We start from the raw sequence: 113,608 nt of genomic DNA on the forward strand, positions 1-113,608 counted from the left end.
TTACATTACTTGCGCGCAGAGGCGCTGATGGGCGAGGAACCTGAGTTCGGTACAGCCAGCGACTGGACTCCCCAAACGATCCAGGAACTGCAGAACAGGATGAAAGACCGCGAATCGCTGCGCCAGTTTGAAAGGCAGTTTGTACTGAAGCCTGATGACTGGCCGCGAGGTTCGACATCCCGGCCCTGTCTGGCAGTGCTTGGTGTAAAGGGATTTCGCACGCCCATCAACCAGACCTTGCTGGACACTTATGCCCGTATCCGTGAGCGCCTGTTTAATCTGCGACATAACCTGACTATCGATGGCAGACCGATCAATCTGCCGCTTTACAGGGCAGCGGCCGATCCCAAGCAACTATTGTTGGCTCAGGCGGCGGGGACTGCCGGGCTGGTGCGACGCGTGGGAAGTGAACTAGTGGTTCCTCCGTATCGCTTCAACGTCATGCTCGACCTGGCCTTGAGTGCACTGGAAACTCACTCCCGTTTTAGTGAAATGCTGCGTCAGCATCTGGATCAACGCGATAGTGGGCGGCAGCAAGAGTTGCAGCATCTGCAAATAAACGAATTAGGCACCTTTGCCATAACGATGCAGAAGGAAACCATCAGCCAGTTGCGCGAGGCCAAGGCTGCCTTGGTGAAAAGCAAGGAAATGGCGCAGGCGCGGGCCGAACATTTCGAGCAGTTGTCCAAAGAGTATGTCTCGCCTGGCGAGTATCGGGTGTTGGATCAGATCCAGCTGGCAAAGACTGTGTCTGCCGGATCGAGTGGGCTAATGGCTGTCGCTGCGGCAATAAGGCTTATTCCCACCATTGGTGGTGCGGCATTCGGGGGGGCAGACCCCAGCGCAATCCCGCAATCATTAGGGATGGCGGTCCAGATCATGGCCGACGGAATGTTGTCGGATGCTGAGCGCCAGTCAAAATCCGAAGATTTCCGTCGTCGCGCGCAGGACTGGAACCTCAGCAGCAAACAGGGCCGCCTGGAAGTGGATGCCTATGACCAACAACTGATAGCCCAGGATCATGCTATCAACGCAGCAGAGGCGAGCTTGCGACACACTGAAACCGCCAACGCCCACACGCTAGCGATGTATACGTTCTTGAAGCAGGAGCGTGACATCACTGTGGACTTCAGTAGCTGGATCGTCGGTCAAATGAAGAACATGTATTTCCGGGCCCACGATGCTGTGGTCTCACTCTGTCAGACAGCTGAAACCTGCATGCGCTTCCAGACCGGCGACTACGAAAGTGAGCCGTTCATTCGCCCCAACATCTGGCAAGAGAAATACCATGGATTTACGGCTTGCGAATCCTTGAAGCTGGATCTGCTGCTCATGTTGACCGAGTACCATAAACGCCATGAGCGCCGGCTGGAACTGGTCAAAACGATCTCCCTTAAGAACCTGTTCGACAACCAGCACCTGTACGGCATGCAGAGTCATGCCAATTGGGACACGGCATTGTCGGCTCTACGTGATGACACCAACGGAGGGACTCTGACGTTCGAGTTCACGCAAAGGCTGTTTGATGACGACTACCCAGGGCACTTTTGCCGACAGATCATTGCCGTCAACGTAACGATACCCGCGGTAGTCGGTCCTTTTCAGAATGTACAGGCAATCCTGTTGCAGACCGGCAGCCATACGCTGACCCAATCAAGCGAAGCATCATTGAGATCCATGTATGGCGAGGGCGCCGCCGGTCCGGACATCAAGGTCAATGTGCGCCCCAGTCAGCAGATTGGTGTATCCACCGCTCTTAATGACACAGGCATGGTCGACATATCGTTCAACTCCGATCGCTACTTTCCGTTTGAAGGGACAGGGGGGGTATCGACATGGCAAATGCATTTTCCTCGACATACAAAGCCGTCGCAGAAGGCGCTGCTGGCCTGCATGACCGACGTCATTGTAACGCTCAGCTACATGGCCAAGGACGGCGGGAGTAGTTATACCGCCTTGGCAAAGCAGCTGGTCGAGAAACCTGTCATTGCTGATCAACCTTAAGCGCTCCAGGACAACCTTGTGAGGGCAATGTGGCGCTCTTCCAGTGAACATAAGGATCAAATCATGCGTGAGCAAGATGAAAGAAAGGGTGCCGACCTGATCAAAGCTGGGTCATTCGATGAATCACTTGGCATTTCCTGGAAAAAAGGGGCGCCGCCTCATGAAAAAGCGGCGATTGGAAGACCTTCATATAACGGGAGGGAAATCAGAACCGGGAGAATGCAGAACGATGCATGGCTTGAGCAGTTTTTTGTACTGCCGGCGCCCCGAGGCGCGGAGGCCAAGTATCTGCTGACATTCGACTACCAGACCACAAAACGGAACAGCTGGTATCAGATAGCGCGCGATGGTATCTGGGGAGATGAAAAGGAACTGATGTGGGATGGCAGCCTTGAGGAACCGAACCCCTTGGACTTCGTACCCACTCCGGGGAATCAGCAACTCAAGCCAGAAGAAGCTGATGTGCAATTGGGCATACGTTTCGGTTACCCGCCTACCACAGACACTGATGCAGGTTCGCTGGATGTCACGAATGTCAGCGTGCGGCTTTATCTGGAGGAGTTGGTGCTTCGTGGCCTCCAGATCGATCAACAGGAGTTTTCTGGCACTTCTTTGTACCTGTGCAAAGGTGCCGTAGGGGATGAGGCTCATCGATTGAAGCTGTTGGTTGCCGAGGGGAATGTGTGGACTGGAACCGAAGTCTCCCTACAGAAAGAAGTGACCGCCCCACCGCCGCAGGATTTGAGAGTCACCCCCGGGTTGGGTGAGCTGCAGATGATTGAGAAAGAGTGGTTGCTGAACGTTTCTGAATATCTGCCAAACGACGACTTCAAGTTGCTGATTGAAAGCAAATGGGATGCAGAACCCCATGAGGTATTTTTTTCAATCGGTGATCACCGGGTCAAGATTGTCGACGTATTTGCTCCTGCGTTCGACCCGGTCGTGAATGAGCAAACCGTTGAGATTGGAGTCAAGGTCGCCTCTTACTACACCGATAAATTTCTTGATGAACGTGAAGTCACGTTCGATGGCAAGCAAACCCGCTCAGATGTCGAGGGTGAGGCTTTCCATCAATACTCACCGATAACCGCCGGCTCTCATCAGATCGAAGTGCTGATCGACAGCCCCTACTTTGAAGAGGGCGAGTATCGTCATTTAATTGATGTCAAAGTACTGAGCAGCAATCCCTGGAGTGACGCGAAAATTTCTCTTGGAGGGAATGGTGAGTTTCCCTTGGGCGAGAAAAAAGGCTATCCGCATCGTGGAGAGCATGAATACAAAATTCGGGTAACGGCACCCGAGAACAGCGAGTTGCTCGATTATCCGGTGAGGCTGCTATGGGAGGGAATGTCCGCCGAGGACCTCAAGGTCATCGTAGACCCACCGCTGACAGACTATGTGCCTTGGGTTGACGGCAAAGTGGAGTGGACCGTCAACTGCGTAGACGCGCAGGAAGGAGAGTGTCGGATCGGGCTGCAAGCGGAGCGTCTTCGGGATCCCTCTGAGCAAAATATGCTGTCGTTGGGCTTCAACAAGTTTGAAGTGGGCGATCGTCGGGAGGCAAACAGGTCACCGGTGTTTGATGAGAGGGAAAGTGTGCGTGTAATGCTGCAGATATTGGCAGCTGGTTCAACTGACGGTGCGAGGGGAGTCGAGGTTGTCTGGGAGACCCCGTCAGGCGATGTGATCACCTCTACGGGCAAGGACGGCTGGGCCGAATTGACATATAAACCCGAAAAGGATGGTGCCGGAGAACTGGTAGCGCGGGTCAAGAATCGGGATGATAACGACGAGGCGCGGATCGAAGAGTCGTTCAACTTCACAGCGATCGCGAGTAATTTCTGGAAACAGCATGTCGAGTTAGTGCTGGGCCCGGATAACCGGCTATCCCCTGAAGGGCCTCTGGATTTTTACTGTCTGCGTGGGAACACTTTGACGCTGCAGCTTAAGCCAATACCGGGAAGTCAAATGCTGGGCAAATCGGTGGGGTTGCGTTGGCGTGGGGAAGATCCTGGGTTAGGGATGTCGTTTTCTCCTCCGCTTGGTCAGACTTTTGAATGGACCGACGAAGGATTGGTATGGACTCTGATCGCAGGTCGTGACGGCAGTGGTTGGCTGGAACTGGATTTCTTCACCGATTTCCAGCCCTTATCGCAGGCATGGGAGCTTTCTGGTCGATTGATCTCTGATTCCATTCTGGATGAGGGCATTGTTGAATTCGACTCAAGCGTATTGTCGCCCGACATGTCCTATCCGAGCATTGGTGCGGTACACGCGTTTCGGTTCATGCCTAATCCAATGTCAGCATTGTCCGGCTTGCACCTACAAATGCTCCACCCCTCCCAATCGGAAGATCCTCGCAGACTCGGCATTGAGTTTCAGCCAGATTTGTACAAAGACGTCTTAATCGAATTGCAGGGTATTGAATGGTCAATAGATTGCATCGAGTGTGAACTGGCAGCCGGATTTGAATTGGGTCTGAGCATTAGAGCGGGAAATGAGCGTCTGCGCATCGTCGGTTTATCCATGTCACTAGGGCACAACCGCCTTGAGTTCAGCGAAACCCGTGAACCCACGATTCACCCTGTCATTGAGGAGCAGGAGGCCGCTTATGTTTCGTACCGTGTGTGCTCGTTCTACACCAAGGAGCCCGTTGAAGATGTTTTGGTAACCTTTCAATACCAAGGGAGCGAGGTCGTAGTGTCCAGTGGAGCAGACGGTTGGGCAACCTATGCGTGTCAACCGAAAACCCTCGAAGACAATGTGGTCACAGCCCGCGTGTTCAATCTATATGACGGCGAACCCGTGATCGCCGAAAAAACCTTGACTCTTTTGCTATCTGCGCCTTGGAAGGATGTGGTCATCAAGTCGATGGATGATTTTTACCAGTGGCGACTTGGGGAGGTATCCCTTTTCCCTCGTCGTGATTCGCACATCGAGTATCTGATAGCGCCGGCGACCATAATGCATCCGATAATTGAACAAAGTGTTCGGTTAGGGTGGACAGGAACACCTGCACTGGAGCTGGAGTCGACCCCTGAAGGCCCATTGGGCGCCCCTAGGATAATGCAGCGAGGGGGACTGCAATATGCCTTTTCGTTCGGTAATAAAAAGGATGGGAGCTTTGGTTTTATTGTCTCGGCCAAAAATTTGCTCAAATTGTCACCGGTGAACTCGATGTCATTGGGCGATTACGTCAATGAAGAGGTGGGCGAGCGCTAAAGTACTCCCGCCTTCTTCCACCCCAAATACCGCGTCACCAACTCGGCCCCCAACTCCTGGGGCCGAGCATCCACCACCAGCACTCCATGAGCCTTCAACCGCTCATGGAGCTGCGCCCGGTCATTCAAATAATCCACCGTCCCGCAATAGGTTAGCGCCTCCGGCAAAGTCTGCACTGGCGCGTGCCGTAGATTGTCGAGCAGGTCTTCACGCAGGCTCGCCACCAACACCCGATGCAGTTTGCTCAGGCGTTTGACGGCGGTCAGCAGTTCTTCGTCGTCTTCATCCCGCAGGTTGGTGACCAGTACCACCAGCGCCCGGCGTTTTTGTCGGGCCAGTAGCTGTGTGGCGGCAGCCTGATAGTCGGCGGGGCGTTGTGTGCTGTCTAGATCGTAGACGGTGTTGAGCAACACGTTGAGCTGGCCCGTGCCCTTGACCGGGGCGAGGTAGTGCGGTCGGTCGCTGGCGAAGGTGCTCAGGCCGACTGCATCGCCCTGGCGCAGGGCGATGTAGCTGAGTAACAGGCAGGCGTTGAGTGCGTGATCGAAATGCGCGAGTTCGCCATCCTGGCTGCGCATGCGCCGGCCGCAATCGAGCATGAAGATGATTTGCTGGTCGCGCTCGTCCTGGTACTCGCGGGCGATTGGGGTGCGTTGGCGGGCGGTGGCTTTCCAGTCGATCTGGCGCAGGCTGTCGCCTTCGCGGAATTCGCGCAGTTGATGGAATTCCAGACCGAGGCCGCGACGTTGTCGTTGGCGCACGCCGAGTTGGCTGAGCCAGTTGTCCACCGCCAGCAGTTCGCCGCCGTAGAGGCGGGCGAAGTCGGGGTAGACGCGGGTGTGGTCGAGCAGGTTCAGCAGGCGTTTGTCGGACCATAGGCCCATGGGGCTCGGCAGGTTGATTTCGCAGTGTTCGAAGCTGAAGTGGCCGCGCTTGAGCGGACGCAGGCGATAGCCGATCTGGCTCTGTTGACCGGGTTGCAATTCAGCCGACAGGGGAAGGTGTTCGAAGCTCAGGCCGTCAGGGACGTGGTCGAAAATCTGAATGTTCAGTGAGTAAGCAAAGTCATGCTCGACTTCCAGGCGCACTTCGCTCCATCGACCCAGTGCGAGGCTGCCGGGCATTTGTCGCTGGATGCGCGGTGACGGCAGGCGCTTGAGGCGAACGGCGTCGAGAACGGCCAGTGCCAGCAACGCCAGGAGCAGTCCCCAGTTGATCGACAGCAGGGTGGAGGGCACGTCGAATTCCAGCGCCCGCAAGGTGCCAAGCACGATGCCGATGCCCAGCAGGATCGCGAGCCAGATCAACAGCAGGCGTGACGGTTTCACAAACGCGGCGCCGACACTTGGTCGAGCAGTTGCTTGAGCACCTGATCGACGTCCAGCCCTTCGATGTCCAGCTCAGGGGCAATCCGCACCCGGTGGCGCAGCACCGCGAGGGCGCAGCCTTTGATGTCATCGGGAATCACGAAATCGCCACCGCGCAGCAGCGCACGGGCGCGAGCGCAACGCACCAGGGCGATGGATGCTCGTGGCCCGGCGCCGAGGATCAAGCCCGGCCAGGTTCGGGTGGTGCGCGCCAGGCGCACGGCGTAATCGAGCACCTGATCGTCCAGCGGCAGATCGCTGGCGATGCGCTGCAAGGCCAGCACGTCCTTGGCTTGCAATACGGTGCGCAACGGTTGCACGTCGAGCATGTCGGCGCGGGTCGAGCGGCTGACCTGGCGAACCATGTCCAGCTCTTGCTCGGTGTCGGGGTAATCCATGCGGACCTTGAGCATGAAGCGGTCGAGCTCGGCTTCCGGTAACGGGTAAGTGCCTTCCTGCTCGATGGGGTTCTGCGTGGCCAGGACCATGAACGGTTGCGCGATCGGCAGGGCGCGGCCTTCGAGGGTGACTTGGCGTTCCTGCATGGCTTCGAGCAGCGCGGCCTGGGTTTTCGCCGGGGCGCGGTTGATTTCGTCGGCCAGCAGCAGGTTGGTGAACAGCGGGCCTTTGCGCAGCTTGAACTGCTCGGTGTTCAGGTCGTAGACCGCATGCCCGGTGACGTCGCTGGGCATCAGGTCCGGGGTGAACTGGATGCGCGCAAACTCGCCACCGAAGCAACGGGCCAGCGCCCGCACCAACAATGTCTTGCCCAGCCCCGGCACGCCTTCGAGCAGCACATGGCCGCCGGCGATCAGTGCGGTGAGGACGTCATCGATCACGGTATTCTGGCCAATCACCGCTTTGCGCAATTCAGTTCTGACCGCCTGGGCCAACTGACTGGCGCGCTGGCGTTGCTGGGCGGCGTGGGTCTCGCTGCCAGGCTCGATCTGTTGACTCATAGCGTGTTCCTCAAGGTTTGCAGGTGGGCGACCTGACGGCTGAACTCAGCGCTGGACAGCCGCTGCTTCGGTCGCGGGCTCATGGCCTGGCTGATGGCGCGTGTGGGTTGGCCGGTCAGGCGCGCGAGCACCAGCCATTGTTCGGTGACGCCGAGTTGTTCATAACCGGGGTGACGGTGACGGACCCGGCGCAGGATGTCTTGTTGCAAGGCTTGCAACAGGGTGTGCTGACCGCTGCGGCGCAGGATGAAATCGGCGCTGGCGCGAAGGTGCTCCTGAAGCTGTCGGCGGGCTTTGGGCGCCGGTTCCAGCAGCGGGCCATGACGGACCCCGACGCGCCAGATCCCAAGACCGATCAGGGCAATGAGCGCCACCAGCGCCTGGGGGAAGTTGCGCAACAGCAAGGTCGGCAAGCTGTCGTGATCGGTATTGAACAGCAATGTCACGCTCGTGTCGGCGGTCAGGTACCAGAGCAGCCAGGCGTTGTCGTACTGTCCGATGGCCGGGTTTTTCCACAGTTCGGCGTCGGTCACCACGGTGATCGAGCCGAGGCCGTGGTTCAGCTGCATCATGTGCGTGGCCTTGGCACTGTTGGCCCAGGCTTGCGCGAGGTTTTTCGGGTCTTCGAGATGGAACGCGGTGTCGAAGCTGGCGTAGGCCGGTGCTGTTTCATCTTCCAGATACAGCTTGGTCAGTTTCGGGTAGGTGTCGTCGAGGATGTCCGGCGGCGGCGCCTTGAGGTCTTTACTCAGCAACTGGTGCAACTGCACGCGATCAAGCAGCAGGTCGTTGCTCTGGCCAGTCTTTTCATCCCACACGGATTGGGCCACAAACAAAAGACGTCCGCCGGCCCGGGTCCAGTTCAACACCTGATCGATCTGGCGCGGTGACATGTTCGCGCGATCACCGAGCAACAACAGGCTGTGTTGACGTGGATCGAGGATCGGCAAGATGTCGAGGCTATTGGCGTGGCTGACGCTCAAGCCCTGTTTGCGCAGGAAATACTCGGCAGCCAGATACGGATTTGCCTGGGCTTCGGGGGATGGACCGTGATCGATTTCTACCTGATAGGGCGTTGCCTTGAAATACAGATAGAGGCTGAGCGCGCCAAGCAGCAGGACGATGAGCGCGCCGCCACCGAACCACAAACGCCGGTTCACCGGGCGGCTCCCGGGCCGAACAATGCGCGCCAGCCATCACACAGTTCCTGCTGCAAATGCGCGGGTGGCAGTCGATGCCCATAGGCCATGTTTTGCCAGTGCAAGGTCAGGGTTTTGCTGAAAGCGAGCAAGGCCGGTTGATGCAGTTGCGCGACACGCTGCAGCACTTCGCCTTCGGTGTCGGCCGCTTTTAGCGCCATGTTGTGCTCATGCAACAGGTGGCTGAGCAGGGCGCGATACAGCAACCCGAGGGCGGCGCGCGGGTTGTCTGGCCACAGACTTTCGGCGCTGGCTGCAATGTCGGCGGGCAAGGTTTCGCGATTCAACTCCAGGCCGAAAGCGCGTTGCGGCACGGCACGCGCAACCCGGCGGTTTATCCGTGGTCGACGGCTGACGAACGCCTGCAACCAGTCGCGGTAACGCCAGATCAGCAAGCCGATGGCCCCGATCACGGCGCCCCACAACAGCACTTCGATCAAGTTGGCGAGGAAACCGAAACGCTGGCTGTCGAACAGGCTGACCAGCGCTTTCAGCCAGTCAGGTGTCTTGCCGTCGTTCTGGTTTTGGCGGGCAGGTTCGTCTTCGCCAAATCGATAGCGGGTGACCGTTTCCTTATTCTTGAAGGGGGGCTGGGCGAGGAGGGTTTTGATGCTGTCTTTGGAGGCCTGGCTGGTCAGCGGTTGATCCAGCAGACGCGGGCTGTCCGGTGTAATGGCCGGCTCGTCGGCCCAGACATTCTGTGCCGTCGGCACCAGCAGCATGGCGGCCAGCAGCAATGTGACCGCCGTACTCATGAGGCGTTGGCGCAGTCGGCGGAACACCAGTTCGATGTCCCAGGCTTCCAGCACCGTGCGTCGATTCAGGTAAAGGCTGAAACCGCAGGCCACATAGATCGGCTCCCAGACAATCAGCACCAGCACGTAAAAGGCATTGGTCAGGTGCTCCAGCCATCGCCATTCCTGCACAGCGGCGGTAATCAGGGTTTGCCATCCCCAGTCCAGTTCGACCTGTTGCGGCAGGAACATGTAGAACAGCACCAGCAAACCAATCCACAGCGCACTTTCCAGATGCACGCCGATAATCGTCAACCATTGCGCGGCGCCAGCGTTGCGCTGCAGCAGCACGGTTAATCGTTGTTGGCGTGCTTCGCCCCCAAGGCCTTCAAGTTGTACCACCGGCATCAGGAAACTGCGGCTCAGGCTCAGCCGTCGCCAGGTCAGGCTTGCAAGCAATTGTGGCTTGAGCAGGCGCGGCCACTGGCGCAGCGCCTGTTTCAAGGTCGGCGTTTCACCAAACATGGCGCTCGACAGAATGTACAGCGGCAGCCGTTCGAAGGCCGGTTTAAGCCACCAGAAGATAAACAGCGCGAGTGACGGTGAATCCCACAGAAACAAGGTGAGCAGGGCGAAGACCGGCAAGGTGACGATGGCCCAGCTGGTCATCAGCAAGCGTCGATGGCGCTGGCTCAGCAGGACGCCCAGGTCCATGGCTTCCCATGTCGAGCGGGGGCGGATCACGACCGTGGCGTCACTCAGGCGCATGGCGAGTCCGTCCGGCAAACAGCAGATAAGTCGCCATCAACACCCATAGCGCCGCGCCGACCAGGTATTTGGTCATGGGGGCCGGCGCGGTCATTGATGACCAGTACGCTTCGATAAACGCGGCAATCAGTAGAAACAACATGACGCCACAGATCAGCAACACGCTTTTGCGCGCCGCCAGTCGCAATGCTTCGGCGCGGGGCAGGCGTCCCGGTGCGATCAAGGCCCAGCCCAGTTGCAGGCCGGCGGCACCGGCCAGGGCAATGGCGCTCAGTTCGAAGGCACCGTGCCCGATGACAAAGGACCAGAAGGTTTGCCCGTAGCCGATGTGCGTCAAGTGCCCGGCCACGGCCCCGATCATCAGCCCATTGAAGAACAGGAAAAACACGCTGCCCAGGCCAAAGAGTATTCCGCTGGCGAAGGTCTGAAAGGCGATGCCGATGTTGTGCATGATGTAGTAACCGAACATCACCCAGTCTTCACTGGCCGCACGCTGCGCCGAACGGCCCAGATGGCCGGCGACGGGGTCGTACATGCTTTGCATCTCACTGATCTGCTCGGCCGGGATCAGGTTGTAGACGAGGTCCGGGAACAGATACACCAGCAGCGCAAAGCCGATCAGGCTGCCGAAAAACATCAGGCCGGCGGCGAGTACAAAGCGCCATTGCTCGCGTACCAGTCGCGGAAAATCGGCCAGGATGAAGCCCAGGACGTTGGCGCCCAGCCGGCTGCGATGCCGATACAGTTGCTGATGCCCACGCAGCGCCTGTTGCTGCAACGAGTCGATCAGGAAACTGCTGTAGCCGCGTTCCTGAGCCAGCGCCAACTGGTGACAAAGGCGTCGATAGTCCTTGGGGAAACTGGCGATTCGGGTGGATTCCTTGTCCCGCTCCAATTGCTCGAGCATCAGCGAAAACTGCGCCCATTCGGCCTTGTGACGATTTTCGAAAAGACTTTGCTTCATGCCGGACCCAACAAACCACGTGCAATGCCATTGAGTTCGGCCACTGCCCGTGGCTCGGGCACCTGCAACGGCTGGGCGAGGATGGACGCCAGTTCATTGACCCGCGCCCCCGAGAGTTCGCCCTGGCGTTCGGCGAAGCCGAGGATGGCGCGCTGTTCGGTCAGTGCCAGAGCAAAAGCCGGGCGCTGGGGAGGCGCATCGGGCAGGTGCGGACGGGCAAGCGGTTGCTCGCGATAAATCACCAGCGTGCCGGCGGCCAGGTCTCCGAGTCGTTTGAAGGTGGGGTGTTGCAGGCAGCAGATGGCACCGAGGAAATATCCGAAGGGCAACAGGTCGACGAATCGCAACAGGTTGCGCAGCAGCGAAGCGGACCAGCCGACCGGCGTGCCGTCGTCGTGCACCACGCGCAATCCCATCCATTGTTTGCCCGGTGAGCGTCCCTGGTTGAGCACCTCGAACAGCACCATGTACCACCAGCTCACCGCGAACAACAGAATCGAGCCAAGCCCTGCGCCGAGTTTTCCCAGAAACGCCAATACGACAAACAGGACGCCGAGGATCAGTCCGCGCAGCCCCAGGTCGATGGCGAAGGCCAGCGCACGGACCATCAACCCGGCCGGGCGCAGTGGCAAATCGATGCCTTCGGGCGTCTCGATTTGATACCGCGTGTCCAGTGGCGGGGACAGCGTCGCTTTCCTTGGCAGTGCTGTGGTCTCGAGCATGGGCAACCTTGATGTGGCCTGTTCGGGATTCGATGTTCGTCCGATGCTAGCAGCCTCTCGGGGGGAAACGACATAACTATGTATTGCACGGTGAGTAGGCCGAGGTGATTGAATGACAAGATTACTGGCCGGGGCGGGATGTGAACGCCTAGACTTTGCCGATCTTCAGTTCAGGAACAGCCCGTGACCTCGATCTTCTGGTACGACTACGAAACCACTGGCATCAATCCGCGATGCGACCGCCCGCTGCAGGTGGCGGGGATTCGCACCGACTTCGATCTCAATGAAATAGACGAACCGGTCAACCTCTTTTGCCAGCCCAGTGAAGACATCCTGCCGCATCCTGCCGCCTGCGCGATCACCGGCATTACCCCAGGCCAGTTGGCCGAACAGGGTTTGCGCGAAGCCGACTTCATGACCCGGGTGCACGCCCAGCTCGCTGCGCCGGGGACGTGCGGGGCGGGGTACAACACGCTGCGCTTCGACGACGAGATGACACGTTACAGCCTGTATCGTAATTTTTTCGACCCGTATGCCCGTGAGTGGCAGGGCGGTAACAGTCGCTGGGACCTGATCGACGTGGTGCGGGCGGCGTATGCCCTGCGCCCCGACGGCATCGTCTGGCCAACCGATGAGGAAGGGCGGGTCACGCTCAAGCTCGAACGGCTGACCGCCGCCAATGGCATTGACCACGGCAGTGCCCACGAGGCGTTATCGGACGTTCGCGCCACCATCGCGCTGGCGCGCCTGATTCGTGAAAAGCAGCCGAAGTTGTATGACTGGCTGTTTCAGCTGCGCGGCAAACAAAAGGTCATGGACCAGATTCGCCTGTTGCAGCCGATGGTGCATATCTCCGGGCGTTTCTCGGCCGCACGAAGTTACGTCGGTGTGGTGCTGCCGCTGGCTTGGCATCCGCGCAACAAAAACGCTTTGATTGTCTGTGACCTGCACCTCGATCCCCAGGGGTTGCTCGATCTGGATGCCGACGCCTTGCGCCAGCGGCTGTATACCCGTCGCGATGACTTGGCGGAAGGTGAACTGCCGGTGCCGCTCAAGCTCATCCATATCAACAAGTGCCCGGTGGTGGCGCCGTTGTCGGTGCTGCGTCCAGACGATCAACAGCGTCTGGGGCTGGACATGGCGCTTTATCAGGAGCGCGTGCTGCGGCTAAGTGACGCACAACAGGTTTGGCGGGATAAGGTACTGGCGATTTATGCCGGTGAAGACTTCACTCAGAGCCAGGACCCCGAACAACAGTTATACGATGGTTTTATCGGTGATCGGGATCGACGGCTATGCGAGCAAGTCCGAGCGGCCGACCCTGTCCAATTATCACAAGAACAATGGCCTTTCGATGACGAACGTTTGCCTGAATTGTTGTTTCGTTATCGCGCACGTAACTTCCCTGATACGTTGAGTTTCGAGGAGCAAGAGCGCTGGCGAATATTCTGTCAGCAACGTTTGTCAGATCCTGAGTGGGGGGCGCCAAATACGCTGCAAACTTTCATGGAGGCTGCTGCCCAACTGGCAATTACCGCTACATCGTTTCAGCGGGAGGTGCTCAATGAATGGCAGAATTATGTCCAGGAATTACGCAAACGTTTAAATCTTTGAAAACGAAAATACCGCAGCCTGAATTGCAGACATAAAAAAACGCCAGCATCTGCTGGCGTTATTTTTTGTCGCGGATAAGTCTTTGACAAACTCTGTGGCTTAGCCCAGCAGAGTAGCCCAACCTTCTACCACGTCACCGCCCCACTTGGCTTTCCACTCTTTCAGAGTCTTGTGGTTGCCACCTTTGGTTTCGATGACTTCGCCGTTGTGCGGGTTTTTGTATTGCTTAACTTTACGGGCACGTTTGGTGCCAGTAGTTTTTACTGCGCCACCGCGTGGAGCCTTGGTTTTGGATTCTGGATCCAGCAGCGCGATGATGTCACGCAGGGACTTGGAGTATTCGCCCATCAGGGTGCGCAGTTTGCCTTCGAATTCCAGCTCGGTTTGCAGTTTGTCGTCTTGGGACAGGTTCTTCAAACGGGCTTGCAGCTCTTTGATAGCTTCTTCGGTGGCGCGGTATTCGTTGATCAAGGACATGGGGACTACCTTATGTTTAGCGCTGGATGGCAGGTGACAGTGCCGCAATAATAGTCAGGGTGTTTCATCAAGTAAACATTTAACCGGTGTTTTACTTAAATTAGTTGCGAGGGATTAGGGCGCGAATTTCAGGTGCAGTTAAAAGTGTGATGCGCTCATCACAGATATTCACAATTGTGCTCTTGAAGAGTGCCTGCAAGAACACCATCGCGCGGGCAGGCGAAGGGCTGATTGAACCTGTTCCACTGACCTGCGTGCGCGACCGTGTCATCAATACTGCAGTTTTGCTGCGCAATCGCTAGAATGGCCGCCTTTGCGAAGTTCTGGAGTTTTACCCTCATGCGCACTTTTCGGCTGGTGATTGCTTGCCCGGACCGCGTCGGTATCGTTGCTAAAGTCAGTAACTTTCTGGCGTCACATAACGGCTGGATCACGGAAGCGAGCCATCACTCTGACAATCAGAACGGCTGGTTCTTCATGCGTCACGAGATCCGTGCCGATTCGTTGCCTTTCGGTATCGAAGCCTTTCGCGAAGCGTTTGCGCCGATTGCCCAAGAGTTCTCGATGAACTGGCGCATCACCGATACTGCGCAGAAGAAGCGCGTGGTGTTGATGGCCAGCCGTGAGTCCCACTGCCTGGCCGACTTGCTGCACCGCTGGCACAGTGATGAACTGGACTGCGAAATCTCTTGCGTCATTTCCAACCATGACGACTTGCGTAGCATGGTCGAGTGGCACGGCATTCCTTATTACCACGTACCGGTCAATCCGCAGGACAAAGAACCGGCCTTCGCCGAAGTCTCGCGCCTGGTCAAACAGCATGATGCTGAAGTGGTGGTACTTGCCCGTTACATGCAAATCCTGCCACCTGAGTTGTGCCGTGAATATGCGCACAAAGTCATCAATATTCACCACAGCTTCCTGCCGTCGTTCGTTGGGGCCAAGCCGTATCACCAGGCTTCCATGCGTGGCGTGAAGTTGATCGGCGCGACCTGCCACTACGTGACCGAAGAGCTGGACGCCGGTCCGATCATCGAGCAGGACGTGGTACGTGTCAGCCACAGTGACAGCATCGAAGACATGGTGCGTTTCGGCCGTGACGTCGAGAAAATGGTACTGGCGCGCGGTCTGCGTTATCACCTGGAAGATCGGGTTCTGGTACACGGCAACAAAACCGTGGTTTTCTGACCGCTGCACAATACGGTTGAAATTCGAAGGGCCTGGGCGTTCAATCGCTTCAGGCCCTTCGCCGTTTCTGCACTGAGGACATGACCATGGCCGATCCATTCGACAAAGCCACTTCCAAGGCCCCGGCCATAGTGGGGGAGGGGTGTTTGAGTCGCTACGACCCGGATGACATGAGCCCCGAAGACGGCACGGAGTTTCCCGGTGCCGCCGAGTTGTGGGAGCAACTGCAGCAAAAAACCGAGGACACGCCTAAGCCTGCTTGAACCTCATCAACTTCTTCAGCAGCGGTCGGCCCAACATCAGCAAAAACACCGGGCCACCCACCACCAGGTAGAAGTAATAGGTCACCGCGCGCCAGATCAGAATGGCTGCCGCCGCAGTCGACTTGCCCACCATCGGCGCCAACAGCGCCGCCGACGTTAATTCCGCCGCACCGGCACCGCCCGGCAGCAGGCTGAATTGCCCGGCACTCAGCGACAGCATCTGGATCAGAAAGCACCAGGCCCACTGCAAATCCGCGCCGAGCCCGCGCAACGCCAGATACAACACGCTGTAACGCAGGAGCCAATGCACGCAGGTCAGGGCAAAGACCTTAATCAGCGTCTGCCATGGCAACTTCAATGTGTCAGTGAACGCCGCCAGGAAGTGCAGGAGTTTTCGTGCCCAGCGCAGGCGCGTGGTGCCTTTGACATTCAGGCGGACGAGCAACCGTCCGCTCAGGCGAATCAGTCGTCGATGGTAGCGGGCGACCAGCAGGCAACTGAACAGTCCGCCGAACATCGAGATGGCGCTGACGGTCAGCAGCCACTCCAGGCGTTCGCTGAGGTGCTGGAACAGCGCATAAATCAGAATCGCGCTCAATGCACAGAGGAAAAACAGCAGGTCGCTCAGTTGGTCCATGGCGAACACGGCGCTGCCCCTTGCTGGCCGCACGCCGTTACGCGCCAGTAGCGCCATGATGGTCAGCGGTCCGCCGCTGCCGCCGGGGGTGGCGCAGTAGGCAAACTCGGCTGCCATGACCACGCCCAGGCTTTTGACCCGCCCGACCTTGGCGCGTTGATCGCCCAGCAACAGGCGCAAGCGCAGGGTGTTGACCCCCCAGCACAGAAAGATCATGCCGAACATGATCAGCAATTGATTCAACGGAAAGCTTTGCAGGCGTGACCACGTCTGATTGCCGCCGAGCAGCAATGGAATCAGCACTGCGGCAAGCAGGGCGAGAAACAGCAGAATCCCGCGACTCATGCGACGCGACCGATACGGTCACTTTGCAACGAGAGCCATTGGGCTTTAGTCATTGGCACGCGCCCCTCATCCAGCAGGCGCTTGAGGGTCTGTAGCCAATAATTGCGTGAAAACCCGTGGCGCATGTCCACCGGATGCACGCCGAGTCGAATCACTGGCGCGTGCCGCCAGTGCTGCTCGCGCTGGTCGCTGAGGACTTTTGACAAGCCCCGACGCCAGGCGCTACGCGCACTCCAGACCAGCCCTGGGGCGTCGATGGCAGTGAAATCCGGCAGGCGATAGAGGTGCTGTGAATCGCTGGTGTATTTGAGCGGTAACTGGCGCAGTGCCAGACGGGTGCCGTCGCTCATCAGCCAGGCCGGCGCGACGAAGCCTTGCAGTGGCCACCGATAGCGATGGAATACTTCCATTCCCGCACGCAGACGGGAGAGGGCGGCGGCTTGCGACAAGTTGTAAAACTCGCCTTCGTGGGTGTAGATCCTGCGCATGAACCAGTCTCTGGGGTTGCCGGGGGATGGGCCTTCATCGCAATGAAAGTAGCCGTGCAACGCCAGCTCGTCACCTCGGGCGACTCGGTGTGTGAGCAGGCGCCTGAAGCCTGGATGGGCGTCGAGATCGTTATGCCTGTGAAAGTCGGGCACCACAAGCCAGGTCATCGGCACCTCGCCCAAGGCATCGACGGCTTCGACAAAAGGTTGGTAGTCAGCCCAGGTTTGCGGCGCAACGTCGTGCAGCACGAGTAACAGGCTGGGCGGATTCATGGGTTCAACCATTGGCGGTCAGCGGCCATTGGCTGCCGAGAACCGCGTGGTAGTGGCCCAACAGACTGTTGACCACAGTGTCCCAGGCGTAATGCTGTTCGACATGACTGCGAGCGCGTTTGCCCAAAGCGGCGCTGCCCTGGCTGAACAGTTCGCGCACAGCGTTGGCCATCGCCAAGGGACTGTTAGGTGTGCACAGCACGCCACAAGCGTCGGTAACGACTTCCCGAAAGGCTCCGGCGGCGACCGCCACGACTGGAATGCCACTGGCCATGGCTTCGAGAATCACCAGGCCGAAGGTTTCCTGATCACCGGCATGCAGCAGCGCATCAGCGCTGGCCATCAAACGCGCGACTTGCGTGGCCGGGCAGAACTCGTCGACGACGGTCACGTTGTCCGGCACCACGGCGGGCATCGAGGAACCGACCAGGAGCAGGTGATATCGAGGCCCCAGGCGCTTCATGCAAGCCAGCAGGACCGGCAGGTTTTTTTCCTTGGAGCCACGGCCGGCGAAGATCAGCAGATGGGTGTTTTCGTCGATGCCCAATTCGGCGCGCAGACCGGGGTCCCTGGCGTCGGGATTGAAGGTCTGAAGGTCGACCCCCAAGGGCTGTACGAACACATTCTTCACGCCCAGGCCGATCAACTTGTCGGCCATGACCTGGCTCGGTGCCAGGACCCGATCAAAGTTACCGTACAGCTTGCTGACATAGGCTTCGACATTGGGGGTCACCCAATTGCCCATTCGATTGCTGACCAGCAACGGCAAGTCTGAGTGGTAGAAACCGATCACCGGCACGTCCAGTTGCCTACGGGCATCCAGAGCGGCCCACGCCGTGAGGTATGGATCGCCGACTTCGATCAGATCAGGCTGCAAAACTTGCAGGACATTTCGCCATGGGGCCAGACGTAGAGGGAAGCGATAACCCCTGCCAAAGGGCAGGGCCGGAGCCGGAACTTTGTAAACGCCATCCTGTTCACTCAAATGAGCGCCCGGGATCAGCAGGCTGTGGCGAATGCCTGGCTTGATGCTCAGGCGCCGGTGCTTGGCATCCAGATACGTGCGCACGCCACCGCTGGCCGGGGCGTAGAACATGGTTATGTCCGCGATATGCACAATGAGCATCCCTCCGGTCCGTTGTTCTCCCTTGGTTGACCTTTATGAAGGATAGATGTTCGTTTGGGGTTTTGTAGCGTGGGCGTCAGCGAGGTTTTTGCGGTGTATTACAGACCTCATCGCGGGCAAGCCTGCGATGAGGTCAGTGAGAGCGCCTTAAATTCGGAAACTACCCACCAACTGCTTAAGACGCGCCGCCTGCTGCTCCAGGTCCGAACATGCCCGCAACGTCGCCTGCAGGTTTTCCACGCCTTCCTGGTTCAGCGTGTTGATCTCGGTGATGTCGACGTTGATCGACTCCACGACAGCCGTCTGTTCTTCAGTTGCAGTGGCCACCGACTGGTTCATCCCGTCGATCTCGCCGATGCGCTGAGTCACGCTGTTCAAGCGCTCGCCGGCCAGGTTGGCGATTTCCACGCTGTCCTGGCTGTGGCGCTGGCTGTCGCTCATGGTGCTGACCGATTCCCGGGCGCCGACTTGCAGCTCCTCGATCATGGTTTGCACCTGCTGGGCCGATTCCTGCGTGCGGTGGGCAAGGTTGCGCACTTCATCCGCCACCACCGCAAAACCGCGTCCTGCCTCGCCGGCACGGGCCGCTTCGATGGCGGCGTTGAGCGCGAGCAGGTTGGTTTGCTGGGAGATGCTGGTGATCACTTCGAGAATCTGCCCGATGTTCACGGTCTTGCTGTTCAGCGATTCGATGTTGGTGCTCGAAGCGCTGAGCATGCTCGACAGCTGATTCATCGCTTTGATGCTGCGATCCACCACTTGCTGGCCGTCTTCGGCCAGGCTGCGGGCATCGCTGGCCTGGCTGGAAGCCTGGGCGGCGTTGCGGGCGATTTCCTGAGCCGCGGCGCCCAACTCGTTGATGGCGGCGGCCACGCTGCTGGTGCGCGAAGCTTGCTGGTCGGAGTTGAACATCGACGAGTTCGAAGCAGCTACCACGCGCAACGCGACTTCGTTGACCTGGCCGGTGGCCGAGGACACTTCGCGGATCGAGCCGTGAATACGCTCCACAAAACGGTTGAACGCGGTGCCGAGGACGCCGAATTCGTCGTTGTTCTGGATGGTCAGGCGCTTGGTCAAGTCGCCTTCACCGTCGGCGATGTCTTCCATGGCTCGGGTCATGACGTGCAATGGCTGAATCAGGAAGCGGATCAGCATGCCGAGCAAGGCGATGATAATGGCCACGGCAATGACGGTCGCGATTATGGCGGAGGTGCGGAACCCGCTGAGCGTGGAGAATGCTTTGCCCTTGTCCACGGAAAGGCCGATGTACCAGTTGACCGAGGACAATCCCTTGATCGGGGTAAAGGTCACGATACGGGTTTTGCCGTCGACCTCGATTTCGCTCGGTTGACTGCCGATTGTCGGGGTGTCTTGCGGGTAGACATCCTTCAGGGTCTTCATCACCAGCGCTTTGTCTGGATGGACCAGGATCTTGCCGTCGGCGCTGACGAGGAAGGCATAGCCCATGCCATTGAAGTCCAGGGCGTTGAGGCTGTCAGCGATTACTTGCAGGCTCAGGTCGCCACCGACCACACCAATGTTCTGGCCGTCCTTGAGGACGCTGTTAACAATGGAAATCACCAACTGGCCGGACGCCAGATCGATGTACGGTTCGGTCAGGGCAGAACCGCTGGCACTCTGGGCACTCTTGTACCAAGGGCGGGCGCGCGGGTCATAGCCGTCGGGCATCTTGCTGTCCGGCCGGATGATGAACGAACCATCCTTGTTACCCAGGTAGGCGCCCATGAAGGTCGACGTCACAGCCTTTTGTTCAAGCAGCTTGGAGACGTTGCCCGTATCGGGGTTCAGTGCAACGGTTTGCGCCAGGTTTTCGATCAACAGGCTGCGACCGGCCAGCCAGGTTTGAATGTTGTTGGCGGTGACTCTGCCCATCTCTTGCAGATAGTTGTCCAGATCCCTGCGGATCGCATTGCGCTGTAAATAGTCGTTGTACAGGGTGAACGAGGCAAAAGCGGCAATAACGATTAGGGCGGCGGCAAGCAAAATTTTGTGACTGAAGCGCAGGTTTTTGTTCATGGCTTGGGGTTCCGCTAAGGTCTTAATGTCCTGAGCGTGCTTTTATAAAGGCACGCAAACTGGGCAATGTTGAAAAAGCTGATATTTCCGTCCTCTCCTTAGGGAATTACCGACGCTTGTTTCGCATTGGTCTCACAACTGTTTGTATCGGCCATGCAGGACCAAAGATTAACCATGGGTGACAAAATGCCTGACTCATCGCAACTCGTTATCGGAGCCGACCTTGCCGGCCAGCCTGTCGCTCAGGCCATGCGCCTGACCAATCGTCACGGTCTGATCGCGGGTGCGACCGGGACCGGTAAAACCGTCACGTTGCAACGCTTGGCCGAAGCCTTCAGCGATGCAGGCGTGGCGGTGTTTGCGGCAGACATCAAGGGCGACCTGTGTGGCCTGGGGGCTGCCGGCAACCCGCAAGGCAAAATCGCCGAGCGGATCGCCGGGATGCCGTGGCTGAACCATAAGCCGGCGGCCTATCCGATCACCCTGTGGGACATTCACGGTCAGTCCGGTCATCCATTGCGCACGACCTTGAGCGAAATGGGCCCGCTGCTGATCGGCAGTCTGCTGGAACTGACCGACAGCCAGCAGTCGGCGTTGTACGCGGCTTTCAAGGTCGCGGACCGCGAAGGGCTGTTGCTGCTGGACCTCAAGGATTTGAAGGCGCTGCTCAATCACCTGCGTGACCATCCCGAAATGCTCGGGGACGATGCGGCGTTGATGACCACCGGTTCCAGCCAGGCATTGCTTCGGCGCCTGGCGACGCTGGAACAACAGGGTGCCGAAGCGCTGTTCGGCGAGCCGGCACTGCAACTGGAAGACATTCTGCAGCCGACGGTCGACGGGCGAGGGCGCATTCATCTGCTGGATGCCAGTCGTCTGGTTCACGAGGCGCCGAAGGTGTATGCGACGTTCCTGCTGTGGTTGCTGGCTGAACTGTTCGAGCAACTGCCCGAGCGCGGCGATGCGGATAAACCGCTGCTGGCACTGTTTTTCGACGAAGCCCATTTATTGTTCGCGGGCACGCCCAAGGCGTTGCAGGATCGCCTGGAGCAAGTGGTGCGGCTGATTCGTTCAAAAGGGGTGGGCGTGTATTTCGTCACCCAATCGCCGGGCGACTTGCCGGACGACGTGCTGGCCCAACTCGGCCTGCGTATCCAGCATGGTCTGCGCGCCTTCACGGCCAAAGAACAGAAATCCTTGCGGGCGGTGGCCGATGGGTTTCGACCGAATCCGGCGTTTGACGCCTTGTCGGTGCTCACTGAGCTGGGAATCGGCGAGGCGCTGGTCGGCACGTTACAGGACAAGGGCACGCCGGAGATGGTCCAGCGTGTATTGGTTGCTCCACCGCAATCGCGGATCGGGCCGTTGACGGAAACCGAGCGCACGATGCTGATCGCCGGGTCGCCGTTCAAGGGGCGGTATGACAAGCCGATTGATCGGGAGTCGGCGTATGAAATATTGATGGGCCGCAAAGGACTGGCGCCGGAGCCCGAGGCCGTGCCGGGCAAACCTGCGCCAGAGGAACCGAGTTTTACCGATAAGGCCGGAGAATTCCTCGGGACGGCGGCAGGGCAGGCGCTTAAATCGGCGATGCGTCAGGCGGCCAATCAATTGGGCCGACAACTGGTACGCGGTTTGATGGGGTCATTGCTCGGAGGCAGCAAACGCCGCTAGCCAGTGGGCACGGTCCAAATGTGGGAGCGGGCTTGCTCGCGAAGACGGTGTGTCAGTCGAAATCATTGTTAAATGACACACCGCTTTCGCGAGCAAGCCCGCTCCCACAGGGGTTCGATGTCAGTCTTTAGGTTTTGCGTGCGCCGCCAGTCGTTCCAGTGCTGCCCGCAGATTCGGATCGCTGATCCCGTCGGCGGTCGCTTGAATGGTCGCGCCGGCATCGATCGACAAACTGATGGTATGGCCTGCCGCGCCTTGCTGAACGGTCGGCGGCTGTACCTTGAACAGAATTCGCGTCAGGCTGGCGAACTCATCAAACATCTGTAGCTGTCGTTGCAGGCGCTTTTGCTGGTAGCGCAGACGGGTCGCCCAATGGCCGTCGGTGACGATCAGCAACAAACTGCCTTCGCGCCATGACGCCACATGGCAGTGCTCGCGGGCGGCAGGCTGCAATTGGCTTTCGAGCAGACGTTGTAAATGACCCAGGCGTTGAGCGTGGCCGAAGATGGCTTTCAGCGGTTTGGCTTCGCGAAGCAGAACGGCGGGTGCTCTGGCCGTAAGAGGGCGAAATGCCATGATCAGACACCTGAAGTAACAGAGCTGCCATGGTAGCAGAAAGCGCTCCCTGCACCCGACCCATTGCTTTGCGCGCGCTTTACCCATTAAATCAACAAGTAACTTCTGCCGTGAATGACTTGAAGTTGCGCAAAAAGCCCTTATTTTAAGTGAGCCCCGTCATAGCGCAGTGCATGCATCGTGGAACAACGCCACTTTCCTCACCATCGTTTCCGGGTAGAATGCTCGTTCGCATGCGGCCATGAGGGCTGCACGGGCGACTCACGGGGCCGCCCTCCATCCCTTTAGTGTGGAAGATCCTGCCGATATGTTTGCGCCTTTGTTAAAGAAACTTTTTGGAAGCAAGAACGAGCGTGAAGTCAAACGCATGCTCAAGACGGTGCAACTCGTCAATGCCTTCGAAGAGCAAATGGTGGCCCTTTCGGACGATCAATTGCGTGCCAAGACAGATGAGTTCAAGGCCCGCATCGCCAAAGGGGAAACCCTCGACAAGCTGCTGCCAGAAGCCTTCGCGGTCGCCCGCGAAGCCGGTAAGCGCGTCATGGGTATGCGTCACTTCGATGTCCAGCTGATCGGCGGCATGACCTTGCATGAAGGCATGATCGCGGAAATGCGTACCGGTGAAGGCAAGACCCTGGTGGCAACACTGGGTGTTTACCTCAACGCGCTGTCCGGCAAGGGCGTGCACGTTGTGACGGTGAACGACTACCTGGCCCGACGCGACGCCAACTGGATGCGCCCGCTCTACGAATTCCTCGGCATGACGGTCGGCGTGGTTACGCCATTCCAGCCGCCGGAAGAGAAACGCCTGGCTTACGCCGCCGATATCACCTACGGCACCAACAACGAATTCGGGTTTGACTACCTGCGCGACAACATGGCGTTCAGCATGGAAGAAAAATTCCAGCGCGAACTCAATTTTGCCGTGATCGACGAAGTCGACTCCATCCTCATCGACGAAGCCCGTACCCCGCTGATCATTTCCGGTCAGGCCGAGGACAGCTCCAAGCTGTACATCGAGATCAACAAACTGATCCCGCAGCTGGAATTGCATGTCGAAGAAGTAGAAGGCGTCGTCACCAAGGCCGGCCATTACACCGTCGACGAGAAGACCCGTCAGGTCGAACTCAACGAAGCCGGTCACCAGTTCATCGAAGAAATGCTCACCCGTGTCGGTCTGCTGGCCGAAGGCGAGAGCCTGTATTCTGCGCATAACCTGGGCCTGCTGACCCACGTTTATGCCGGTCTGCGTGCGCACAAGCTGTTCCATCGCAACATCGAATACATCGTGCAGGACGGTCAGGTTGTCCTGGTCGACGAGCACACCGGTCGTACCATGCCGGGTCGCCGTCTGTCCGAAGGCCTGCACCAGGCGATCGAAGCGAAGGAAAACCTGAACATTCAGGCCGAAAGCCAGACCCTGGCGTCGACCACGTTCCAGAACTACTTCCGTCTGTACAACAAGCTGTCCGGCATGACCGGTACCGCCGACACCGAAGCGTTCGAATTCCACCAGATCTACGGTCTGTCGGTGATGGTTATCCCGCCGAACAAGCCGCTGGCGCGTAAAGACTACAACGACCTGGTGTTCCTGACCGCCGAAGAGAAATACGCGGCGATCATCAACGACATCAAGGAATGCATGACCCTGGGCCGTCCGGTGCTGGTGGGTACTGCAACCATCGAAACGTCCGAGCACATGTCTGCGCTGCTGCAGAAAGAAGGCATCGAACACAAGGTCCTGAACGCCAAGTTCCATGAAAAAGAAGCCGAGATCATTGCCCAGGCTGGTCGTCCGGGCGCATTGACCATCGCCACCAACATGGCCGGTCGTGGTACCGACATCCTGTTGGGCGGTAACTGGGAAGTGGAAGTCGCCTCGCTTGAAGACCCGACCCCTGAGCAGATTGCCCAGATCAAGGCCGACTGGCAGAAACGTCACCAGCAAGTGCTGGAGTCGGGCGGTTTGCAGGTGATCGCTTCCGAGCGTCACGAATCGCGCCGTATCGACAACCAGTTGCGTGGTCGTGCCGGTCGTCAGGGTGACGCCGGTTCCAGCCGTTTCTACCTGTCCCTGGAAGACAGCCTGATGCGCATCTTCGCCTCTGACCGGGTGAAGAACTTCATGAAAGCGTTGGGCATGCAGTCCGGTGAAGCGATCGAGCACCGCATGGTGACCAACGCCATCGAGAAGGCTCAGCGCAAGGTTGAAGGCCGTAACTTCGACATTCGCAAGCAATTGCTCGAGTTCGACGACGTCAACAACGAACAGCGTAAAGTGATCTATCACATGCGTAACAGTTTGTTGGCCGCCGACAACATCGGCGAGACCATTGCCGACTTCCGTCAGGACGTGCTCAACGCAACCGTCAGCGCTCACATTCCACCACAATCGCTGCCTGAGCAGTGGGACGTGGCCGGTCTGGAAGCCGCGTTGCAGAGCGACTTCGGCGTGGCGTTGCCGATCCAGAAATGGCTCGACGAAGACGATCACCTGTATGAAGAGACCCTGCGCGAGAAGCTGCTGAACGAATTGCTGGCCGCGTACAACGAGAAAGAAGAGCAGGCGAGCGCCGAAGCGCTGCGCACCTTCGAGAAGCAAATCGTTCTGCGTGTGCTTGATGACTTGTGGAAAGACCACCTGTCGACCATGGATCACCTGCGTCACGGCATCCACTTGCGTGGTTATGCGCAGAAGAACCCGAAGCAAGAGTACAAGCGCGAGTCGTACACGCTGTTCTCCGAGCTGCTGGATTCGATCAAGCGCGACTCGATCCGTGTGCTGTCGCACGTTCAGGTTCGCCGCGAAGATCCTGAAGCCGAAGAGCAACGCCTGCGTCAGGAAGCCGAAGCACTGGCCGCCCGCATGCAGTTCGAACACGCCGAAGCGCCTGGCCTGGAAGCGCAACCGGAACTGATCGGTGAAGAGGTTGATGTAGCCCTTGCCATCGCCCCGGTCCGCAACGACCAGAAGCTGGGCCGTAACGAACTGTGCTACTGCGGTTCGGGCAAGAAATTCAAGCATTGCCACGGGCAGATCCAGTAAAACCCGTTTCAACCGCTGAAATACCCGCGCCGCGACCGGCTTTAGCCGTCGCGGCGTTTTGCCATTTAAACCACCGTTCTTCCTGAAAGCGGTGCTGACATCATTTATTAAGGAGCGCATTCATGGCTGTTGGTCTTGGTCCTTTGCCAACGTTGCACCCGGTTGCCGGTTTTGAACTCGGTATCGCCTCGGCCGGCATCAAGCGCCCCGGGCGCAAGGATGTCGTGGTCATGCGCTGCGCCGAAGGTTCCACGGTCGCGGGCGTGTTCACCCTGAACGCCTTTTGCGCCGCTCCGGTGATTCTGGCCAAGCAGCGCGTGCAAGGTCCGGTGCGTTACCTGCTGACCAACACCGGCAATGCCAACGCCGGTACTGGCGAGCCAGGCCTGGCTGCCGCCGAGCGCACCTGCGCCAAGCTGGCTGAACTGACTGGCGTCGATGCAAGCCTGGTGCTGCCGTACTCCACGGGTGTAATCGGCGAGCCGCTGCCGGTGGAGAAAATCGAAGGCGCCTTGCAGGCTGCGCTGGATGATCTGTCGGTCAACAACTGGGAAGCGGCCGCCACCGGCATCATGACCACTGACACGTTGCCAAAAGGCGCGAGCCGTCAGTTCCAGCACGACGGCGTGACCATCACCGTCACCGGTATCAGCAAAGGCGCGGGCATGATTCGTCCGAACATGGCGACCATGCTCGGCTACATCGCTACCGACGCCAAAGTCTCCCGCGATGTGCTGCAGAACCTGTTGCTGGATGGCGCCAACAAGTCGTTCAACCGCATCACCATCGACGGCGACACGTCGACCAACGACTGCTGCATGCTGATCGCCACCGGTCAGGCGGCGCTGCCGGAAATCACTTCGTCCAACGGTGAATTGTTCGCCAAGCTCAAGCAGGCTGTGTTTGAAGTGTGCATGGACGTGGCCCAGGCCATCGTTCGCGACGGCGAAGGCGCGACCAAGTTCGTTACCGTTGAAGTCAATGGCGGCGGCAATCACCAAGAGTGCCTGGACGTTGCTTACACCGTGGCGCACTCGCCGCTGATCAAGACCGCACTGTTTGCCTCCGACCCGAACTGGGGCCGCATTCTGGCCGCCGTTGGTCGTGCCGGTGTGCCGAATCTGGACGTGAGCAAGATCGACGTGTTCCTCGGCGAAGTGTGCATCGCCAGCCATGGCGCCCGCGCCGCGACCTACACCGAAGCCCAGGGCGCGGCGGTGATGCAACAGGAAGAAATCACCATTCGGATCGAGTTGGGTCGCGGCGATTGCAGCGAAACCATCTGGACCACCGACCTGTCCCACGAATACGTGAAGATCAACGCCGAGTACCGTACTTGATTATTCGTTAGACCGAGTCGCTGCCATCGCGAGCAGGCTCGCTCCCACAAGAGATCTCCAGTGAATACAACATTTGTGTTCCGCGGCATCGAATGTGGGAGCGGGCTTGCCCGCGATGACGGACTGCCAGTCACTACAAGACTGGCCTGTTTCCTCATCAAAAGGTCCCGAACATGAGCCTCCACCTGATCATCGGCGACAAACTGCATTCCTCCTGGTCCCTTCGCGGCGCGCTGGCCCTCGAACTCACCGGCGCTCCCTACACCGAAGAGCTGATCAAACTGGGCAAACCGGACACCCGCGAACGACTGCTCAAGTACTCGCCGACCGGCAAGGTTCCGTTGTTGAAAACCGAACACGGCACCATCGCCGACTCCCTGGCGATTGCCGAATACCTGGCCGAGCAATTTCCCGACGCCGGCCTCTGGCCCAAAGACACCGCGGCCCGTGCCCAGGCGCGTTCGGCCTGTGCGCAGATGCACGCCGGGTTCTTTGCCATGCGCGGCAACATGCCGTTCGACTTGAGCCACGATGCCCCTTTATCGCCGACGCCCGCTGACGTTCAAGCAGACATCGAGCGCATGCTGGCGCTGTGGGCCGAATGCCGAGCGGCGTCGACGCAAACCGGTCCGTTCCTGTTTGGCGGCGCGACCCTGGCAGACGCATTCTTTGCGCCGATTGCCGTGCGTCTGCGCACCTACCAGGTGAAGTTGCCTGCCGTGGACGAGGCCTACGTCGAAACCCTTTACCAATGGCCAGCGTTCAAGGCCTGGCAGAAGGCAGGTCTGGAGGAGGTTGGACAGTGAAACGAGTACACGTAGCCGCCGCCGTTATCCGTGACAGCAGTGGCAAAATCCTGATCGCACGCCGCGCCGACACCCAGCACCAGGGCGGTTTGTGGGAATTCCCGGGCGGCAAGGTCGAGGACGACGAATCGGTCGAAACCGCTTTGGCACGCGAGCTTCATGAAGAGCTGGGCATTGTGGTCAGCGCCGCGCGGCCGTTGATCAAGGTTCGTCACGATTACCCGGACAAGCAAGTGTTGCTGGACGTCTGGGAAGTCTCGGCCTTTACCGGCGAACCCCATGGCGCCGAAGGTCAGCCTCTGGAATGGGTGACTCAGCGCGACCTGCTGAGTTACGAGTTCCCGGCAGCCAACCGGCCAATCGTCGCGGCGGCACGCTTGCCCGCCGAATATTTGATTACCCCGGAAGACCTGGAAACCCCGGCCTTGCTGCGTGGTATTCAGAAAGCCATCGCTGGTGGTATCAAGCTGATCCAGCTGCGCGCGCCTAACGGCTACGACCCGAAATACCGCGATCTGGCCGTGGATGCGGCGGGGCTCTGTGCCGGCAAGGCGCAGTTGATGATCAAAGGGCCGTTCGAATGGTTGGGCGACTTCCCGTCTGCCGGTTGGCACATCACCGCCGCACAATTGCGCAAATACGCGGCGGCGGGGCGTCCGTTGCCGGCATCGCGCTGGTTGGCGGCGTCTTGCCACAACGCAGAAGAGTTGGCGCTGGCTGAAGAGATGGGTGTGGACTTCGTGACCTTGTCACCGGTGCAGCCAACCCAGACGCATCCTGATGCGCTGCCGTTAGGTTGGGAGCAGGCTTCGGCGTTGATCGAGGGTTTCAGCAAACCGGTGTTCCTGCTCGGCGGCGTCGGCCCGGCCGAACGGCAAAAGGCCTGGGAAGCCGGGGCTCAGGGCGTGGCGGGGATTCGGGCGTTCTGGCCTGAGGCTTGATTATTGCGGAGAGGCCAATGGCCTCATCGCGAGCAGGCTCGCTCCCACATTGGTTTTGTGTACACCGCAATTTACTGTGGGAGCGAGCTTGCTCGCGATAGCGTCCTTGAATATGCCGATTATTCCTGAGGTTTAGCCGCCGGCTGCCACAAAATCTCGGCAATCCCCTGCCGTTTGGCGATCCCCCTTGCCATTACAAACAGCAAATCCGACAACCGGTTGATGTACGCCAGCCCAACCCCGGCCAACGGCTCAATCGCATTCAACTGCTGACACCGTCGCTCCGCACTGCGCGCCAGGCTTCGGCAGACATGGGCCTGGGCAATCAGCGCCGAGCCGCCCGGCAGAATGAAATTCTCCAGCGGTCCCAACTCTTCGTTCCACACATCGATCGCCGCTTCCAGCCGTTCGATTTCCGCCATGTTCAACGCCTGATACACCGGCATCGCCAGTTCACCCCCCAGATCGAACAAACGATGCTGGCAGGGCGCCAAGACCTCGATGACTTCGTTCAATCCCGGATACGTGGCACTTTCAGTCGTCAGCCCGGCCAGCAGCACACCCACCTGACTGTTCAGCGTATCGACTTCGCCAATGGCTTCGATCCGCGGATGGTCCTTGGGTACACGGCGGCCATCGCCCAAGCCGGTTTCGCCCTTGTCACCAGTGCGGGTGTAAATTTTCGACAGGCGAAAGCCCATGGTTACCTCGATAGCTGATTGAGTTCTTGTGAGATCACTGGAGTGCCCGCCAGCGGCAGGCGCAAGGTGAAGCAGGTGCCTTGGCCCGGTGTCGATTGCACCTCCATCTGTCCCTTGTGGTTGTTGGTGATGATGAAATACGAGACCGACAGGCCAAGGCCGGTGCCCTGGCCGATTTCCTTGGTGGTGAAGAACGGCTCGAAGGTGCGTTTGCGCACGCTCTCGCTCATGCCGATGCCGTTGTCCTCGACCTGGATCTCGGCCCACGGCGGATTCAGCTTGGTGCGCAGGATGATCCGCCCGGGTTCGCTGTCGTCTTCACGCTGGTGAATGGCCTGGGCGGCGTTTTTAAGCAGGTTGAGCAGCACCTGTTCCAGTTCGTTGGCGGTGCCGGGCACCGGCCCCAGTGCCGGGTCGAACTGGCGAATGATTGCCTGGCCCTTGAAGTCGAAGCCGATGGCCAGGTCGAAGTCGTTGCCGGCGATTTCCACCGCTTGATCGATCAGCGCCGGCAGGTCGCACGGGGCCATTTGCCGCGTGCTGCGGCGGCTGAAGCTGAGCATGTGGGTGACGATCTTTGCTGCTCGGGCACCGGCCTGTTGAATGCCGTCGAGCAACTGTGGCACTTCCCGCGATTGCAGGTATTTGTTGACCGTTTCCAGCGGGATACCGATTTGCTCGGCTTGTTCCAGGTTCTTCGGCAAATCAGGCGACAGGCGTCGGCGGATGTTCTGCACGTTATGCAGGATCGCGCCCAAGGGGTTGTTGATCTCGTGGGCCATGCCGGCGGCGAGGCCACCAACCGAGAGCATTTTTTCCGACTGCACCATCATTTCTTCCAGGGACAGGCGCTGGGTAATGTCGTCGATACGAATCACCACACCGCGCCCCGCGCCGCCCATCAGCGGGTAGAACGTCAGGGCGTAATGCTTGGGTTCGTCGTCCTTGAACCAGGTCACGCGCTCGATCTTGGCCACCGTGTGTTGTTCAACGGTTTGCTTGAGTTGCGGCAGAAACGGTTTCAGTGGCTCGAAGGCGAGGAAGATCGGCTGGTTCAACGCTTCGTCCAGGCGCGTGCCGGACAGTGCGCTGGCCTCCTGATTCCACTGGGTCACGTAAAGCTGCTCGTCGAGGGCGATCAAGGCCGACGGCATCGAGTCGATGATGCTGTTGAGGTAGTTCTGAAAGCCTGTGAGCTTTTTCTCGATCTTGCTGCGCACCTGGACTTCCAGTTCCAGTTTGCGATTGGTGTGGCGGGTTTCTTCAGCCAGGCCCTGAGCTTGATCGTACGCTGCCTGGGAGTCATCCCGGGCACGCTTGAGTTGCTGCTCCCGCGCTTCGATGCGCGAGAGCATGGTGTTGAACGCTTCGGCGAGGCTGCCGATTTCGTCGTGGTTGCCTCGGGAGGCGCGCAGGGCGTAGTTCTCTTCGCGGGTCACTTGCCGTGACAGCTCTTCAAGTTGATGGATCGGGCGGGTAATCAGGCGTTTGATCTGGCGGGCGATCACCAGCCACAACAGCACGCTGAAAATCAGGATGCCGAGACTGGCGGTCAGGGTCCCGGTGTAGAAGGCCACCGGCAATTCGCTGCTGGCCACCAACAAAAGGTGCCCTGGCGCGGTGCCGGGGCGGGGCAGGGTGATCACTTGATTGCTGCGAAACTCGGTGGCTTGCCAGGCTTCGATGTGCCGGTAGCGATCCGGCAGGTTCAGCCTGTCGCCATGCTGCAGCTGCGCCAAACGCTCACCCTTGCCGTCATAAAGCGCGGCGGCTCGCAGTGGTGAATAACTGTTGAGCTCGTTGAGCAGGCGTTCGGCATTGTCCGGCGACTTCAAGGCATCGGCCACCAGGCTCGGGTTTGACACCAGTCGGCCGATGGTTTGCAGCGCCTGGGGAGCCATGCTTTCCTGGGAAATGTAATACGCGGCACTGATAAAGGTCAGGTTGGCGACCAGCAGGATGGTGACCAATAACACCAGCAGAGCGGCCAACAGTTTCTGGCCGACGGGAAGGTTTTCGAGGCGCTGGCGCAATGGCATCAGGTTCATCGCTGAAAAGGAACAAGTGGCCAGCGTAGCCGCTGCTCAGTCGCTGGGCAATCCAAGGCTGAGCAGATGCGCAATCAGTCGCTGCTGCAATTGATTGAGGTGTGGCAGGTTCAACTGGTGCCGCGCGGCCACTTTGCAGACGTAGCCCAACAGGTAGCTGATTTCGGTCCGGCGCTGATTGGCGACGTCCTGGTGCATCGAGGAGTAATTGGCCGCCGTGGCTTGAATCACTCGTTCAACCTCCTGTTGAAGATCTTGCGCCGCTGCGGGCTGACCGCAACGCTCCAGCAAATCAGTCAGCTCGCTGCACAGGGTGGCGACTTCGCAGTGATGCTCCTGTAGACCACCATTGCGGCAGTCGTGCAGCACCGTCAGGGGATTGATCGCACAGTTGAGCGCCAGCTTTCGCCACAGCCGGGTCAGGATGTCGGTGCTCCATTCGTGGGGAATACCAGCGACAGTCAGGTCATCCAGCCAGATTGGCGCCACCGGGTGGCCGGCATCGCCCAGCCAGGTGTAACCATGACCGGCGAACACTACACGCCAATCGCCGTCGCGAAACGCGCCTTCGGTGCTCGATGCGAACACACAGCGCGCCTGCGGGACCTGCGCGGCAACCGCGTCCTGGCTGCCGAGGCCGTTTTGCAACAGGATCAACTCGGCATCAGGCGTCAGGCGCTGCGCCAGTTGGGCGATGGCGCTCTCGGCATCGTAAGCTTTACAGGCCACCAGCAAGCGGTTGATCGGTTCCTCGCTGTGTGCAGTTTCACCGGGGATTTCATAGGTGTGCGCTTCGCCATGCTCCACCAGCGTCAGCCCGCCAGCAGCCTGATAGGCCTGCAATCGCTGCTCGTCGCGCACAATCAATTTGACCGGCACCCCGGCCCGGGCCAGGCGCGTGGCCCACAAGGTACCGAGACTGCCGGCGCCCAGAACATGCCAAGTGGTCGACATCAGCTTTTTGCTCGGTTTGGCACAGGCATGTGAGGCTCACAGTATCGGTTGGAAAAGACCCGTTATAATGAGCCCGATTTTAACCGCAAGCCAAGCGCGCGCCATCGCTATCGAGCGCGCCTTTTTACTGGAGAGATTACATGCCGTCGTTCGACGTGGTATCCGAACTGGACAAACACGAAGTCACCAACGCGGTCGAGAACGCCGTCAAGGAACTCGATCGTCGTTATGACCTGAAAGGCAAAGGCACCTTCGAGTTCAAGGAAAAGGAGCTGACCGTCAACCTGACCGCTGAAGCGGACTTCCAGCTCGAGGCAATGATCGAGATCCTCAAGCTGGCCCTGGTCAAGCGCAAGATCGATGTGCAGTGCCTTGAAGTCAAAGACGCCTATGCCTCGGGCAAGCTGATGAAGCAGGAAGCGGTCCTCAAGGAAGGCATCGACAAGGAGCTGGCGAAGAAAATCGTCGCTCACGTCAAGGACGCCAAGCTCAAGGTCCAGGCGGCCATTCAGGGTGAGCAAGTGCGTATCACCGGCAAGAAACGTGACGACTTGCAGGAAGCCATCGCGGCCCTGCGCGCCAAAACCTTCGATATGCCACTGCAGTTCAACAACTTCCGCGACTGACCTTAGAGGCGGGATCTGTGGGAACGGGCTTGCCCGCGAAGCGTGCGTATCACTCGACCTCACTGTTGAATGAAACACCGCTTTCGCGAGCAAGTCGCAATCGCCGCAGTTTTTATCGCGTGCCGGGTAGCCGGAAATCAGGAGAAAGAAGATGGATTTGAATACTGAAGTGGACCACCTGGTCAAGGCATCCCAAGCCTGGATTCCGATGATCATGGAATACGGCAGCCGCGTGTTGCTGGCGGTTATCACCCTGGCCATCGGCTGGTGGTTGATCAACAAGGTGGCGCAAAAGCTCGGTGGCCTGCTGGCACTGCGTAACGCCGATCTCGCGCTGCAAGGTTTCATCAGCAGCCTGGCGAACATCATCCTCAAGGTGTTACTGATCGTCAGCGTGGCGTCGATGATTGGCGTCGAAACCACGTCGTTCGTCGCGGCCATTGGTGCGGCCGGTCTGGCCATCGGCCTGGCCTTGCAGGGCAGCCTGGCAAACTTCGCCGGCGGCGTGCTGATTCTGTTGTTCCGTCCGTTTCGTATTGGTGACTGGATTGAAGCCCAAGGCGTTGCCGGTACTGTCGACAGTATCCAGATCTTCCACACCGTATTGCGCACTGGCGACAACAAAACCATCATCGTGCCGAACGGCAACTTGTCGAACGGTATCATTACCAACACAAACCGCCAGCCGACTCGCAAAGTTGTGTTTGATGTGGGTGTGGACTACGAAGCGGACTTGCAGAAGGCCCGTGAAGTGTTGCTGGAACTGGCCAAGGATCCCCGTGTACTGATTGACCCGGCTCCACAAGCAGTCATTTCTACCTTGGGTGACAGTTCGATTACTGTTTCTCTGCGCGTGTGGGTGAAGACAGCGGATTATTGGGATGTGATGTTCATGTTCAACGAACAGTCCCGGGATCGTTTGAAAACAGCGGGTATCGATATTCCGTTTCCACAGCGGGTAATTCGTGTGGTGCAGGAGTCTGCAGTGCAGTGATTGTTTTTTGATCAATGTCTGACTCTTTTGGTCAGGCATGTTTCCTCACGGATTTGATCGTTTAATACATTGTTTGTAGCCAACAAAAAAAGGCCCATCCGAAGATGGGCCTTTTTTATGCTTACTAACTAACCAACTGCGATTACAAGATCGACAGTGGGTAGTCAACGATCAGGCGGAACTCGTCGATGCTGCCTTCGCCTTCGTCAGCATTGGCGCGGTGCCATGCTTGACGGATACGGAAGGACAGGTCTTTCGCTGGGCCTGTTTGAACGACGTACTTGGCTTCCAGGTTGGTTTCGTGGTGTTTGCCATCGGCGCCGTACAGGCCTGCGTAAGCGCTGCCTGCTGGAGTGTTGGTACCGTCGATGTCCCAACCTTTCACGTAACGGGTCATGAAGCTCAGACCAGGTACGCCGTATTCGGCCATTTTCAGGTCGTAACGGGCTTGTACCGACTTCTCGCCAGGGGCGTTGAAGTCAGAGTACTGGATGGAGTTGGCGAGGAAAATCGAGTCGCCACCGCGGTTGTTTTTACCCACACCGATGTAGTCGAACGGGGTGTCGCCGTTCACTTTCTGGAAGCCCAGGGTGAAGGTGTGCGCTTTCAGGAACGAGAAAGCAGCAGCAAGCGAGTAGGCGGTGTTGTTGATTTCGCCTGCTTTAGCTTTGCCAGTGTCGCGGGTGTTGTAGATGTTACCGTCGAAGTTAAGCGACTGGTCGCCGCCCAGTGCGAGGGTGTAGTTCGCGTTGGCGTAGTACTGGTTCCAGATGTCTTCGAGCTTGGCACCGTACAGCGAAACGCTCAGGTCTGGGGTAATGCCGTACTTGCCACCGACGTAGTCGATGGAGTTGGCTTTCACGCCAGCGTAAGTAGCCCACAGGTCGCCGTTACGGGCGTTGCTGTCCTGGCTGGTAGCCGAGGTGAAGTGACCGCCTTCGAGGTCGAGGTCTTTGACTTCGCTGCTCTGCAGTTGGACACCGGTAGCAGTTTGGTGAAGGATGCGGGAGCCGCCAACAGCGAACACCGGAGAGGTGCTTGGCTGCATGTCGCCGATTTTCAGCTCGGTCTTGGAGATGCGGAACTTGGCGGCAGCGCCGGCTTTGCCCTGGTTGTTTTCGACTTCGCCATCTTTGCCCACGGGCATGTTGCCGGTACCCGAATATTTGTCGGAGCCGTCGAGCTTAATGGCCAGTTGTCCCCAAGCTTCAACGCCGACACCGATCAGACCTTGAGTGTAACCCGAGCTGTACATGCCCTGGATGCCTTGGGTCCAGTCTTTGTCGTCGACTGCGCCGTCTTTCTTGTTGCGATTGTAGTAGTAGTTGCGAACCAGCAAGTCGAGTTTGCTGTCTTCAACAAAACCTTTGGCTTCTGCCTGGTCGCTTACGAAAGGTGCGGCTACTGCCAACTGAGTACTGGCTGCTGCTGCAACTGCCAGTGCGATCATGCTCCACTTCATCACGCGCATCGTGATTTGCTCCTTTGGTTTTAGAAGAGTACTGCCGTCCCACCTGATTTATTATCTGGGCGGCTCTTTCTTTTTGTGTCGGCGCAAACTTATATCACGCCGACCATGTTGGCGATACTTGCGTATCTAACCTTTCGGCTTCTTTACGACCCTGTCGCAAACAGCTTGGTAGATGTCGCAAATTTACAGCCTCGATGCAAGCGGAATGACAACTTCAGCGTTGTTTTCCAAGACTCGGACATCGGTAAAAAGAGTCCCTGGTGAAACGTTTGAATCTCCATCGGGCAACCCTGCCGCTGTTTTTATTTGCCTTGAGGCTTCCACTTCCAGCGGAGGCGACCAAGGCGATATGGGTGTGAATGCAACAAGCGTGCACAAATCAGAATTCTGTTGCCATTTTTTTCTGACGGCCTGCTTGGTGCAGTAAAAACCTCATGAAACCGGGGGCTTCAAGCGCCTGCTGTTCAAGCTTGACGCCTCGGTTTGCATCGTGTTGCACCCTCCCGTTCGACGGCGTGACAACCAAAAACGTTACCGGTTCACCCCACCAGTGAGTAATTGGCGGATGCCTGACGCACTCAGCGTAGACGCACTGTACGATTTTGGTGCAAAAAATTTCAATTGCTGTACCGAATTCACACAGTGTAGGTGCAGCTCGGCTGGAAACTCTTCATTGTTTATCAGTCATTTCGGAGCTGATTCTGACGTAACAGGTGCTGTGATGGTGCGCCGTGTTAGAAAATGTCTCACGACAGGGCGTTCGCATGCCGAATGTCGTTTCGGTGGCCTGACGTTGGCAGTGGTTGGTCGTGAAGCAGGCCGCTTTCACAGGTATGCTGGTGTCTTGTCGCTTGGTGCGCAGCCTCTCTGGAGGCGGACTAAGCTGAAAAATGATGACCAGGCGGGAGTGCGCGCGGTGTTCGCTTTAGATCCACGACTTCAACAAGACACACTACCGATCGGGGATTTCCCGCTTTGCCGGTTGCTGTTATCCAATGATTCCAATTACCCCTGGTTCATTCTGGTGCCGCGTCGCGACGATATCAGTGAGATATTTCAGTTGGATGTCGCCGATCAGCAGCGGTTGTGGCAGGAAACGACGGCGCTGGCGGAACTGCTCAAGGATGCGTTCGACGCCGATAAGTTGAATGTCGCAGCCCTGGGCAATGTGGTCAGTCAGCTGCACATGCATGTGATTGTGCGCAAGCGAGAAGATGCGGCCTGGCCCGCGCCGGTCTGGGGTAAACACTCGTCTGTGCCTTACAGCGCAGAGCAGATCGCGACGATTCGCGAGCGGTTGCGCCTGTTGTTAACCGAAGACTTCACGTTTCTGGAGGGTTGAATCATGAGCCTGGAAGAGCGCGTTACCGATCTGGAGAGCCAACTGGCCTTTCAGGACGATACCATCCAGTCATTGAGTGATGTGCTGGCGACGCAGCAGCGCGCCGTTGAGCGACTGCAGCTGCAGATGGCCGCACTGCTCAAGCGTCAGGAGGAAATGGCTGGCCAGTTCGCAACCTTTGAAGAAGAAACCCCGCCACCGCATTATTGAAACCGCAGGCAATAAAAAACCGCGAGCAGCTCGGCTGTTCGCGGTTTTTTTTTGGGCCCTGGAATCAGCGGCGCGGCAGTGCGGCGATCACATCTTCGGCTTGCAGACCTTTGTCACGATTCATCACGGAAAATTCCACGCGCTGGCCTTCGACCAGAACACGGTGACCTTCGCCACGAATTGCCCGGAAATGCACGAAAATATCATCGCCGGAATCACGGGAAATAAAGCCGAAGCCTTTCGAGGTGTTGAACCACTTGACGGTGCCGGTATCGCGGTTGCTCATGTCATAGCTTGGCGAGGCGGCGGCCGGTGAAGATTTGTAGAAGCTGATGGCCAGGTGCAGGAGAACGGCAATCAGGGCGGCCAGCAGGCTGAACAGAACGGCAGGTTGACCGGCGATGTCCGGCATTTTCGCGATCAGCGAAACGGTTTGCAGGACGACGGCCAGGACCAGCAGGGCGCTGACCAGGTTTTGCAGTTGATGACGAGGACCTTTGTTCCAGTAAGGGATCACGGGAGCAAGGGTGAGGTTGAGCAGGCCGAAAAAGGCCAGGTACAGTGCGGCGGGTTGTTGCAGGTAAGGAGCAGCTTCGGGTTGCAGGCTGGGTATGAAGGACAACAGCAAAGCTGCTGCGCCCGTTAGCAGGTGAACGATTTTCAACATTTTGATTAACTCACGTTAAGACGGATCACAAGGAAGAGCTGATGGAGCACGGTTCGCTTCAGAACAATAAGAGGCGTTGGACACGTACCCGGTACCAGCCTATGCGCAGCCCCCGGAAAATAGGCGGTAGCGACACACTGCCTATTTAACAGCAAAGCCTGCAGCTACTCAAATCAGCCAGTCCGGCGGTGCCCTGTAGGGCGATGTGACTCAGGCGGTGATGCCCGCGAGGTCGTGGCAGGCTTCACGTGTGGTTCTGCCGCTGCGATGTCTGGGGGAAGAAATCGTAAATCCTGTTCGCGTGCCGCCTTCCACATCGAAAAATCTGTTTTGCCTCCCTCAAGATTCGCCTGGCCATGTAGGAAAACGGCCGGCCTAGGACGGTCTCCATGATCGCCCTTCACCTGTTGGCTTATCCTACGTCGATGGTCATAAAGTCGTCTGGATATACCTTTGCGCCTGCGCTTTTATAAGGCGACCGATAGTGCTCTTACAGAAGGCAACGATGGCAAAGGAGTGTCAACGATATGGTGTACGAAGACAGGCTAGGCGAAGGGAGGGGAGGCCCGATCAAGGAAATAAGGGTTGATCCGTTTGTCAGCGAATTTGATATGGGGTTGGCCCAACCGTTATCCCGCTCGGTGCGCTTGAATGGTTTTGCCACCTGTTTGCGGCTTGAACAGGTGTACTGGGATATTTTGGGTGACATGGCCAAGGTCAATTGCTGCTCGGTCAGTGCTTTGTTGTCGCATGTGGACCGCGAGGTGCATCTGCGTCACGGCGGCGTTCGCAACTTCACCGGACTGGTGCGGGTTGTCTGCGTGGTGCGCAGCCTGAAGGAGGGTGGCTGCGTCACGATGCCTTAGCCGCTGCGGTGGATCGGGCAGAGTGTCGGTCTGTGCAGTCTTACGGCTGCACAGGCTGCATTTAATGGATATAATCCCGCGCTTTGCCGCAAAACCCAGCGTGCGCGGTAGCAATCTGATCGCCGAGACAATCCCCATGCCGATGTACGACTATCAATGTGCTTCCTGTGGTCATCAGTTGGAAGCCATTCAAAAGATCAGCGCAGCACCGCTGGTCGACTGTCCTGCCTGCCAGGCTCCAGAGCTTAAAAAGATGCTGTCCATGCCGGGCTTCCGCCTCAGCGGCACCGGTTGGTACGAAACCGATTTCAAGACCGGCTCGAAGAAGAACCTGGCCGGCGGCGACAAAGCTGACTAGGGTCTAGGGCCTGAGTTGAACGACACGTGCGAGTCCTTGGCATATCGGGAGCTTTATTCAAGCGCCGGGTGAACAAGGTCTCCAACCGAATTTCGAATTACGAGAAGTGAAACCACTACCATGATGCGCAGCCATTATTGCGGCCAACTGAACGAAAGCCTGGAAGGCCAGGAAATTACCCTTTGCGGATGGGTTCACCGTCGCCGTGACCACGGTGGGGTGATTTTCCTCGATATCCGTGATCGTGATGGTCTGGCCCAGGTGGTGTTCGATCCGGACCGCGCCGAGAGCTTCGCCGCCGCCGATCGCGTGCGCAGCGAGTACGTCGTGAAGATCACTGGCAAGGTACGCCTGCGTCCGGCCGGTGCAACCAACGCCAACATGGCGTCGGGCATGATCGAAGTCCTGGGTTACGAGCTGGAAGTGCTGAACGAGTCGGAAACCCCGCCGTTTCCGCTGAACGAGTACTCGGACGTGGGTGAAGAAACCCGTCTGCGTTATCGCTTCCTCGACCTGCGTCGCCCGGAAATGGCCGAGAAGCTGCGTCTGCGTTCGCGCATGACCACCAGCATCCGTCGTTACCTGGACGAGAACGGCTTCCTCGATGTCGAGACGCCGATCCTGACCCGTGCGACCCCTGAAGGCGCGCGTGACTATCTGGTACCGAGCCGTACTCACGCCGGCTCGTTCTTCGCCTTGCCGCAATCGCCACAGCTGTTCAAGCAGCTGTTGATGGTGGCTGGCTTCGACCGTTACTACCAGATCGCCAAGTGCTTCCGTGACGAAGACCTTCGCGCTGACCGCCAGCCGGAATTCACCCAGATCGACATCGAGACCAGCTTCCTCGATGAAAAAGACATCATGGGCCTGACCGAAGGCATGATCCGCAACCTGTTCAAGGAAGTGCTGGATCTGGAATTCGGCGAATTCCCGCACATGACTTTCGAAGAAGCCATGCGCCGCTACGGTTCCGACAAGCCAGACCTGCGTAACCCGCTGGAACTGGTGGATGTTGCCGATCAGCTCAAAGACGTCGACTTCAAGGTCTTCAGCGGTCCTGCCAACGATCCGAAATGCCGTGTCGCCGCTTTGCGCGTCCCGGGTGCGGCGAGCATGCCGCGCAAGCAGATCGATGACTACACCAAGTTCGTCGGCATCTACGGTGCCAAGGGCCTGGCGTACATCAAGGTCAACGAACGCGCGAAAGGCGTCGAAGGCCTGCAGTCGCCAATCGTCAAGAACATCCCTGAGGCCAACCTCAATGTGATCCTCGATCGCGTTGGCGCGGTTGACGGCGACATCGTGTTCTTCGGTGCCGACAAGGCCAAGATCGTCAGCGAAGCTCTGGGCGCGCTGCGGATCAAAGTCGGTAACGACCTGGACCTGCTGACCTGCAAGTGGGCGCCAATGTGGGTCGTCGACTTCCCGATGTTCGAAGAGAACGACGACGGCAGCTTCACCGCCTTGCACCACCCGTTCACTGCACCCAAGTGCACGCCGGAAGAACTGGAAGCCAACCCGGCGACCGCTCTGTCCCGTGCCTACGACATGGTCCTGAACGGCACCGAGCTGGGTGGCGGTTCGATCCGTATCCACCGCAAGGAAATGCAGCAGACGGTATTCCGCCTGTTGGGTATCAATGAAGCAGAACAGGAAGAGAAATTCGGCTTCCTGCTCGATGCCCTCAAGTACGGCGCGCCGCCGCACGGTGGCCTGGCCTTCGGCCTGGACCGTCTGGTCATGCTGATGACTGGCGCCCAGTCGATCCGTGAAGTGATCGCTTTCCCGAAAACCCAGAGCGCGGCTGACGTCATGACTCAGGCTCCGGGGGCTGTAGATGCCAAGGCATTGCGCGAATTGCACATTCGTCTGCGCGAAACGCCAAAAGCAGAGTAAGACGGACCCTGAAGGCGCATCCTTATGGGATGCGCCTTTTTTACAGGTCGAGATTTTTTTCTTGTTGGCCAGCGTGAATGCGCGGCGGGCAATGTTTCAAAGAGAATTCGGAGCGAGTTATGGCGGGTCATTCCAAGTGGGCGAACATCAAGCACCGCAAAGAACGTCAGGATGCCAAGAAGGGCAAGATTTTCACCAAGTGGATTCGTGAACTGACCGTTGCTGCCCGTCAGGGCGGTGGTGATCCGGGTTCCAATCCGCGTCTGCGTCTGGCGCTGGACAAGGCACTGGGCGCGAACATGAGCCGCGACATCATCGATCGCGCGGTGGCCCGCGGTGCTGGCGCTGCCGACACCGACGACATGGTCGAACTGACCTACGAAGGCTACGGCCCGGGCGGCGTGGCGGTGATGGTCGAGTGCATGACCGATAACCGCAATCGCACCGCAGCTGCCGTGCGCCATGCCTTCAGCAAGTGCGGCGGCAACCTGGGGACTGACGGGTCGGTGGCGTATCTGTTCGAGCGCAAGGGGCAGATCTCCTTCGCGCCGGGCGTCGATGAAGATGCCCTGATGGAAGCGGCCATGGAAGCCGACGCCGATGACGTGGTGACTCACGAAGATGGTTCGATTGACGTGTTCACCTCGTTCGCCGGTTTCTACTCCGTGCGTAACGCGCTGGAAGCAGCCGGTTTCAAAGGTGATGATGCGGAAATCGTGATGCTGCCGACCACCAGCGCCGAACTGGACCTGGAAGGTGCCGAGAAGGTGCTGAAGCTGATCGACATGCTCGAAGACCTGGATGACGTACAGAACGTCTACTCCAACGCGGACATTCCGGAATCGGTCGCCGCACAGCTGGGTTAAGGGCAGCTAAGATCTAATGTGGGAGCCGGCTTGCCTGCGATGCCATCACCTCGGTGTATCAGACAGACCGAAGTGATGGCATCGCAGGCAAGCCAGCTCCCACAATTGTTATTTGGTGTATTGGATATTTTGCTTTTACTCAACCCGCAGGCGTTATGACTTTAATTCTTGGTATCGACCCTGGTTCGCGCATTACCGGGTATGGCGTGGTACGCGATACCGGGCGGGGTTGCGTGTACGTGGCGTCGGGCTGCATTCGCACCGGTTCCGGCGAATTGCATGAGCGCCTGCAAATCGTCTATCGCAGTGTGCGGGAAGTCATTCAGACCTACGGCCCGGTGACCATGGGGATCGAAAAGGTCTTCATGGCGCGCAACGCCGATTCTGCGTTGAAACTGGGGCAGGCGCGGGGGGCGGCGATTGTTGCCGGCGCCGAAGAAAGCCTGGAAATCGCCGAGTACACCGCGACCCAGGTCAAGCAGGCGGTGACCGGCACGGGCGCGGCGAATAAAGAGCAGGTTCAGATGATGGTCATGCACATGCTGAAATTGACCAGCAAGCCGCAAATCGATGCCTCGGACGCCCTGGCCATTGCCATTTGCCATGCCCACACCCGATCGAGCCTGTTGCCGCACGGTCTGGGAGCGGCACGCAGTCGTGGCGGGCGTCTGCGTCTCTGATAGCATCAGCAGTCGTTTTTAGGGAATGAGGGTTTTGCGCCTGTGTTGCCGGCGCAAAACCCTCGTTCTGTCAGTCGCCAGTCATTGATCTGGCCAACGCTCAAGGATCTGAAACGTGATTGGACGCTTGCGCGGCACACTGGCTGAGAAACAGCCGCCGCACCTGATTCTGGATGTAAACGGTCTGGGGTATGAGCTGGAAGTGCCCATGACCACGCTTTATCGCTTGCCGTCGGTCGGTGAACCGCTGACCTTGCACACCCATTTGGTCGTACGCGAAGACGCGCAGTTACTCTATGGCTTCTATGGCAAACGTGAGCGAGACTTTTTTCGCGAGTTGATCCGTCTCAATGGTGTAGGGCCCAAATTGGCCCTGGCATTGATGTCGAGCCTGGAAGTCGACGAGTTGGTCCGTTGCGTGCAGTCCCAGGACACCTCGGCATTGACCAAGGTGCCGGGCGTGGGCAAGAAGACCGCCGAGCGTTTGCTGGTCGAGCTCAAGGACCGCTTCAAGGCTTGGGAAACCGTTCCGGCCATGTTTGCACTGGTGCCGAACCAGCCGGGCGGGCCTGATGCGCCAGCGCCGGTCGCCACCGCCGAAAATGATGCAGTCAGCGCGCTGATTTCCCTGGGCTACAAGCCGCAGGAAGCCAGCAAGGCGATTTCTGCGATCAAGGAGAAAGGCTTGAGCAGTGAAGACATGATTCGTCGTGCCCTGAAGGGAATGATTTAAGTGATTGAAGCTGATCGTCTGATTACCGCCACGCCTGGCCCGCGCGACCGCGAGGAAGTCCAGGACCGGGCGATTCGCCCTGTCAGCCTGGCCGAATACATTGGCCAGCCGACCGTACGCGAGCAGATGGAGTTGTTCATCCAGGCGGCTCGCGGACGTAATGAATCGCTGGACCACACGCTGATTTTCGGGCCGCCGGGTCTGGGCAAGACCACCCTGGCCAACATCATCGCCCAGGAAATGGGCGTATCGATCAAAAGCACCTCGGGCCCGGTGCTCGAGCGCCCGGGCGATCTGGCCGCGCTGCTGACCAACCTTGAACCACATGACGTGCTGTTCATCGACGAAATCCATCGGCTGTCGCCGATCGTCGAGGAAGTGCTGTACCCGGCCATGGAGGATTTCCAGCTCGACATCATGATCGGCGAAGGGCCGGCCGCACGCTCGATCAAGCTTGATCTGCCGCCCTTCACCCTGGTCGGCGCCACCACCCGTGCCGGCATGCTGACCAACCCGTTGCGCGACCGTTTCGGGATCGTCCAGCGCCTGGAGTTCTACAGCACCGCTGATCTGGCGACGATTGTCAGTCGTTCGGCAGCCATTCTCGGTTTGCCACTGGACCCGGAAGGCGCTTTTGAAATCGCCCGTCGTGCTCGCGGCACGCCGCGGATTGCCAATCGCCTGCTGCGCCGGGTGCGCGATTTCGCCGAAGTCCGGGCCAAGGGCCATATCACCAAGCCGATTGCCGACCTGGCGTTGAACCTGCTGGATGTCGACGAGCGTGGCTTCGATCATCAAGACCGGCGTCTGTTGTTGACCATGATCGAGAAGTTCGATGGCGGGCCGGTCGGCGTCGACAGTCTGGCGGCCGCCATCAGCGAAGAACGCCACACCATTGAAGACGTGCTGGAGCCGTACCTGATCCAGCAGGGCTATATCATGCGCACGCCACGGGGGCGAGTTGTTACCCGGCACGCGTACTTGCACTTCGGTTTAAACATTCCGTCACGATTGGGCGAGATGCCCGTGGTAGACGAGTTCCTCGATGCCGTGGACGATTAATCACCTTTGCGCGCCGATTTATTCGGAGTTTGTGCGGTCTCAGGACCGTGCATTCGCCAGAAAGCCGCGAATCAATGAAAAACAGTTGCCTGGCCGGATTGGCAACCTGAGGAGTAAGCACTAGAGTATGCGCGCGCAAAACGGGCTTGAGCCTTTCGCACTTCGTTGTCGCGTTTATTACGAGGACACCGATGCGGGCGGCATCGTGTATTACGTCAATTACCTCAAGTTTATGGAACGGGCTCGAACCGAGCGGCTCCGGGATCTGGGCTTTGCCCAATCGGCGCTGGCAGGGGAGGACCTGTTGTTTGTCGTGCACTCCAGCGAAGCGCGTTACCACGCGCCGGCGCGACTGGACGACGAGCTTCTGGTAAGCGCTGAAGTAATCGAATTGAACCGAGTCAGCCTGCGCTTCAAACAGCAGGTCAGGCGGGCAACGGATAATGTGCTGCTCTGTGAAGGGCAGTTTCTGGTGGCCTGTGTGCGCACTGAAAGTTTAAAACCCCGGGCCATTCCCGAAGCTCTACGTGCGGCCTTTGCCGACGTGAGCGGCGCGGGTACACACTCAAAGCAGGAGATAAAGCGTGGAAGCTAACGTCGTCGACCATTCCTCCATGTGGAGCCTGGTCAGCAATGCCAGTATCGTGGTGCAACTGGTAATGCTGATCCTGGTAGCCGCATCGGTGACCTCATGGATCATGATTTTTCAGCGCAGCAATTTGATTCGTGCCGGTCGACGTGCCCTGGAGAGCTTTGAAGAGCGCTTCTGGTCCGGTATCGACCTGTCCAAACTCTACCGTCAGGCTGGCAGCAACCCTGATCCGGATTCGGGCGTCGAGCAAATTTTCCGTGCCGGTTTCAAGGAATTCTCCCGTCTGCGTCAGCAGCCTGGCGTAGACCCGGAAGCGGTCATGGAAGGCGTGGCCCGTGCCATGCGCGTTGCCATCTCCCGCGAAGAAGAAAAGCTCGAGCAGAGCCTGCCGTTCCTCGCCACCGTGGGTTCCGTCAGCCCGTACATCGGTCTGTTCGGTACGGTCTGGGGGATCATGAACTCCTTCCGTGGCCTGGCCACTGCCCAGCAAGCGACCCTGGCCACTGTGGCTCCTGGTATCGCCGAAGCACTGGTCGCCACCGCGATCGGTCTGTTCGCCGCGATTCCGGCCGTTATCGCTTACAACCGTTTTGCTGCTCGCAGCGAAACCCTGCTGGGCCGTTACTACACCTTCGCCGATGAATTCCAGGCGATCCTGCACCGCAAAGTGCACACCAGCGAAGAATAAGCAGGTAATTTCCAATGGCTTTAATCGCTCGAGCTCGCAAAAAGCGCAAGCCGGTTGCCGAGATGAACGTGGTGCCCTACATCGACGTGATGCTGGTGCTGCTGGTCATCTTCATGGTGACCGCGCCAATGCTCAATCAGGGCGTGAAAGTTGATCTGCCCAAGGTTTCCAGCGAAGCCTTGCCGCAGGACAACAACACCCAGGTCCTGACCATTTCGATCAAGGCTGACAAGACCTACTACTGGAACCTTGGCAGCGAAGTCGACACCGAAAAGCAGCAGGACAAGGCCATGACCTTGCCGCAGATGACGGACGCGGTGACCAAGATCATTCGCGCCGGGACCGAAGGCGGCAAGCGTACCCAGGTGTTCATCCGTGGCGACAAGACCGTCGATTACGGCTCCGTGATGGGCGCCATGGGCGGATTGCAGAAAGCCGGGGTCGGTAATGTTGGCTTGATTACCGAGGCACCCTGATGCAGCAAATGCGAGAGCCGTCCGCCTCGGAAAGCTACTTCTGGCCTAGTGTCTGGGCGATTGTCTTGCACGTGCTGGTGTTCGGCATGCTGTTCGTCAGTTTTGCCTTCACACCGGAGCTGCCGCCGGCCAAGCCGATTGTCCAGGCGACCTTGTACCAGCTGAAGTCGAAAAGTCGGGCGACCACCCAGACCAATCAGAAGATTGCGGGTGAAGCGCAGAAATCTGCTGCGCGTCAGACCGAAGTCGAACAGATGGAACAGAAAAAGATCGAACAGGAAGCGATCAAAGCCGCGGAACAAAAGAAGGAAGACGCGGCTCAAAAAGCCGAAGAATCCAAGAAGGCCGACGAGACGAAGAAAGCTGAAGAGGCCAAAAAGGCTGATGAAGCCAAGAAAGCCGATGAAGCCAAGAAGACTGCCGAAGCCAAAAAGGCCGAAGAGAAAAAATTGGCTGATATAGCCAAGAAGAAATCTGAAGAAGAAGCCAAGAAAGAAGCTGAAGAAGAGGCCAAGAAAGCGGCCGCTGAAGAAGCCAAGAAAAAGATCGTCGAAGACGCGAAGAAGAAAGCCGCCGAAGAGGCCAAGAAGAAATCTGAAGCTGAAGAGGCGAAGAAGAAAGTCGCCGAAGACGCGAAGAAGAAAGCTGCCGCCGATGCTGCGAAGAAAAAATCGCAGGAAGCGTCACGTAAATCCGCTGAAGAGAAAAAGGCCCAGGCCTTGGCAGATTTGCTTTCCGACACGCCTCAGCGTCAGCAAGCCTTGGCGGATGAGCAGGGTGACGAAGTCGCCGGCAGTTTCGATGATTTGATTCGTGCTCGTGCAGCGGAAGGCTGGGCTCGTCCACCTTCGGCACGCAAAGGCATGACGGTCGTGTTGCAAATCGGCATGTTGCCGGACGGTACGGTGACTTCGGTCAGTGTGGCCAAGTCCAGTGGCGATGGTCCGTTCGACTCGTCGGCAGTTGCGGCGGTCAAGAATATTGGACGTTTGACAGAAATGCAGGGAATGAAGCCGAGCGATTTCGCTCCGTATCGTTCATTCAAGATGACATTCACACCTGAGGATCTAGCCTTGTGAGAAACCTTCTTCGAGGAATGCTTGTCGTTATCTGCTGCCTGGCAGGGATAGCGGCGGCGGATGAAAAAAACATTCTGGTCACCAGCGGCAGTGATCGGGCAACGCCGATCGCGGTAGTTCCGTTCGGCTTCCAGGGCGGCACCGTGCTGCCAGACGACATGGCCGAAATCATCGGTAACGACCTGCGTAACTCGGGTTATTACTCGCCGATTCCAAAGCAGAACATGATCAGCCAGCCTAGCCAGGCCAGCGAAATCATTTTCCGTGACTGGAAGGCTATCAGCGCCCAGTACATTATGGTCGGCAGCATCGTTCCAGCGGGCGGTCGCCTGCAGGTTCAATACGCGTTGTTCAACGTCGCCACCGAGCAGCAAGTGCTGACCGGCAGCGTGTCGGGCAGTGTCGATCAACTGCGCGACATGGCGCACTACATCGCCGACCAGTCGTTCGAAAAACTCACCGGTATCAAGGGTGCGTTCTCGACACGCCTGCTGTACGTGACGGCCGAGCGTTTCTCCGAGAAGAACACGCGCTACACGCTGCAACGTTCGGACTATGACGGTGCCCGCGCCGTGACCCTGCTGCAATCGCGCGAGCCGATCCTGTCGCCGCGTTTCGCACCGGATGGCAAGCGCATCGCTTATGTCTCTTTCGAGCAGAAGCGTCCGCGTATTTTCATGCAGAACATCGACACCGGTCGCCGTGAGCAGATCACCAACTTCGAAGGCCTCAATGGCGCGCCAGCCTGGTCACCGGATGGCAATCGCCTGGCATTCGTACTGTCCAAGGACGGCAACCCGGACATCTACGTGATGAACCTGGGTTCGCGTCAGATCAGTCGTGTCACCAACGGTCCTGGCATCAACACCGAACCGTTCTGGGGTAAGGATGGTTCGACCATCTACTTCACTTCCGACCGTGGCGGCAAACCACAGATCTATAAAACCAGCGTAAGTGGTGGTGGTGCGGAGCGTGTGACCTTTATTGGTAACTACAACGCCAACCCGAAACTGTCGGCTGACGAAAAGACCCTGGTGATGATTCACCGCCAGGATGGTTTCACTAATTTCAAGGTGGCAGCCCAGGATTTGCAGCGAGGTAGTGTAAAGATCCTCACTGATAGCACTCTGGACGAGTCGCCTACTGTTGCGCCCAACGGCACCATGGTAATCTACGCCACCCGCCAGCAGGGCCGGGGAGTCTTGATGCTCGTGTCCATTAATGGACGCGTAAGGCTCCCGCTTCCTACCGCACAAGGCGAAGTCAGAGAACCTTCCTGGTCCCCTTACCTGAACTGACGCGGCGCTACACGTTGTACTTAACACACTGGGGTTCATTAGGAGTTTCACGATGGAAATGCTGAAGTTTGGTAAATTTGCTGCGCTGGCTCTGGCCATGGCTGTAGCTGTAGGTTGCTCGTCCAAAGGCGGCGACAATGCCGGTCAAGGCGCTGTCGATCCAAACGCTGGTTACGGCGCAAACACTGGTGCCGTTGACGGTTCCCTGAGCGAAGAAGCTGCTCTGCGCGCAATCACCACCTTCTACTTCGAATACGATAGCTCGGACCTGAAGCCAGAAGCCATGCGCGCTCTGGACGTTCACGCCAAAGACCTGAAAGCAAACGGCGCTCGCGTTGTTCTGGAAGGCAACACCGACGAACGTGGTACTCGTGAGTACAACATGGCACTGGGCGAGCGTCGTGCGAAAGCCGTTCAGCGTTACCTGGTACTGCAAGGTGTTTCCCCAGCTCAGCTGGAACTGGTTTCCTACGGCGAAGAGCGTCCAGTTGCTACCGGCAACGACGAGCAGTCCTGGGCTCAAAACCGTCGCGTCGAACTGCGTAAGTAATTCGTCATGCGAACGTGCCGTCGTGCTGTAACTGTTTTGGCTCTCAGTCTCACATCGCTTGCGGTGTGGGCTGCGGTTCCTGTGGTCGATAACAACTCCGGTTATAACAATAGCGGGAGCAGTTATCCGCCTGCGGGTTACGGTACGAACGGCGCCTATGCCGGGGGAGGGGTTTCGGCCCCTGTCTCGGCACAGGGCGAGCTGTTCAACCAACTGCAATCGATGCAGGAGCAGATTTCACGTCAACAGGGCGTGATCGAAGTTCTGCAAAATGATGTAGCGCGCATGAAGCAGGAAAACCTGGAGCGATACCAGGATCTTGATCGGCGCATAGGATCCGGCGTAGCACCAGCCGCAACTCCTGATAATTCTTCCACCGGTGGCAATTTGAATGCCCCCGGTGCAGCAGTAGGCGCTAGTGCAGGAGCGGCAGCCGCAGCCGCGCAAGCACCCGCCGCGGGTAGCGAACCGGCCGACCCGGCGAAGGAAAAGCTGTACTACGACGCAGCCTTCGACCTGATCAAAGCCAAGGATTTCGACAAGGCCAGCCAGGCTTTTTCCGCATTTCTGCGCAAATACCCAAGCAGCCAATACGCGGGCAATGCCCAGTACTGGTTGGGCGAAGTGAATTTGGCCAAAGGTGATCTGCAAGGCGCGGGTCAAGCTTTTGCCAAGGTTTCGCAGCTGTACCCAAAGCATCCAAAAGTGCCTGATTCGCTGTACAAACTGGCTGATGTAGAGCGCCGCCTCGGTCATACCGACAAGGTGAAAGGCATTCTGCAGCAGGTGGTGTCGCAATACCCGGGCACTTCCGCCGCTCAACTGGCCCAGCGTGATCTGCAAAAAATGTAGGCCTGTGAGATTCGTTTTGAAGAAACCCGCGCTTGTCGCGGGTTTTTTCGTTAGAATTCACACCCTTTTTTGAAACACGCTTTTTGGGATCTGCGCGATGGCGGGGTTCCTTGAAGTGCCTGACGGAGGCGGACAGCCTGTTTAGCTGTCATGCCCGTGGCGACTATGCAAGACACATTGAGAATCACCGAAGTTTTCTACTCGTTGCAGGGGGAAACGCGGACTGCCGGGCTGCCCACAGTTTTTGTGCGCCTGACCGGTTGCCCATTGCGTTGCCAATACTGCGACAGCGCCTACGCGTTCACTGGCGGCACCGTGCGCACGCTCGACGACATCCTCGAGCAAGTGGCCGGTTTTCGTCCGCGTTATGTCTGTGTCACCGGCGGCGAGCCGTTGGCCCAGCCGAATGCCATCCCATTGCTCAAGCAGTTGTGTGACGCCGGTTACGAAGTGTCACTGGAAACCAGTGGTGCTCTCGACATCTCGGCAGTAGATTCCCGAGTCAGTCGTGTAGTCGACTTGAAAACCCCGGGTTCGAAAGAAGCGCACCGCAACCGCTACGAGAATATCGAACTGCTCACGCCCAACGACCAGGTGAAGTTTGTCATCTGCTCGCGGGAAGACTACGACTGGGCGGTGTCCAAACTCATCCAGTACGGTCTGGACCAGCGAGCAGGCGAAGTCCTGTTCTCGCCAAGCCATCACGACTTGAATGCGCGGGATCTGGCTGACTGGGTGGTGGCGGACAACCTGCCAGTGCGTCTGCAATTGCAGCTGCATAAATATCTTTGGAATGACGAGCCGGGGCGCTGATATGACTGAACAACTGAACACTACTGAAAAGCGTGCGGTCATCCTGCTGTCCGGCGGCCTGGACTCGGCAACCGTCGTGGCCATGGCTCGCGCCGAAGGCTACAGCTGCTACACCATGAGCTTCGACTACGGTCAGCGGTCCCATGCCGAATTGCACGCGGCGGAGCGTGTTGCTCACGACCTGGGTGTGGTCGAGCACAAGGTGATCGGCCTGAACCTGAACGGTATCGGCGGCTCGGCGCTGACCGACAGCAGCATCGACGTGCCGGAGGTGCCAGGCGAAGGTATTCCGGTGACTTATGTGCCAGCTCGCAACACGGTATTTCTGTCGCTTGCGCTGGGCTGGGCTGAAGTGCTGGGCGCACGGGACATCTTTATTGGTGTGAACGCCGTGGATTACTCCGGTTATCCAGACTGCCGTCCTGAGTTCATCGAGTCCTTCGAGCGCATGGCCAATCTGGCAACCAAGGCTGGCGTAGAAGGCAATGGCTTCCGTATTCAGGCGCCACTGCAGAACCTGAGCAAAGCGCAGATCGTCCAGGCAGGCGTGAAGCTGGGGGTCGATTACGGGCTGACCGTTTCTTGCTATCAGGCCGACGATCAGGGCCGTGCGTGCGGCAAGTGCGACAGCTGCCGACTGCGTGCGGAAGGCTTTGCAGCAGCCGGCGTAAGCGACCCAACACCTTATTTTTGATTTATTTTAAATTAGGTGTTGAATAGTCCTTAAAAATCAGTATTATACGCGCCACCACACAGCGGGTCGTTAGCTCAGTTGGTAGAGCAGTTGGCTTTTAACCAATTGGTCGTAGGTTCGAATCCCACACGACCCACCATTTTTGTAGCAGTTTTAAAAGTCTGGAAGGCCCACGCAAGTGAGGATTTCCGGATTTTTTTTTGCCCGCGATTTGTGCCGGCCTCAGGGTGCGGCTGCACCGCATGGCATAGGTCAGAATCATCTTTTGCATCCGGCCGTTATTCTGTAGCCTTGCGCCTCTTCACCGCTGTCCGTGCCTGATGAATACTCACTCTCCGGCGGTACCCTGAAGGGTCCGGAGCCGGGTGTATACTCGACTTTCGCGCGAATGCGCCTGCAGGTCTTGCAAACATGACGCAGATTTCCGAACGCCTTCTGGTTCAAGCTCACCTCGATGCCAAGCAGCCCAAGCCGCTGACCGTCGAGGAGGAAGCTTTCTACCGTGCCGCCATCGCCGCCGAGCTCAAGGCTCAGGATGCGGTGCTGGTTGCTCACTTCTATTGCGATCCGGTGATTCAGGCCCTGGCCGAAGAAACCGGTGGTTGCGTCTCCGATTCGCTGGAGATGGCCCGCTTCGGCAGCGCTCACCCGGCCAAGACCGTGGTCGTTGCCGGTGTGAAGTTCATGGGCGAAACCGCCAAGATCCTCAATCCTGAAAAACGCATACTGATGCCGACCCTCGAGGCGACGTGTTCGCTGGACCTGGGTTGCCCGGTGGACGAGTTTTCGGCGTTCTGCGATCAACACCCGGAGCGTACGGTGGTGGTGTATGCCAACACCTCGGCGGCGGTCAAAGCCCGGGCTGACTGGGTGGTGACGTCCAGCTGTGCGCTGGAAATCGTCGAAAGCCTGATGGATAACGGCGAGACCATCATCTGGGGCCCGGACAAACACCTGGGCACCTACATCCAGCGCCAGACCGGCGCCGACATGCTGCTGTGGGACGGTGCCTGCATCGTTCACGAAGAGTTCAAGTCCAAGCAGCTCGAAGACATGAAGGCGCTGTACCCGGACGCCGCGATTCTGGTGCACCCGGAGTCGCCGACCTCGGTGATCGAACTGGCAGACGCCGTGGGTTCCACCAGTCAGTTGATTGCGGCGGCGAAGAGCCTGCCGAACAAGACCCTGATCGTCGCCACCGATCGCGGCATCTTCTACAAGATGCAGCAGCTGTGCCCGGACAAGGTCTTCATCGAGGCGCCAACGGCCGGCAACGGCGCGGCCTGCCGCAGTTGCGCACACTGCCCGTGGATGGCGATGAATACCCTTGAGCGCCTGCTCAAGAGCTTGAAGGAAGGGGCGAACGAGATCTTTGTTGATCCGGCGTTGATTCCGCAAGCGATCCGGCCGCTGAAGCGCATGCTCGACTTCACCCAGGCTGCACGGATGAAACTGGCCGGCAACGCCTGAAAACACGCAAAAAACTGTGGGAGCGAGCCTGCTCGCGATAGCGGTCTGTCAGTCATATCAATATTGACTGATACACAGCTATCGCGAGCAAGCTCGCTCCCACAGTGGTTTCTGTAAGGATGAATTATTTGGTTTTCTTCGGGACGCGCACAATCCGGGTGTTGGAGTAGATGTCATGCCAGCTGCGTTTCTGTTTATCGAACAGCGACCAGATGAAGCCCAGGCCAACGCACAGCAACGACGCGATCGACACCACAAACCGCAACAGTGCCTGCCACAGGCTGATGGACGAACCGTCGGCGTTCTGCACGCGGATGCACCATACCTGCATGCCCAGCGTCTGACCGGACCAGGTCCAGAACTTGGCAAAGAAGCCAAACAACACAAACAACAGCACCGTCGACAGCAACGGATCGCCGTCCAGCGCGCCGGCTTCGGTGAGGGCGCGCATTTTGTCTTCGCCGATGATCGCCATCTGGATCATCTTGTAGATGCCGCTGGTGACGATCAGCAGGGCAGTACACAACAGGAAGTCATAGAACATGGCTGCCAGGCGCCGGCCCAAGGTGGCGGCGGGGAAGTCGCCCTGGGGAGTGAGCAGGTGTTTGGACATCGCAGCCTCTGGACGGAAAAGAAGCCATTTTACGGATTTACGCGCACAAAAAAGCCCCTGATGTCAGCATCAGGGGCTTTTTCGTTACAGAAGATTAAGCTTCTGCTTGTACTTCGTCAGCCTGCATGCCTTTCTGGCCTTGCACAGCAACGAAAGTCACTTTCTGGCCTTCTTTCAGGCTCTTGAAGCCGTTGCCCTGAATGGCGCGGAAATGCACGAACAGATCCGGACCGCTTTCAGGAGTGATAAAACCAAAACCTTTCTCGTCGTTAAACCACTTGACGGTACCGCTCTGACGTTGGGACATTTCTTATTTCCTTTGACGCAAAAAATTAATGACAGTCTCTTTCTCATGAAAGAGTACTGGGGCTGGTTGCAGGAGAGTAAGAAGACGTCGAACGGGATGTAGCTAACTTGTAGGCTACTGCCCAGGTCACGATTCCAAGCGACCCATGCAAACACAGTGAACAGACTCTACGCCAACTACGAGAGAAAAAACAAGCCCCTGTGAGAGGCCCGGTTTTGCTGAGGTTGGCGGTTAGTGTGCTCACTAGTGCGGGCTTATTCGATGAGGAGGTTCAATTGTTTTCGAACGTTATAAGCAACGTTCATAAACGAAGCTTAGAGCCGACGACATGCACTATTTTATGGCGATTGCGTTACACATTAGTGCACTGTTAACGCAACCGCGTTACTTATAGAAACAGTCAATCAGCCGCGATAGTAGCGTTGTGCAACAAATGGCATTTTGCTTACAAGCAAAGGCACCTTTTTCCCACGAACAATCGCCCAAACAGGTGTGTCGATGGCGATGTACTTGCTGTCGAGGTAACCCATCGCCAAAGGACCGCCCAAGGTGGGGCCGAAACCGCCGCTGCAAACCGTACCGATGATGTCGCCCGCTTCATTGACGATTTCAGCGCCTTCGCGCACCGGAGTGCGTTCCTGGGGCAGCAGGCCGACACGTTTGCGGCTGACGCCGTTTTGCTGTTGCGCGAATACGGTTTCAGCGCCGGGGAAGCCACCAGCCCGTGCACCATCGGCGCGACGTGGCTTGGAGATGGCCCACAACAGGCTGGCTTCGATCGGCGTGGTGTCGGTGTTCATGTCGTGGCCATAGAGGCACAAGCCGGCTTCCAGGCGCAGGGAGTCGCGAGCGCCAAGGCCGATGGCTGCCACTTCAGGCTCGGCCAGCAGGGCGCGAGCCAGGGCTTCGGCGTTGGCCGCCGGCACGGAGATTTCGAAGCCGTCTTCACCGGTGTAGCCCGAACGACTGACAAAGCAGTCCACGCCCAACAGTTTTACGCGGGTGAACTGCATGAAGGTCATCTTCGCCACTTCAGGCGCCAGGCGCGCGAGCACAGTGACTGCCGCCGGACCTTGCAATGCCAGCAACGCGCGTTCTTCGAAGAGCGGCTCGATGGTGCACTGATCGCCGATGTGGTGGCGCAGGTGCGCCAGGTCCTGATCCTTGCACGCGGCGTTGACCACCAGGAACAGCTCGTCGTTACCCAGATTGGCGACCATCAGGTCGTCGAGGATGCCACCGGTTTCGTTGGTGAACATCGCGTAGCGTTGCATGCCCAGCGGCAAGTCGATGATGTCTACCGGCACCAGGGTTTCCAGGGCCTTGGCGGCATTGGCGCCGGTCAGGCGGATCTGGCCCATGTGCGAGACGTCGAACAGCCCGGCCTGATCACGGGTGTGCTGGTGTTCTTTCATCACGCCCAGCGGGTATTGCACGGGCATATCGTAGCCGGCGAACGGCACCATGCGCGCGCCCAGCTCGATGTGCAGTGCGTGCAACGGGGTTTTCAACAGGTGTTCGGTGGACATATTCAGCTCCTCAAAAGTAGGCTGATGCGCGTGCGCATCAGCACTCGATAATGTTGACCGCCAAACCGCCGCGGGCGGTTTCCTTGTATTTGCTTTTCATGTCGGCGCCGGTCTGGCGCATGGTGCGAATGACCTTGTCGAGGGAGACAAAGTGCTGACCGTCGCCGCGCAGGGCCATGCGTACCGCGTTGATCGCCTTGACCGAGCCCATGGCGTTGCGTTCGATGCAAGGCACTTGCACCAGTCCGCCAATCGGGTCGCAGGTCAGGCCGAGGTTGTGTTCCATGCCGATTTCCGCAGCGTTTTCCACTTGCTGCACCGTGCCGCCCAGCACCTCGCACAAGGCGCCCGCCGCCATGGAACAGGCCACGCCGACCTCACCCTGACAGCCGACTTCTGCGCCGGAGATCGAGGCGTTTTCCTTGTAGAGAATGCCGATCGCAGCGGCCGTCAGCAGAAAGCGCACGACGCCGTCTTCACTGGCACCGGGAATGAAGCGCATGTAGTAGTGCAAAACCGCCGGGACGATTCCTGCTGCACCATTTGTGGGCGCGGTAACGACGCGTCCGCCGTTGGCGTTTTCTTCGTTGACCGCCAAGGCATACAGGTTGACCCAGTCCAGCACCGATAACGGATCGCGCAATGAAGATTCCGGGTTCTTGCACAGTTGCCGATGCAATGCGGCAGCGCGGCGCTTGACCTTCAATCCACCGGGCAGGATCCCTTCGTTGCGGCAACCGGCGGCGACGCAATCCTGCATCACTTGCCAGATATGCAGCAGCCCGGCGCGGGTTTCCGCTTCGGGGCGCCAGGCGCTTTCGTTGGTCAGCATCACCTGGCTGATGGATAAGCCGTAGGTGGTGCAATGGGTGAGCAGGTCCTTGGCGCTTTTGAACGGGAAGGTCAGCGGCGTGGCGTCTTCGACAATGCGGTCGGCACCGGCCGCGTCTTCATCGACGACAAAACCACCGCCGACCGAGTAATACTCGCGGCTGCGGATCTGCAGGCCGGCAGCATCGAACGCGCGAAAGATCATGCCGTTGGGGTGATACGGCAACGGTTTGCGGATCATCGCCAGGTGTTCTTTCTCGTTGAACGCAATGCTGTGTTCGCCGAGCAGGTTCAAGCGACCATTGCCACGAATGTCTTGCAGACGGGCGGCGACGGTTTCGGTGTTCACGGTGTCCGGGTGTTCGCCTTCCAGGCCGAGCAACACAGCCTTGTCGCTGCCGTGGCCTTTGCCGGTGGCGCCGAGCGAGCCGTAGAGCTCGACTTTGATGCAGGTGGTTGCCATCAGCAGCCCTTCACGGCGCAGTCCTTCGGCAAAACGCGCGGCTGCGCGCATCGGGCCGACGGTGTGGGAGCTGGAGGGGCCGATGCCAATCTTGAACAGGTCGAACACGCTTAACGACATGAGTTGTTCTCCGGTTTCTTGTTATAGGAATGGGCGAAATCTTTGATTAGACGCCGTCCTGTGGGAGCTGGCTTGCCTGCGATAGCGGTAGATCAGTCGATATCAATGTTGACTGACAGACCGCTATCGCAGGCAAGCCAGCTCCCACAGGGTGTGCGGTGTTCTGTGGATGGGGTGAGCGAACTCACCCCCACACAGGTTTAAGCGTAGCTTTCGATCGACGGGCAGGCGCAAACCAGGTTGCGATCGCCAAACACGTTGTCGACGCGGCCGACCGGTGGCCAGTACTTGCCTTCGATCAGCGACGCAACCGGGTACACCGCTTGCTCACGGCTGTACGGATGCGTCCACTCGCCTACGATTTCCGCAGCGGTGTGCGGCGCGTTTTTCAGCGGGTTGTCTTCCTTGTCCAGGGTGCCGTTTTCCACGGCGCGGATTTCTTCGCGGATGCGGATCATGGCGTCGCAGAAGCGGTCCAGTTCTTCCTTGGATTCGCTTTCGGTCGGCTCGATCATCAGCGTGCCGGCGACCGGGAACGACATGGTCGGCGCGTGGAAGCCGAAGTCGATCAGGCGCTTGGCGACGTCATCGACGCTGATGCCGCTGCTGTCTTTCAGCGGACGCAGGTCGAGAATGCATTCGTGCGCCACCAGGCCGTTGCTGCCGGTGTACAGCACTGGGTAGTGCTCTTCGAGGCGACGGGAAATGTAGTTGGCATTGAGGATCGCCAGTTGCGAAGCGCGCTTGAGACCCGCGCCACCCATCATCCGAATGTACATCCAGGTGATTGGCAGAATGCTCGCGCTGCCGAACGGTGCCGCGCAGACCGCGCCTTCCTTGCGTTCCATGGTGCCGTGACCCGGCAGGAACGGCGTCAGGTGCGACTTCACGCCAATCGGGCCAACACCCGGGCCGCCACCGCCGTGCGGAATGCAGAAGGTCTTGTGCAGGTTCAGGTGCGACACGTCGCCGCCGAACTTGCCCGGCGCACACAGGCCGACCATCGCGTTCATGTTGGCGCCGTCGATGTACACCTGGCCGCCGTGGTCATGAATGATGCCGCAGATTTCGCGGATGCCTTCTTCGAACACGCCGTGCGTCGACGGATAGGTGATCATCAATGCCGCGAGATGCTCGCGGTGCTCGATGGCCTTGGCGCGCAGGTCTTCGATGTCGACGTTGCCGCGGGCGTCGCACGCGGTCACCACCACACGCATACCGGCCATGTTGGCGGTCGCCGGGTTGGTGCCGTGGGCCGAAGACGGGATCAGGCAGATGTCGCGACGGTCTTCGCCACGGCTCTGGTGGTAAGCACGGATCGCCAGCAGGCCGGCGTATTCACCCTGGGAACCGGCGTTCGGTTGCAGCGAGATCGCGTCGTAACCGGTGGCGGCGCAGAGCATCGCTTCCAGCTCGTCGGTCAGTTGCTGGTAGCCGGCGCTTTGCTCGGCTGGAGCGAATGGGTGCAGGGCACCGAATTCAGCCCAGGTTACCGGGATCATTTCGCTGGCGGCGTTGAGTTTCATGGTGCACGACCCCAGCGGGATCATGGTGCGATCCAGGGCCAGGTCCTTGTCGGCGAGCTTGCGCAGGTAGCGCATCAACTCGGTTTCCGAGTGATAACGGTTGAACACCGGGTGGCTGAGGATCGGCGATTGGCGGACCAATGCGGCCGGGAAGGTGCTGACCACGGAAGCGGCGAGGGCGGCGAAGTCCGGCAGGGTTTTGCCGTCGGCGAGCAGGGCCCACAGGGTTTCCACATCGGCTTGCGAGGTGGTTTCGTCAAGGGACAGGCCCAGACGTTCAGCATCGACCACGCGCAGGTTGATCTGCTGGCTGCGAGCCTTGTCGTGCAACGCGGCGGTGTTGGCGCCAGTCTTGATCGTCAGCGTGTCGAAGAAGCTTTCCTGCTCGACGTTCAGGCCGATGGCTTTCAGGCCTTGGGCCAGAATCGCGGTCAGGTGATGCACGCGATTGGCGATCTGCGTCAGGCCTTTCGGGCCGTGGTACACGGCGTACATGCTGGCGATGTTGGCCAACAGCACCTGGGCGGTGCAGATGTTCGACGTGGCTTTCTCGCGGCGGATGTGTTGCTCGCGGGTCTGCATCGCCAGGCGCAGGGCCGGCTTGCCGAAACGGTCCACGGAAACGCCGACCAGACGGCCCGGCATGTCGCGTTTGAACGCATCCTTGGTGGAGAAGTAAGCGGCGTGCGGGCCACCGAAGCCCAGCGGCACGCCGAAGCGTTGTGCACTGCCGATGGCCACGTCGGCGCCGAACTCACCAGGCGGCGTGAGCACGGTCAGGGCCAGCAGGTCCGCCGCGACCGCGACCAACGCGTTGGCGGCGTGGAAGCGTTCGGTCAGTTCGCGGTAATCGAAGACGTCACCGTTGCTCGCCGGGTATTGCAGCAGCGCGCCGAAGAACGGCGTCACGTCGGCCAGTTCACGCTCGTCACCGACCACCACGTCGATGCCCAGTGGCTCGGCACGGGTGCGCAGCACGTCGAGGGTCTGCGGGTGGCAATGCACGGAAGCGAAGAAGGCGTGGCTGCCCTTGTTCTTGCTCAGGCGTTTGCAGAAGGTCATGGCTTCGGCGGCGGCGGTGGCTTCGTCGAGCAGCGAGGCGTTGGCGATCGGCAGGCCGGTCAGGTCGCTGATCAGGGTCTGGAAGTTCAGCAGCGCTTCGAGACGGCCCTGGGAAATTTCTGGCTGGTACGGGGTGTAGGCGGTGTACCAGGCCGGGTTTTCCAGCAGGTTGCGCAGGATCGGCGACGGCGTGTGCGTGCCGTAGTAGCCCTGGCCGATGAAGGTCTTGAACAGCTGGTTTTTGCCGGCGATGGATTTGATCAAGGCCAGGGCATCGGCTTCGCTCAGGCCGTCTTCGAGGCCGAGCACGCTGGTGCCTTTGATGCTGTCGGGGATGACGCTGGCGCTCAGGGCTTCCAGGGAGTCGAAGCCGAGGCTGTTGAGCATGGCTTGCTCGTCACCGGCGCGTGGGCCGATGTGGCGGGCGATGAATTCGTTGGCGGTCGAAAGGTTTACTTGAGTCATGTCAGCGCTCCTCAGGCTTCGGCGTTGGCTTTGATCAGGCGGTCGTAGGCGTCCTGATCCAGCAAGTTGGCGACAGCCGAGGCGTCGGTTGGCTTGAAGCGGAAGAACCAGCCTTCGCCCAGCGGATCTTCGTTGACCAGTTCAGGGCTGCTGTCGAGCGCCGGGTTCACTTCCAGCACTTCACCGTCGAGTGGCATGTACACGCCGCTGGCGGCTTTTACCGATTCCACGGTGGCGGCTTCAGCGCCTTTGTCGTAGGACTGCAGCTCAGGCAGTTGTACGAAAACCACATCGCCCAAGGCGTTCTGCGCGAAAGCGGTGATGCCGACTGTGACGCTGCCGTCAGCTTCAGTGCGCAGCCATTCGTGATCTTCAGTAAAACGCAATTCGCTCATGGAAACTCCTAAGGGGGCCAGACTCGTCTGGTGGACGCGATGGAATGCTTGGGCAAAAGCCCTTCTTTATGGATGGCTACTAAGCAAGATCGCGGCCAATGTGGTTAAACCCTTATGAATCAGTGCTTTGGGAATAAATTGGGTGCTTGCGAATTAAATAGCTGTAGCGAAATCGCTACAGTTGGAAGCAAAGAAAAAAGCGTAGTGGGATCAAAGCCTTGCGCAGCGGTGATTAGGGGAGGGTGTATCGATATCGTTCCGCTGTAGCGCTTTCAGTACAGATGGAGGTCGTTTTTGAGCATAATTTTGAGGTCAGCGCAAAACCTGTGGGAGCGAGCTTGCTCGCGATGACGGCGGAACAGCCAACATTGATAGCGACTGGTCTACCGCCATCGCGAGCAAGCTCGCTCCCACAGTGATTTTGTGTCGTCAGGGAGATTGTATTTTCAGCCCTACGGCTTGTTGGGAATCCCGTACTTGCGCAACCGATGGGCAATCGCGGTGTGGGACGTCTGCAGGCGACTGGCCAGTTGCCGGGTCGAGGGGTAGCTGACGTAGAGTTTTTCCAGCAGGGTTTTTTCGAACTCTTCCATCGCTTGCTCAAGGCTGTCGACATCGCTGTCGCTCTGGCGCGCCACCGAGGTGCCGGCGATATCGAGGTCGCCGATGTCCACCAGGCTGCTTTCGCAAATCGCTGCGGCGCGGAAAATGACGTTCTGCAATTGCCTCACGTTGCCCGGCCAGCGATTACCCAGCAGCGCCGGATAAGTGCCTGGCGCCAGGCGGCAGACCGGGCGCTGGATTTGCGCGCAGGCCTGCTGCATGAAATAGCGGGCCAGCAGCAGGATGTCCTGGCCGCGTTCGCGCAGCGGCGGCACTTCGACGTTGAGGACGTTGAGGCGGTAGAACAGGTCTTCGCGGAAGGTGCCTTCGCTGACCATTTTTTCCAGGTCGCGATGGGTCGCGCTGAGGATCCGCACGTTGACCTTTACTTCACGGTCACCGCCCACTCGACGGAAGCTGCCGTCGTTGAGGAAACGCAGCAATTTCGCCTGCAAGTACGGCGACATCTCGCCGATCTCATCGAGAAACACCGTGCCCTGGTTGGCCAGTTCCATCAGCCCCGGTTTGCCGCCCCGTTGCGCGCCGGTGAAGGCGCCGGGGGCGTAGCCGAACAGTTCGCTTTCAGCGAGGTTCTCCGGCAATGCCGCGCAGTTCAGCGCCAGGAACGGCGAGCTGTGCCGCGCACTGATGGCGTGGCAGGCCCGCGCCACCAGTTCTTTGCCGGTGCCGGTTTCGCCCTGGATCAACAACGGTGCATCAAGCGCAGCCACCCGCTGGGCGCGCGCCTTGAGTGTGCGAATCGCCGGGGATTCGCCTAGTAGCGCGTCGAAACCTTCGGCGTGATCATGGTGCAACGCGGACAAGCGTTCGCCGATGCGGTTGGGTTGGTACAAGGTCAGCAGGGCGCCAGCGTCGGTGATCGGCGTGGCGTCCAGCAACAGGGTCTGGCCGTTGACGGTGATCTCGCGCAGCGGCAGGCGAAAGCCGTTTTCCAGCAGCGTGTCGAGCAACGCAGGATCGGCAAACAGGTCGGCGATGCTTTCACCGGCCGGTTCGCGACCATACAAGGCGATCAACGCCGGGTTGGCCAGCAACACTTTGCCGGCGCTGTCCAGCGCCAGCACCGGATCGGTCATGGCGGCGAGCAACGCATCGAGTTGCAGGTGCCGACGCTGGCCGGGAAGGATGTCGACCACCGTCATCGTTTGCACGCCGCGCACGCTGAGCAGGGCGTCGCGCAGTTCGTCGAGCACCTCCGGACTCAAGGTCGGGGCGTCGATGTAGACGTTCGGCGGCACCATCTCCACCGCATCCAGATTGAGATTGCGCCCACCGAGCAGGGCCAGGACTTCCTGGGTAATGCCGACGCGGTCGATGAAGCTGACGTGGATACGCATGGGGCGGTTTTTGGTTCTGGAGTGCGGAGGGTGGCAAGTATGCCTTGGGGCGGGCCAATGGTGAAATCCCGTGCAGGACTTCGGGATGACACCAACACCCTGTGGGAGCGAGCTTGCTCGCGATGGCGGTGTATCAGTCGACAGTTATGGTGACTGTCAGTCCGCTATCGCGAGCAAGCTCGCTCCCACAGGTACAGCGTTCATCCTGGGGAACAGGGTTATTCGAAGTGTTCGATGTTCACCGGGTCGCCGGATTTCATGTCCAGCTGCACCCGGATGTCTTCAAACATCAGATCGTAATGCTTGTGGACCGAGCCGATCTGGCTGTGTGACTTGGGAATGCCGTAATGCTCGGCGATCTTCGTCACGTTGTTGGCAAAATTGTAGGCCTCCTCCTTGGGCAGGAAGAAGGTCTCTTTCATGTCCTTGCCCTGAATGCTGCCATGCATCGTGAACTGGATGCCTTTGACCCCTTTGGGGTTCTTGCTGACTTCATAGTCGAGACAAATGTTGTAGCTGACATCGTTCTTGTCCAACGCGTGACGCTCGATGTGCAAGTGACCCGGTACAAACTGTGCCATAGACGTCTCTCCCTACAAGTAAGTAATGCCAGGTTTCGCCGTGCTGATGCGCGTACCTGCCTTGCCCTGGACGATCGCTTCAATGTCCGAGAGTGAACCGATCACCGCCACTTTTCCAGTATGGCGGGCAAACTCACAGGCTGCCTGCACCTTCGGTCCCATGGAGCCGGCGGCGAATCCGAGTTTTTCCATTTCGTCCGGGTGCGCCTCGACGATGGATTTTTGCGTGGGTTTGCCGAAATCGACATAGGCCGCGTTGACGTCGGTGGCGATCACCAGCAGATCGCTTTCAAGCTGTTCGGCCAGCAGCGCCGAACACAGGTCCTTGTCGATCACCGCTTCCACGCCTTGCAGTTTGCCGTGGGGGCCGTACATCGTCGGGATGCCGCCACCGCCGGCACAGATCACGATGCTGCCTTTTTCCAGCAGCCACTTGATCGGGCGGATTTCGAAGATGCGCTTGGGTCTCGGGCTGGCCACCACGCGACGGAATTTGTCTCCGTCCGGGGCAATCGCCCAGCCTTTTTCAGCCGCAAGTTTTTCTGCTTCGGCCTTGGTGTAGACCGGGCCGATGGGTTTGCTCGGTTTCTGGAACGCCGGGTCGTTGGTGTCGACTTCGACCTGGGTCAGCAGGGTTGCGAACGGCACTTCGAAGTCCAGCAGGTTGCCCAGTTCCTGTTCGATGATATAGCCGATCATGCCTTCGGTTTCAGCACCGAGCACGTCCAGCGGGTAAGGGGAAACCGAGGTGTAGGCAGCGGCTTGCAGCGACAGCAGCCCGACCTGCGGACCATTACCGTGGGCGATCACCAGTTCATTGCCGGCATGGATCTTGGCGATTTGTTCGGTGGCGATCCGGATGTTGGCGCGCTGGTTGTCCGCGGTCATGGGTTCACCCCGGCGGAGCAGGGCGTTACCGCCCAGAGCAACGACGATACGCATAATGCAATCCTTCTAAACAGAGACGTTGCGGACGACTTGGTCACCTGTGGGGCGGCATATTGTGGGAGCGAGCTTGCTCGCGATGGCGGAGTATCAGTCGACATCAATGTTGCCTGTCACACCGCCATCGCGAGCAAGCTCGCTCCCACAGGGGCCGTATTCCCTCAGGAGGAGCCGCGTCGGTCCTTAGATATCCGCCAACGCCGACACCAGGATCGCCTTGATGGTGTGCATGCGGTTTTCCGCTTGCTCGAAGGCGATGTTGGCCGGCGATTCGAAGACTTCTTCAGTCACCTCGACGCCGTTGGCCAGGTGCGGATACCGCGCGGCGATGTCTTTGCCGACCTTGGTTTCGCTGTTGTGGAACGCCGGCAGGCAGTGCATGAACTTCACGCGTGGATTGCCCGAGGCCTTCATCATGGCGGCATTGACCTGGTACGGCAGCAATTGCTCGATGCGCTCGTCCCACGCTTCGACGGGCTCACCCATCGACACCCAGATGTCGGTGTGGATGAAGTCCACGCCCTTGACCGCTGCTTTCGGGTCTTCGGTGATGGTGATGCGTGCGCCACTGTCTTCGGCGAAGGCTTTGCACTGGGCAATGAAATCAGCGTGCGGCCACAAGGCTTTCGGTGCGGCGATGCGCACGTCCATACCGAGTTTGGCGCCGATCATCAGCAGTGAATTACCCATGTTGTAGCGTGCGTCGCCCAGGTAGGCATAGCTGATGTCATGCAGCGGCTTGTCGCTGTGTTCACGCATGGTCAGGGTGTCGGCGATCATCTGCGTCGGGTGGAATTCAGCGGTCAGGCCGTTGAACACCGGCACGCCGGCGAACTTGGCCAGCTCTTCGACGATTTCCTGTTCGAAGCCACGGTACTCGATGGCATCGAACATCCGCCCCAGCACGCGGGCTGTGTCTTTCATGCTTTCCTTGTGGCCGATCTGCGACGACACCGGGTCGATGTAGGTGACGTGGGCGCCTTGGTCATGGGCCGCCACTTCGAAGGCGCAACGGGTGCGGGTCGAGGTTTTTTCGAAGATCAGCGCGATGTTTTTGCCTTGCAGGTGCGGACGCTCGGTCCCGGTGTACTTGGCACGCTTGAGGTCGCGGGAAAGGTCCAGCAGGTAATTGAGCTCACGCGTCGTGTGGTGCATCAGCGAGAGCAGGCTGCGGTTGCGCATGTTGAAAGCCATGATGGATCTCCTTGGGTTTCGGTTATCCGCCTGCTTCACCCTTTATGAGCGTGAAGCAGGGCATGAAAATTAATAGTCGATAGGGTCGCGAATGATCGGGCAGGTCATGCAGTGGCCGCCGCCACGTCCGCGTCCGAGTTCGCCGGCACTGATGGTGATGACTTCCACGCCGGCCTTGCGCAGCAGGGTGTTGGTGTACGTGTTGCGGTCATAACCGATCACCACGCCAGGCTCCACGGCCACCACGTTGTTGCCGTCATCCCATTGCTCGCGCTCGGCGGCGAAGCTGTTGCCGCCGGTTTCCACCACGCGCAGGGCTTTGAGGTTGAGGGCCTTGGCCACGGTGTCGAGGAAGTTGGTTTCTTCGCGACGGATGTCGATGCCGCCTGGTTTGCTTTCGTCAGGACGCAGGGTGAAGGCGACGATCTGGTTCACCACTTCCGGGAAGATCGTCACCAGGTCGCGGTCGCAGAAGCTGAACACGGTGTCCAGGTGCATGGCCGCGCGGGATTTTGGCAGGCCGGCGACGATGACTTTCTCGACGGCTTTGTTCTTGAACAGGTTGACCGCCAGTTGGCCGATGGCCTGACGGGACGAGCGCTCGCCCATGCCGATCAACACCACACCGTTGCCGATCGGCATCACATCGCCGCCTTCAAGGGTGGCGCTGCCGTGGTCCTGGTCCGGGTCGCCGTACCAGATCTGGAAGTCGGCGTTGGTGAACTGCGGGTGGAATTTGTAGATGGCGGTGGTCAGCAGGGTTTCCTGCCGACGTGCTGGCCAGTACATCGGGTTCAGGGTGACGCCACCGTAGATCCAGCAGGTGGTGTCGCGGGTGAATTGCGTGTTGGGCAGCGGCGGCAGAATGAAGCTGGAGTGACCCAGGAAATCGCGGAACATCTGGATGGTTTTACCGCCAAAGCTGTCCGGCAAGTCGTCGGCGGAAACGCCGCCAATCAGGAACTCGGCGATTTTCCTCGGCTCCAGGCTGCGCAGCCAGGAACCGGTTTCGTTAACCAGGCCAAGGCCCAACGAGTTGCCGGTGATCTTGCGTTCCAGAATCCAGTCGAGTGCTTCGGGGATGGCAACGATGTCGGTCAGCAGGTTGTGCATTTCCAGCACTTCGACATTGCGCTCGCGCATCTTGGTGACGAAGTCGAAATGGTCGCGTTTGGCCTGTGCGACCCACAACACATCATCGAACAGTAACTCGTCGCAGTTGTTCGGGGTCAGCCGCTGGTGGGCCAGACCGGGGGAGCAAACCATGACTTTACGCAGTTTGCCGGCTTCGGAATGTACGCCGTACTTAACTTTTTCCGTGGTCATTACAGTGGTCCTCCAGATGACAGATCGTTCCCTCGTTTACACCGAGGGGCTTACAGAGTCAGGAAGCCGTCATACAGCCCGTAGGCCGCCACCAGGGCGCCCACGACGACGGCTGCAAAAATCAGCTTCTCGACGTTGGTGAAAACCGGTTTGTTGACTTCAAGCTTGGCCTTGGCGAACAGGATCGCGCCGGGCGCATAGAGCAGGGCGGAGAGCAGCAGGTATTTGACGCCGCCGGCATAGATCAGCCAGATCGCGTAGATCAGTGCGACGGCGCCGATGAACAGGTCCTTGTTGCGTTCGCCCGCAGCGTTTTCATACGTCTCGCCTCGCACCGCCAGCAGAAAGGCGTAAGCCGCCGACCACAGGTACGGCACCAGAATCATTGAGGTCGCGAGGTAGATCAGCGACAGGTAAGTGCTGGCCGAGAACAGCGTGATGATCAGGAACAACTGCACCATCGCGTTGGTCAGCCACAGCGCATTGACCGGCACTTGCTTGTCGTTTTCCTTGCGCAGGAACGCCGGCATGGTGTGGTCCTTGGCCGCGGCGAACATGATTTCGGCACACAGCAGAACCCACGACAGCAGCGCCCCGAGCAACGAGATCACCAGGCCGACGCTGATCAGCACCGCGCCCCACGGACCGACCACGTGTTCCAGCACCGCCGCCATCGACGGGTTCTGCAGTTTGGCCAGTTCCGGTTGGGTCATGATGCCCAGCGACAGCACGTTCACCAGCACCAGAAACAGCAGCACGGTGATGAACCCGATCACGGTGGCTTTACCCACATCGGTGCGTTTTTCCGCCCGGGCCGAGAAGATGCTTGCACCTTCGATGCCGATGAACACCCATACGGTGACGAGCATCATTTTGCGTACCTGGTTCATCACGCTGCCCAGGTCCGGGTTTTTCAGGCCCCAGATGTCAGCCGTGAAGATGTCCAGCTTGAACGCGAAAATCGCGATCAGGATAAACAGCCCCAGCGGCACGACTTTGGCGACGGTGGTCACCAGGTTGATGAACGCCGCTTCCTTGATGCCCTGCAGTACCAGGAAATGCACACCCCAGAGCAACACTGAAGCGCCGATCACGGCCGCGACGGTGTTGCCTTCGCCGAAGATCGGAAAGAAGTAACCAAGGGTACTGAACAACAGAACGAAGTAACCGACGTTGCCCAGCCAGGCGCTGATCCAGTATCCCCAGGCGGAAGAGAAACCCATGTAGTCGCCGAATCCGGCCTTGGCGTAGGCGTACACCCCGGCGTCCAGATCAGGTTTGCGGTTGGCCAGCGTCTGGAAGACGAAGGCCAGGGTCAGCATGCCGACCGCCGTAATGGCCCAGCCGATGAGCACGGCACCGACGTCGGCACTGGCGGCCATGTTCTGCGGCAAAGAGAAAATCCCGCCGCCAATCATTGAGCCGACAACCAACGCAACGAGTGCGCCGAGTTTCAGTTTTCCGGGGGATTCAGACATTGTATGACTCCAGTGCAGGAGAAGAAGAGGACCAGTTTAATTTGATGGGCTATTCAATCATCTGACTTAGATCAAGTAATGCTCGGATTTCATTGCTGATTAATGACTTACGCAAACTTTGCGAGCATAAGTCTGTTGTCTGAGAAGCCCGTTCCAGAGGTTCCTGACCAACGTTTAATAAATAAAGCGTAGCCCTTGAGATTTAGACGCTAGTCCGTTTTCCTGTTTTGGCAAGTGTGGGTCCCTGAATGTCGTGTGGTATTGATTTATTAGGATCTGGTCACACCTGCGCTATTTAAAAATGTTGGCATAGTGCGATTAGCTATAAATAAAACTCAGGGTTGGCGTTAATGGATAAACGTAATTACGCTTCAGCTATTTAGTTAAAACCGATTTATGTGACGTTCGCGTGGCGATGGTCGCGATAGAAAATGGAGACGCAGGAATGTCGCAACCGATGCAAAAGCTTGGCTTGAACGCGCTGATCGCTTTGGTGGTGGGGTCGATGATTGGCGGCGGGATTTTTTCCTTGCCGCAAAACATGGCGGCGCGCGCCGATGCCGGGGCCATATTGATCGGTTGGGCAATCACCGCCGTGGGCATGTTGGCGCTGGCCTTCGTGTTCCAGACCCTGGCCAATCGCAAACCTGAACTGGACTCCGGGGTGTACGCCTACGCCAAGGCCGGTTTCGGCGATTACATGGGGTTTTCATCGGCCTGGGGATACTGGATCAGCGCCTGGCTAGGCAACGTCGGTTACTTCGTTCTGTTGTTCAGCACCCTCGGTTACTTCTTTCCAGTGTTCGGCCACGGCAACACGCCAGTCGCCATCGGCTGCGCCTCGGGGCTGCTGTGGGCAGTGCATTTTCTGGTGATGCGCGGGATCAAGGAAGCGACGTTCATCAACCAATTGACCACCGTGGCCAAGATCGTGCCGCTGATCATGTTCATCGTGATTGCCGCCGTGGCGTTCAAGGCAGACATCTTCACCCGTGACATCTGGGGCCGCAGCAACCCCCATTTCGGCGGTGTGATGGAACAGGTGCGCAGCATGATGCTGGTGACCGTGTTCGTCTTCATCGGCATTGAAGGCGCCAGTGTGTATTCGGCCCGCGCGCAGAAACGTTCGGACGTGGGCCGGGCGACGGTCATCGGTTTTATCGGTGTGTTGGCGCTGTTGGTGCTGGTGAATGTGTTGTCGTTGGGGATCATGAGCCAGCCCGAATTGGCCACCCTGCAGAACCCGTCGCTGGCGGCGGTGCTGGAACACATCGTCGGCCCCTGGGGCGCTTTACTGATCAGCATTGGCCTGGCGATTTCGCTGCTCGGTGCGTTGCTGTCCTGGGCGCTGCTGTGCGCAGAGATCCTCTTTGCCACGGCTAAAGACCAGACCATGCCAGCCTTCCTGAAGAAGGAAAACGCCAACCACGTGCCGGTCAATGCGCTGTGGCTGACCAACGTGATGATTCAGATTTTCCTGCTGATCACGCTGTTTTCGGCCGGGACGTACACCAGCCTGATCTACCTCGCGTCGTCGATGATTCTGGTGCCGTACCTGTGGTCGGCGGCGTATGCGGTGCTGTTGAGTGGGCGCGGCGAAACGTACGAGCACGCCTCGGGCGAACGGACCAAGGACCTGATGGTCGGTGGCATCGCGCTGTGTTACGCGATGTGGCTGCTGTATGCGGGTGGGGTGAAGTACTTGCTGCTGTCGGCGCTGCTGTACGCGCCGGGGGTGATTCTGTTCGCCAAGGCCAAGCATGAGCAGGGTGAGCCATTGTTCACCCACGTCGAAAAGGGGATTTTTACCTGCGTGAGCATCGGCGCGGGGCTGGCGGCGTACGGGTTGTACAGCGGGCTGTTGTCGTTGTGAGGTTGTTGCTGGCGTATCAAGCGCCTTATGACTGGTCGGCGATGCTCGGCTTTTTATCGGCGCGGGCGGTGGCCGGGATGGAAACGGTGGCCGGTGGCGTTTACTCACGCAGCATCGGCTTGAGTGGTAATCACGGTACGTTTTCGATCCTGCCCGTGGCGGGCGATGCGCTTGAGGTGACACTGGACTTTCCCGATCCGGCGGCCGTGCCGCAGATCGTTGCGCGGCTGCGGCGGATGTTTGATCTGGATGCGGACCTGCCAGCGCTACATCAGCAATTGACGGGAGATCCATTGATGCAGCGCTTGATTGCCGCGCATCCGGGGCTGCGGGTGCCGGGGGCCTGGGATGGGCTGGAGTTGGCGATGCGTGCGGTGCTGGGGCAGCAGATAACCGTGGGCGCGGCGATCAAATTGGCGGGGAAACTGGTGAGTCGGTATGGGCCGCCGTTGACCTCTTGTTTACCCGGCGTAACCCATGGCTTCCCTGAGGCCGCTGTGTTGGCGCAAGCGGATCTCGCGACGTTGGGCATGCCGAGGAGTCGTGGCCGGACCTTGTCTGGCGTGGCCCAGGCTTTGCTCGATGATCCCTGTTTGTTTGAGCCAGGACGAGAGGGCGCAGTGGCGCGGTTACTGGCGCTGCACGGTATCGGCGACTGGACGGCGCAGTACATCGCCTTGCGGCAATTGCGGGACATGGACGCATTTCCCGGTAGCGATGTGGGGTTGATCAAGGCGCTGGCGGCGCTTGAAGGTGAACCGGTGACGGCTCGGGCGTTGTTGGCACGGGCCGACGCATGGCGGCCTTGTCGCGGGTATGCGGCGCAGCTGCTTTGGACATCGTTGAGTCGGGCTGATTGAGCTGATCCGATGTGTGCGCTGCGTGTTCTGGCCCCATCGCGAGCAGGCTCACTCCCACATTTGATCGCATTCCTTCAGCAGAACTCGGTCAAGAGCGGGAGCGGGCTCGCTCGCGAAGGCGATTCGACCGTCACCACCACTTCGCAAGATGGGAGCCCAACTCACTCGCGGGAAGCGCCCACTGCAGCGGCGTCCCGGTGATTTTCAGTGGCACATGAAGCCGATGCGCCGGCCCCCAGGGTGTCTGCTCGACCAGCAGGCCTTGATCGTTTTCATCCTCTGCCCGTAATGCTTCATTTGTGCCTGGGCCATTTTCAATCAACAGTTTTGCGGTGCGCGCCAATGACAATCTGGCCGACCCGCCACGACCCAACAACGTAATCGCCGCTGCCGCCATCAAATACCCCGTCGCATGATCCAGCGCCTGCACCGGTAACGGTGTTGGCTTGTCTGCGGTCTTCCATCGCATGCCCGCTTCAGCGATCCCGCTGCTCATCTGCACCAGACTGTCGAACCCGCGACGGTTCTGCCACGGACCGCTCCAGCCGTAGGCGTTGAGGCAGACATCAATCAGCCCCGGAGCCAGTCGTTGTCGCTCGGCGACACCGTAGCCCAAGTGTTCCAGTGCATCGGCGCGGTAGCCGTGGAGCAAGATGTCGGCGTCCTTGAGCAGGCTGTCGAACACGGCTCGATCGCTTGCGTCGTGCAGGTCCAGGCACGCGCAGCGTTTACCCAGCGAGACTTCGGGCACTACGCCCGGTTCGTTCCAGTTCGGTGGGTCGATGCGCAAGACATCGGCACCGAGACCGGCGAGAAAACGGCTGGCGATGGGGCCGGCCAATACGCGGGTCAGGTCCAGCACCTTGATGCCCGCCAGCGGTTGCGCCACCGAACCCTGCCACGGTTTTGCGACTTGGCTGCTGACGGCACTGAACTGAATCAACGGTTCGGCGTTCACTGCCAAACCTTGGGGATGCGCCTGCCATTGCGCCCAGGTGCGCATTTCGGCGGCGCAGCCACCGGCGTCGACCACGGCCTGTTCCAGATCTGTTTTCGCCCATTGCGCGACCTGGCTCGCCATCGCGGCGCGGTCGGCACAAGCGCCGAGCACCCGTTCGGCGGCGGCACGATGATGCGGTGCATTGGTGTGCAAGCGGATCCAGCCGTCCCGGGTCGCGTAGTCACCGGCCACCGGGTCCCACATCGGTGGAACGCTCCAGCCAACAGGGCGGATCGAGGTTGCAAACCAGAAAGACGCCAGGCGGCGGTCGACTTCAATTGGGGGTAAACGGCCGGTGTGTTGTTGCAGTAGTTCACTGACCGCCTGGCCGGCTACGGCAATGCCGGCGCACGCCAGGTCAGTGACGGCAAACGCCGAGGGCAGGGCGCCGCTCGACGTGAATGGAATCGGCGTGTGGGGCAAGCCGAGTGCGGCTTGAATGGACGTGAGTAAACCAGTCATTGAAGGCCCTCCGGAAGAGGGCTTCATGATAGATCGTTCCCACGCTCCGCGTGGGAATGCAGCCCGAGACGCTCTGCGTCTCAGAAGCGGACGCAGAGCGTCCATTGAGGCATTCCCACGCGGAGCGTGGGAACGATCATTGGCAGTGCAACTTAAACCCGGAACTGATCCATCAATTTCATCTGCTGGGTGGTCAGGGAATTGAGCTGGCTGCTGATCTGCGCCGATTGAGTGGCTTGGCCCGTCAGGGTTTCGGTGACGGTGCGGATGGCCGAGACGTTGCGGTTGACCTCTTCGGCCACGGCGCTTTGCTGTTCGGCGGCGCTGGCGATTTGCAGGTTCATGTCGCTGATCACGGTGACCGCGTCGCTGATTTTGCTCAAGGCCTGGACCGCTTGTTGAATCTGCCCGGCGTTGCTGTGGGCCTGGGTCTGGCTCGAATGCATGGTGGCGACCACGCCGCGAGTGCCCGACTGGATGCGCTCGATGACGATGCGAATCTCTTCCACTGAATCCTGGGTCCGTTTGGCCAGGTTGCGCACTTCATCGGCCACCACCGCAAAACCACGACCGCTCTCACCGGCACGGGCCGCTTCAATGGCCGCGTTAAGGGCCAGCAAGTTGGTTTGTTCAGCGATGCTGCGGATCACTTCCAGCACCGAACCGATCTGTTCGCTGTTGACTGCCAGCGCTTCGACTTCGGTCACGGCTTTGCTGACTTCGTCGGCCAGTTGATTGATGTCGCGGGTGCTGCGCTCGATGATCGACATGCCATCGCGGGCCGATTGATCAGCGCCTTTGGCGGCATTGGCCGCGTTCGACGCACTGTTGGCGACGTCGTGGGCCGTGGCGCTCATTTCGTTCGACGCGGTGGCGACCTGGTCGATTTCGCGGAACTGCACCTGCATGCCTTCGCTGGTCTGGCGAGCGATTTCCGAAGACTGGTCGGCGGTGCCACGGGCGTCGGTGATGCTTTGTTTGATCTGTGCGATGGTCGGTTGCAGCTTGTCGAGGAAGCGGTTGAACCAGCTCACCAGCTCGCCCAATTCGTCTTTCTTGGTGTAGTGCAGGCGTTGGGTCAGGTCACCGTCGCCGCTGGCAATCGCCTTGAGCATTTCGGCGACGCTGTTGATCGGGCGGGTCACGCCGGACGCGGTGAGCCAGATCAACAACAGGCCGATCAGCCCGGCAACAATAGCCACCAGCACCGCTTGGATCGTGCCGCTTTGCTGGGCATCATCGAGTACTTGTTGCAGCTTCACCGAGTCGGCCAGCAGCACCTGTTTGGGCAGGTCGATGACCACGCCCCAGGCCTTGGAATCGTTGATCGGGCTGACCGGGTACACCGCGCGGATCAGGTCGCCCTGTTCGAGGATCTTCGGCGTGCCGCCATTGAGCAGTTGCAGGATCTCCTTGCCGTCTGCGCCCAGGGTTTCGCCGATGTTTTTGCCAACCTTGCTCGCGTCGGTGCTGTAACCGGCGAGCACGCCGCTGCCGGAAACAATCAGCATGTGCCCGGCGCCGTTGAACAGCTCACGCTGGGAATCGATTGCGGCGGCTTGCAGTGCGTCCAGAGCAATGTCCACACCGACCACACCGATGGATTTGCCGTCCACCAACAGCGGCACGGAAATCGTAGTCATCAGCATTTCCTTGCCGCCGACCGTGTCCGCATACGGGTCGAGCAGGCAGGTGCGCTTGCTGTCGCGAGGGCAGGTGTACCAGCTGTTGTAGGGCGTGCCGCTTAGGCTCAAGGTGGTTTTGGTCATGTCGTCTTCGACCATGATCGTGTTCAGCCCGGTCCCGCCGGCACGGCTCCAGTAACTGGCGAAACGTCCGACTTCGTTGGACTGGCGGGCGGCATCGTTGGCGAACTCGCTGTCCTTGCCGTCCAGCCCGTTGGGCTCGAACGCCAGCCAGATCCCCAGCACCTTGCTGTTGCGCTCGAAGGCGGTTTTCAGGCTCTGGTTCAGTTCTTCTCGCAGGGCGCCGGCTTCAATCGAACGCTTGGCGGCCATGTTGCGCATGTCTTTGATCTGGTCGGCGAGGGCTGTCACCACCAGCAGGTTTTCGCCGAACGTCTTCTGTACTCGCACCGCTTGCTCGGCCGCTTTGGACTGCAGCAGATTCTGCACGCTGTCCGTCAGCATCTTGCTGCTGGAGGCGCTGACCAGTTCATCGTTCTGATTGGTCTGGTAGAAGTTCATGCTGACGATCAGCGCGATCACACCCAGCAGGCACAGACCGGACAGCAGGACAATTTTCAGGCGGATGGAGAGTGAGTCGAACATAGGGCGAACTCGCAAATGGATGAGGTGTTGGCTATGGGTCGAAGTCGACCCGATCGCCAAATCCATTCAGCGCCATTCAATGCTCATCGGCGTGCGGCGAGGATGCATGATGGTGGCTCCGACGAGCGGTCATGGTTGAACGTTTGCGCAGGAAAATGCCCTGAAAATGGCAAAAAAATCAGGAGATTATGCAGAGTTGTAACAAGTGAATCTGCTGGCGGCAGCCATTGATTCGAACGTATGACAACGGCTTGTCATACGCTCGAATGGACAATGATTGATGGGTGACGGGTTATGCGCGACCCAGCAGATAGGTCGCGTAATCGGGGATGCGGTGCTGGTGCGCCTGATCCATCATCGGGCTGCTGAGCAGGTAATCGGCGCTGCATTCGTTGCAGGCCACCGGAATGTTCCAGACCGCCGCGACCCGTAATAACGCCTTGATGTCCGGGTCGTGTGGCTGCGGTTCGAACGGGTCCCAGAAAAACACCAACATGTCGACCCGCTGTTCGGCGATGCGCGCGCCAAGCTGCTGATCGCCGCCCAAGGGGCCACTGATCATGCTTTCCACCGGCAGATCCAGGCGTTGCTGCAATAACAACCCGGTAGTGCCGGTGGCGACCAGTTCGTGTTGCGCGAGCCTGTCTTTCTGCCGCTCGGCCCAGTCCAGCAAAAACACCTTGCAGTGGTCATGGGCGACCAGGGCGATACGCTTGCGCGCCGCCATGGTCTTTTGCGTGAAGCTGATACCGATCATCGCTGCTGCTCCTGCTTTTTCACGGCGGATTACTCCGCGTTGCACAGCGCCAGGCAGTTATCGAGCATGCGGTTGGAGAAGCCCCACTCGTTGTCGTACCAGGCCAGTACCTTGAGCAGCTTGCCGCTGGATTTGGTGTGGTTGGCGTCGAAGATCGACGACAGCGGGTTGTGGTTGAAGTCGCTGGAGACCAGCGGCAGGGTGTTGTAGCCGAGAATCTTCGAGTGCTGGCTGGCTTCTTTGAGCAGCGCGTTGACTTCGTCAGCGCTCGCTTCGCGTTTGAGCTGCACGGTCAGGTCGACCAGCGAGACGTTGATCACAGGAACACGCACCGCCATGCCGGTCAGTTTGCCCGCCAGTTCCGGCAGCACCAGGCCAACCGCTTCAGCGGCACCGGTCTTGCTCGGGATCATGTTCTGGGTGGCCGAACGGGCACGGTACGGGTCGGTGTGGTAAACGTCGGTGAGGTTCTGGTCGTTGGTGTAGGCGTGAATCGTGGTCATCAGACCGCTTTCGATGCCCAACTCGCGGTGCAGCACCTGAGCCACAGGCGCCAGGCAGTTGGTGGTGCACGAGGCGTTGGAAATGATTTGGTGCGATTGGCGCAGAATGTCGTGGTTGACCCCGTAAACCACGGTGGCGTCGGCGCCTTTGGCCGGTGCCGAGATGATCACTTTGCGTGCGCCGGCCGTAATATGCGCGGCGGCTTTGGCACGGTCGGTGAACAGGCCGGTGCATTCGAACACGACATCGATTTTTTCGGCGGCCCACGGCAAGTCGGCCGGGTTACGAATGGCGCTGACGGAAATACGGTCGCCGTTGACGGTCAGGCTTTCCTGATCGTGCTGGACATCGGCGTCGAACGTGCCGTGAACGGTGTCGTACTTGAGCAGATGGGCATTGATCGAGCTGTCGCCCAAGTCATTGATGGCAACGATCTGCAGATCCTGGCGATAGCCTTGGGTATACAGTGCGCGGAGGACGTTGCGGCCAATTCGGCCAAAACCATTGATTGCGATTCGAAGAGTCATTTAACAGGGCCGCCGTCGTTTTGTTGTTGGAATTACAAGATTATTCGCATAAAAATAGAAAACAAGCCTTTTTAATGGCAATATTTTGTTCAATCTACAACGAGTGACCTGAATCAACTGGTCCGACCGATCAAGCAAACCGTCTGTCATCCCACACACAACGGTCCTTGTTCAGCATAGACAATCAGGTCGCCACATCCGTTAGCCTGGAGTTCTACACATGCATCCCCGCGTCCTTGAGGTCACCGAACGGCTTATCGCCCGCAGCCGTGCAACCCGTGAGGCTTACCTTGCGCTCATTCGCGATGCGGCCAGCGACGGTCCGATGCGCGGCAAGCTGCAATGCGCCAACTTCGCCCACGGTGTCGCCGGTTGCGGCACCGAGGACAAGAACAGCTTGCGGATGATGAACTCCGCGAACATCGCGATTGTTTCGTCATATAACGACATGCTCTCGGCGCATCAGCCGTACGAAGTCTTTCCTGAACAGATCAAAAAGGCCCTGCGCGAAATCGGCTCCGTCGGCCAGTTCGCCGGCGGCACTCCGGCCATGTGCGATGGCGTGACCCAGGGCGAGCCGGGCATGGAACTGAGCCTGCCGAGCCGCGAAGTGATCGCGCTGTCCACCGCCGTGGCGTTGTCCCACAACATGTTTGATGGCGCGCTGATGCTCGGCATCTGCGACAAGATCGTGCCGGGCCTGATGATGGGCGCGCTGCGTTTCGGTCACCTGCCGATGATCTTCGTCCCCGGCGGACCGATGGTGTCGGGCATTTCCAACAAGCAGAAAGCCGACGTGCGCCAGCGTTATGCCGAAGGCAAGGCCAGCCGCGAAGAGCTGCTGGAATCGGAAATGAATTCCTATCACAGTCCCGGCACCTGCACCTTCTACGGCACCGCCAACACCAACCAGTTGCTGATGGAAGTCATGGGCCTGCACTTGCCGGGTGCTTCCTTCGTCAACCCGAACACGCCGTTGCGCGATGCCCTGACCCGCGAAGCGGCGCATCAGGTGACGCGCATTACCAAACAGAATGGCAATTACCTGCCGATCGGCGAAATCGTCGACGAGCGCTCGCTGGTCAACTCCATCGTCGCCCTGCACGCCACCGGCGGTTCGACCAACCACACCCTGCACATGCCGGCCATCGCCATGGCCGCCGGTATTCAACTGACCTGGCAAGACATGGCCGACCTCTCCGAAGTCGTGCCGACCCTGAGCCATGTCTATCCGAACGGCAAGGCCGACATCAACCACTTCCAGGCGGCGGGCGGCATGTCGTTCCTGATCCGCGAACTGCTGGATGCCGGCTTGCTCCACGAAAACGTCAACACCGTGCTGGGCCACGGACTGCGCCGCTACACCATGGAACCGTTCCTCGACAACGGCGAACTGGTCTGGCGCGAAGGCATCACCGAAAGCCTCGACGAAAGCATCTTGCGTCCCGTGGCTCGTGCGTTCTCGCCAGAAGGTGGCCTGCGGGTGATGGAAGGCAACCTCGGTCGTGGTGTGATGAAAGTTTCGGCCGTCGCGCTGGAGAACCAGATCGTCGAAGCGCCGGCCATGGTGTTTCAGGATCAGCAGGACCTAGCCGATGCGTTCAAGGCCGGTTTGCTGGAGAAGGATTTCGTTGCCGTGATGCGCTTCCAGGGCCCGCGCTCCAATGGCATGCCGGAGCTGCACAAGATGACGCCGTTCCTCGGCGTGCTGCAGGATCGCGGCTTCAAAGTGGCACTGGTGACCGACGGGCGCATGTCCGGCGCATCGGGAAAAATCCCGGCGGCGATTCACGTAAGTCCTGAAGCCTATGTGGGCGGGGCTCTTGCGCGGGTGCAAGAGGGCGATATCATCCGCGTCGATGGCGTCAAAGGCACCCTGGAGCTTAAGGTGGACGCCGAAGAATTCGCAGCGCGCACGCCGGCCAAGGGCCTGTTGGGCAACAACATTGGCACCGGTCGCGAACTGTTTGGTTTCATGCGCATGGCTTTCAGCTCCGCAGAGCAGGGCGCCAGCGCCTTTACTTCTGCCCTGGAGACGCTTAATTGAAACTGGCTTTGGTCGGTGACATCGGTGGGACCAACGCACGTTTCGCGTTGTGGAAACACCAGCAACTGGAATCGATCCAGGTGCTGGCGACGGCAGATTACGCCAGTCCTGAGGAGGCCATTGGTGTCTACCTCGGCGGCTTGGGGCTTAAGCCGGGCGACATTGGTTCGGTGTGCCTGTCGGTCGCCGGTCCGGTGAGCGGTGATGAATTCAAGTTCACCAACAATCACTGGCGCCTGAGCCGCAAGGGTTTCTGCAAGACTTTGCAGGTCGATCAACTGCTGCTGGTCAACGATTTCTCGGCGATGGCCCTGGGCATGACCCGTTTGCAGCCCGGCGAGTTTCGCGTGGTGTGCGAAGGCACGCCGGAGCCGCTGCGCCCCGCCGTGGTGATCGGTCCGGGAACTGGTTTGGGGGTCGGCACCTTGCTCGACCTCGGTGAAGGTCGCTTTGCGGCATTGCCGGGCGAGGGCGGTCACGTTGATTTGCCCCTGAGCAGCCCGCGGGAAACTCAGCTGTGGCAGCACATCTTCAATGAGATAGGTCATGTCAGCGCTGAAACTGCGTTGAGCGGCAGCGGCTTGCCACGGGTTTATCGGGCGATCTGTGCGGTGGACGGTCATACGCCGGTGCTCGAAACACCGGAAGCGATCACCGCTGCCGGGTTGGCGGGTGATCCGGTGGCGCTGGAAGTGCTGGAGCAATTCTGCTGCTGGCTCGGTCGCGTGGCCGGCAACAACGTGCTGACCACAGGGGCGCGCGGCGGTGTGTACATCGTTGGTGGGGTGATTCCACGGTTTGCCGATTTCTTTGTCGAAAGCGGTTTCGCCCGGTGCTTCGCCGACAAGGGTTGCATGAGCGATTACTTCAAAGGTATTCCGGTGTGGCTGGTGACTGCGCCGTATTCCGGCCTGATGGGCGCGGGTGTGGCACTGCAGCAATCCATTCCAGCCTGAAATGCGATCAAAAATGTGGGAGCGAGCCTGCTCGCGATAGCGGTTTTACATTCAACACATTGGTTGACTGACACGCCGCAATCGCGAGCAGGCTCGCTCCCACACTGGTTTTCCCGCAGTTGCTTCTGTGGTGTTTGTAGATTCAGCGCTTAAGGCATAATCCGCACAATTCAAACAACAAGGACGCCGCCCCGTGAGCTCAGTCAACAAGTCGATTTTGTTGGTCGATGACGATCAAGAGATACGCGAGTTGCTGGACACCTACCTGACCCGCGCCGGTTTCCAGGTCCGCACCACGCCCGATGGCGCAGGCTTTCGCCAAGCCATGAACGAGGCCCCGAGCGATCTGGTGATCCTTGACGTGATGCTGCCGGACGAAGACGGTTTCAGCTTGTGTCGCTGGATCCGCCAACACCCGCGTCAGGCTCAGGTGCCGATCATCATGCTCACGGCCAGTTCCGACGAGGCCGACCGCGTCATCGGCCTGGAGCTGGGTGCCGACGACTACCTGGGCAAACCCTTCAGTCCTCGTGAATTGCAGGCGCGGATCAAGGCCTTGCTGCGCCGTGCGCAATTCGGTCAGGAGCGCTCCGGCAGCGAAGTGCTGGCCTTCGACGACTGGCGCCTGGACATGGTCAGCCATCGGCTCTTCCACACCGACGGTGAAGAAGTGATTCTCTCCGGCGCTGACTTTGCGTTACTGAAACTGTTCCTCGATCACCCTCAGCAAATCCTTGATCGCGACACCATCGGCAATGCCACACGTGGCCGTGATCTGATGCCGCTGGATCGCATTGTCGACATGGCCGTCAGCCGTCTGCGTCAACGCTTGCGCGACACCGAAAAACCACCAAGGCTGATTCGTACCGTACGCGGCAGCGGCTACCAACTGGCCGCCAATGTGGTTGCCAGCAATGGTCACTGAGTTTTTCCGCAAGCTCGCGGCCCGGGTGCCCGTGCCGCGTTCGCTGCTTGGGCGCATGCTGCTGCTGACCCTGTTGGCGGTGCTGTTCGCGCAGACGTTGTCGAGCGTGATCTGGGTTTCGCAACTGCGCGCCACCCAGCTCGAAGGCCTGGTCACCAGCGCCCGCAGCCTGGCCCATTCGATGACCGCCAGCGTCAGTTACTTTCGCTCACTGCCGGTGGCGTTTCGTCCGTTGGTGCTCGACCAGTTGCGCAGCATGGGCGGCACCCGGTTCGTGGTAACCCTCAATGACAAGCCCTTGGGCATGGAAGTGCTGCCGATCACTCCGCGTAAAGCGGCGGTGCTCAAAGCGGTGGACGAAGTGTTGCGCGAGTCCCTGGGCCACGACACGGATATCTCGGTGACCTTCGTCAGTCCCGCCGACCTGCGGATCTTCAATAGCGGGCTGAAACTCGATGAGTTGCCACGCTCCTGGGCGCACTACGCGTTGACTCTGGAACCGATCAACCCGCCGGTGCTGGTCACGCAGATCCAGATGGCGCCGGGGGAATGGCTGTACATCGCGTCCTTGTTGCCCGAGCCCTACACCAGTCTTGAAGAGCAGGGCCTGCCGGCGCAACAGGTGTGGTTCATTGTCCTCACCAGTGGCTTCCTGCTGTTGTTCATCGGCCTGTTGGTGCATTGGCAAAGCCGGCCTCTCAAGCGCCTGGCGCGGGCGGCGCGGGACATGTCCCTGGGCGCCGAAGTCGAGCCGGTGGCTGAGGGCGGCGGCAGTGAAGTGGTCGAAGTGGGGCGTGCCTTCAATGCCATGCGCGAACGCATCAGCCGTTACCTGACTGAGCGCAGCCAATTGTTCAGCGCGATCTCCCACGACTTGCGCACGCCCATCACCCGTTTGCGGTTGCGCGTGGAGTTGCTTGAAGACGAAAAGCTGCAAGCCAAGTTCGGTCGCGATCTGGATGAGCTGGAGCTGCTGGTCAAAGGCGCGCTGCAATGCGTGAAAGACACCGACATCCACGAAAATATCGAACCGGTGGACCTCAATCACGTGCTGGATTGCCTGGTGGAGCCGTACCTGGCACCCAATGGCAATGGTCGCGTGACCCAGCAGGGGCGGGCGGTGGCGGCTTATCCGGGGAAACCGCTGGCGCTCAAGCGTTGCATCGGCAACCTGATCGACAACGCGTTGAAGTATGGGCAAAACGCGCACCTGCACATCGATGACGATGAAAGCGCGTTCATCCTGCACGTCGACGACGAAGGGCCGGGTGTGCCGGAGCAGCGGCTGGAGCAGGTGTTCGAGCCGCACTTCCGCCTGGCCGGGCAGCAGCAGGGGTATGGCCTGGGATTGGGGATCGCGCGCAATATTGCCCACAGTCATGGTGGAGAAGTCAGCCTGCAGAATCTGCGTGAGGGCGGGTTGCGGGTGACGTTGCAGTTGCCGCGCAGTGTTGATTAGTTAGACCGCGTCATCGTTCATCGCGAGCAAGCTCGCTCCCACATTGGATCTGTAAAACGCATAACCCTGTGGGAGTGAGCTTGCTCGCGATGGCGTCAGAAGCTTCAACCTATTCCTCAAGGCAAATGTCACGGTCCGGTGACATAACTCGCCCCCTTCGTTACAAGCCCGCCATCCGCCGTTGTTTAGACTGCCCCTCAGTCATAACAACAAAAAAGGCACCCCATGGACACCTTCCAACCGGCTTTCAGCAGTTGGCTGAACGCACCCGCCCATCAACACTGGCTGGCCGCCGAAGGCCTGCGCCTGCTGGCGTTTGCCAAGGTTTCAAAGCTCCCCGAAGGCTTTGGCAACCTCGATGACAAGGGCCGCCTCCCGGCCAACGCCCAAGCCGAAACCATGAACACCGCACGCATGACCCACAGCTTCGCCATGGCGCATATCCAGGGGCTGCCGGGGTTTGCCGAACTGGTGGACCATGGCGTCCAGGCCCTCAGCGGTCCGTTGAAAGATGCCGAGCACGGCGGCTGGTTCGCCAGCGCCCATCCTCTTCACGACAACACCGGCAAGGCCGCCTACCTGCACGCCTTTGTCGCCTTGGCCGCGAGTTCGGCGGTGGTTGCACGACGACCCGGCGCGCAGGCCTTGCTCGATGACGCGATCAACATCATCGACACGCATTTCTGGAGCGAGGAGGAGGGCGCGATGCGCGAATCCTTCAACCGCGACTGGAGCGAGGAAGAGGCCTACCGCGGCGCCAATAGCAACATGCACACCACCGAGGCCTTCCTCGCACTGGCCGATGTCACCGACGACAACCGCTGGCTGGTCCGTGCGCAACGGATCGTCGAGCGGGTGATCCACGGTCACGCTGCGGCCAACGATTACCTTGTGGTCGAGCATTTCGACCGCAACTGGCAACCGCTGCGTGACTACAACCACGACAACCCGGCCGACGGTTTTCGCCCCTACGGCACCACCCCGGGTCACGGTTTCGAGTGGGCGCGGCTGTTACTGCACCTCGAGGCCGCACGGGTCCAGGCCGGGATGCTCACGCCGGGCTGGCTGGCGACGGACGCGCAAAAACTCTTCGATAACAACTGCCGTCACGGCTGGAATGTCGATGGGCTGCCCGGGATTGTCTACACGCTGGACTGGAACAATCGCGCCGTGGTGAGCCATCGCCTGCACTGGACCCATTGCGAAGCCAGCGCCGCGGCCAGTGCGCTGCTCAAACGCACCGGCGATGAACAATACGAAGCCTGGTACCGACTGTTCTGGGAATTCTGTGACAGTCATTTCATCGACCGCGAAGGTGGCAGTTGGCACCATGAACTGGACCCGCAAAACCGCCCAAGTGCTGATATCTGGGGTGGAAAGCCGGATCTTTATCACGCCTGGCAAGCCGTTTTGATCCCGCGCCTGCCGTTGGCGCCGAGCATGGCTACGGCCTTGGGGCAGGTGTCCCAGAGCGCTCCTGTGTAACCATGCGGTGACATTCCAGCGTCCCTTCGTTACCTGCGAGGGGATGACTCCTGTTTAAAATCCTATGCAGCGCAAGCACCAGACTTGCATGCATAACAACAAGAAAGGTACTACTAGATGAATGCGATTTCTCGCCTCGCTACTGTCATTTCTCTCGCTTCACTGCTTCCTCTGTCTGCATTCCCCCTGAGTACGCTTGCCGCCGATTCCAAAGGTTCGGTAGAAGTCGTTCACTGGTGGACGTCCGGTGGTGAAAAAGCTGCTGTCGATGTCCTCAAGGCCCAAGTCGAAAAAGACGGTTTCACCTGGAAGGACGGTGCTGTCGCCGGTGGTGGCGGTGCTACGGCCATGACCGTACTGAAAAGCCGCGCCGTTGCCGGTAACCCGCCAGGCGTAGCGCAAATCAAAGGTCCGGACATCCAGGAATGGGCGTCTACCGGTCTGCTCGACACCGACGTCTTGAAAGACGCTGCCAAAACAGAAAAATGGGACAGCCTGCTCGACAAGAAAGTCTCCGATACCGTGAAGTACGACGGTGATTACGTGGCCGTGCCGGTGAACATTCACCGCGTCAACTGGTTGTGGATCAACCCGGAAGTCTTCAAGAAAGCCGGCATCGAAAAAGCGCCAACCACCCTTCAGGAATTCTACGCAGCCGGTGACAAGCTCAAGGCTGCAGGCTTCATTGCGCTTGCCCACGGTGGCCAGCCTTGGCAGGACAGCACCGTGTTCGAAGCGGTGGTCCTTTCGGTCATGGGCGTCGACGGCTACAAGAAAGCCCTGGTCGACCTCGACAACGCTGCACTGACCGGTCCTGAGATGGTCAAGGCGCTGACCGAGCTGAAGAAAGTCGCGACCTACATGGACGCCGACGGCAAAGGCCAGGACTGGAACCTGGAAGCGGCCAAGGTCATCAACGGCAAGGCCGGTATGCAGATCATGGGCGACTGGGCCAAGAGCGAGTGGACAGCGGCCAAGAAAGTCGCCGGCAAAGACTACGAGTGCGTAGCCTTCCCAGGCACCGACAAGGCTTTCACTTACAACATCGATTCCCTGGCCGTCTTCAAACAGAAAGACAAGGGCACTGCTGCCGCTCAGCAGGACATTGCCAAGATCGTGCTGGGTGAGAACTTCCAGAAAGTCTTCAGCATCAACAAAGGCTCGATCCCGGTTCGGATCGACATGCTGAACGACATGGGCAAGTACGGTTTCGACTCCTGCGCCCAGACTGCTGCCAAGGACTTCCTGGCGGACGCCAAGTCCGGCGGCTTGCAGCCGAGCATGGCGCACAACATGGCGACCACGCTGGCGGTACAAGGCGCGTTCTTTGATGTCGTGACCAACTTCATCAACGACCCGAAAGCCGATCCGGCCACTGCGGCCAAGCAACTTGGCACAGCGATCAAAGCGGCCAAGTAACCGTTAGCGTCGCAGTTCCTGGTGGGAGCGGGTTTGCTCGCTCCTACCAAGGAATACGCTTGTAATCCTTATTTCTACGTACTGGATCTTCCCATGAGTTCTGTTGCTGTGTTCAGCAAGGCCTCGCCGTTCGATGCATTGCAGCGCTGGCTCCCCAAACTGGTGCTGGCGCCCAGCATGTTCATCGTTTTGGTGGGGTTCTATGGCTATATCCTGTGGACCTTCGTCCTCTCGTTCACCACGTCGACTTTCCTGCCGACTTACAAGTGGGCAGGCCTGGCGCAATACCAACGGCTGTTCGACAACGATCGTTGGTGGGTAGCGAGCAAGAACCTGGCGCTTTTCGGCGGCATGTTCATCGGTATCACCTTGGTGATCGGTGTGCTGCTGGCGGTGTTCCTTGATCAGCGCATTCGTCGCGAAGGCTTCATCCGCACCATTTACCTGTACCCGATGGCGCTCTCGATGATCGTCACCGGTACGGCCTGGAAATGGCTGCTCAACCCGGGCATGGGCCTGGACAAATTGCTGCGTGACTGGGGCTGGGAAGGCTTTCGCCTGGACTGGCTGATCGACCCGGATCGCGTCGTGTATTGCCTGGTGATCGCAGCGGTATGGCAAGCCTCGGGCTTTATCATGGCGATGTTCCTCGCCGGTCTGCGAGGCGTTGATCAATCGATCATCCGTGCCGCCCAGATCGATGGCGCGAGCATGCCGCGCATTTACCTCAAAGTGGTGTTGCCGAGCCTGCGCCCGGTGTTCTTCAGCGCAGTGATGATCCTGGCCCACATCGCGATCAAGAGTTTCGACCTGGTGGCGGCAATGACGGCCGGTGGCCCGGGTTATTCGTCCGACCTGCCTGCGATGTTCATGTATTCCTTCACCTTCAGTCGCGGCCAGATGGGCATGGGCTCGGCCAGTGCGATTCTGATGCTCGGTGCGATTCTCGCAATCATCGTGCCTTACCTGTACTCCGAGCTGAGGACCAAGCGTCATGACTAGTTTCGCTGCCAAACCTTCCATCAGCCTGAGTCGCATCGCGATCTATGGCGTGCTGATCCTTGCTGTATTTCTGTACCTGATACCGCTGGTGGTCATGCTGTTGACCAGTTTCAAGACGCCCGAAGACATCAACTCCGGCAACCTGCTGAGCTGGCCGACCGTGGTCAGCGGCATCGGCTGGGTCAAGGCCTGGGGCACGGTTGACGGGTATTTCTGGAACTCGATCAAGATCACCGTTCCGGCGGTGCTGATCTCCACCGCCATCGGCGCGCTGAACGGCTATGTGCTGTCGATGTGGCGCTTTCGCGGCTCGCAATTGTTCTTCGGCCTGCTGTTGTTCGGTTGCTTCCTGCCGTTCCAGACCGTGCTGCTGCCGGCCTCGTTCACCCTCGGCAAGATGGGCCTGGCCAGCACGACCACGGGCTTGGTGTTCGTGCACGTGGTTTATGGCCTGGCGTTTACCACGCTGTTCTTCCGCAACTACTACGTCAGCGTGCCCGATGCGCTGGTGAAGGCGGCGCGGCTCGATGGCGCAGGCTTCTTCACCATCTTCCGCTTGATCATCCTGCCGATGTCCACCCCGATCATCATGGTCTGCCTGATCTGGCAGTTCACCCAGATCTGGAACGACTTCCTGTTCGGCGTGGTGTTCTCCAGTGGTGACTCGCAACCCATTACGGTGGCGTTGAACAACTTGGTCAATACCAGTACCGGGGCCAAGGAATACAACGTTGATATGGCGGCGGCGATGATCGCCGGGCTGCCGACCCTGCTGGTCTATGTGGTCGCAGGCAAGTATTTCGTGCGCGGGCTGACGGCCGGCGCAGTCAAGGGGTAATCATGGCAACGCTCGAACTTCGCAATGTAAACAAGACCTATGGCCCTGGCCTGCCGGACACCCTCAAGAACATCGAACTGTCGATCAAGGACGGTGAGTTCCTGATCCTGGTCGGACCTTCGGGTTGCGGTAAATCGACCCTGATGAATTGCATCGCCGGCCTGGAAACCATCACTGGCGGCGCGATCATGATCGGTGACCAGGACGTCAGCGGCATGAGCCCCAAAGACCGCGACATCGCCATGGTGTTCCAGTCCTACGCGCTGTACCCGACCATGAGCGTGCGCGAGAACATCGCCTTTGGCTTGAAGATCCGCAAAATGCCCGCCGCCGACATCGAAGCGGAAGTGGCGCGGGTGTCCAAGCTGCTGCAGATCGAACACTTGCTCAACCGTAAACCGGGCCAGCTCTCCGGTGGTCAGCAACAGCGCGTGGCGATGGGCCGTGCCTTGGCGCGTCGGCCGAAGATCTATCTGTTCGACGAACCGCTTTCCAACCTCGACGCCAAGCTGCGCGTCGAGATGCGCACCGAAATGAAACTGATGCACCAGCGCCTGAAAACCACCACGGTCTACGTGACCCACGACCAGATCGAAGCGATGACCCTGGGCGACAAGGTGGCGGTGATGAAGGACGGGATCATCCAGCAGTTCGGCACGCCGAAAGACATCTACAACAACCCGGCCAACCTGTTCGTGGCGAGCTTCATCGGTTCGCCGCCGATGAACTTCATCCCGCTGCGTTTGCAGCGCAAGGACGGTCGTCTGCTGGCGCTGCTCGACAGCGGCCAGGCCCGTTGCGAATTGCCAATGGGCATGCAGGACGCCGGTCTGGAGGATCGAGAAGTGATCCTCGGCTTGCGCCCGGAACAGATCGTGCTGGCAGGTAGCGAGGCCAATGGTTTGCCGACCATTCGCGCCGAAGTCCAGGTCACCGAGCCAACCGGTCCCGACACCCTGGTGTTCGTCAATCTCAATGAAACCAAAGTCTGCTGCCGTCTGGCGCCGGACGTTGCACCGGCTGTGGGCGAGACCCTGACGCTGCAATTCGATCCATCGAAAGTGCTGTTGTTCGATGCCAAGACGGGGGAGCGCCTGGGCGTGGCCGGTCAACCAAAAGCCGAGAGCCACAGCGCCAACGTCGCTCAGTTCAAAGGTCGCTGAAGATCAAGAAATGTGGGAGCACGCCTCTCACTGGGGGATATGCGCGGAGCGGCCTGTCGCTCTGCGCAAAAGATGTAACCGCGTTAAATAAAAACAGTTAATAACAATAAAACGAGGATGTAGGGATGAAGAAGAAGAACAACGCTCAGCTTATCTGCCAATTGTCAGCTGTTGCGGCAATGATGATGGCCGGTAGTGTGCATGCGGCTGACGCGTTCAGCGCCGATTCCAAGTGGATGACCGGTGATTGGGGTGGCGAGCGGACCAAGCTGATTGAACAAGGTATCGACATCAAGGCCGACTACGTCGGTGAAGTCGGCGGCAACCTCCATGGCGGCTACAACGACGACAAGACTGCCCGTTACGCTGACCAGTTTGGTCTGGGCGTGGCGCTGGACCTGCAAAAGCTGTGGGGCTGGGATAACACCCAGGCCAAGATCCAACTCACCAACCGTAACGGTCAGAACATCTCCAACGACCGCGTCGGTGACCCGCGTGCCGGGACCTTGAGTTCCTCTCAGGAAGTCTACGGCCGTGGTCACATGGTCCGCCTGACTCAACTGTGGGTTCAACACCAGTTCCTCGACGGCAAGCTGGACGTCAAGGCCGGTTACTTCGGCGAAGGCGAAGACTTCAACACCTTCCCGTGCGAGTTCCAGAACCTGGCGTTCTGCGGTTCCCAGGTGGGCAACTGGGCCACCAACATCTGGTACAACTGGCCAATCAGCCAGGCGGCGTTGCGTGTGAAGTACAACATCACGCCTGAGTTGTATGCGCAGATCGGTGCCTACAACCAGAACCCGACGCAGCTGGAGCACGGTAACGGCTTCAAGCTCAGCGGCAGCGGTACCCAGGGCACCGTGTTGCCAGTGGAGTTGGTCTGGTCGCCGAAGGTCAACGGCCTGCCGGGCGAATACCGCGTGGGTTACTACAAGAGCACGGCTGACGCCAATGACGTTCTCAAAGACGCCAACGGCAATGACGCAGCGACCACCGGTAACAGCTACCGCGTTCACGACAGCAAGCACGGCTACTGGGGTGTCGTGCAGCAGCAACTCACCACCCACAATGGCGATGCTTCCCGTGGTCTGAACGTTGCGGCAAACGCCACGTTCCACGACAAGGACACCAACGTCGTCGACAACTACCAGTCGCTGATGTTTGTGTACAAGGGCCCATTCGACGCACGTCCAAAAGACGACGTCGGGATTGGTTTCGCCCGTATCCATGTCAACGATGACGTGAAGAAAAACGCTGAGTTGGTCAACGCCAGCAACGGTGTCTCCGACTACAACGATCCGTTGTTCTCGCCGCTGCGTAGCACCGAGTACAACTACGAAATCAACTACGGCTTCCACGTGACCAACTGGCTGACTGTGCGTCCCAACCTGCAATACGTCACTCACCCAGGTGGTGTCGACGAAGTCGATAACGCGCTGGTCGCCGGCCTGAAAATTCAGTCGGTGTTCTAACGCTGTTGCGATAAGCTCCTCTCTATGTGCGCATTTTTGCGGACAGCCTTGGCTGTCCGCTTTTTTTTGGGGGCCGCGCACGCCCTGGTAACAGATGTTTTTCAGGACCGTGGCACATGCATGAGCATCCGCTACAACGCTTCTTCAAATCCTTGCGCGAACGACCGGTGTTTGCGTGGGAGCGCTATCAGAAGCGCGACGTGCTGGTGATCGACCATCCGCTGTGTCAGGCGGTGTTCAGTCGTCAGGGCGCGCAGTTGCTGCACTTCCAGCCCACAGGCCAGAAACCCTGGCTCTGGTGCGCGGCGAAGTGGCCGCAGGTGGGTGCAATTCGTGGTGGCGTGCCGGTGTGCTGGCCGTGGTATGGCCGTCATCCAAGCGAAAACGCGTGGCCTTCCCATGGCTGGGCACGGTTGATCGACTGGAAGCTGCTCGACAGCCGCCATGACGACGATGGCGTGCACCTGCATTGGCAACTTCAGCTATGCGACTGGCAAGTGGACTTGCACGCACACCTTGGCGAACGAATGGATTTACGCCTGAGCACCGAGCATCAGGACAGCTTGCCGTGCCAGTTGAGTCAGGCGTTGCACGCTTACTGGCGTATTGGCGACGTGGGTGAGGTAGCGCTGTCTGGACTCGATGGCGCACAGGGATATGATCAATTGAATCGCCAGGTTTGCCAGCAGGAAGGTGAATTGCGGGTCGAGGGTGGCTGTCAGCGGGTGTTTCAGCATGACGGCGAATTGCACATCAAGGACCATGCCTGGCAGCGCGAGTTGTGCATCGACACCGGCGATCATGCGGACACGGTGGTTTGGCACCCGGGCACGCGCCCGTTGCTGGGAGTAAGCTGGAACGAGATTTCCGAGTTTGTGTGTGTTGAAGCCGCGAGCGGAGGGACGGATAGTCTCAGCCTGGCGCCGGGGCAGAGGGCGCATTTGAGTTTGCAGGCGCGGGTAGGGGTCTGATGATCGTTCCCACGCTCTGCGTGGGAATGTCTCAAGGGACGCTCCGCGTCCAGTGACGCGGAGCGTCACGGGCTGCATTCCCACGCGGAGCGTGGGAACGATCAGCGTACTAGTTGAACTCATCCCCGATCGGATACCGGCTGGCATTCAGGCTCTCTTTGATCTTGCGCAAATGCGGCTGGAAATCCACGCCCCGGCGCAAGGTCATGCCGGTCGCCAAGACATCCAGCACCGTCAGCTGAATGATCCGCGAGGTCATCGGCATATAGATGTCAGTGTCTTCGGGCAACGGAATGTTCAGGCTCAAGGTACTGGCCTTGGCCAATGGCGAACCTTCGGCGGTCAACCCCAGCACCGAAGCGCCGTTCTCCCGGGCGATACGCGCCACTTCCACCAGTTCGCGAGTGCGGCCGGTGTAGGAGATGATCACGAACAACTCGCCGGTGTGTGCCACCGACGCAATCATGCGCTGCATCAGTACGTCGGCGTGGGCGGTGACGGCCAGGTTGAAGCGGAAGAACTTGTGCTGCGCATCGAGCGCCACCGGGGCCGAGGCGCCGAGGCCGAAGAAATGGATCTGCCGGGCCTGGATCAACAGGTCGACGGCGCGGCTGATCAGGTTCGGGTCCAGTGCCTGCAACGCACTGTCCAGCGAAGCGATGGCGCTGCCGAAAATTTTCTTGGTGTACGCCTCGGGATTGTCATCGGCCTCGACCGCGCGGCTGACATACGCTGCGCCACTGGCCAGGCTCTGGGCTAATTGAAGCTTGAGCTCCGGGTAGCCGCTGACGCCGAACGAACGGCAGAAGCGGTTGACCGTCGGCTCGCTGACCTTTGAGGCCTGGGCGAGGGCGGCGATGCTGAACCGGGTGGCCTGCTCTGGGTTGAGCAGGATGACTTCGGCGACTTTGCGTTCTGCCTTGTTCAGGTCTTCAAGGCGATTCTGGATCTGTTCCAGTAAATTTCGCACGCGGTCCATAGATGTTTCCTTAGCTCGCAAACAAGAGAGCAGTGCAAATAAGGGCCCTGGCTATGCAAATTGGGACTTTGATCGGGCCCGTAACGGTGGCCTATCCTACTGATGGCTCCGACCGACCACCACTCGGAATCTGTATTTTGCGAAAATGTTGTGGTTATTACTACATTTTCCCTTGAGTGATGCCTTGAAAAAAGGTATTTGTAGCTTAACTTGATAAAAGAACAAACATCATGCCTTCGATTACGGTTGAACCGTGCACCTTTGCCTTGTTCGGCGCTCTCGGCGATCTGGCCCTGCGCAAGCTGTTTCCTGCCCTTTATCAACTCGATGGCGCAGGCCTGTTGCACGAGGATACGCGCATTATCGCGCTGGCCCGTGAGCCTGGCAGCGAGCAGGAGCACCTGGCGTTCATCACCTCGGAGCTGCGCCGTTACGTCGGTGCCAAAGAGCTGGACGAAGCTGTGGTCGAACGCTTCCTGGCCCGCTTGAGCTATCTGCATGTGGACTTCCTCAAGGCCGACGATTACGTCGCCCTGGCTGAGATGGCGGGCAGCGCTCAACGCGTGATTGCCTACTTCGCCACCCCGGCAGCCGTTTACGGCGCGATCTGCGAGAACCTGTCGAAGGTTGGCCTGGCCGAAAACACCCGTGTAGTGCTGGAAAAACCAATCGGTTCGGACCTCGAATCCTCGCGCAAGGTCAACGATGCCGTGGCGCAGTTCTTCCCGGAGAATCGCACCTACCGCATCGACCACTACCTGGGCAAAGAGACCGTCCAGAACCTGATCGCGCTGCGATTCGCCAACAGCCTGTTCGAAACCCAGTGGAACCAGAACTACATCTCCCACGTGGAAATCACTGTGGCCGAGAAGGTCGGGATCGAAGGCCGTTGGGGCTACTTCGACAAGGCCGGCCAGCTGCGGGACATGATCCAGAATCACTTGCTCCAGCTGCTGTGCCTGATCGCCATGGACCCGCCGGCCGACCTGTCCGCCGACAGCATCCGTGACGAGAAAGTCAAAGTGCTCAAGGCGCTGGCGCCGATCAGCCCGGAAGGCCTGACCACGCAAGTAGTGCGCGGCCAGTACATCGCTGGCTACAGCGAAGGCAAACCGGTGCCGGGTTACCTGGAAGAGCCGAATTCGAACACCCAGAGCGACACTGAAACCTTCGTCGCCCTGCGCGCTGATATCCGCAACTGGCGTTGGGCCGGCGTGCCGTTCTACCTGCGTACCGGCAAGCGCATGCCGCAGAAACTGTCGCAGATCGTCATCCACTTCAAGGAACCGTCGCACTACATCTTCGCCCCCGAGCAGCGCCTGCAAATCAGCAACAAGCTGATTATCCGCCTGCAACCGGACGAAGGCATTTCCTTGCGCGTGATGACCAAAGAACAAGGCCTGGACAAGGGCATGCAGCTGCGTAGCGGCCCGTTGCAGCTGAATTTTTCCGACACCTGGCGTAGCGCGCGGATCCCCGATGCCTACGAACGGTTACTGCTGGAAGTGATGCGCGGCAATCAGAACCTGTTTGTCCGTAAAGATGAAATTGAAGCCGCGTGGAAATGGTGTGACCAGTTGATCGCCGGGTGGAAAAAATCCGGTGATGCGCCCAAGCCGTACGCGGCCGGGTCCTGGGGACCGATGAGCTCCATTGCTCTGATCACGCGGGATGGGAGGTCGTGGTATGGCGATATCTAATTTGAAACTGCCTCAGGGTGTCAGCGCCCATGAGTTCAAGAGCCCGGTGCTGTTGGCTGAGGGCCTGGCGCTGAATGTGGCCAAGCAACTGAGCGAGGCCATCGATGCACGCGGCACGGCGACCCTGGTGGTTTCTGGCGGTCGCAGCCCGGTGGCGTTCTTCCAGCACCTGGCCAAGCAGACGCTGGACTGGTCCAAGGTCGTGGTGACCCTGGCCGACGAGCGTTGGGTGCCGGTCGAACACGCCGACAGCAATGCCGGTCTGCTCAAGCGCTATCTGCTGCAAGGCCCGGCGGCCAAGGCGCAGTTTCTGAGCCTGTACAGCGCGACCGCGAACCTTGAGCTGGCGGCCGAGCAGGCTGACCGTTTGCTCGCCGAGTTGCCCCCAATCGACGTGCTGATCCTCGGCATGGGCGATGACGGTCACACCGCGTCGCTGTTCCCGAACAGCCCGAACCTGGCCGACGCCTTGAAAGTCGACGGTACACGTCGTTGCTACCCCATGCTGGCGCCTACCGTGCCGCATCAGCGCCTGACCATGAGTCGTGCGCTATTGGCCTCGGCCAAAACCACCGTTCTATCGATTTCCGGTCAGTCCAAACTGACCACCCTGAGTGCCGCATTGGCCGGTGACGATGTCGCCGCCATGCCGATTCGCGCGTTTCTGCAACCTACGTTAGAGATTTACTGGTGCCCATGAGCCAAGGATCAGCCGCTATGACAAACACATCCCCGACCGTTTCCATGGCGGACAAAGTTGCCCTGATCGACAGCCTCTGCGCCAAGGCGCGGATTCTGCCGGTGATTACCATCGCTCGCGAACAGGACGTCCTGCCACTGGCCGACGCCCTGGCGGCCGGTGGCCTGACGGCCCTGGAAGTGACACTGCGTTCGCAGTTCGGCCTCAAGGCCATCCAGATCCTGCGCGAGCAGCGTCCGGAGCTGGTGACCGGTGCCGGTACGGTGCTGGATCGCACCATGCTCGCCGCTGCCGAAGCGGCGGGTTCGCAATTCATCGTCACGCCGGGCATCACCCGTGACCTGCTTGAAGCCAGCGTCGACAGCCCGATTCCGCTGTTGCCAGGCATCAGCAACGCCTCCGGCATCATGGAAGGCTATAGCCTGGGTTATCGCCGCTTCAAGCTGTTCCCGGCGGAAGTCAGCGGTGGCGTTGCGGCCATCAAGGCACTCGGCGGCCCGTTCGGTGAAGTGAAATTCTGCCCGACTGGCGGCGTCAGCCCGGCCAACATCAAGAGCTACATGGCGTTGAAAAACGTGATGTGCGTGGGCGGTAGCTGGATGCTTGATCCGGAGTGGATCAAGAACGGCGACTGGGCCCGCATTCAGGAATGCACCGCCGAGGCCCTGGCGCTGCTGGACTGATCGGCTTTTACCTGACACCTCGTTGTGTGTTCTACGGCTTTACGGTGCGCTTGGTCGGTGCACCGTTTTTTTTTGCCCGCAAAAAAAAACGTGTGGGAGCGTGGCTTGCCCGCGATGAACGATGACGCGGTATGTCTGTCGGGCCGAGGTGTCTGAATCGCGGGCAAGCCACGCTCCCACAGGGGACATCAGGCGATACATAGTTACCGCATCTCACCGCTTAACCAGCGTTAACCTGCGTTCATCTTATGGAAGAGAGAACGTCATGGACGACAACACTTCAGTTGCACCTTCACACCCGGTCTACCTGCTGTCTCCCGAGCAAATTGCCGGTCCGTATTTTCGCAATCCCCAACTGATCAGGCGCAACATCAGTGAAAGCGCTGACGGCATTCCGTTGGTGCTTCGACTGGCAATCGTCGATGCCATGACCGGCCAGCCGGTGACCGGGGCCTTGGTCGATATCTGGCATTGCAATGCGCGCGGAGCGTATTCGGGCTGGAGCAAGATCAATCCGGACAAGGAAGTCGACGACGGGGACATCGGCTCGATCCTGCGCACTGACGACGACACCTACCTGCGTGGCGGGCAATTCACTGACAAGAAAGGCATCGTGCGTTTTACCTCGATCTATCCGGGGTTCTACGCTGGCCGAGCCGTGCACATTCATGTCGCCGTCCGAATAACCTCCGGCAACAACTTTCTGCAAGAACGGCACGTCGCCTGGGTCGGTCAGCTCTACTTTCCCGAGGTCGCCTCACGCTCGGTGCTCAACGCCCGCGAATACGGCGGTCGATCCGCTTCACCGCTGACCAACGATCAAGACTTTCACTATCAACACCAGGGCGGCGAAGCGTCGACGTTGACCGTTCACACCCTCGGTCGAGATTCAAACGAGGATGGCTATTTTGGCCACATGACCATCGGCATCGACACGTTCGCCGCCTCGACACACATCAAACCGGAGGACTTCGACAAGTACACGGTATGAGGTCAGCGCAGTTCGCTCAGCGCCCGCGCCAGTAAATTCATCTCGGCAGCAGTGTTCGTGAGCCCCGGCGTAATGCGGATGCACGGCCCGCTCGCGGCGCCGCTGCGGACAACGGTGAACAGGTTGTAGTCGTTGAGCAGGCGCTCGACCATCGGCTGTTGATCGGCATGGCGGGTAAACCGCATCGAGGTGATTGCGCAATACAGGCGTGGGTCGTCCGGGGTCATGACATCAATTCCCGGCAGTGACCTGACCGCATTGACCCACAGGTTGCGCAGGTAGTTGAGCCGTGCACTCTTGGCCGCGGCGCCGCCCATGGCCAGGTGCTCCTCGAACACCAGTGGCAGGGTCAGCAACGCCGGGATGTTCGGCGTGCTGTAGGGCGTGCGGGCGCGAATATCGGTGACCGGGAAATGCATCTCGCCCATGTCCGGATCAATGTCCGCCAGGCGCTCGGGGGCAATGTAGATAAAGCCCAGCGTCAGGGGCGCGCCGATCCATTTGTGCAGGTTGAAGCCTGCAAACGAAATGCCCAGCTCATCCAGATTGAATTCAAGCTGACCCAGGGCGTGCGCACCGTCGAGGATCACGTCGATGCCCCGTTCCTTGGCTGCAGCGGCAATGGCCTGAACGGGCATGACCAGTCCGGTGCGGTGGGTGACGTGGGTCAGGGCCATCAATTTGAGCTTTGGATATCGCTCGAAAGCGTCGCGATAAGTGCTCAGCAAGCTGTCGAAACTGGCGGGGTGTTGGTGGTCGATTTCGATCACTTCCACACCACGATGCCTGGTGAGCCAGCGCATTGCGCCTTTGACCGTGTCGTATTCCAGGTCGCAGATCAGCACTTGATCGCCCGGCTGCAGGCGGTTGTAGTTGCGGATCAATGACTGCAAGCCGTCCGAGGCGCTGCGGGTGAGGGCAACGGTGTCGGCGCGAACCCCAAGCAGTCCGGCAAGCTGTTCGAGGATCTGAAGGCTTTCGCTTTGTTCGAAACGCTGACGCACATACACCGAGTTGCCACGGTTGATCAGCTCGATGTTGCGCTGGTATTCCTCGACCACGGTGCGCGACATTCGGCCGAAGTAGCCGTTTTCCAGGTTGATGGGCCCGGGTTCGACCGCATAGCGGTCGGCAAAGGTCTTCCAGAATTGTTCATCACGGGCGCGGCGAGTGTTATCGGGCATGGGCTATTCGGTCCGGTTTTACACGATCAGTCAGTGGCGCGGGGCAGGTTTGCCGTGTTTGGCGCGCAACGGTTCGAGCAGTTCGGCCAGTCCGTTGTGATCAATTTCCTGCATCAGGGCCAACAAGCCGCCCAGTTCGCCATGGGGAAATCCTTCCCTCGCAAACCAGTTCAAGTATTGGCCGGGAAGGTCGGCAATGATTCTGCCCTTGTACTTGCCGAAGGGCATTTCGCGGGTGATCAGCAGTTCGAGTTTCTCTGGGTTCATCATCGTTCGTCTGGGTTCATTCGAGCTGGAAAATACAGGCATTCTGCATGCAGGCCAATTGACAGATCATGCAAAAAAAGCGGATACAGATTTTTTCGTTAAATATAAGTGTTTGAAAAATAAAGAATAAATATTCATTTCGAAGCTGGCATGCAGGGTGCAATAGCTATTACATCTTTCATCAACCCGCGAGGAATTGAAAATGACCGACATGAATAAAGAAGCGATCTCTGTACTCAACGACCTGATCGAAACCAGCAAAGATGGTCAGGAAGGGTTCAAGACATGCGCTGAAGATATCAAGCACCCTGAACTCAAAACCCTTTTCGTGCAACGCTCGACTGATTGCGCGACCGCTGCGGCGGAGCTGCAAAGCGCCGTGCGTTCGATGGGTGGCGATCCAGAAACTTCCACCAGCGTCAGCGGCGACTTGCACCGTCGTTGGGTTGACGTGAAAGCGATGTTCACCGGCAAAGATGAAGAGGCCGTGTTGAACGAAGCCGAGCGTGGTGAAGACCATGCGCTGAAGGCTTACAAAGAAGCCATGGAAAAAATCAACAAACACAACATGGTGGGCATTCGTGACTTGGTTGAACGTCAGTACCACGGCGTGCAACGCAATCACGATCAGGTAAAAGCCCTGCGTAACCAGGCTCGCGCACGCTCTTAAGCGTTCGTAGCCTGTCAAAAACGCCAGCCAGTCTGGCGTTTTTTTGTGCCTTGGAATTAGTGCTGGACGGGCTATAGATAGCTAGCTAATAATTTGTTTTTCAAGTGTATGAGTCATGGCTCAACTGAACCGACTATCGTTAAATCGTCCTTCCAAGAGTGCTTTACGTGCCTATCACTTTGCAGGCTGTGTTTGCGCCTGACCGCCGCGCCCTTCAATTCGCAATCAAAACCCTGCTCGGCGGTGGTCTGGCGCTGTGGCTGGCGTTGCGATGGGGCCTGGAGCAACCGGCCTGGGCGCTGATGACGGCGTTTATCGTCGCTCAGCCATTGTCCGGGATGGTGGTGCAAAAGGGACTGGCGCGGCTGTTGGGAACGCTGATCGGGACGATCATGTCGGTGGTGTTCATGAGCGTGTTTGCTCAGACGCCGTGGCTTTTTCTGCTGGCATTGGCGTTGTGGCTTGGGCTCTGTACAGCGAGTTCGACGTTGTTGCGCAGTGCCTGGTCCTATTCATTTGTACTGGCCGGTTACACGGTGGCGATCATCGCGCTGCCGGCCATTGCGCATCCGTTGACGGTGTTCGACCAGGCGGTGGCGCGTTGCACGGAAATCTGTCTGGGCATTCTTTGCGCCACGGCGGCCAGTGCGTTGCTCTGGCCGATGCGGGTCGAACGGCAACTGGCGGATCAGGCGCGAGCGGCGTGGCGCAGCGGGATGAATGCGGCGCGTGCGACCTTGGCCGGCGACGCCCAGGCGCGCAAAGGCCTGCTGGAAATTCTCGGGCGCATTGTCGCCGTCGATGCCCAGCGCGAACATGCCTGGTTTGAAGGTGGACTGGGTCGGCAGCGCGCACGGGCGATCAGTGGCTTGAGTCAAAAATTGTTGATGTTGCTGCGCATCGCCCGTTCGGTGCGTCGGCAATGGAAGCAACTGGACGCCCCCGAAGCCGAACAACTGCGCCCCTGGATGACCGAGGTTCAAGACGCGCTCGACAGCGCCGATACCGCGACGCTACAAGCGTTACGACCAAGGTTGCTCGACGCCTGCCATGACCCGCGGATCAGTTCCGCGCAGAGTTATTGCCTGGCCCGTTTCACCCTGCTGCTCGACACCGCCATGGCCGCGACGACGGCATTGAGGGCGGTGGAGGAGGGCCGTGAAACGGTCGATCCGCCGCGCACCCTGACGCCACACCGCGACCTGTCATTGGCCTTGGTTTTCGGTGCGCGCAGTGCTTTGGCATTTCTGGTGGTCTCGTGTTTCTGGCTCGCCACCGCCTGGCCTGCTGCGGCGGGTGCGCTGGTACTGACCTGCGTGGTGTGCAGCCTGTTTGCCAGTCGTGAGAATGGCGCGCAGATCGGCATGAGCTTTATGCGCGGGATTTTTCTGGCGATACCTGCGGCGTTTTTCGTCGGGCAGATTCTGCTGCCGCAATGGAGCGGGTTTGCGTTGCTCTGCCTGGGCATGGGCGTGCCATTGTTTCTCGGTGCGCTGGGCATGGCCAAGCCACAGATTGGCGCCACGGCCACCTCGTTCTGCTTGCACTTCATCGTCTTGGTGTCGCCGCTGAATGCGATGAAGTTCGACGTCGCCACGTTCTTCAACAGCGCCCAGGCGATGGTGGTCGGTGTCGGCGCGGCGGTGCTGGCGTTTCATTTGCTGATCCTGCGTAACCCGACCTGGCATGGGCGCCGTTTGTTGGCGGCGACGCTCGACGATCTGGTCCGTCTGACCCGGCGCAATCTGCGCGGTGCCGAAAGCTGGTTCGGCGGACGCATGGCCGATCGCTTGCTGCAACTGGCTCGGCATTATCCAGAGTTGCCGGAACCGGCGCGCAGTCGCTGGGACGATGGTCTGCTTGGCTTGGACATCGGCGATGAATTGCTCCATCTGCGTTTGAGCTTGGCCGTGGCGCAGGTGCCGGTCAGCGCGCCTCAGCAGCGTTATCTCGAGCGGCTGGAAAAAGTCCTGGCACAAGGCCCCGCAGGCGACTGCGCGGATGCGCTGGAACAACCGAGCGAAGAGTTTTTGAAAACTTTGTACGCGTTGCCGCCCAGCGACGCGGTGAAACTGGCGCAGGGCGCGGTGCTGCAATTGCAAAGCAGCTGGCGCGCCTGGTGCCGCCAACAGGAGCAAAGCCATGGGCTTGCGTGAGTGGTCGGTGGGCGGGGTGCTGCTCAGTCCGTTTCTGATTTATGTATTGCTGGCGCTGCTGGTCACGGGGGCCTTGCGCATGTTGTTGCGCCTGACCCCGGTGGGCCGCTGGATCTGGCACGAAGCGCTATTCGATTGCGCCTTGTACGTCTGTGTATTGACCTTGATCACCGTCGTCCTCGGACCTTTATAAGGAGTTGAACATGCGTACCCCCGTACGTGTCGCGGTAACCCTGTGCCTGGTGGCGGTGGCGATATTTGCCGGTTTCCATTTGTGGCAGTACTACATGCTCACGCCCTGGACCCGGGATGCGCGGATCCGCGCCGACGTGGTGGTCATCGCCCCGGATGTGTCGGGATGGGTGCGTGAACTCAAGGCGTTCGATAACCAGCAGGTCAAGGCCGGCGATCTGTTGTTGAGCATCGACCGCGACCGTTTCGAAGCGGCGCTGGAGAAAGCCCAGGCGGTGGTGCAGACGCGCCAGCAGCAGCTCAATCTGCGCGAGCGCGAAGCCAGCCGCCGCGCGAGTCTTGGACCACAAGCGATCAGTGCCGAGTTGCGCGAGAACGCTCAGATCAATGCCGGCATCGCCCGTGGCGAACTGCGCGAGGCTCAGGCTGAGGCCAAAGTCGCCGAACTCAATCTGGCTCGCAGCCAGGTCCATGCGCCGCGCAATGGGCACATCACAAATTTGCGTCTGGCTGAAGGCAATTATGTGAATGCCGGGCAATCGGTGATGGCCTTGATCGATGATTCGACCTTTTATGTGCAGGCCTATTTCGAGGAAACCAAGCTGCCACGGATTCATGTCGGCGATCCGGTGAAGGTCTGGTTGATGAGCGCGGGGGAGGCCTTGGACGGGCACGTGGAAAGCATCAGTCGCGGGATCACCGACCGCAACACCACGCCGGACGGGCAGTTGTTGGCGGAGGTGGAACCGACGTTTAACTGGGTGAGGCTGGCGCAGCGGATTCCGGTGCGGATCAAGATCGACAACCTGCCGCCAGAAATGAATTTGAGTTCAGGGATGACGGCGAGCGTGCAGGTGCAGGAAGGTAACCACTGATCGTTCCCACGCGGACGGTTCGACGTGGGAACGATCAGGCGCTTTAGCCGATGCTGATGGCCGGCAAGGTCGGCAAGGTCACGGTCTGCTGCTTGCGCGGCGCCAGGATCTCGGCCTCGCCATCGACGACTAATTCGTCACGCTGGTTAAACACGCGAGTGGCAATTCGTACACGAAATTTCGGCATTTTTTCCAGGATTTCCAGACGCACCGTCAAGGTGTCGCCGATCTTCACCGGCTTCTGAAAGCTCATCTGCTGGCCGATGTAAATCGTCCCCGGCCCAGGCAATTCACAGGCAACGGCGGCACTGATCAACGCGCCACTGAACATGCCGTGAGCGATGCGCTCCTTGAACATGGTGCCAGCGGCGAATTCGGCGTCCAGGTGCACTGGATTGTGATCGCCGGACATGGCGGCGAACAACTGAATGTCGCGCTCTTCGACCGTCTTGCTGTAGCTGGCGGTCTGGCCGACTTCGAGGGCTTCGTAAGGGGTGTTGGTAACCTGGGTCATCTGTTTCAATTCCTGTCACGAATAAATAAATTCACAAAAAAACTATTCCGATCTGGGCGGCCGGCGGTGGCTCAGCGTCTGCGCAATCCAGTTCAACACGTCGTTGATCACTTCATCGCTGTTGCTCTCGTTGAACAATTCATGCCTGGCCTGAGGGTAAATAGTCAGTTGCAGATTGCGGCTGCCAGCCTCGCGAAGTGCGTGGGCCAAGTCTTTCAGACGTTTGCCTTCGCTGACCGGATCACATTCACCACCAATCACCAGCAACGGCAGGCCCGGATCGATCTGCGCGAGATTGGACGCTTTGCTGATTTGCTGCAAGCCGCCGAGCAAATCGATCCACAGTTGATTGGTGCAGCGAAAGCCGCAAAGCGGGTCGTTGGCGTACAGGTCGACCTGCGCCGGATCGCGGCTGAGCCAGTCGAAACGCGTGCGCGCCGGTTTGAATTTCTTGTTGAACGAGCCGAACGACAGCCACTCGATCAGCGCGCTACGACCCTTCGGACCTTGGCGCAAACGTTCGAGCCGGGCAATCTGGCGGGCCACGCGATACAGCGCCACCGGTTGGAAATTCGAGCCGCTGAGCACCGCACCATGCAGGCTGGCGCTGTGGTGCAGCAAATAAGCCTGGGCGATGTAGCTGCCCATGCTGTGACCGAGCAGCACGATCGGCACGCCGGGGTGCTGCTGGCCGATGTGCTGGTTGAGGCTGGCCAGGTCGCCGACGACTTTGCACCAGCCGTCGTCATCGGCGAAATGGCCGAGCGTCCCGTTTTCGGCAGTTTTGCCATGTCCGCGCAGGTCCGGCGCGTAGACGCCATAACCCTGAGCGCAGAATTTTTCCGCCAGACGGGCGTAGCGTCCACTGTGCTCGGCCATGCCATGCGCCAGCAGAATCACCGCTTTCAGAGGCGCGGCGGGCAGCCACTGGTTGACGAAGAGGCGGCTGCGGTCACTCGCGGTCAGCCAGAAAGTGTCGTGGATCATGGCGATTCCTTTGCATGGGGCTGCATGGCATGGGCGTCGCTGCATTGTATAGCGCATCCCGCGCTTGCCGTCTGATCAGGCCACGCCACGGCTAGAAGATTCACATGATCAATGACGGTTCTGTCGTATTTGCCTGATTCGCCATAGCTGCTAGTGTCCGTGGAGCTCCGCCTTTCGCTTTTTGTTTTTGAACAAGGACAGAAACGCGGCCCCGGATAGGTTCAGGTAAAGAGGACAAGAACAATGCAACCTGATTTCTGGAATGACAAACGCCCGGCCGGCGTGCCCCTGGATATTGATCTTGGGGTTTACAAGTCGGTGCTTGAGGTGTTCGAGCGTTCCTGCAAGAAATTCGCTGATCGTCCCGCGTTCAGCAGCATGGGCGTGACCCTGACCTATGCCGAACTGGAACGCTACAGCCTGGCGTTCGCCGGCTACCTGCAAGCCCACACCGACCTGGTGCCGGGGGATCGCATTGCGGTGCAGATGCCCAACGTCCTGCATTACCCGATTGCCGTGTTCGGCGCCTTGCGTGCCGGGCTGATCGTGGTCAACACCAACCCGTTGTACACCGCGCGGGAGATGCGCCATCAATTCAAGGACTCCGGTGCCCGGGCGCTGGTGTACCTGAACATGTTCGGGAAGAAGGTCGAGGAAGTACTGCCCGACACCGACATCCAGTACCTGATCGAGGCGAAGATGGGCGACCTGATGCCCGGCGCCAAGGGCTGGCTGGTCAATACGATGGTGAGCAAGGTCAAGAAGATGGTCCCGGCGTATTCATTGCCGCAGGCTATTTCTTTCAAGAGCGCGTTGCGTCTGGGCCGGGGCCTGGGCATCAAGCCGCTGAAAGTCGGCCTCGACGACATTGCCGTGCTGCAATACACAGGCGGCACCACGGGCCTGGCCAAAGGCGCGATGCTGAGCCACGGCAACCTGGTCGCGAACATGCAGCAGGCGCGGGCCTGTCTTGGGCAGTTCGGTGCCGACGGTCAGCCGCTGCTGCGTGAAGGCCAGGAAGTGATGATCGCGCCGCTGCCGCTGTACCACATCTATGCTTTCACGGCGAACTGCATGTGCATGATGGTCACCGGCAACCACAACGTGCTGATCACCAATCCGCGGGACATCGGCTCCTTCATCAAGGAGCTGAAGAACTGGCGGTTCTCGGCGCTGCTGGGGCTTAACACGCTGTTCGTTGCGCTGATGGACCATCCAGACTTCAAGACCCTGGATTTCTCCAGCCTCAAACTCACCAACTCCGGCGGCACTGCATTGGTCAAGGCCACTGCTGAGCGCTGGGAACAACTCACCGGTTGCCGCATCACCGAAGGTTACGGCCTGACCGAAACCTCGCCGGTGGCGTGTACCAACCCGTATGGCGACAAGTCGCGGATCGGCACGGTCGGCCTGCCAGTGCCCGGCACCACGCTCAAAGTGATCAACGATGACGGCGTCGAGCAGGCCTTGGGCGAGCGCGGCGAGCTGTGCATCAAAGGCCCGCAGGTCATGAAGGGTTATTGGAACAAACCCGAAGCCACCGCCGAAGTGCTGGATGCCGAGGGCTGGTTCAAGTCCGGTGACATTGCAGTGATCGACCCGGACGGTTTCGTGCGCATCGTCGATCGCAAGAAAGACATGATCATCGTCTCGGGTTTCAACGTGTACCCGAACGAGATCGAAGACGTGGTCATGGCTCACCCGAAAGTCGCCAACTGCGCGGTGATCGGCGTGCCGGACGAGCGTTCGGGGGAGGCGGTGAAGTTGTTTGTGGTGGCCCGCGAATCTGGAGTCAGCCTCGAAGAGCTGAAGGCCTACTGCAAGGAAAACTTCACGGCGTACAAAGTGCCCAAGCACATTGTCTTGCGTGAGTCGTTGCCGATGACGCCGGTGGGCAAGATTCTGCGGCGGGAGTTACGCGATATCGCTTGATCGATGAATGGCTGCGCTTCGCGCAAATCGCGGGCAAGCCCGCTCCCACAGGATCAGCAGTGAATCTTGTGGGAGCGGGCTTGCCCGCGATGCTTTTAGGGACTAAAGCCCTATTTTACGGGACTTTCAAGGCGTTATAGAATTTTTGCTCTAAAATGACCGCTTGCTGTTCTTGAGTCATTAAAGTGACTGTAGAGGCCGCTTTTGGCTCTAGTCGACCCTTGGCAAAGCTGCTACTCTCGGCGCGCTTTGTGACTTCTCGGCCTAGTAAAAAGCCAGACTCACCAACAAAAGACACGATAAAAAACACACACCAATAATAATCGCATCAAATGCGGTGAAGAATTCGCGTTGCTGAGGAGTGGGCTTCCATGAACGAAGACTTTTGGAAGGATAAGTACCCTGCTGGGATTGCTGCCGAAATCAATCCAGACGAGTATCCGAATATTCAGGCAGTGTTGAAACGATCCTGCCAACGCTTCGCTGACAAGCCGGCTTTCAGCAACCTGGGCAAGACAATCACCTACGGTGAGCTGTATGAATTGTCCGGTGCTTTTGCCGCTTACCTGCAACAGCATACCGACTTGCAGCCGGGCGATCGAATCGCCGTGCAACTGCCCAACGTATTGCAGTACCCGGTTGCTGTGTTCGGTGCCATCCGCGCCGGGCTGATCGTGGTCAACACCAACCCGCTGTACACCGCGCGGGAAATGGAACACCAATTCAAAGATTCCGGTGCCAAAGCCCTGGTTTGTCTGGCCAACATGGCGCACCTGGCTGAAATCGTCGTGCCCAAAACCGGCGTCAAGCACGTGATCGTGACCGAAGTGGCCGACTTGCTGCCACCGCTCAAGCGCCTGCTGGTCAACAGCGTCATCAAGTACGTGAAGAAGATGGTCCCGGCATATCACTTGCCCAAGGCCGTCAAGTTCAACCATGTACTGAGCAAGGGCCACGGCCAGCCAGTGGCTGAAGCCAACCCGGCCAGCAGCGACGTTGCCGTGCTGCAATACACCGGCGGCACCACCGGCGTGGCCAAGGGCGCGATGCTCACCCACCGCAACCTGGTGGCGAACATGTTGCAGTGCAAGGCGCTGATGGGCTCCAACCTCAACGAAGGCTGCGAGATCCTGATCACGCCGCTGCCGCTGTACCACATCTATGCCTTCACCTTTCATTGCATGGCGATGATGCTGATCGGCAACCACAACATCCTGATCAGCAACCCGCGCGACTTGCCGGCGATGGTCAAGGAACTGTCGAAGTGGAAATTCAGCGGTTTCGTCGGCCTCAACACGTTGTTTGTGGCCCTGTGCAACAACGAAGGCTTCCGCAAGCTGGACTTCTCTGCACTGAAAATCACCCTGTCCGGCGGCATGGCCCTGCAACTGGCTGCGGCCGAGCGCTGGAAAGCGGTCACCGGTTGCGGCATCTGCGAAGGTTACGGCATGACCGAAACCAGCCCGGTGGCCACGGTCAACCCGATCCAGCACATCCAGATCGGCACCATCGGTATTCCGGTGCCGTCGACCCTGTGCAAAGTCATCAATGATGCCGGCGTTGAACAGGCGATGGGCGAAATCGGCGAGCTGTGCGTGAAAGGTCCGCAGGTCATGAAAGGCTACTGGCAGCGTCAGGACGCCACCGACGAAATCCTCGACAGCGAAGGCTGGCTGAAGACGGGTGACATCGCGCTGATCCAGCCTGACGGCTACATGCGCATCGTCGATCGCAAGAAAGACATGATCCTGGTCTCCGGTTTCAACGTTTACCCGAACGAGCTCGAAGATGTGCTGGCGACTCTGCCGGGCGTGCTGCAATGCGCGGCCATCGGTGTGCCGGACGAGAAGTCGGGCGAGGCGATCAAGATTTTCGTCGTCGCCAAGCCAGGCGTGACATTGACCAAGGAACAGGTGATGGAGCACATGCGTGCGAACGTGACCGGCTATAAGGTCCCGCGTTCCGTGGAGTTCCGCGATGCGCTGCCGACGACCAACGTCGGCAAGATCCTGCGCCGCGAGTTGCGCGACGAAGAGCTGAAAAAGCTGGGCGTGAAGAAAGTCGGCGCCGCGTAAAATAAAAAAGCCCCGCAGATGCGGGGCTTTTTATTGCCTGACTGATCGTTCCGACGCAGAGCGTGGGAACGATCTAATTACAGGCGGAACGGTGCGAAATTGACGTTGGTGCCCGCCGGACGCATGTCTTGCAGGAACGAGTCCTTGTCGGCGCTCAGTTCCAGGCTCAAAGCGGCTTTGCGCTTGCCTTCATTGCGCACCACCAGGCCTTCAAGCTTTTCGCGAAGGAACACCGTCGGCACTTTCAGGTGCAGCAGTTCGTCGGTGTCTGGCGTGTGCATCAGCAGGTGAACCCATTCGTACTGACCAATGGCCAGCCGCGCGACCGGGATATCGAACCACCAGATGTTGCGATTGCGGTTCAATTCGGTGAAATGGCAGTTGTTGACGCCAAGCACGGCACCGCCAAGTTCCTGGTTTCTGCGGGCAATGGCCTGCTTTTTATCGAGTTTCATAACATTCCTACGGGATTGGATCTTCAGCGCCATGGCCTGAATACGTTGCGCATTCTCGGGGGTTGGTCGACAAACATAAAGCCTAACCTGCGCTGAACGATGAAATGTACGATCGAAAATAAATGAAACTCCGTGCAAAAGCCTCCGGTCAATCCTTATGTAACGACTTTTCTCATTGAATTGTTCACAGGAGAAACACCATGAGCAGCACTGGCGATAAAGTAAAAGGCATGGCCAACGAAGCCGTCGGCAACGTCAAGCAAGGTGTCGGCAAAGCGACCGACAACACCAAACTGCAAGTTGAAGGCAAGATTCAGGAAAAGAAAGGCGAGGCCCAGCAAGCGATCGGTAAAGCCAAGGACGCCATTAAAAAGAGCGTCGACGAGGCTTGATCCAGCCTTTGATGAGCAACACGAACGGCCATCCAAGGATGGCCGTTTTTGTGTCACCCTGAACTTGCGCAACGAAATTGTTTCAAAGACGCCAAGTAGGCTAATTTGATGTAGAAAACGGCCCCTGAGTCGCCACGACTTCAACCCATATTGCGGCGAAAGGAGACGCTAATGTTTTTCCCTCATATGAAAGGCCTGCGCCTGCACCGTGTCATGGTGCGCACGGTCACCGAGTTCATCGACGACGAGATGTCGACCTATGCCTCGGCGCTCGCCTATCAGATGCTGTTCTCGCTGTTTCCCTTCATCCTCTTTCTGATCGCCCTGATCGGTTTCCTGCACTTGCCTGACTTCTTTTCCTGGCTGCGCCTGCAATCGGAACTGGTCCTGCCGCCCCAGGCGCTGGAACAGGTGAACCCGGTCATCGACCAGTTGCAGCAGTCCAAGGGTGGTTTGCTGTCGATTGGTATCGTGATTGCGCTGTGGACGGCGTCGGCCGGTGTGCGGTTGATGATGAGCGCGATGAACGCAGCCTACGACGTGGTCGAAGGCCGGCCCGCGTGGAAGCGTATCCCGCTGTCGATTATCTACACGGTCGGCATCGCCGGCATGCTGCTGATCGCCGCCGCGTTGATGGTGCTCGGGCCGCAAGTGATGGGCTGGATCGCTTCGCAAGTCGGTCTCGAAGACTTCATCGTGACGCTCTGGACCATCGTGCGCTGGCCGGTGGTCGTGGTTCTGCTGATGGTGGCGGTGGCGCTGATCTATTACGTCATGCCCGACGTCAAACAAGAGTTCCGCTTTATCACCCCAGGCTCGGTGCTGGCGGTGGTGGTGTGGATCTGCGCCTCCGTGGGTTTTGGTTTGTACGTCAAGGAGTTCGCCAACTACAACGCCATGTATGGCAGTATCGGCGCGATCATCGTGCTGTTGCTGTACTTCTACATTTCTGCGGCGGTGCTGTTGCTGGGTGCGGAGATGAATGCAGTGATCGAACATATGTCGACCGAGGGCAAAAATGATGGCGAAAAAGTCCCCGGCGAACTCGATCACGAACCCAAACAACACGTTTCGGGACTGGCTCGGGATCACTCGCTCCAGCCCAAACCTGATGAAGTCATAAAATGATCCGTGAAATCCTGAAAATGGGCGATGAACGCCTGCTGCGCATTGCCCCGCCGGTCCCGGCCGAAATGTTCGACAGCCCCGAGTTGTGGCAACTGATCGACGACATGTTCCAGACCATGGAAAGCGTCGGCGGCGTCGGCCTGGCCGCACCGCAGATCGGTGTCGACCTGCAACTGGTGATCTTCGGGTTCGAGCACAGCGAACGCTACCCGGACGCTGAAGCGGTGCCGCAGACCATCCTGATCAATCCGCTGATCACACCGTTGAGCCCAGTGATGGAAGAGGGCTTCGAAGGTTGCCTGTCAGTGCCCGGCATGCGCGGCGCGGTGGATCGTTATCAGCAGATTCGCTACGAAGGTTTCGACCCCAAGGGCCAGCCGATTGTGCGGATCGCCGAGGGATTCCATGCGCGGGTGGTGCAGCATGAATGCGATCACCTGATCGGTCGGCTGTACCCGTCGCGGATTACCGATTTCAGCAAATTTGGCTTCACCGAAGTCATGTTTCCGGACCTCGATCCAGCAGCGGATGACTGATTCGAAAACACCTCAAGCTACTGTGGGAGCGAGCTTGCTCGCGATGGCGGCCTGTCAGTCGATATCAATGTCGACTGTTCTGACCCCTTCGCGAGCAAGCTCGCTCCCACATTTGATCTTCAAATGGCTTTAGTGCGTTATTTGGCCAGTTCCATACCCATGGCAATCATCGGTTTACTGCGCGCATACCGGCTCAAACGTTCGGCCATCGAATAGGGCAACACTGGGTCGAAGGTGAACCCATGACGCTCATAAAAACCGCGCAAATCAGGATGACAAAAAAGCCACACCGGACCTTCGATATCCTTGACCGCCTCGGCCATCAAAGCGCCAGCGATCCCTTGTCCGCGACAAGCCGGATCGACGAACAGCCCCGTCAGCCAATGCCCCTCCGACACCGGCCGCAAACACAGCGCGCCAATGATCCCGTCGCGCCTGGCGACCCACAGTTGAGCGTCGCGCACGGCTTTCATCGACGATTGGTGGGCGCGATAAAATTTGTTCATCAAGGGCCACATAGGCTCCTCGAGCAAGGTGTACTGGGTGTCGGGCATGGTCGTGGACTGTCGGTGCGCAAAGCGGGCGATTATAAAAGAACACGAGCGCAGCGATAGGTGTATACCTGATCTCACATCCCGTATGAGTGGAGTACGTATCATGGCCAAAGGCATGGATTCAAAGAAAGCGGCAAAGAAAAAACCGGCGAAAACCGCCGATGAAAAGCGCGCGGACAAGAAGGCCAAGAAGGTGGATGTGTTCGGCCATTGATTCCGCGTTGATCGTTCCCACGCTTTTTGCGTGGGAACGCAGCCCTTGACGCTCCGCGTCACTGGACGCAGAGCGTCTCTAGAGGCATTCCCACGCAGAGCATGGGAACGATCTTCAAAATAATCTGCAAGATTACCCGACGCCATTGCACAGAAGGGGACTGGTCCCCGATCTGAGCAACGCCATGTCCCATTACTTCGATACTGCCCATCGAGAAGAAATCGAAACCCTGCGTCAACGCCTGACCGCTCGCACCGAGTGGCCGACCTGGCTGTTGCTGATCGGCGTGTATGGCGGCTGGTTCAGCCTCGTCTTGGCGAGTGATCGGTTGGGGGTGTGGTGCAGCACATTGCTGCTGATTCCGCTGGTGGTGCTGTGGTTGTCGGTGCAGCACGAATTGCTGCACGGGCATCCGACCCGTTGGCCATTGCTCAATAAAATCCTCGGCTATGCGCCGTTCGCCGTCTGGTATCCCTACACCCTTTACCGCGACAGCCATTTGCTGCATCACCGCGACGAAGACTTGACCATTCCCGGTCGCGATCCGGAAAGTCGTTACCTCACGGCCGAGCGGTGGCAGGGCAGTTCGCTTTTTGAGCAAAGCCTGCACTGGCTGAACAAAACCGTGCTCGGGCGCTTTCTCCTGGGCGCGCCACTGGCCTTGCTGACGCTGGCGCGGGAAGAACTGCAACGGCTGAAAAAGGCTGAGCGACAGGCCTGGCTCATGTGGCTGACCCACGGTGCACTGACGTTGCTGATGCTGATCTTCATCGCGCGCTACAGCGTGCTACCGGTGTGGCATTACCTGTTGCTGATCAGTGTGCCGGCGCTATCGATTGCCATGATTCGCTCCTACTATGAACACCGTCCGCATGTGCAACCCGAGCAACGCACGGTCATCAATGAAGCCGCCTGGCCATGGCGCTGGCTGTTCCTGAACCTCAATTTGCACCTGGTGCACCACGACTTGCCAGGGTTGCCCTGGTACGACTTGCCCAAGGCCTACCGCGCACGTCGTGAGCAATGGCAGGCGCGCAGCGGCGGATTTGTGCTGCAGGGTTACGGACAGTTGTGGCGACAGCATGGAGTGAGGGCCATCGATAGCCCGAGGCACCCATTTCACTGATTTTTCATGATCCACATCTGACCCCTGTGGGAGTGAGCTTGCTCGCGATGGGGCCGTACCTTTCACATTGATGTTGCCTGAAACACCGCTATCGCGAGCAAGCTCGCTCCCACCGGGGAATATGGTTGTATGGGAAGATTTCGATGACACAACACATCGCTGAACTATTGATGTACGTCGCCCCCGAGCCGATCCTCCAGGCCAACGAGCGCTGGCTGGCGCAGATCATCGAGCAGTTGGGCGTCACCCGACTCAATGCCGAAGGCCTGTCGCTGATGGACCTCTGGTTGTCGCCGCAATTGCTGCTGACCCAGACTTGCGGTTATCCGCTGATGACTGCGTTGCGCGGCAAGGTCCGGGTCATTGGTCGGCCGCGTTACGAACTCCCCGACAGCACCGGCGGCAACCATTGCAGCCTGCTGCTGAGTCGCACCGATGACCCACGGCGGACGTTGTCCGACTGGCGCGACAGTCGCGGCGTGATCAACGGCGAAGACTCCAACAGCGGCATGAACCTGTTGCGGCATCGCCTGGCGCCGCTGCATCGCGACGGGCAATTCTTTTCCAGTGTCGCCATCAGCGGTAGCCACCGCGAGAGCCTGCGCTGGTTGCGCGAAGACCGGGCGGACCTGGCGGCCATCGACAGCGTGACCTTCGCCTATCTGGCGCGACATGCCGCGCAAGAAGTCGCCGGATTACGCATCGTTGCCCGAAGCGCGTTCAGCCCGACCTTGCCGTACATCACGGCTTTGGGCGTTACGCTTGAGCAGGCGGAGCAGCTGCGTCAGGTGATGAATCAGGCTTTGAAGAAGTTGCCTGACGTTGTTGAGATCCTGGGGCTGCAAGAAGTGCTGCCGGCCACTGAAAGCGACTATCAGATCGTTCTCGACTATCAGCGGGAAGCTGAAGCGTTGGGATTCGGGCGATTACGTTAAATTTCCAAATAGAATATAAAAATGCTTTTTAAGTATTATTAAAGAATAAGGCTCCTTGCTAGGATCGCGCCACCGGATCACCGGACATTCAGCGACCCCTAACCTTGGAGCCTCTATGTCCGGCACCGACGTATCCCATCGCAACCACATCGACAGATTGTTCCGCGCCCATTATTCCTGGCTGTGCGCACACTTGCGCCGGCATCTGGGCACCAGCCCCAGCGTCGAAGACATCGCCGCAGAAACCTTCGTGCAACTGCTGCAATCCCCAGGCCTGACACCGATTTGCGAACCTCGAGCCTTGCTCACCACCATCGCCCGCCGTTTGATCTATCAGCTCTGGCGCCGCCGGAAACTGGAACACCAGCACCTCGATCAGTTGCAACTCGACGATTACCCATCCGTGAAATCGCCTGAGGAGCTGGCGCAACTCAGCCAGGCATTGCAGGGCCTCGACCAGACGCTGGGACGCTTGCCGGGCAAAGTCAGGGCGACCTTCCTGTTGTCACGCGTCGACGGCCTGACGTACCCGCAAATCGCCGCTGAACTGGGCATTTCCCAGCGCTCGGTCAGCGTCTATATGACCCGCACTCAGGCACTGTGCGACCGGCACAGCGCCAACCAACCCTTGAATGCCCTGACCTGGAGGTCCGCATGAGATCGATCAAAACCCTGCTCGGCAGTTCGCTGTTGGCGCTGAGCCTTGTCGCAACCCACGTGCCGGCCGCGGAAAAAGCCGCGCCGATTCACTTTGGCGATATCACCTGGGAAAGCGGCAGCCTGATCACCGAAATCCTGCGTCTGATCGTCGAGAAAGGCTATGGCTACCCGACCGACACGTTACCGGGCAGCACCGTCAGCCTCGAAGCCGCGCTGGCCAAGAACGACATCCAGGTGATCGGCGAAGAGTGGGCGGGGCGCAGTCCGGCGTGGGTCAAGGCGTCCGCCGAGGGCAAAGTGTTTGGTTTGGGAGACACGGTAAAAGGGGCCACCGAGGGTTGGTGGGTGCCGGAATACGTGATCAAGGGCGACGCGGAACGTGGCATCAAACCCCTGGCGCCGGAATTGAAATCTGTCGCCGACCTGGCCCGCTACAAGGACGTGTTCCGCGATCCCGAAGACCCAAGCCGCGGACGCTTCCTCAACAGCCCGACCGGCTGGACCTCGGAGATCGTCAACAGCCAGAAACTCAAGGCCTATGACCTGACCGCCAGTTACGTCAACTTCCGAACTGGCTCAGGCGCGGCGCTGGATGCGGAGGTTGCGTCATCGATTCGCCGCGGCAAACCGGTGTTGTTCTACTACTGGTCGCCGACGCCGCTGCTGGGGCGCTTCAAACTGGTGAAACTCGAAGAACCGGCCTTTGACGCCGAAGCGTGGAAGACACTGGCCGATGCCAACAACCCCAATCCCAAGGGCACCCGCTCCATGCCGGCGAGCCTGGCCATTGGTGTGTCTGCACCGTTCAAGGCGCAGTATCCGGACTTGGTGGCGTTCTTCGAAAAAGTCGACTTTCCGATCGATTTACTCAACCAGACGCTGGGACAAATGAGCGAAAAACGCCAGCAACCGCGTCAAGTCGCCGAAGCGTTTTTACGGGATCAGCCGCAGATCTGGAAGGGCTGGGTGCCGGGGGAAGTGGCGAGCAAGGTGAGTGCGAGTCTGTAGTTATTCCTGATGTTCTTGCGGGGCATAAGCGACTGCATTCGCGAGCAGGCTCGTTCCCACAGTGGATCTGCTGAGCGCACAAAATTTGTGTAAGCCTCAGATCCCCTGTGGAAGCGGCGATGTCGCGGTCTACACCAACTCGGCAGCCAACGCCGCTTTCACTGCTGGCCGCTGCTCAACTCTGTCCTGAAACCGCAACAACGCCGGCCACTGATTCAAATCAATCGCAAACAGTGGTGCCCAGCGCAGCACCGTAAACAGATACGCATCGGCGATGCCGAACCCGCCCGTCAGCAAATACTCTTGCCGCCCCAGCGTTTCGTTCAACACCGCCAATCGCTTGAACAGCTTCTCTTTGATCAGCGCTTTTACCGCCTCCGGAAACTGCGAATTGAACAGCCAGCCCAATCCGCCATGAATCTCTGTCGAGACGAAGTTCAAGCACTCTTGCAACCGCACCCGCTGGAACGTCCCGTTCGCTGGCGCCAGGTTCGCGTCCGGTCGCAGGTCCGCCAGGTATTGCAGGATCACCGGGCCTTCGGTCAGCACGTCGCCGTTATCCAGCAGCAACGCCGCGACGTATCCCTTCGGGTTGATCGCGAGGAAGTCATCGCCCTCTACGGTCTTTTTAGTGCGGTTATCAACGCGGATCAATTCGAATGGCAGATCCAGTTCACGCAGCACGATATGCGGCGCCAGCGAGCAGGCTTGGGGGGCGTAATACAACTTCATCGGGACGGCTCTGGTTGGGGATTTACGCCAGTGTCATAGTGCGCGGTGCCCTCGGTAAAATTACTCTTTCAGAACACAGCCATAAGGAAAGCTACTGCCATGATGAATCTGATGCATTGGCGAATGGTGGTGGCGGTGGCTGATACCGGCAACATCACCCGGGCCGCCGAGCGCGTTGGCATGACCCAGTCAGGGGCGAGTCAGGCGTTGGCCTTGATTGAAGAAACATTGGGCGTTCAACTGTTCAGTCGGGAGAATCGCCAAACGTTGCCGACGGCCATCGGCTTGCCTGTGATCGAACACGCACGAACGATGCTTGGAGCCCTGGAAAATATTCGCAGCAGCGTCGATGCCGCCAAAGGCATTCAGCGCGGCACGATTCGTCTGGCGAGTTTCCCCA

The 113,608-nt window shown here is 59.0% G+C and carries 103 protein-coding genes, 1 tRNA gene and 2 pseudogenes (2 of these 106 only partly in view); 63 read left to right on the top strand and 43 right to left on the bottom strand.

What is annotated here, in order from left to right:
• Both ACM6I0_RS00220 and ACM6I0_RS00225 read left to right on the top strand, forming a co-directional pair.
• Positions 1 to 2,004: the 3' end of a neuraminidase-like domain-containing protein gene (locus ACM6I0_RS00220; protein WP_285429601.1), read on the top strand. The gene continues 2,163 nt to the left of window position 1, outside the view; only the last 2,004 of its 4,167 coding nucleotides appear in the window; its start codon lies beyond the left edge, outside the window; its stop codon occupies positions 2,002 to 2,004.
• Between the two features lie 63 nt (positions 2,005 to 2,067).
• Positions 2,068 to 5,226 carry a hypothetical protein gene (locus ACM6I0_RS00225; RefSeq protein ID WP_414921221.1) on the top strand — a complete coding sequence of 1,053 codons (3,159 nt, stop codon included), beginning with the start codon at positions 2,068 to 2,070 and terminating at the stop codon, positions 5,224 to 5,226.
• On the opposite strand, the gene ACM6I0_RS00230 is transcribed toward ACM6I0_RS00225, so the two are convergent.
• The 6 genes from ACM6I0_RS00230 to ACM6I0_RS00255 are packed head-to-tail and all read right to left on the bottom strand — an operon-like array spanning position 5,223 to position 11,939.
• Positions 5,223 to 6,554 (bottom strand): DUF58 domain-containing protein, encoded by a 1,332-nt coding sequence (locus tag ACM6I0_RS00230; protein WP_414921222.1) that lies wholly within the window; start codon positions 6,552 to 6,554, stop codon positions 5,223 to 5,225. The two genes, ACM6I0_RS00225 and ACM6I0_RS00230, sit on opposite strands and share 4 nt — an antisense overlap.
• Complete coding sequence (locus ACM6I0_RS00235) at positions 6,551 to 7,552, bottom strand: AAA family ATPase (RefSeq protein WP_414921223.1); 1,002 nt, start codon at positions 7,550 to 7,552, stop codon at positions 6,551 to 6,553. Before ACM6I0_RS00235 ends, ACM6I0_RS00230 begins: the two co-directional genes overlap by 4 nt.
• Positions 7,549 to 8,712 (bottom strand): DUF4350 domain-containing protein, encoded by a 1,164-nt coding sequence (locus ACM6I0_RS00240; RefSeq protein WP_414921224.1) that lies wholly within the window; start codon positions 8,710 to 8,712, stop codon positions 7,549 to 7,551. The genes ACM6I0_RS00235 and ACM6I0_RS00240 overlap by 4 nt, the downstream gene beginning before the upstream one ends.
• Entirely contained in the window at positions 8,709 to 10,253 is a 1,545-nt protein-coding gene (locus tag ACM6I0_RS00245; protein WP_414921225.1) for a DUF4129 domain-containing protein, read from the bottom strand. Before ACM6I0_RS00245 ends, ACM6I0_RS00240 begins: the two co-directional genes overlap by 4 nt.
• Entirely contained in the window at positions 10,240 to 11,217 is a 978-nt protein-coding gene (locus ACM6I0_RS00250) for a stage II sporulation protein M (RefSeq protein WP_285429610.1), read from the bottom strand. The genes ACM6I0_RS00245 and ACM6I0_RS00250 overlap by 14 nt, the downstream gene beginning before the upstream one ends.
• Entirely contained in the window at positions 11,214 to 11,939 is a 726-nt protein-coding gene (locus ACM6I0_RS00255) for an RDD family protein (protein ID WP_285429611.1), read from the bottom strand. Before ACM6I0_RS00255 ends, ACM6I0_RS00250 begins: the two co-directional genes overlap by 4 nt.
• 183 nt (positions 11,940 to 12,122) lie before the next feature.
• On the opposite strand from ACM6I0_RS00255, the gene sbcB reads away from it, so the two are divergent.
• The gene (sbcB, locus tag ACM6I0_RS00260) at positions 12,123 to 13,553 is read left to right on the top strand and encodes an exodeoxyribonuclease I (protein ID WP_414921226.1); all 1,431 of its coding nucleotides are present in this window, start codon (positions 12,123 to 12,125) and stop codon (positions 13,551 to 13,553) included.
• Between the two features lie 99 nt (positions 13,554 to 13,652).
• Here the strand turns inward: sbcB and mvaT are convergent, their stop codons facing one another.
• The gene (gene mvaT, locus ACM6I0_RS00265; protein WP_007933316.1) at positions 13,653 to 14,030 is read right to left on the bottom strand and encodes a histone-like nucleoid-structuring protein MvaT; all 378 of its coding nucleotides are present in this window, start codon (positions 14,028 to 14,030) and stop codon (positions 13,653 to 13,655) included.
• A gap of 339 nt (positions 14,031 to 14,369) precedes the next feature.
• Here mvaT and purU point away from each other — a divergent pair, with 339 nt between their 5' ends.
• Together purU and ACM6I0_RS00275 are read left to right on the top strand one after the other, a co-directional pair.
• Positions 14,370 to 15,218 carry a formyltetrahydrofolate deformylase gene (gene purU / locus ACM6I0_RS00270; RefSeq protein ID WP_259153240.1) on the top strand — a complete coding sequence of 283 codons (849 nt, stop codon included), beginning with the start codon at positions 14,370 to 14,372 and terminating at the stop codon, positions 15,216 to 15,218.
• Positions 15,219 to 15,304: 86 nt separating this feature from the next.
• Positions 15,305 to 15,481 carry a hypothetical protein gene (locus tag ACM6I0_RS00275; RefSeq protein ID WP_414921227.1) on the top strand — a complete coding sequence of 59 codons (177 nt, stop codon included), beginning with the start codon at positions 15,305 to 15,307 and terminating at the stop codon, positions 15,479 to 15,481.
• Here the strand turns inward: ACM6I0_RS00275 and ACM6I0_RS00280 are convergent.
• From ACM6I0_RS00280 to ACM6I0_RS00300, 5 genes and pseudogenes are all read right to left on the bottom strand, one after another.
• On the bottom strand, positions 15,468 to 16,463 hold the full coding sequence (locus ACM6I0_RS00280; RefSeq protein ID WP_285429615.1) for a lysylphosphatidylglycerol synthase transmembrane domain-containing protein: 996 nt from the start codon (positions 16,461 to 16,463) through the stop codon (positions 15,468 to 15,470). The genes ACM6I0_RS00275 and ACM6I0_RS00280 overlap by 14 nt on opposite strands.
• Entirely contained in the window at positions 16,460 to 17,236 is a 777-nt protein-coding gene (locus ACM6I0_RS00285) for a DUF2334 domain-containing protein (RefSeq protein ID WP_414921228.1), read from the bottom strand. Before ACM6I0_RS00285 ends, ACM6I0_RS00280 begins: the two co-directional genes overlap by 4 nt.
• On the bottom strand, positions 17,229 to 18,350 hold the full coding sequence (locus ACM6I0_RS00290) for a glycosyltransferase family 4 protein (RefSeq protein ID WP_414921229.1): 1,122 nt from the start codon (positions 18,348 to 18,350) through the stop codon (positions 17,229 to 17,231). Before ACM6I0_RS00290 ends, ACM6I0_RS00285 begins: the two co-directional genes overlap by 8 nt.
• Before the next feature lie 147 nt (positions 18,351 to 18,497).
• Positions 18,498 to 19,262 (bottom strand): methyl-accepting chemotaxis protein, encoded by a 765-nt coding sequence (locus ACM6I0_RS00295; RefSeq protein WP_405046053.1) that lies wholly within the window; start codon positions 19,260 to 19,262, stop codon positions 18,498 to 18,500.
• 93 nt (positions 19,263 to 19,355) lie between these two features.
• Positions 19,356 to 20,387: pseudogene (locus ACM6I0_RS00300) on the bottom strand (cache domain-containing protein); the annotation flags it as partial.
• 186 nt (positions 20,388 to 20,573) lie between these two features.
• On the opposite strand from ACM6I0_RS00300, the gene ACM6I0_RS00305 reads away from it, so the two are divergent.
• Positions 20,574 to 22,061 (top strand): helicase HerA-like domain-containing protein, encoded by a 1,488-nt coding sequence (locus ACM6I0_RS00305; RefSeq protein WP_414921230.1) that lies wholly within the window; start codon positions 20,574 to 20,576, stop codon positions 22,059 to 22,061.
• 120 nt (positions 22,062 to 22,181) lie between these two features.
• On the opposite strand, the gene ACM6I0_RS00310 is transcribed toward ACM6I0_RS00305, so the two are convergent.
• Entirely contained in the window at positions 22,182 to 22,637 is a 456-nt protein-coding gene (locus tag ACM6I0_RS00310; RefSeq protein WP_285429623.1) for a DUF721 domain-containing protein, read from the bottom strand.
• Positions 22,638 to 22,944: 307 nt separating this feature from the next.
• Between ACM6I0_RS00310 and secA the strand changes: the two genes are divergently transcribed.
• The 4 genes from secA (at position 22,945) to ACM6I0_RS00330 (ending at position 28,770) form a co-directional block, all read left to right on the top strand.
• A complete protein-coding gene (gene secA, locus ACM6I0_RS00315; RefSeq protein WP_285429624.1) occupies positions 22,945 to 25,683 on the top strand; it encodes a preprotein translocase subunit SecA in 2,739 nt (912 codons plus the stop codon).
• Positions 25,684 to 25,805: 122 nt separating this feature from the next.
• Positions 25,806 to 27,023 (top strand): bifunctional glutamate N-acetyltransferase/amino-acid acetyltransferase ArgJ, encoded by a 1,218-nt coding sequence (gene argJ / locus ACM6I0_RS00320; protein ID WP_285429626.1) that lies wholly within the window; start codon positions 25,806 to 25,808, stop codon positions 27,021 to 27,023.
• Between the two features lie 173 nt (positions 27,024 to 27,196).
• Positions 27,197 to 27,829, top strand: a complete 633-nt coding sequence (locus ACM6I0_RS00325) for a glutathione S-transferase family protein (RefSeq protein WP_414921231.1) — start codon at positions 27,197 to 27,199, stop codon at positions 27,827 to 27,829.
• Complete coding sequence (locus tag ACM6I0_RS00330) at positions 27,826 to 28,770, top strand: Nudix family hydrolase (protein WP_414921232.1); 945 nt, start codon at positions 27,826 to 27,828, stop codon at positions 28,768 to 28,770. The genes ACM6I0_RS00325 and ACM6I0_RS00330 overlap by 4 nt, the downstream gene beginning before the upstream one ends.
• 119 nt (positions 28,771 to 28,889) lie before the next feature.
• Here the strand turns inward: ACM6I0_RS00330 and ACM6I0_RS00335 are convergent, their stop codons facing one another.
• From ACM6I0_RS00335 to ACM6I0_RS00345, 3 genes are read right to left on the bottom strand one after another with little or no spacing between them, the layout of a single operon-like run.
• Complete coding sequence (locus ACM6I0_RS00335; protein ID WP_414921233.1) at positions 28,890 to 29,471, bottom strand: cob(I)yrinic acid a,c-diamide adenosyltransferase; 582 nt, start codon at positions 29,469 to 29,471, stop codon at positions 28,890 to 28,892.
• Positions 29,472 to 29,473: 2 nt separating this feature from the next.
• Positions 29,474 to 31,510: an ATP-binding protein gene (locus ACM6I0_RS00340; RefSeq protein WP_285429631.1), complete on the bottom strand. Its 2,037-nt coding sequence runs from the start codon at positions 31,508 to 31,510 to the stop codon at positions 29,474 to 29,476.
• A gap of 45 nt (positions 31,511 to 31,555) precedes the next feature.
• A complete protein-coding gene (locus tag ACM6I0_RS00345; RefSeq protein ID WP_414921234.1) occupies positions 31,556 to 32,473 on the bottom strand; it encodes a putative 2-dehydropantoate 2-reductase in 918 nt (305 codons plus the stop codon).
• Between the two features lie 140 nt (positions 32,474 to 32,613).
• On the opposite strand from ACM6I0_RS00345, the gene ACM6I0_RS00350 reads away from it, so the two are divergent.
• The gene (locus ACM6I0_RS00350) at positions 32,614 to 33,099 is read left to right on the top strand and encodes a YajQ family cyclic di-GMP-binding protein (RefSeq protein WP_008029244.1); all 486 of its coding nucleotides are present in this window, start codon (positions 32,614 to 32,616) and stop codon (positions 33,097 to 33,099) included.
• Between the two features lie 151 nt (positions 33,100 to 33,250).
• Entirely contained in the window at positions 33,251 to 34,093 is an 843-nt protein-coding gene (locus ACM6I0_RS00355) for a mechanosensitive ion channel family protein (protein WP_285429633.1), read from the top strand.
• Positions 34,094 to 34,235: 142 nt separating this feature from the next.
• Here the strand turns inward: ACM6I0_RS00355 and ACM6I0_RS00360 are convergent, their stop codons facing one another.
• On the bottom strand, positions 34,236 to 35,564 hold the full coding sequence (locus ACM6I0_RS00360; RefSeq protein ID WP_414921235.1) for an OprD family porin: 1,329 nt from the start codon (positions 35,562 to 35,564) through the stop codon (positions 34,236 to 34,238).
• 916 nt (positions 35,565 to 36,480) lie between these two features.
• Between ACM6I0_RS00360 and ACM6I0_RS00365 the strand changes: the two genes are divergently transcribed.
• Together ACM6I0_RS00365 and ACM6I0_RS00370 are read left to right on the top strand one after the other, a co-directional pair.
• Positions 36,481 to 36,906, top strand: a complete 426-nt coding sequence (locus ACM6I0_RS00365) for an HIT domain-containing protein (protein ID WP_285429660.1) — start codon at positions 36,481 to 36,483, stop codon at positions 36,904 to 36,906.
• A gap of 3 nt (positions 36,907 to 36,909) precedes the next feature.
• Complete coding sequence (locus tag ACM6I0_RS00370; protein WP_222588176.1) at positions 36,910 to 37,116, top strand: SlyX family protein; 207 nt, start codon at positions 36,910 to 36,912, stop codon at positions 37,114 to 37,116.
• A 64-nt stretch (positions 37,117 to 37,180) separates the two neighbouring features.
• On the opposite strand, the gene ACM6I0_RS00375 is transcribed toward ACM6I0_RS00370, so the two are convergent.
• Positions 37,181 to 37,783 carry a cold-shock protein gene (locus tag ACM6I0_RS00375; RefSeq protein ID WP_090187443.1) on the bottom strand — a complete coding sequence of 201 codons (603 nt, stop codon included), beginning with the start codon at positions 37,781 to 37,783 and terminating at the stop codon, positions 37,181 to 37,183.
• A 527-nt stretch (positions 37,784 to 38,310) separates the two neighbouring features.
• Between ACM6I0_RS00375 and ACM6I0_RS00380 the strand changes: the two genes are divergently transcribed.
• The 18 genes from ACM6I0_RS00380 to nadA all read left to right on the top strand — a co-directional run bounded on the left by ACM6I0_RS00380 (position 38,311) and on the right by nadA (position 52,756).
• Positions 38,311 to 38,649: a ribbon-helix-helix domain-containing protein gene (locus ACM6I0_RS00380; protein ID WP_285429637.1), complete on the top strand. Its 339-nt coding sequence runs from the start codon at positions 38,311 to 38,313 to the stop codon at positions 38,647 to 38,649.
• A 136-nt stretch (positions 38,650 to 38,785) separates the two neighbouring features.
• On the top strand, positions 38,786 to 39,007 hold the full coding sequence (locus ACM6I0_RS00385; RefSeq protein ID WP_010457489.1) for an FmdB family zinc ribbon protein: 222 nt from the start codon (positions 38,786 to 38,788) through the stop codon (positions 39,005 to 39,007).
• 120 nt (positions 39,008 to 39,127) lie between these two features.
• Complete coding sequence (aspS, locus tag ACM6I0_RS00390; RefSeq protein ID WP_285429638.1) at positions 39,128 to 40,903, top strand: aspartate--tRNA ligase; 1,776 nt, start codon at positions 39,128 to 39,130, stop codon at positions 40,901 to 40,903.
• Between the two features lie 119 nt (positions 40,904 to 41,022).
• Entirely contained in the window at positions 41,023 to 41,769 is a 747-nt protein-coding gene (locus tag ACM6I0_RS00395) for a YebC/PmpR family DNA-binding transcriptional regulator (protein ID WP_008072427.1), read from the top strand.
• 155 nt (positions 41,770 to 41,924) lie between these two features.
• A complete protein-coding gene (gene ruvC, locus ACM6I0_RS00400; RefSeq protein WP_208669606.1) occupies positions 41,925 to 42,449 on the top strand; it encodes a crossover junction endodeoxyribonuclease RuvC in 525 nt (174 codons plus the stop codon).
• 115 nt (positions 42,450 to 42,564) lie between these two features.
• Entirely contained in the window at positions 42,565 to 43,182 is a 618-nt protein-coding gene (gene ruvA, locus ACM6I0_RS00405; RefSeq protein ID WP_090187430.1) for a Holliday junction branch migration protein RuvA, read from the top strand.
• Positions 43,183 to 44,244 carry a Holliday junction branch migration DNA helicase RuvB gene (gene ruvB, locus ACM6I0_RS00410; RefSeq protein ID WP_090187427.1) on the top strand — a complete coding sequence of 354 codons (1,062 nt, stop codon included), beginning with the start codon at positions 43,183 to 43,185 and terminating at the stop codon, positions 44,242 to 44,244. It abuts the gene before it with no gap.
• A 127-nt stretch (positions 44,245 to 44,371) separates the two neighbouring features.
• On the top strand, positions 44,372 to 44,839 hold the full coding sequence (ybgC, locus tag ACM6I0_RS00415; RefSeq protein WP_222588172.1) for a tol-pal system-associated acyl-CoA thioesterase: 468 nt from the start codon (positions 44,372 to 44,374) through the stop codon (positions 44,837 to 44,839).
• Positions 44,829 to 45,524, top strand: a complete 696-nt coding sequence (gene tolQ, locus ACM6I0_RS00420) for a protein TolQ (protein ID WP_222588171.1) — start codon at positions 44,829 to 44,831, stop codon at positions 45,522 to 45,524. The genes ybgC and tolQ overlap by 11 nt, the downstream gene beginning before the upstream one ends.
• A 23-nt stretch (positions 45,525 to 45,547) precedes the next feature.
• Positions 45,548 to 46,000 carry a protein TolR gene (gene tolR / locus ACM6I0_RS00425; RefSeq protein ID WP_161807482.1) on the top strand — a complete coding sequence of 151 codons (453 nt, stop codon included), beginning with the start codon at positions 45,548 to 45,550 and terminating at the stop codon, positions 45,998 to 46,000.
• Positions 46,000 to 47,079: a cell envelope integrity protein TolA gene (gene tolA / locus ACM6I0_RS00430; protein ID WP_222588170.1), complete on the top strand. Its 1,080-nt coding sequence runs from the start codon at positions 46,000 to 46,002 to the stop codon at positions 47,077 to 47,079. Before tolR ends, tolA begins: the two co-directional genes overlap by 1 nt.
• Positions 47,076 to 48,377 carry a Tol-Pal system beta propeller repeat protein TolB gene (gene tolB, locus ACM6I0_RS00435; protein ID WP_414921236.1) on the top strand — a complete coding sequence of 434 codons (1,302 nt, stop codon included), beginning with the start codon at positions 47,076 to 47,078 and terminating at the stop codon, positions 48,375 to 48,377. Before tolA ends, tolB begins: the two co-directional genes overlap by 4 nt.
• A 52-nt stretch (positions 48,378 to 48,429) precedes the next feature.
• Positions 48,430 to 48,927 carry a peptidoglycan-associated lipoprotein Pal gene (gene pal, locus ACM6I0_RS00440; RefSeq protein ID WP_090187413.1) on the top strand — a complete coding sequence of 166 codons (498 nt, stop codon included), beginning with the start codon at positions 48,430 to 48,432 and terminating at the stop codon, positions 48,925 to 48,927.
• Between the two features lie 6 nt (positions 48,928 to 48,933).
• Entirely contained in the window at positions 48,934 to 49,779 is an 846-nt protein-coding gene (gene ybgF / locus ACM6I0_RS00445) for a tol-pal system protein YbgF (RefSeq protein ID WP_285429643.1), read from the top strand.
• Positions 49,780 to 49,944: 165 nt separating this feature from the next.
• Positions 49,945 to 50,592: a 7-carboxy-7-deazaguanine synthase QueE gene (gene queE / locus ACM6I0_RS00450; protein ID WP_090188884.1), complete on the top strand. Its 648-nt coding sequence runs from the start codon at positions 49,945 to 49,947 to the stop codon at positions 50,590 to 50,592.
• A gap of 1 nt (position 50,593) precedes the next feature.
• Positions 50,594 to 51,286: a 7-cyano-7-deazaguanine synthase QueC gene (gene queC / locus ACM6I0_RS00455; RefSeq protein ID WP_414921237.1), complete on the top strand. Its 693-nt coding sequence runs from the start codon at positions 50,594 to 50,596 to the stop codon at positions 51,284 to 51,286.
• Between the two features lie 63 nt (positions 51,287 to 51,349).
• Positions 51,350 to 51,425: transfer RNA gene (locus ACM6I0_RS00460), tRNA-Lys, on the top strand.
• A gap of 272 nt (positions 51,426 to 51,697) precedes the next feature.
• On the top strand, positions 51,698 to 52,756 hold the full coding sequence (gene nadA, locus ACM6I0_RS00465) for a quinolinate synthase NadA (RefSeq protein ID WP_285429646.1): 1,059 nt from the start codon (positions 51,698 to 51,700) through the stop codon (positions 52,754 to 52,756).
• 124 nt (positions 52,757 to 52,880) lie between these two features.
• Here the strand turns inward: nadA and ACM6I0_RS00470 are convergent, their stop codons facing one another.
• The 12 genes from ACM6I0_RS00470 to arcD (ACM6I0_RS00525) form a co-directional block, all read right to left on the bottom strand.
• Positions 52,881 to 53,369 (bottom strand): RDD family protein, encoded by a 489-nt coding sequence (locus tag ACM6I0_RS00470; protein WP_090187401.1) that lies wholly within the window; start codon positions 53,367 to 53,369, stop codon positions 52,881 to 52,883.
• A 94-nt stretch (positions 53,370 to 53,463) separates the two neighbouring features.
• The gene (locus ACM6I0_RS00475) at positions 53,464 to 53,676 is read right to left on the bottom strand and encodes a cold-shock protein (protein WP_003175786.1); all 213 of its coding nucleotides are present in this window, start codon (positions 53,674 to 53,676) and stop codon (positions 53,464 to 53,466) included.
• A 404-nt stretch (positions 53,677 to 54,080) separates the two neighbouring features.
• The gene (gene gcvT, locus ACM6I0_RS00480; RefSeq protein ID WP_414921238.1) at positions 54,081 to 55,205 is read right to left on the bottom strand and encodes a glycine cleavage system aminomethyltransferase GcvT; all 1,125 of its coding nucleotides are present in this window, start codon (positions 55,203 to 55,205) and stop codon (positions 54,081 to 54,083) included.
• A 37-nt stretch (positions 55,206 to 55,242) separates the two neighbouring features.
• A complete protein-coding gene (locus ACM6I0_RS00485; RefSeq protein WP_414921239.1) occupies positions 55,243 to 56,619 on the bottom strand; it encodes an L-serine ammonia-lyase in 1,377 nt (458 codons plus the stop codon).
• Between the two features lie 200 nt (positions 56,620 to 56,819).
• Positions 56,820 to 59,672 carry an aminomethyl-transferring glycine dehydrogenase gene (gene gcvP, locus ACM6I0_RS00490; protein WP_414921240.1) on the bottom strand — a complete coding sequence of 951 codons (2,853 nt, stop codon included), beginning with the start codon at positions 59,670 to 59,672 and terminating at the stop codon, positions 56,820 to 56,822.
• A gap of 11 nt (positions 59,673 to 59,683) precedes the next feature.
• Positions 59,684 to 60,067, bottom strand: a complete 384-nt coding sequence (gene gcvH, locus ACM6I0_RS00495) for a glycine cleavage system protein GcvH (RefSeq protein ID WP_208669587.1) — start codon at positions 60,065 to 60,067, stop codon at positions 59,684 to 59,686.
• Between the two features lie 452 nt (positions 60,068 to 60,519).
• A complete protein-coding gene (locus ACM6I0_RS00500) occupies positions 60,520 to 62,028 on the bottom strand; it encodes a sigma-54-dependent transcriptional regulator (protein WP_414921241.1) in 1,509 nt (502 codons plus the stop codon).
• A gap of 218 nt (positions 62,029 to 62,246) precedes the next feature.
• A complete protein-coding gene (locus ACM6I0_RS00505; RefSeq protein ID WP_414921242.1) occupies positions 62,247 to 62,609 on the bottom strand; it encodes a DUF5064 family protein in 363 nt (120 codons plus the stop codon).
• 12 nt (positions 62,610 to 62,621) lie between these two features.
• Entirely contained in the window at positions 62,622 to 63,551 is a 930-nt protein-coding gene (arcC, locus tag ACM6I0_RS00510; RefSeq protein WP_414921243.1) for a carbamate kinase, read from the bottom strand.
• Between the two features lie 186 nt (positions 63,552 to 63,737).
• Entirely contained in the window at positions 63,738 to 64,748 is a 1,011-nt protein-coding gene (locus ACM6I0_RS00515; protein ID WP_285433692.1) for an ornithine carbamoyltransferase, read from the bottom strand.
• Between the two features lie 69 nt (positions 64,749 to 64,817).
• Positions 64,818 to 66,074, bottom strand: a complete 1,257-nt coding sequence (arcA, locus tag ACM6I0_RS00520) for an arginine deiminase (RefSeq protein ID WP_414921244.1) — start codon at positions 66,072 to 66,074, stop codon at positions 64,818 to 64,820.
• 50 nt (positions 66,075 to 66,124) lie between these two features.
• Positions 66,125 to 67,552 (bottom strand): arginine-ornithine antiporter, encoded by a 1,428-nt coding sequence (gene arcD / locus ACM6I0_RS00525; protein ID WP_414921245.1) that lies wholly within the window; start codon positions 67,550 to 67,552, stop codon positions 66,125 to 66,127.
• Positions 67,553 to 67,997: 445 nt separating this feature from the next.
• Here arcD (ACM6I0_RS00525) and arcD (ACM6I0_RS00530) point away from each other — a divergent pair, with 445 nt between their 5' ends.
• The gene (gene arcD / locus ACM6I0_RS00530; protein ID WP_285433695.1) at positions 67,998 to 69,425 is read left to right on the top strand and encodes an arginine-ornithine antiporter; all 1,428 of its coding nucleotides are present in this window, start codon (positions 67,998 to 68,000) and stop codon (positions 69,423 to 69,425) included.
• Positions 69,422 to 70,285 (top strand): DNA-3-methyladenine glycosylase family protein, encoded by an 864-nt coding sequence (locus ACM6I0_RS00535; RefSeq protein WP_414921246.1) that lies wholly within the window; start codon positions 69,422 to 69,424, stop codon positions 70,283 to 70,285. Before arcD (ACM6I0_RS00530) ends, ACM6I0_RS00535 begins: the two co-directional genes overlap by 4 nt.
• 130 nt (positions 70,286 to 70,415) lie before the next feature.
• On the opposite strand, the gene ACM6I0_RS00540 is transcribed toward ACM6I0_RS00535, so the two are convergent.
• The 5 genes and pseudogenes from ACM6I0_RS00540 to gap form a co-directional block, all read right to left on the bottom strand.
• Complete coding sequence (locus ACM6I0_RS00540) at positions 70,416 to 71,747, bottom strand: CoA transferase (protein WP_414921247.1); 1,332 nt, start codon at positions 71,745 to 71,747, stop codon at positions 70,416 to 70,418.
• Positions 71,748 to 71,899: 152 nt separating this feature from the next.
• The gene (locus ACM6I0_RS00545) at positions 71,900 to 72,655 is read right to left on the bottom strand and encodes a methyl-accepting chemotaxis protein (protein ID WP_414921292.1); all 756 of its coding nucleotides are present in this window, start codon (positions 72,653 to 72,655) and stop codon (positions 71,900 to 71,902) included.
• Positions 72,656 to 72,805: 150 nt separating this feature from the next.
• Positions 72,806 to 74,104 (bottom strand): annotated as a pseudogene (locus tag ACM6I0_RS00550) (cache domain-containing protein); the annotation flags it as partial.
• 226 nt (positions 74,105 to 74,330) lie between these two features.
• Complete coding sequence (locus ACM6I0_RS00555; protein ID WP_222588152.1) at positions 74,331 to 74,795, bottom strand: methylglyoxal synthase; 465 nt, start codon at positions 74,793 to 74,795, stop codon at positions 74,331 to 74,333.
• A gap of 29 nt (positions 74,796 to 74,824) precedes the next feature.
• A complete protein-coding gene (gene gap, locus ACM6I0_RS00560; protein WP_059402992.1) occupies positions 74,825 to 75,826 on the bottom strand; it encodes a type I glyceraldehyde-3-phosphate dehydrogenase in 1,002 nt (333 codons plus the stop codon).
• A gap of 220 nt (positions 75,827 to 76,046) precedes the next feature.
• Between gap and edd the strand changes: the two genes are divergently transcribed.
• The 11 genes from edd (at position 76,047) to ACM6I0_RS00615 (ending at position 89,563) form a co-directional block, all read left to right on the top strand.
• Entirely contained in the window at positions 76,047 to 77,873 is a 1,827-nt protein-coding gene (edd, locus tag ACM6I0_RS00565) for a phosphogluconate dehydratase (RefSeq protein ID WP_285433701.1), read from the top strand.
• Positions 77,870 to 78,829 (top strand): glucokinase, encoded by a 960-nt coding sequence (locus tag ACM6I0_RS00570; protein ID WP_414921248.1) that lies wholly within the window; start codon positions 77,870 to 77,872, stop codon positions 78,827 to 78,829. The genes edd and ACM6I0_RS00570 overlap by 4 nt, the downstream gene beginning before the upstream one ends.
• A 193-nt stretch (positions 78,830 to 79,022) precedes the next feature.
• Positions 79,023 to 79,754 carry a response regulator gene (locus ACM6I0_RS00575; protein WP_259153128.1) on the top strand — a complete coding sequence of 244 codons (732 nt, stop codon included), beginning with the start codon at positions 79,023 to 79,025 and terminating at the stop codon, positions 79,752 to 79,754.
• On the top strand, positions 79,744 to 81,213 hold the full coding sequence (locus ACM6I0_RS00580) for an ATP-binding protein (protein ID WP_285433705.1): 1,470 nt from the start codon (positions 79,744 to 79,746) through the stop codon (positions 81,211 to 81,213). The genes ACM6I0_RS00575 and ACM6I0_RS00580 overlap by 11 nt, the downstream gene beginning before the upstream one ends.
• A 225-nt stretch (positions 81,214 to 81,438) precedes the next feature.
• Positions 81,439 to 82,698: an AGE family epimerase/isomerase gene (locus ACM6I0_RS00585; protein ID WP_414921249.1), complete on the top strand. Its 1,260-nt coding sequence runs from the start codon at positions 81,439 to 81,441 to the stop codon at positions 82,696 to 82,698.
• A gap of 117 nt (positions 82,699 to 82,815) precedes the next feature.
• The gene (locus tag ACM6I0_RS00590) at positions 82,816 to 84,117 is read left to right on the top strand and encodes an ABC transporter substrate-binding protein (RefSeq protein WP_090187350.1); all 1,302 of its coding nucleotides are present in this window, start codon (positions 82,816 to 82,818) and stop codon (positions 84,115 to 84,117) included.
• A gap of 93 nt (positions 84,118 to 84,210) precedes the next feature.
• The gene (locus ACM6I0_RS00595) at positions 84,211 to 85,119 is read left to right on the top strand and encodes a carbohydrate ABC transporter permease (RefSeq protein WP_090187348.1); all 909 of its coding nucleotides are present in this window, start codon (positions 84,211 to 84,213) and stop codon (positions 85,117 to 85,119) included.
• Positions 85,112 to 85,957 carry a carbohydrate ABC transporter permease gene (locus ACM6I0_RS00600; protein WP_090187346.1) on the top strand — a complete coding sequence of 282 codons (846 nt, stop codon included), beginning with the start codon at positions 85,112 to 85,114 and terminating at the stop codon, positions 85,955 to 85,957. Before ACM6I0_RS00595 ends, ACM6I0_RS00600 begins: the two co-directional genes overlap by 8 nt.
• A 2-nt stretch (positions 85,958 to 85,959) precedes the next feature.
• Positions 85,960 to 87,120, top strand: a complete 1,161-nt coding sequence (locus ACM6I0_RS00605; protein WP_222588146.1) for an ABC transporter ATP-binding protein — start codon at positions 85,960 to 85,962, stop codon at positions 87,118 to 87,120.
• A gap of 125 nt (positions 87,121 to 87,245) precedes the next feature.
• Complete coding sequence (locus ACM6I0_RS00610) at positions 87,246 to 88,592, top strand: carbohydrate porin (protein ID WP_285433712.1); 1,347 nt, start codon at positions 87,246 to 87,248, stop codon at positions 88,590 to 88,592.
• A gap of 116 nt (positions 88,593 to 88,708) precedes the next feature.
• On the top strand, positions 88,709 to 89,563 hold the full coding sequence (locus ACM6I0_RS00615; protein WP_259153116.1) for a D-hexose-6-phosphate mutarotase: 855 nt from the start codon (positions 88,709 to 88,711) through the stop codon (positions 89,561 to 89,563).
• A 109-nt stretch (positions 89,564 to 89,672) separates the two neighbouring features.
• Here ACM6I0_RS00615 and ACM6I0_RS00620 read toward each other — a convergent pair whose 3' ends face one another.
• A complete protein-coding gene (locus ACM6I0_RS00620) occupies positions 89,673 to 90,533 on the bottom strand; it encodes a MurR/RpiR family transcriptional regulator (protein ID WP_173667542.1) in 861 nt (286 codons plus the stop codon).
• A gap of 239 nt (positions 90,534 to 90,772) precedes the next feature.
• Here ACM6I0_RS00620 and zwf point away from each other — a divergent pair, with 239 nt between their 5' ends.
• From zwf to ACM6I0_RS00640, 4 genes are all read left to right on the top strand, one after another.
• A complete protein-coding gene (gene zwf / locus ACM6I0_RS00625) occupies positions 90,773 to 92,242 on the top strand; it encodes a glucose-6-phosphate dehydrogenase (RefSeq protein ID WP_285433714.1) in 1,470 nt (489 codons plus the stop codon).
• A complete protein-coding gene (gene pgl / locus ACM6I0_RS00630) occupies positions 92,229 to 92,942 on the top strand; it encodes a 6-phosphogluconolactonase (protein WP_285433716.1) in 714 nt (237 codons plus the stop codon). Before zwf ends, pgl begins: the two co-directional genes overlap by 14 nt.
• A gap of 17 nt (positions 92,943 to 92,959) precedes the next feature.
• On the top strand, positions 92,960 to 93,625 hold the full coding sequence (locus ACM6I0_RS00635; RefSeq protein WP_285433718.1) for a bifunctional 4-hydroxy-2-oxoglutarate aldolase/2-dehydro-3-deoxy-phosphogluconate aldolase: 666 nt from the start codon (positions 92,960 to 92,962) through the stop codon (positions 93,623 to 93,625).
• Between the two features lie 265 nt (positions 93,626 to 93,890).
• Positions 93,891 to 94,616: an intradiol ring-cleavage dioxygenase gene (locus ACM6I0_RS00640; RefSeq protein WP_285433719.1), complete on the top strand. Its 726-nt coding sequence runs from the start codon at positions 93,891 to 93,893 to the stop codon at positions 94,614 to 94,616.
• A gap of 2 nt (positions 94,617 to 94,618) precedes the next feature.
• Here the strand turns inward: ACM6I0_RS00640 and ACM6I0_RS00645 are convergent, their stop codons facing one another.
• Together ACM6I0_RS00645 and ACM6I0_RS00650 are read right to left on the bottom strand one after the other, a co-directional pair.
• Positions 94,619 to 95,800: an aminotransferase class V-fold PLP-dependent enzyme gene (locus ACM6I0_RS00645; protein ID WP_414921250.1), complete on the bottom strand. Its 1,182-nt coding sequence runs from the start codon at positions 95,798 to 95,800 to the stop codon at positions 94,619 to 94,621.
• A gap of 30 nt (positions 95,801 to 95,830) precedes the next feature.
• Positions 95,831 to 96,067, bottom strand: coding sequence for a DUF3820 family protein (locus tag ACM6I0_RS00650; RefSeq protein ID WP_090188871.1), 237 nt, complete (start codon positions 96,065 to 96,067; stop codon positions 95,831 to 95,833).
• Between the two features lie 202 nt (positions 96,068 to 96,269).
• Here ACM6I0_RS00650 and ACM6I0_RS00655 point away from each other — a divergent pair, with 202 nt between their 5' ends.
• The 4 genes from ACM6I0_RS00655 to ACM6I0_RS00670 all read left to right on the top strand — a co-directional run bounded on the left by ACM6I0_RS00655 (position 96,270) and on the right by ACM6I0_RS00670 (position 99,960).
• On the top strand, positions 96,270 to 96,737 hold the full coding sequence (locus tag ACM6I0_RS00655; protein ID WP_414921251.1) for a ferritin-like domain-containing protein: 468 nt from the start codon (positions 96,270 to 96,272) through the stop codon (positions 96,735 to 96,737).
• Positions 96,738 to 96,904: 167 nt separating this feature from the next.
• Entirely contained in the window at positions 96,905 to 98,893 is a 1,989-nt protein-coding gene (locus tag ACM6I0_RS00660; protein WP_414921252.1) for an FUSC family protein, read from the top strand.
• Positions 98,880 to 99,086, top strand: coding sequence for a DUF1656 domain-containing protein (locus ACM6I0_RS00665; protein WP_008151119.1), 207 nt, complete (start codon positions 98,880 to 98,882; stop codon positions 99,084 to 99,086). Before ACM6I0_RS00660 ends, ACM6I0_RS00665 begins: the two co-directional genes overlap by 14 nt.
• Positions 99,087 to 99,096: 10 nt before the next feature.
• Positions 99,097 to 99,960: an HlyD family secretion protein gene (locus ACM6I0_RS00670; RefSeq protein ID WP_285433727.1), complete on the top strand. Its 864-nt coding sequence runs from the start codon at positions 99,097 to 99,099 to the stop codon at positions 99,958 to 99,960.
• Positions 99,961 to 100,003: 43 nt separating this feature from the next.
• On the opposite strand, the gene ACM6I0_RS00675 is transcribed toward ACM6I0_RS00670, so the two are convergent.
• A complete protein-coding gene (locus tag ACM6I0_RS00675) occupies positions 100,004 to 100,474 on the bottom strand; it encodes a MaoC family dehydratase (protein ID WP_208669565.1) in 471 nt (156 codons plus the stop codon).
• Positions 100,475 to 100,516: 42 nt separating this feature from the next.
• Positions 100,517 to 101,461: an alpha/beta hydrolase gene (locus ACM6I0_RS00680; RefSeq protein WP_285433729.1), complete on the bottom strand. Its 945-nt coding sequence runs from the start codon at positions 101,459 to 101,461 to the stop codon at positions 100,517 to 100,519.
• A gap of 243 nt (positions 101,462 to 101,704) precedes the next feature.
• Between ACM6I0_RS00680 and fadD2 the strand changes: the two genes are divergently transcribed.
• Together fadD2 and fadD1 are read left to right on the top strand one after the other, a co-directional pair.
• Entirely contained in the window at positions 101,705 to 103,393 is a 1,689-nt protein-coding gene (gene fadD2 / locus ACM6I0_RS00685; RefSeq protein WP_414921253.1) for a long-chain-fatty-acid--CoA ligase FadD2, read from the top strand.
• 371 nt (positions 103,394 to 103,764) lie between these two features.
• Positions 103,765 to 105,468 carry a long-chain-fatty-acid--CoA ligase FadD1 gene (gene fadD1 / locus ACM6I0_RS00690; protein ID WP_285433733.1) on the top strand — a complete coding sequence of 568 codons (1,704 nt, stop codon included), beginning with the start codon at positions 103,765 to 103,767 and terminating at the stop codon, positions 105,466 to 105,468.
• Between the two features lie 77 nt (positions 105,469 to 105,545).
• On the opposite strand, the gene ACM6I0_RS00695 is transcribed toward fadD1, so the two are convergent.
• Complete coding sequence (locus ACM6I0_RS00695; protein ID WP_027923866.1) at positions 105,546 to 105,923, bottom strand: hypothetical protein; 378 nt, start codon at positions 105,921 to 105,923, stop codon at positions 105,546 to 105,548.
• A gap of 200 nt (positions 105,924 to 106,123) precedes the next feature.
• Here ACM6I0_RS00695 and ACM6I0_RS00700 point away from each other — a divergent pair, with 200 nt between their 5' ends.
• The 3 genes from ACM6I0_RS00700 (at position 106,124) to def (ending at position 107,979) form a co-directional block, all read left to right on the top strand.
• Positions 106,124 to 106,315 (top strand): CsbD family protein, encoded by a 192-nt coding sequence (locus ACM6I0_RS00700; protein ID WP_414921254.1) that lies wholly within the window; start codon positions 106,124 to 106,126, stop codon positions 106,313 to 106,315.
• Positions 106,316 to 106,486: 171 nt separating this feature from the next.
• Positions 106,487 to 107,443, top strand: a complete 957-nt coding sequence (locus ACM6I0_RS00705) for a YihY/virulence factor BrkB family protein (RefSeq protein WP_222588131.1) — start codon at positions 106,487 to 106,489, stop codon at positions 107,441 to 107,443.
• Entirely contained in the window at positions 107,440 to 107,979 is a 540-nt protein-coding gene (gene def, locus ACM6I0_RS00710) for a peptide deformylase (protein WP_414921255.1), read from the top strand. The genes ACM6I0_RS00705 and def overlap by 4 nt, the downstream gene beginning before the upstream one ends.
• A 137-nt stretch (positions 107,980 to 108,116) precedes the next feature.
• Here the strand turns inward: def and ACM6I0_RS00715 are convergent, their stop codons facing one another.
• On the bottom strand, positions 108,117 to 108,533 hold the full coding sequence (locus ACM6I0_RS00715) for a GNAT family N-acetyltransferase (RefSeq protein WP_414921256.1): 417 nt from the start codon (positions 108,531 to 108,533) through the stop codon (positions 108,117 to 108,119).
• Between the two features lie 398 nt (positions 108,534 to 108,931).
• On the opposite strand from ACM6I0_RS00715, the gene ACM6I0_RS00720 reads away from it, so the two are divergent.
• The 4 genes from ACM6I0_RS00720 to ACM6I0_RS00735 all read left to right on the top strand — a co-directional run bounded on the left by ACM6I0_RS00720 (position 108,932) and on the right by ACM6I0_RS00735 (position 112,476).
• A complete protein-coding gene (locus ACM6I0_RS00720; protein WP_414921257.1) occupies positions 108,932 to 109,873 on the top strand; it encodes a fatty acid desaturase in 942 nt (313 codons plus the stop codon).
• A gap of 143 nt (positions 109,874 to 110,016) precedes the next feature.
• Positions 110,017 to 110,808 (top strand): phosphate/phosphite/phosphonate ABC transporter substrate-binding protein, encoded by a 792-nt coding sequence (locus tag ACM6I0_RS00725; protein ID WP_285433740.1) that lies wholly within the window; start codon positions 110,017 to 110,019, stop codon positions 110,806 to 110,808.
• Positions 110,809 to 110,923: 115 nt separating this feature from the next.
• The gene (locus ACM6I0_RS00730) at positions 110,924 to 111,466 is read left to right on the top strand and encodes a sigma-70 family RNA polymerase sigma factor (RefSeq protein ID WP_285433742.1); all 543 of its coding nucleotides are present in this window, start codon (positions 110,924 to 110,926) and stop codon (positions 111,464 to 111,466) included.
• Entirely contained in the window at positions 111,463 to 112,476 is a 1,014-nt protein-coding gene (locus ACM6I0_RS00735; protein ID WP_414921258.1) for an ABC transporter substrate-binding protein, read from the top strand. The genes ACM6I0_RS00730 and ACM6I0_RS00735 overlap by 4 nt, the downstream gene beginning before the upstream one ends.
• 129 nt (positions 112,477 to 112,605) lie before the next feature.
• Here the strand turns inward: ACM6I0_RS00735 and gstA are convergent, their stop codons facing one another.
• On the bottom strand, positions 112,606 to 113,208 hold the full coding sequence (gstA, locus tag ACM6I0_RS00740) for a glutathione transferase GstA (RefSeq protein WP_414921259.1): 603 nt from the start codon (positions 113,206 to 113,208) through the stop codon (positions 112,606 to 112,608).
• Between the two features lie 99 nt (positions 113,209 to 113,307).
• On the opposite strand from gstA, the gene ACM6I0_RS00745 reads away from it, so the two are divergent.
• Positions 113,308 to 113,608: the beginning of a LysR family transcriptional regulator gene (locus tag ACM6I0_RS00745; protein WP_414921260.1), read on the top strand. It continues 596 nt past the right edge of the window; the window shows 301 of its 897 coding nt (coding positions 1-301); its start codon is at positions 113,308 to 113,310; its stop codon lies beyond the right edge, outside the window.

It is taken from the genome of Pseudomonas sp. IT-P294 (genome assembly GCF_949767865.1).
Taxonomy (GTDB): domain Bacteria; phylum Pseudomonadota; class Gammaproteobacteria; order Pseudomonadales; family Pseudomonadaceae; genus Aquipseudomonas.

What these genes read in the sequence shown, in the direction of transcription:
- ACM6I0_RS00225 (WP_414921221.1), top strand. Translation starts at nt 2,068, where the DNA reads ATGCGTGAGCAAGATGAAAGAAAGGGTGCCGACCTGATCAAAGCTGGG.
- ACM6I0_RS00235 (WP_414921223.1), bottom strand. Translation starts at nt 7,552, where the DNA reads ATGAGTCAACAGATCGAGCCTGGCAGCGAGACCCACGCCGCCCAGCAA.
- ACM6I0_RS00245 (WP_414921225.1), bottom strand. Translation starts at nt 10,253, where the DNA reads ATGCGCCTGAGTGACGCCACGGTCGTGATCCGCCCCCGCTCGACATGG.
- ACM6I0_RS00250 (WP_285429610.1), bottom strand. Translation starts at nt 11,217, where the DNA reads ATGAAGCAAAGTCTTTTCGAAAATCGTCACAAGGCCGAATGGGCGCAG.
- ACM6I0_RS00255 (WP_285429611.1), bottom strand. Translation starts at nt 11,939, where the DNA reads ATGCTCGAGACCACAGCACTGCCAAGGAAAGCGACGCTGTCCCCGCCA.
- mvaT (WP_007933316.1), bottom strand. Translation starts at nt 14,030, where the DNA reads ATGTCCTTGATCAACGAATACCGCGCCACCGAAGAAGCTATCAAAGAG.
- purU (WP_259153240.1), top strand. Translation starts at nt 14,370, where the DNA reads ATGCGCACTTTTCGGCTGGTGATTGCTTGCCCGGACCGCGTCGGTATC.
- ACM6I0_RS00275 (WP_414921227.1), top strand. Translation starts at nt 15,305, where the DNA reads ATGGCCGATCCATTCGACAAAGCCACTTCCAAGGCCCCGGCCATAGTG.
- ACM6I0_RS00280 (WP_285429615.1), bottom strand. Translation starts at nt 16,463, where the DNA reads ATGAGTCGCGGGATTCTGCTGTTTCTCGCCCTGCTTGCCGCAGTGCTG.
- ACM6I0_RS00285 (WP_414921228.1), bottom strand. Translation starts at nt 17,236, where the DNA reads ATGGTTGAACCCATGAATCCGCCCAGCCTGTTACTCGTGCTGCACGAC.
- ACM6I0_RS00290 (WP_414921229.1), bottom strand. Translation starts at nt 18,350, where the DNA reads ATGCTCATTGTGCATATCGCGGACATAACCATGTTCTACGCCCCGGCC.
- ACM6I0_RS00295 (WP_405046053.1), bottom strand. Translation starts at nt 19,262, where the DNA reads ATGTTCAACTCCGACCAGCAAGCTTCGCGCACCAGCAGCGTGGCCGCC.
- ACM6I0_RS00305 (WP_414921230.1), top strand. Translation starts at nt 20,574, where the DNA reads ATGCCTGACTCATCGCAACTCGTTATCGGAGCCGACCTTGCCGGCCAG.
- ACM6I0_RS00310 (WP_285429623.1), bottom strand. Translation starts at nt 22,637, where the DNA reads ATGGCATTTCGCCCTCTTACGGCCAGAGCACCCGCCGTTCTGCTTCGC.
- secA (WP_285429624.1), top strand. Translation starts at nt 22,945, where the DNA reads ATGTTTGCGCCTTTGTTAAAGAAACTTTTTGGAAGCAAGAACGAGCGT.
- argJ (WP_285429626.1), top strand. Translation starts at nt 25,806, where the DNA reads ATGGCTGTTGGTCTTGGTCCTTTGCCAACGTTGCACCCGGTTGCCGGT.
- ACM6I0_RS00325 (WP_414921231.1), top strand. Translation starts at nt 27,197, where the DNA reads ATGAGCCTCCACCTGATCATCGGCGACAAACTGCATTCCTCCTGGTCC.
- ACM6I0_RS00335 (WP_414921233.1), bottom strand. Translation starts at nt 29,471, where the DNA reads ATGGGCTTTCGCCTGTCGAAAATTTACACCCGCACTGGTGACAAGGGC.
- ACM6I0_RS00340 (WP_285429631.1), bottom strand. Translation starts at nt 31,510, where the DNA reads ATGCCATTGCGCCAGCGCCTCGAAAACCTTCCCGTCGGCCAGAAACTG.
- ACM6I0_RS00345 (WP_414921234.1), bottom strand. Translation starts at nt 32,473, where the DNA reads ATGTCGACCACTTGGCATGTTCTGGGCGCCGGCAGTCTCGGTACCTTG.
- ACM6I0_RS00350 (WP_008029244.1), top strand. Translation starts at nt 32,614, where the DNA reads ATGCCGTCGTTCGACGTGGTATCCGAACTGGACAAACACGAAGTCACC.
- ACM6I0_RS00355 (WP_285429633.1), top strand. Translation starts at nt 33,251, where the DNA reads ATGGATTTGAATACTGAAGTGGACCACCTGGTCAAGGCATCCCAAGCC.
- ACM6I0_RS00360 (WP_414921235.1), bottom strand. Translation starts at nt 35,564, where the DNA reads ATGCGCGTGATGAAGTGGAGCATGATCGCACTGGCAGTTGCAGCAGCA.
- ACM6I0_RS00370 (WP_222588176.1), top strand. Translation starts at nt 36,910, where the DNA reads ATGAGCCTGGAAGAGCGCGTTACCGATCTGGAGAGCCAACTGGCCTTT.
- ACM6I0_RS00375 (WP_090187443.1), bottom strand. Translation starts at nt 37,783, where the DNA reads ATGTTGAAAATCGTTCACCTGCTAACGGGCGCAGCAGCTTTGCTGTTG.
- ACM6I0_RS00380 (WP_285429637.1), top strand. Translation starts at nt 38,311, where the DNA reads ATGGTGTACGAAGACAGGCTAGGCGAAGGGAGGGGAGGCCCGATCAAG.
- ACM6I0_RS00385 (WP_010457489.1), top strand. Translation starts at nt 38,786, where the DNA reads ATGCCGATGTACGACTATCAATGTGCTTCCTGTGGTCATCAGTTGGAA.
- aspS (WP_285429638.1), top strand. Translation starts at nt 39,128, where the DNA reads ATGATGCGCAGCCATTATTGCGGCCAACTGAACGAAAGCCTGGAAGGC.
- ACM6I0_RS00395 (WP_008072427.1), top strand. Translation starts at nt 41,023, where the DNA reads ATGGCGGGTCATTCCAAGTGGGCGAACATCAAGCACCGCAAAGAACGT.
- ruvC (WP_208669606.1), top strand. Translation starts at nt 41,925, where the DNA reads ATGACTTTAATTCTTGGTATCGACCCTGGTTCGCGCATTACCGGGTAT.
- ybgC (WP_222588172.1), top strand. Translation starts at nt 44,372, where the DNA reads ATGCGCGCGCAAAACGGGCTTGAGCCTTTCGCACTTCGTTGTCGCGTT.
- tolA (WP_222588170.1), top strand. Translation starts at nt 46,000, where the DNA reads ATGCAGCAAATGCGAGAGCCGTCCGCCTCGGAAAGCTACTTCTGGCCT.
- pal (WP_090187413.1), top strand. Translation starts at nt 48,430, where the DNA reads ATGGAAATGCTGAAGTTTGGTAAATTTGCTGCGCTGGCTCTGGCCATG.
- ybgF (WP_285429643.1), top strand. Translation starts at nt 48,934, where the DNA reads ATGCGAACGTGCCGTCGTGCTGTAACTGTTTTGGCTCTCAGTCTCACA.
- queE (WP_090188884.1), top strand. Translation starts at nt 49,945, where the DNA reads ATGCAAGACACATTGAGAATCACCGAAGTTTTCTACTCGTTGCAGGGG.
- queC (WP_414921237.1), top strand. Translation starts at nt 50,594, where the DNA reads ATGACTGAACAACTGAACACTACTGAAAAGCGTGCGGTCATCCTGCTG.
- nadA (WP_285429646.1), top strand. Translation starts at nt 51,698, where the DNA reads ATGACGCAGATTTCCGAACGCCTTCTGGTTCAAGCTCACCTCGATGCC.
- ACM6I0_RS00470 (WP_090187401.1), bottom strand. Translation starts at nt 53,369, where the DNA reads ATGTCCAAACACCTGCTCACTCCCCAGGGCGACTTCCCCGCCGCCACC.
- ACM6I0_RS00475 (WP_003175786.1), bottom strand. Translation starts at nt 53,676, where the DNA reads ATGTCCCAACGTCAGAGCGGTACCGTCAAGTGGTTTAACGACGAGAAA.
- gcvT (WP_414921238.1), bottom strand. Translation starts at nt 55,205, where the DNA reads ATGTCCACCGAACACCTGTTGAAAACCCCGTTGCACGCACTGCACATC.
- ACM6I0_RS00485 (WP_414921239.1), bottom strand. Translation starts at nt 56,619, where the DNA reads ATGTCGTTAAGCGTGTTCGACCTGTTCAAGATTGGCATCGGCCCCTCC.
- gcvP (WP_414921240.1), bottom strand. Translation starts at nt 59,672, where the DNA reads ATGACTCAAGTAAACCTTTCGACCGCCAACGAATTCATCGCCCGCCAC.
- gcvH (WP_208669587.1), bottom strand. Translation starts at nt 60,067, where the DNA reads ATGAGCGAATTGCGTTTTACTGAAGATCACGAATGGCTGCGCACTGAA.
- ACM6I0_RS00500 (WP_414921241.1), bottom strand. Translation starts at nt 62,028, where the DNA reads ATGCGTATCCACGTCAGCTTCATCGACCGCGTCGGCATTACCCAGGAA.
- ACM6I0_RS00505 (WP_414921242.1), bottom strand. Translation starts at nt 62,609, where the DNA reads ATGGCACAGTTTGTACCGGGTCACTTGCACATCGAGCGTCACGCGTTG.
- arcC (WP_414921243.1), bottom strand. Translation starts at nt 63,551, where the DNA reads ATGCGTATCGTCGTTGCTCTGGGCGGTAACGCCCTGCTCCGCCGGGGT.
- ACM6I0_RS00515 (WP_285433692.1), bottom strand. Translation starts at nt 64,748, where the DNA reads ATGGCTTTCAACATGCGCAACCGCAGCCTGCTCTCGCTGATGCACCAC.
- arcA (WP_414921244.1), bottom strand. Translation starts at nt 66,074, where the DNA reads ATGACCACGGAAAAAGTTAAGTACGGCGTACATTCCGAAGCCGGCAAA.
- arcD (WP_414921245.1), bottom strand. Translation starts at nt 67,552, where the DNA reads ATGTCTGAATCCCCCGGAAAACTGAAACTCGGCGCACTCGTTGCGTTG.
- arcD (WP_285433695.1), top strand. Translation starts at nt 67,998, where the DNA reads ATGTCGCAACCGATGCAAAAGCTTGGCTTGAACGCGCTGATCGCTTTG.
- ACM6I0_RS00540 (WP_414921247.1), bottom strand. Translation starts at nt 71,747, where the DNA reads ATGACTGGTTTACTCACGTCCATTCAAGCCGCACTCGGCTTGCCCCAC.
- ACM6I0_RS00545 (WP_414921292.1), bottom strand. Translation starts at nt 72,655, where the DNA reads ATGCAGGTGCAGTTCCGCGAAATCGACCAGGTCGCCACCGCGTCGAAC.
- ACM6I0_RS00555 (WP_222588152.1), bottom strand. Translation starts at nt 74,795, where the DNA reads ATGATCGGTATCAGCTTCACGCAAAAGACCATGGCGGCGCGCAAGCGT.
- gap (WP_059402992.1), bottom strand. Translation starts at nt 75,826, where the DNA reads ATGACTCTTCGAATCGCAATCAATGGTTTTGGCCGAATTGGCCGCAAC.
- edd (WP_285433701.1), top strand. Translation starts at nt 76,047, where the DNA reads ATGCATCCCCGCGTCCTTGAGGTCACCGAACGGCTTATCGCCCGCAGC.
- ACM6I0_RS00580 (WP_285433705.1), top strand. Translation starts at nt 79,744, where the DNA reads ATGGTCACTGAGTTTTTCCGCAAGCTCGCGGCCCGGGTGCCCGTGCCG.
- ACM6I0_RS00585 (WP_414921249.1), top strand. Translation starts at nt 81,439, where the DNA reads ATGGACACCTTCCAACCGGCTTTCAGCAGTTGGCTGAACGCACCCGCC.
- ACM6I0_RS00590 (WP_090187350.1), top strand. Translation starts at nt 82,816, where the DNA reads ATGAATGCGATTTCTCGCCTCGCTACTGTCATTTCTCTCGCTTCACTG.
- ACM6I0_RS00595 (WP_090187348.1), top strand. Translation starts at nt 84,211, where the DNA reads ATGAGTTCTGTTGCTGTGTTCAGCAAGGCCTCGCCGTTCGATGCATTG.
- ACM6I0_RS00600 (WP_090187346.1), top strand. Translation starts at nt 85,112, where the DNA reads ATGACTAGTTTCGCTGCCAAACCTTCCATCAGCCTGAGTCGCATCGCG.
- ACM6I0_RS00605 (WP_222588146.1), top strand. Translation starts at nt 85,960, where the DNA reads ATGGCAACGCTCGAACTTCGCAATGTAAACAAGACCTATGGCCCTGGC.
- ACM6I0_RS00610 (WP_285433712.1), top strand. Translation starts at nt 87,246, where the DNA reads ATGAAGAAGAAGAACAACGCTCAGCTTATCTGCCAATTGTCAGCTGTT.
- ACM6I0_RS00615 (WP_259153116.1), top strand. Translation starts at nt 88,709, where the DNA reads ATGCATGAGCATCCGCTACAACGCTTCTTCAAATCCTTGCGCGAACGA.
- zwf (WP_285433714.1), top strand. Translation starts at nt 90,773, where the DNA reads ATGCCTTCGATTACGGTTGAACCGTGCACCTTTGCCTTGTTCGGCGCT.
- pgl (WP_285433716.1), top strand. Translation starts at nt 92,229, where the DNA reads ATGGCGATATCTAATTTGAAACTGCCTCAGGGTGTCAGCGCCCATGAG.
- ACM6I0_RS00635 (WP_285433718.1), top strand. Translation starts at nt 92,960, where the DNA reads ATGACAAACACATCCCCGACCGTTTCCATGGCGGACAAAGTTGCCCTG.
- ACM6I0_RS00640 (WP_285433719.1), top strand. Translation starts at nt 93,891, where the DNA reads ATGGACGACAACACTTCAGTTGCACCTTCACACCCGGTCTACCTGCTG.
- ACM6I0_RS00645 (WP_414921250.1), bottom strand. Translation starts at nt 95,800, where the DNA reads ATGCCCGATAACACTCGCCGCGCCCGTGATGAACAATTCTGGAAGACC.
- ACM6I0_RS00650 (WP_090188871.1), bottom strand. Translation starts at nt 96,067, where the DNA reads ATGAACCCAGAGAAACTCGAACTGCTGATCACCCGCGAAATGCCCTTC.
- ACM6I0_RS00655 (WP_414921251.1), top strand. Translation starts at nt 96,270, where the DNA reads ATGACCGACATGAATAAAGAAGCGATCTCTGTACTCAACGACCTGATC.
- ACM6I0_RS00665 (WP_008151119.1), top strand. Translation starts at nt 98,880, where the DNA reads ATGGGCTTGCGTGAGTGGTCGGTGGGCGGGGTGCTGCTCAGTCCGTTT.
- ACM6I0_RS00670 (WP_285433727.1), top strand. Translation starts at nt 99,097, where the DNA reads ATGCGTACCCCCGTACGTGTCGCGGTAACCCTGTGCCTGGTGGCGGTG.
- ACM6I0_RS00675 (WP_208669565.1), bottom strand. Translation starts at nt 100,474, where the DNA reads ATGACCCAGGTTACCAACACCCCTTACGAAGCCCTCGAAGTCGGCCAG.
- ACM6I0_RS00680 (WP_285433729.1), bottom strand. Translation starts at nt 101,461, where the DNA reads ATGATCCACGACACTTTCTGGCTGACCGCGAGTGACCGCAGCCGCCTC.
- fadD2 (WP_414921253.1), top strand. Translation starts at nt 101,705, where the DNA reads ATGCAACCTGATTTCTGGAATGACAAACGCCCGGCCGGCGTGCCCCTG.
- fadD1 (WP_285433733.1), top strand. Translation starts at nt 103,765, where the DNA reads ATGAACGAAGACTTTTGGAAGGATAAGTACCCTGCTGGGATTGCTGCC.
- ACM6I0_RS00695 (WP_027923866.1), bottom strand. Translation starts at nt 105,923, where the DNA reads ATGAAACTCGATAAAAAGCAGGCCATTGCCCGCAGAAACCAGGAACTT.
- ACM6I0_RS00700 (WP_414921254.1), top strand. Translation starts at nt 106,124, where the DNA reads ATGAGCAGCACTGGCGATAAAGTAAAAGGCATGGCCAACGAAGCCGTC.
- ACM6I0_RS00705 (WP_222588131.1), top strand. Translation starts at nt 106,487, where the DNA reads ATGTTTTTCCCTCATATGAAAGGCCTGCGCCTGCACCGTGTCATGGTG.
- def (WP_414921255.1), top strand. Translation starts at nt 107,440, where the DNA reads ATGATCCGTGAAATCCTGAAAATGGGCGATGAACGCCTGCTGCGCATT.
- ACM6I0_RS00715 (WP_414921256.1), bottom strand. Translation starts at nt 108,533, where the DNA reads ATGCCCGACACCCAGTACACCTTGCTCGAGGAGCCTATGTGGCCCTTG.
- ACM6I0_RS00720 (WP_414921257.1), top strand. Translation starts at nt 108,932, where the DNA reads ATGTCCCATTACTTCGATACTGCCCATCGAGAAGAAATCGAAACCCTG.
- ACM6I0_RS00725 (WP_285433740.1), top strand. Translation starts at nt 110,017, where the DNA reads ATGACACAACACATCGCTGAACTATTGATGTACGTCGCCCCCGAGCCG.
- ACM6I0_RS00730 (WP_285433742.1), top strand. Translation starts at nt 110,924, where the DNA reads ATGTCCGGCACCGACGTATCCCATCGCAACCACATCGACAGATTGTTC.
- ACM6I0_RS00735 (WP_414921258.1), top strand. Translation starts at nt 111,463, where the DNA reads ATGAGATCGATCAAAACCCTGCTCGGCAGTTCGCTGTTGGCGCTGAGC.
- gstA (WP_414921259.1), bottom strand. Translation starts at nt 113,208, where the DNA reads ATGAAGTTGTATTACGCCCCCCAAGCCTGCTCGCTGGCGCCGCATATC.